The sequence below is a fragment of the Gardnerella sp. DNF01199S genome, assembly GCF_049244155.1.
GTDB classification, from domain to species: domain Bacteria; phylum Actinomycetota; class Actinomycetes; order Actinomycetales; family Bifidobacteriaceae; genus Bifidobacterium; species Bifidobacterium piotii.
In genome coordinates this window covers 1,499,458-1,614,800 of record NZ_CP058380.1, presented here as the reverse complement: position 1 = coordinate 1,614,800, position 115,343 = coordinate 1,499,458, and the positions used below count along the sequence as shown (strand labels likewise).

Genomic DNA, 115,343 nt, shown 5'->3' with positions numbered 1-115,343 from the left:
CAGCTTCCAACCACTTTTGGTGCTATTTTCGGTCCGCAAGGTTTCCCTGCTCTCTTCTCTAATCCAGCACGCATTCCGCTTGTTTTGGTAACTATTTTTGCCTTCTCTATGTCGGATACTTTCGACACTCTTGGCACGTTTATTGGCACTGGCCGCAGAACTGGCATTTTCTCGGAGGCAGATGAGAAGGCTTTGGAAAACGGCTCTGGCTTTAGTTCCAAGATGGATCGTGCGCTGTTTGCTGATTCGATTGCAACTTCGGTTGGCGCAATTTGCGGTACTTCCAACACAACTACTTACGTTGAGTCTGCTGCTGGTATTGGTGCTGGTGGCCGCACTGGTTTGACTTCTGTAGTTGTTTCCGTGTGCTTTGCGCTTTCGATTGTTCTTGCGCCATTTGCTAGCGCTGTTCCTGCTGCTGCTACGGCTGGCGTGCTTGTAGTTGTAGGCTGCATGATGGCAAGCTCGCTGAAGGAGATTGCTTGGGACGATATTTCCGAAGCAATTCCTGCGTTCTTCGCTGCCGTGTTTATGGCGTTCTCTTACTCGATTTCTTACGGCATTGCCGCTGGATTCATCATGTACTGCTTAGTTATGACTTGCAAGAAGCGTGCTAAAGACGTTCATCCAATGCTTTGGATTGTTTCGCTTTTGTTCATTCTTGACTTTGTTGCTAACGCAGTTTTGTAAATCTGCTAGTTTGTATTAGTTAAGTTAGATATTAGTTAGATATTAATTTAATTAATTATTTTACGAGCGTATTTGATGCGTACGGCTGCTTGCGATTTTTCCGCGTTAGTTTGGGATAAGTCGCCAGCAACCGCGCGTGTTGAGTACGCTCTTAAGTAATCTTAAATAAAAATAAATTATAAAGTTTGCGAAAAAATATTGACATTGTCGCAAGTAGGTATTAAACTTGCCCAACGTAAACCACAGACCGTTGGTGGAGTCGCAAGATTCCTGAAAATGATGTGTCATGCCAGCACAGGTTGAGCAGTGATTGTTGCAATTGACTTGCGATTTTTCACAAACTTTTTAACACTATGTGTTTTTTGGATGCTCTGCCGTGCGCAGGGCTTTTTTGATATGTTATTTCCATTCCGACGGCCAATTTAGGAAGGAACGCCATGAAGAGGCCCGAAAAGGAAGCGGTAGTTGCAGAGCTTACGGATTTGTTCCGTAACGCCGACGCTGTCTACCTTACCGAGTACCGCGGGCTTACAGTTCCGCAGATTTCTTCTCTGCGCGAAAAGCTAGGCCGCGATACTTCCTACTCTGTGGCTAAGAATACGCTTGCTCGCATTGCCGCTAAGGAAGCGGGCATTGAAGGTCTTGATGAGCTTCTTGCTGGCCCAACTGCAATCACCTTTGTAAAGGGCGATTTCATTGAGGCTGCTAAGACCTTGCGTGATTTTGCCAAAGAGAATAAGACCCTCGTCATCAAGGGCGGTTTCGCAGATGGAACCGTTTACGATGCCGAAGGCGCCAAGCAGCTGGCAGACCTCAAGTCTCGCCCAGAATTGCTTTCCGAGATGGCTGGCGCGCTCAAGGGCACCATGTCCAAGGCCGCCTACCTGTTCAACGCTTTGCCAACCAAGGCAGTGCGTACTATCGACGCTTTGCGCGAGAAGCAGGAAAAGGCCGCTTGATTCCCTTGCAGCTTGCTGCATGAGACCAAAAAATAATAAAAATGTTATGGCTCTAAGGCACAAGGTGTGTCTGGCCAAGTAAGAAAGGAAGCCATTATGGCTAAGCTCACTAGCGAAGAGCTTCTTGAAGCTTTCGGTGAAATGACCCTCGTCGAGCTTTCTGAGTTCGTCAAGGCCTTTGAAGAGAAGTTCGATGTTGAGGCTGCTGCTCCTGTAGCTGCTGTTGCTGCTGCTCCAGCCGCTGCCGCTGGCGCTGCTGAGGAAGAGAAGGACGAGTTTGACGTTGTTCTCGCTTCTGCAGGTGCTCAGAAGGTTGCCGTCATCAAGGCTGTTAAGGCTTTGACTGGCCTCGGCTTGAAGGAAGCTAAGGACATTGTTGACAATGCTCCAAAGCCAGTCCTCGAGAAGGCTAAGAAGGAAGATGCTGACAAGGCTAAGGCTGCTCTTGAAGAAGCCGGCGCAACTGTTGAACTTAAGTAGTTCTAGGCTCTTTTGTTAACTTTGTTAACGCATGCGGCTGGTTGCTAGCGTGATTTGCTAGTTAGCGATTTGCTAATGCGCTAGTCGCGAATGCGTTTTGAATGCGGCAAGGTTTTCGTGGTTTTCACGGATTCCTTGCCGCTTTTGCGCTTCGACCTGCTTTTTCGCTTAAAGCGTAGCGCGAAAAAGCAATTCGGAGCGCTGAGCTTGCTTAAGGTTGAAAGCACAGTGTGCTTTCAACGCAAGCGAAGACGTGAGCGCAGCTAATCTGCGCGAACAACTACCTGCCTTGTAGTGCGTTTGTATCAAAAAACACCGAAATTCAGTACAATCGCACTACAGTTTTGCGTGTATGTGTAGTGTGTTTGTATGACGACACGCCGTATTTTAGGTACAATCGCACTACATCTTGCACCATAAAATCGTCGCGGCAAAGTGGTATAATAGGAAAGCTTGTGACTGGAGGAGTAATCCGCTAGCACAGCACAGCAATATAAGTTGCGGGAGGATCCTTAAAACGGCTTAATATCAACGTTTTAAGGCGCCGAATGAACCGCTTCAAAAGAAAGAAGAACCATATTATGGCTCCAAAAAAGAAAGTCTCTGCGCTTATTAAGCTCGAGATTCAGGCTGGTAAAGCAAATCCAGCCCCACCACTGGGTCCTGCATTAGGCTCCCACGGCGTAAACATCATGGACTTCTGCAAGGCCTATAACGACCAGACGAAGGACAAGATGGGTCAGATCGTTCCAGTAGAAATTACTGTTTACGAAGATCGTTCCTTTACATTTATTCTTAAGACTCCACCAGCTGCTGCTTTGTTGCTTAAGGCTGCTGGCATTCCTAAGGGCACCGAGAACCCATTGACACACAAGGTTGGTTCTGTAACCAAGGCTCAGGTGCGCGAAATCGCCGAAATCAAGATGCCAGATCTTTCTGCACGAGATGTTGAAGCTGGTATGAAGATTATCGCGGGCACTGCTCGCTCGATGGGTATTACCGTTACCGACTGAAAGTGAGTGGAAAAAATGGTGAAGCGTTCTAAGAAGTATCGTGAAGCGGCTGAGAAGATTGACCGCAACAACCTTTACACCCCAGCTGAGGCTATTGCTTTGCTTAAGAGCATGCCAAAGCACGCTTTCGACGAGTCTGCTGAGGCTGTTATGCGCCTTAATGTGGATCCTCGCAAGGCGGATCAGTTGGTTCGTGGCGTTGTGAACTTGCCTAATGGCACTGGTAAAACCGCTAAGGTTTTGGTGTTTGCTCGTGGCCCAAAGGCTACTGAGGCTCAAGAAGCTGGCGCAGACATTGTTGGCGATGACGAGCTTATCGAGAAGGTTGCCGGTGGCTTCCTTGACTTCGATGCCGTTGTTGCAACCCCAGACATGATGGGCAAGGTTGGTCGCCTTGGTCGTGTGCTTGGTCCTCGTAGCTTGATGCCAAATCCTAAGACTGGCACCGTTACAATGGATGTTGCAAAGGCTGTTGCCGATATTAAGGGCGGTAAGATTGAGTTCCGCGTTGATCGTCAGGGCAATCTTTCCTTCCTGTTTGGCAAGCTTTCCTTCGACGATAAGGCTCTTGAAGAGAACTTCAAGGCTGTTGCCGATGAGATTCGCCGCTTGAAGCCTACAACCATCAAGGGTCGTTACATCACTAAGGTAACGATTACCTCTACAATGGCTCCTGGCGTTCCAGTGGATATTGCAAGCATTGCTGCGTGATTTTAGCCAAGCATAGCTGAGTAATTTTTTAGCGCTGAAAATAGTGTGTTCTTTTTTAGAGCACATTGTTTTCGGCGCTTTTGCTTTAGAGCGCAGAATCGTGGATGCGCCCAATCGTAATCGCAGTTTGCAAAACGTATGCTTCTCGCGGATCGGTGGCGTCCCAGCCTGTTGTTTGCGCAACTTTGCGCAAGCGGTATCGTATTGTGTTTGGATGCACGTTAAGATTGTGCGAAGTTTGATCTAGCGCGCCGCCAAATCGCAAGAAAGCGTCTACTGTTTGCAAAGTCGGGTCATCTGGGTTGTACGGCGCCAAGCTTTGATACACCTTAGTGTATAAGGTTTCTACGGCGGTTTCATCGCCTATAAGTGCGCGCTCTGGAAGAACGTCGTCGCAGCGGATTATTTGCGGCAAATGTGTTACAGACGGCGCAACGGCAAGCGCTGCAAGTGTTGCTGTGATTTCTTTGCATATTTTTTGCGCGCCGACTACAACTTCGCTTATGCAAACGGGTTTTCCCGACTTTTCAAACACTTCGCACATCTTGTTTAATGCTGTTGGATTTGGGTTTTCTCTTAGCGCAAGAATGATTATGTGCGAAGGCGCTGCATCTTTGCGCGAGACGCTTTCTTGCGATTTTCCGCCGATTTTCCACGTTTTTGCACGCGCGCTAATGGCGTCTAGCTGCACTCTGTCAACTATTGCATCGTATGCGCCGCATGCGCCAAGTTGCGTCCATATTGCGCGTCTTAAAGAGTCTGTGTTGTTCTGCGCCGCATGCGCGCCTGCGTTTTGCGGTGTTGGATTTGGGTTGTCGTCGTTTGAGTTCAATTCCGTTTTATACGTGCCTGCAATCGCCACGAATCGCGTATTTTCTTGCCATTGCAAGAGGTGCATTAGCGCGCTTACGCGACTATCTGCAATGCCGTTCATAAGGCACGTTCCGATTAGCGCGTGCAATCGCAAGCGCGTTGCCGCGTCAAAAATTTTGCCGTCTCGAATGTCAAAAATTCCGAGTGCATCTTCGCTTTTTGGAGCGCATGGCATTGGCGTAAAGTTTGGTGTGGAACTTGGTGTAAAGCCTTGTGCGCTAGATTCTTCGGCAGATTCGCATGCTTCACTGCGTTCGTCATCTGGCTTTACGCTTGTAAGAATTGTAAGAAAGTCAGCGTTTTCGTCCATTCACTCCCTCAATTCTTGTGCGAATCCTCGTGTGTCTTGTAGTGTGTATTGTTGTGCTAATCCTCGCGCGTACTATCATGCACCAAATCGCAATTTATTTTATCACTTTGACGGCATGTATTACGGCATGAGATGCAAACGCTATCCCTTATAAACATTAGAACCGTAAAGAAGAACACAAACGCAATCGGCAGCATGTGTCGCTCAAAATTGTTTGCAGGAGCCAACACCATTACGCCCATCAAAAGCGCAAGAGGCGCGTGCAAAACCAGCGTTTTCCACCTGCGCAATGCTATTTCGGCAACGCCAATAAGCAACGTTGCAACAACATACAAGTTTCCGTGAATAATCCACCCAAGAATCGGCGTATTGCTCCACGCTTCCGCGCTGCTTGATACAGCGCCACGCCACTCGGGCAGCCAGTAGCGAATCCACTCGGAATTCTTTATATTCTCGGTGTTTACGTAGTATTCTGGGCCAACATAAGGCACGTCTAGAATGTCGAAGTAGCCGTACGACTTTGCTAGCAGCGCATCCGTTGCAACAATCGGGCTGTGCGTAATCATAAGCAACCATGCGTGGTTAAACTTTTTCATGTCGTCTTTTGTAATATAACGCCAACGGTAGCTCACTTTTTTAGATTGCAAGCCAGAAGATTTTACAGGATCCGCGTCTTGAGGAGTGTACGCTTCTGCAGTTTGACTAAGATTAAAAATTGGCGATATTGCGCGCTTTGCTGCATGCGGTATGCTTTTTGGATCTAGCTTTGCGATTCTTGCGATTTGCTGAAGTTGCACTCCGCGGCTTTCGATTGGGTCTCCATTTATAATCGCGCCGCTAGAAATGGCAAGCATAATTGCGCCATGTATAAGAATTGTTGGGAGCAGAATGCACAAAACCCATATTTTCCAACGTTTTCTGCTAGATATAATCATCAACACAAATTGAATCGCAAGAATGTACCACGCGTATTTTGCAGCAATCAGCATAATGCACACGCTGATTATTAATTCGACAATTGTGTGTGCGGCTGGCTTTTGCTTGAAATCAAGGCAATTAAGCTCGTACATTATTCCAAACCACCACACAAACGCAAACGCGAACAGTGGCGATTTTGTAAGCGAAATCGTTGAAAATACTACAAGTGGACTGAATAAAAATGTGATTATTACGGCTGCGCGCAAGGCGATTGGTGTTGTTGTGATTGGTGTGTAGCCAGCTTGCGATTCGCCTGTTTTAGATTTAGCCCACGGCGTGTTTAAGAATCGGTTTGCGGTTGCAGCGCAACAAAATGCCGCGAGCACAAATTGCATAACGGCAAGCAGCACGATTCCTGCATCGTTCGATTCGGTAAAATATCGCGATACTGCTGCTACAGCACCGTAAATCAATGTTAAAACAATGTTGTGCTGGTCGCTTAAATACGTTGGTTTTGCTGGCCAAAGATAGTGTGCTGTTGGGTAGATGTCTGCTGGAACAAAGCTAAAGAAGCCAATGTATGGCTGTTTTAGGCCAGTAACTTGATTCCATGCCCAGCTGTATTCGCGGATTTGCGAGCAAATGTCGGCTCCGTAGGCAGCGAGCAGCGTTGCGGGCGCCCACAGCCAGCCGATAATCAGCGTTAGGAAAATGTTTCGTTTTCGGCAGGTTGAGCGGTAAAAACACCACTTTGCAGCGCGTTTTGCGTTAAAAAATGCGGTGCGTAGGGTTGTGGCGATTTTTGATTTCGATTGATTTGGCTGTGATTGTTTTATTTGTGATTTTTCTGGCGATAATTCTGCTTTCGATGATTCTGCGCGCATAAATCTTACGATTTTTGGCATAACTCCGTTTTTGCCAAAATAAATAAGAACCCTCAAAATTGCGTAATATGCGCAAAATGCGATTACAAAAATCAGCGCATTTAGCCAATTAAAATCTGTTAAAGATCCTTGTGCGCGGTAGATTACGCCCAGACTTGTGCAGGTTGCAAGGAAGATACATGTAAAAACGATTAGCGAGTTTGCGGCGATTTTGCTTGCCGTGTTTGCGCCCGTGTTAATGCGTTTCATGTTCCACCTATACATCTATACACTCGTGTTTTACTTGCACTCTAATTATACCCGCTATAATCGCTTGCGCTCTGATCTGCCTTTTCGCGCTACGCTTTAAGCGAAAAGGCAGGTTGTCGCGCAAATCGCACTTGATGTTTTCATAGGGGGGGGGTATATTATTAATGGCTTATGATAAGTGCCCATTTACTGGCCGTAGTTAGCAGATGATTATTTAATCTGTAAGTTTTGCATTTTGCTTTGCAAGCTTAGTAAATACGCGGAGAGGGAGGTGTGCCGATGCGTAATTTACATTGCGGTGGCCATTTCCTTCGATTATTGCGCTCAATTTGCGCTAAAACTGCGTGCGCTCGCCGTGCGATTGTTGCGCTTTTTGTTGTTGCTACTATTCTTGCTACTTTTATGATTGCTCCGACTTATGCTTTAAGCGCTGGCGAAGGTGCTGGTGAGAAAGTTAGCGCTGAGAAGGTTGTTGATGCGCAGTCTGGTTCTGCTAAGAGTGAGGGAGAGAATAAGCAGCAGCCTAATCAAAGTGAATCTAATAGTACTGAGATTAATCAAGGCAATAATACTGGCTCTTCTAGTAGTTTAAAGAAGAATGATGGTGAGCTAAAGTCTGTTGAAAAGCAGCAGCCTGATAGTAACAATGGTGTTGATAAGGCTAAGGCTGAAAAGTTTGCAGATGAGACTGATGCAAAGCAAAAAGCTGAAGGTGCAAAGAAGGAATTCGCCTCTAAGGAAACTGCTCACAGAATGAACAGAAGTGCGAAGGAAGAGCCTCAGTTTCCAAAAGAGTGCATGGATAAAGGGAAAAATACCTTATCTTCATGTTATAAGATTGACTACTATAATAGTCGGTCTATTGTTAAAAGTAGTAATCCTATTGGAGTAGAACGTGGTAGGTCTATAACTATTACTCCAGAATTCAAATTCAGGTTTGGTAAAAAACAAAAAACCACTGTGCCAGAAGGCGTGTGGTTTAAGTTAGAACAAGATGGTGAAGATCCTGTACCAAGTTGGGTGAATTTTGAAAAAACAGAAAATGGTAAAACTATCCCAGTTCAGAATACTGAAAATCAAAAAGGCTTTAACGGTTCTGTTACATTGCACCCAGGCAAATGGGATCGCGGTAGTCATAAATTCAAAATTGGCATATACCACCCTGCTGATACTAAAGGTAAAAAAATTTATGTAAATGTAAAAATTGCCAGATCTGTTAGTGGTGATTTAACACTTAATGTTTACAATCATGAGGATTCTGATTCAACGCGTTCAGAAATAAACGATAAAACTGGAATAACTTTTGAATCAGGCGAAGATGGCAAATATAGCGAAATTACACCTATCTTTATTGATTCTCAATCCAAAAAAGAGCCTGGTTTTATTTATCACCATATGATTTGCCATAAAGATGGTAGTGATGGTAGTGGTGATTCTAATGAAAATTACACGGTAGATAAAGTTAACGGCTTGAGCTTAAGCGCTAAAAATAGCAACTCAGGCATACAGACTCAGTTCAAGCATGTGGAAAATAATAAGCCTTCAACTGGTGCAGATGCTTACGCTGTGTATGAAAAAGGGGATGACAGTATTACTGAGCGTTCCCAAAGCTGGATTACTGGCAAGCCGCAGGCACAAAGTGATGGAACTTTTGAGTGCAAAGTGTTTGCTGTTAAGGATACTAAGTTAATTCACATCAGGAATCAATACGTACCTAAGGAAGTAAAAGATTCTTCGGTGTCAGACGAATTCAGCAGTAAAATTAAAGATAAAAAATCTATTGCGCAATTGTTTGCTAATCCAGAAAGCAATATGGTTGATAGTAGTTTGTGGACTAATAGCAACGATATTACAAAAACCATCGACTGGGACTATAAGACTATTAAGATTGTTTTTAAGTCGAAGAAAAAGAAGCAGCTTGAGGTTAAAGATGGAGATCTTAAGCTGAACGTGTATCCGTTTAAGAGCAATGATGCTGGTTCTGGCTCTGCTGCTGGTGGCGCGTCTGCGGCCGCTCCTTCGGCTTTAGGCAATAACAGCACTGTTTCTGTTATGAAGGGAATGGAGCTTAAGCCGTTTATTGAAGCCACATCTGAGGCGGATTCTCAAAAAGAAATCAACCTTAAAATATTGTGCTCCAAAGGCGAGAAGCCGCAAAAAACTAACGCAGGCGCTGCAGGCGGCGCAAGTAACGCATCCAAAACAGGCGATGCAGATCTTGAGTATACAAAATGGGTAGATCCAAGCAGCCTTGGCTTTAATTTCCCAGATAGTGATAGTCAAACTAAGTGTACTTCAAACGAAGGCGAGCAGTCTTGCACTCCTGATGGAGCTACTACCAAGTTTGCGGCTAGGACTTACGCTAGCGCTACGTTTAAGTCAACGGAAGCTGGCGATTATAAATGCGTTGTGTATGCGCTTAAAAAACCAGATGCGCTTAATAAGTTCAATGACGAAGCAACTAAAACAGACGTAACGCCAGAGAAAATATCTACCTCTTTTAAGGGTGCGAATCTAACAGCCAACAAAGACTTTGCGCAGTTAGCTTTTAAAATTCACGTGCCAGAAGATTTCACTCTGCCGCACACGGGCGGTCAGAATTGGAACTTGCAGCTGGGTGCTATAGCTGCAGTCATGGTGAGTGTGCTTGCCGCAGGATTTGTTATAAGTCAAAGTGAAGCATGCAGAAAGCTGCTTTACGAAAGGCGGCGATGCTAATGTGAAAGCTGCCTACGTAATCAAGTTGTGCTCGCGTATTAGTGCAGTGCGCGTAGCAAAAATAAAAACATAATTAGATTAACTAAACCAAGATATTCCAGAAGATATTTCAGGTAGTCAAAAAACAAAACAAACACACAAACACAAACAAGTGCCGAATGGGTACAAACAAGTATCGAGTAAGTACGTAAACAAGTGCTAAATCGGTACTCAAACAAACACACAGTAACAAACACAAAAACAAAACAACTTAACTTAACTGCTCTTAGAAGCATCGAGTAAAGGAGAAAAGATGAATAAATTAACAAGAAAGTGCGTTGCGGCTGTTGCGTCGCTCGCGATGGCTGGCACGCTGTGCGTTGCTGGCGCCGTAACAATGGCAAGCGTTGCGTGGGGTGCTCCACATCCTGGGGTGCCCCAACCACATGCCGATAACTCTCCGTGGGGTACGAAACAAGATAAAACAGGTACATTAACGATTAACAAGTTTAAGTACGCAGATACTGTAGATGGCGAGGGTCACCACAAGGGCGCTGCTCTTACTGGCGCAACGTTTACTCTTAAAAAGGTTACCAAGATTGATAACGTTGATCTTAAATACGATGAGTTTAGCACTTGGTCCAAGATTGCTGGCATAGTCGGTGCGCTGAATCGTGGTGATGAGGCTAGCGCAAATCTTACATTTGACGATAATACAAGTCCTACGTCTACTGTAAGTGAAAACGTTACAACTTTCTCAAAACTCCCAGAGGGCTTGTACAAGGTTGTTGAAACGCCTCCTGCAGGCTATGGTGCTGCGGATATGACCGAGTTCTACATAACAATGCCTTTGATTGAGACGAAGGTTGAGAATGGCGCTACGACCACCACTTACAACTGGAATCCAACAATCAACCCAAAGAACAAGGATATTTCTAAGACGTTTACCAAGAAGCTAGACGACGGTAAAGATCACAACTCTGTTCTTGCAAAAGATAAGACGCTTTACTACACGATTAGCGCTTCTGTAAACCGTACCAAGTCTGGCACTTTGAGCGCAGATGATCTTAATGGATTTGCTGTGTTTGATGATTTTCCTACTGCTGCATTTGCGTCACCAACGGATGCCAGCAGCGCTGTTGAGTCTGTGAAGATTGGCGATGGTGATAGTGCTACTGAACTAACTAAGAATACTGACTACAACGTTTCTATCGTGAAAGCTAGCTCTGAAGCCGACGGCAAGAATCTTGAATCTGGTCGAAATCGCATCTTAGTTAAGTTCACCGACGCTGGTTTGAAGAAAATTGCTGAAAAGCTGAATGACGTTACCAACGGCCAAGACCCTAAGGTAAACGTTGCTATTAAGCTCGATCTTAGTGATACTTACCAGAACGGTAATGCTCCTACCGACACAACTTCAACAGAGACGAATGGCAAGAACGAAGTCGTAAATAAGTCTGGTTACTTCCAAGCAAGTCCTAAGGGCACGCCAAATCCAGACCCAATCGTGTCTGGAGATGATGACGGCGGTACTTCTAAAGTCAAGTATGGCTGGTTCGACGTGTTCAAGTACGATGCTGCAGACGAAGGCAAGAAAGATAGGACTGGCCTTCCTGGTGCTGAGTTCAGACTTTTCAACACTGAAGAGAAAGCGAACGCTTGCGCTGAGAAACTTGTCGACGCAAGTAAGACTGCAGATAATATCGCCGAATGCAAAGCTGGTTCTTCTACGTTTAAGGGCGAAGAGGCTACAACTCAAGAAACTACTGGTAAATTGAAGGCGGCTGTTAAGGTTCAAGCTGGCACAAACATTTACCTTGTTGAGGTTAAAGCTCCAAATGACTACATTCGTTTGCCAGAAGTTAAGGCTGTGAATGTAGAAGAAGGCAAGCTCAAGATTGTTGACTTCTCTAACACAAAGAAGAACACATTTGGTACATGGTTCAACCTTCCTGCAACTGGTGCTACTGGCGTGATTATTTTCGCGCTTGCTGGCATGGGCTTGATTGCAGCAAGCGTGTTCCTCTACATGCGCAATCGCAAGGAAGAGGAGCAGGCAAAAGCCTGATGCGCTTTTGCAAAGTAGCTGCTTCAGTAATCTAGTAGTCTAAAAGTAAAGTGTGTGAGTCTAGGGTTTGTATGTAAGCCCTAGACTCGCGCATATTTGCGCTTTTGCTGCTTTTTGTTCAATATTCTGTTCATTTTTTGTAGTGCGTTTGTATTTGATTTCGGTGTTTTTTGGTACAAACGCACTACAAGGCAGGTCGTGCCGTTCGCGCGGTCTGAGCGCTATTCCTTACGGCTATTAGTAGCCGTAAGGCTGATTTGGCATGTAAAGTCCACTGGACTTTACATTTGAGCCAAATCACGCTTTGAAGGAGCTTGAAATGCGTTATGCAATTTCAAGCTCAGTCAAAGCGCCCATGCAAGTCGATTCGCATTGGAGGAGGAATGAAGGCTAAGAAAAAGAAAAGCCCTTTGCATCGAGCGCTAGAGCCAGTTGTCTTGGCAGTCGCCGCAATCCTATGTTTTACGTACCCAGTGGCATCTACTCTTTGGAACAATCACGCTTCGAAGCAGCTCTCTGCAATTTACGACAAGCTTAGTCGCGAGCAGCCTAAAGATGCGCGTGCGATTAGCTTAGAAAAGGCTCGCAAGTATAACGCGCATCGCAGCGCGATTTTTACGGCGGATCCGTATAACGGAACGGAAGATTTTAAGAAAACATCCGAGTATAAAAAGTACAGTAGCGTGCTGGATGAACCAATGGGCATTATGGGAATCGTAAAAATCCCAAAGATTGGTGTAAAACTTCCTATTTATCACGGCAGTTCGCAGGATGTTTTAGCGTATGGCGCTGGTCATTTGTACGGCACGGATTTACCAGTAGGCGGCAAAAATAGGCATTCTGTTATTACTGCGCATACGGGTTTGCCGCATGCGACTATGTTTGACGACTTAATCTACCTTAAAAAAGGCGATTTTTTCTATTTGGATATTCAAGGCGAGACGCTGCGATACAAGGTGTTTCGCATTAGCGTTGTAGAACCTAATGACATCAGCTTGTTGCAGCGCGAGAAGGGGCGCGATTTGGTGACTTTGCTCACTTGCACGCCGTATGGTGTTAATACGCAAAGGCTGCTAGTTACGGGGTATCGCGTGTTGCCAGATCTTGTTAAGGCGCCAGATGACAAGCTGCAGTGGCCGCTTTGGATGACGCTGTTTGTTATTGCGCTTGTTGGGTGCGCGGTGATTCTTGCGACTATGGTTGTTGCGGATGTTAAAAGAAAGCGCGGCAGGTTTGATTTGCACGCTAAGCATTTGATTAGCATTTAGCGCAATATACACAAAGCATGACACAATAGTGTGTAGTGTGTTTTTTGAAGGGAGCAGGTTCCGTGAGTGTTCAACAAACCTTGCAGCGCTGGATGATTACGGTAGGTGGAGTGGAGCAGGCACGCGTTGGCGCGGGTCGGTCTGTAGAAATTGGCAGGAAGCCTATACGCCCTTTGCGCGAAGACGGTTTTATGCGCGTAGACGTTGTAGACAATAAGCGCTCTATGTCTAAAAGGCACGCGCTTTTTATTGTTGATGCAAGCGGCGCGGCTACGATTCGCGATTTAAACTCTACAAACGGAACTTACTTGGTTAGCGAAAGCGGCGATTTGCTGCGACTAGACCCAGGCGTTGATTTCCACATGCCAGACAGCATTGTTCGCATGCAATTTGGCGACGTTCCAGTTGATTTTGTGCGCATTGAAGAAAAGGCGCCGCAGGGAAGTGATGCGGGTGCGCAGCCAGTGCGCGATTTGTTCTCTTACGCGCCAGATAATGATATTAAGGAGCCAGACGCTGCGGATTTGTCGGTAGATGATATTCTTGACATTCGCGCGGGGGAGCCAACGGGAGTGTTCCATGCGCAGTCGGTTTCGCGGCCTGATTTGGTTTGGGATAGTCAAAAGCGGCTTAATGATGCTGCTGCGGCGGATGACCTTGGTAGTGCTTCGGCGGCGGATGCTGGTGCGGATGCGGATGATAATGCGGATAATAATTCTGCTGTAACTTCTGCTGAGCCTTCAAGTGTTGAAGATGTTGCAAATGTTGCGGATGGTGCAAGCGTTCTAGATGCTGCAAGTGTTGCAGAAAGCGTTGCGGAGCAAATTAAGCCTGTTATTGCGGGTCAGGTTGTTTTGCCTGTTGTTCGAGATGAGTTTGCTTCCCCTGTGGAACCGCGCAATTTATTTGACGATGCTGCTAATAATGATGCTGTAAACACTGATGCTGCTAGCGATTCGTCTAATAATGATTTGTCGAATAGCGATCTGTCGAATAGCAACTATGCAACAAATAGTCAGAATGTAGAATCTCAAGCGGATTCTAAAGAAGATTATAAAGAGGATTTGCAAGCAAGCGTTCAATCAGATATGCAAGATGTTGCTCAAGATCAAAGTGTTGCTCAAAATTATGCCCAAGAAGAAGTGCAATACAATGATTCTGCAGATGCTGTTAATAGCGTTAATGATGCAAACGATGTAAGTGATGCAAGCACTACCATAGCAAGCGATTCCGCGCAATTTACACCAGCTTTTGAGCCAGGATCCGTGTTTGAAAAAGTTTCAAATGGCGAATTTAGTGCTCGCAAAGAAGTGGTTTCTGCTGGAGGATTTACATCGGAAGAAGCGCAAAAAACAGACGATTTTGCCGAGCAATTTGAGATGGCAAAGTACCAAGAGTTGCTGCCATTCTTGGCAATGAACACAAATTTGTACGACGATTTGTATGCGTGGCTTTCGGCGCAGGGGAACGCAGACGTGGATCAAGCGTTGGCGCAAAATAGCGGATACAGCGCGTATCGCAATGCAATCGGCTTGTAAACAAGGGAGTTGAGTAGTATGAGCGATAATCAAAATGACTTTATGCACAGCCAGCAAGGCCAGGCAAGTCAGTTAAGCCAGCAAAATCAGCAAAATCTTTCAGATAAGCCAGACCAGGTCGACAAGGCAGACCAGGCTGCGCCTCGCCAATCTGCACAATCTTTGCGCGCCGAGAAACTCGAGCGCATGAACAAATGGTATGAAAAATACAAGTCGCAGCTTGCTCCATCTCCGCTAGAAGACATAACAAAACTTTGTGCGCAACTAGAGTTGACTCACGCGCATCCTTCGGGAATCGCCCAGCTTTTTGCCAGTGGAAAGGCCACTCTTCAAGCGCTTTTCCGCGATTCGGGAATGCTGCGTGCGGCAGGTAGAAGGCTAGACAGAGTTTTTGAAGACAGAGACAATAAAGCGCACGAAAATGGCGTTTCGGAGCTTTCGCTTGTTGTTGGAGTTGCGTCTTGGAGTGGAAATCATGTGCCAGTTTTAACATACCCAGTACGCGTTTTGCGAGAAGCTGGAAAAGACGAGACGGCTGCAACGATTTACTTTTCGGGAAACGTTCGCCTAAACCACGCTCTTGTTCTTAGGCTGCAAGAAAGAGGCGTGCACCTTAGCGAAGACGCGCTTTTTGATGGTGCAAACTACCAGAGCGGCACACCAGAAACATCTGCAGTTTTTGACGCGATTTGTGCTGCTGCGCAAAGAGTTTTCCCAGATTTCGACATTGAGCGAGATATTGTGCTCGGTTGTTTTACGGACTCGGGATCTAGATTCTTAGCAGAAAGCGGACAGATTTTGCGCGCGCTTAAGCTGGGGAACGTTGGAAATACAATGATTGACGCGATTGCGGGAGATGATATTGCCGTTGAATCGCTGGGTGCAAAAGCTGCTTCCGACTATTCTCCACTAGATGCAGACCCGCATTACGAATACGAAGTTGGCGACGTTAGTAACGCTGTGCGATACGCTGCAGGAATGGCGGCAAATGGCGCTTCTTTGGCAATAGACGCAGATGCTGGATGCGATTCCGCTTTAATCGCAGCTGCGATCTCTTCTAGATGCGTTCTTGCAGGAAAGTCCGTTTTGTACGTTCCAAACGTTATGGAGCAGCAGCGCAGATTCCGCCACGCTCTTAGCGCAAACGAGATTTCTTCGCTTTCGCTAGACGTTTCGGATTCGCATCTTGCTAAGCACGTTGATTCGCAACTTATAGCGGCAGTTGGATCTCGTCAAAGCGTTGCTTCTAGCCGTTTTGAGCAAGTTTGCGACGAGCTTGTTGGTGTTAAAACGCGATTAAACCGCTACTTGGGTGATTTGCACGGAGTAAACGAGCGCTGGGGCGTATCCGCTTACCAGACGATGCAAAATCTTGCAGGAATTGCAATGCTTCCTACGCATCCTTGCACGCATGTACGTCTTAGCGTAGATGCTGCGCGCTCGCTTTCTGGTCATTTAGACGAGTGGGCGCAAAAGCTGCACGAGGCAGATTCTCTTGGTGAATTTACTACTAATGCTGAAGATACGCCGTGGTTTGGTGCTTCGCTGTTTAGCGAGAACGAGGCTGTAACAGTGTATCAGCGCGTTGTAGACGTTCTTACAAAGCTTTTGCCAGCCGCGCGCGAGCACGTTAAGTCAACTGTGCAAAATTGCGGTTTCCCTATTCCTTCTACGGCGCGAGAATGGGGTAGGCAGGTTACGGTTCTAAAGAATCTTCGCCGCGTTTTAGACGTTTTCCAGCCAGATATTTTTGAGCGCGATCTTAACGCAATGATTGAAGCGAGCAAGCCGAAGGCTGTTCGCAAGCGCGAAGGTACGCCAATGGGCTTTTGGGAGCGCAGGCATCATATTAAAGAAGCGCGCAGCCTTTTGCGTGTTGGTGCAAAGGTAGACGATCTTCACGAAGCGTTAAAGATTGTTGCCGCGCAAGCTGCGCAATGGCGTACTTTTGTGCCTCATGGCGGTTGGCCAGTATTGCCTCCTAAGTTAGACGAAATCGTTAGTACGCAGGAGCTTTTAGACCGTAATCTTGTAGCGCTTAACGCTGTGCTTTCTACAACGCGCCTTGGTGCAGACCTTGAAAACATTGAGTTTACTAAGCTTGACGAGCGCTTGCAAGCCTTGCACGATAGTCGCGAATCCTTAGATACGCTACCAGGTAGGTGTGTTATTGAGCGTGAATTACGCGGCGTTGGTTTAGAAGATCTTGTTTGTGATTTGCGTAGGCGTAAAGTTACGGGCCAGGCTTTAGATGGCGAGCTTCATCTAGCTTGGTGGACTACCGTTTTTGAAGATATTGTTAATTCTTCCGAGATTATATCTAATCAAGACGGTTCCGCGTTGCAAGACGCTTCTGATCGTTTTGTTCAAGTAGACACAGAGCATGTGCGTTCTGTAGGACCAATGGTTCAGCAAGAAGCACTTAAAAAGCTTTGCGACTTGCTTTTTGCGCGTTCTCAAGAGGCAAATCAGCTTCACACTGCTCTTGCAAGCAATGGTTCGGGTGTAACTTTTGCTAAGTTGATGAACTCTTACCCAGATTTGCTGCTTGCTGCTAAGCCGATTCTGGTTGCAATGCCGTCTACTTTAACTATGATGACTGAGTTTAAGCCGATTGTAGATGTTGTAATCATTGATTCTGCGGAGCATATTAACAACATTGAGCTGCTTAGCATTCTTGCGCGCGCACGCCAAGTCGTTGTTATTGCGCACAAGCAAACTGTTAGCTCGCAAAGCGTAAGTGACCTTATTAGTGTTTTGCCTACTATTTGCGTTAAGTCGCGAGCAACCAGGCGGTCCGCGTATCTTGCCGATTTTCTTGAAAATCACGGCTACGGCGTGCTTAGACACGATGTTCCTGTAGAAAAAATGCAAGGCAAGGTTAAGCTTCATCAAGTAGAAGCCGCTGGCGTTCCAGTTATGGCAACGGGTCTTATTGAAAGCAGTCAGCGCGAGATTGACGAAGTTGTGTCTTTGATTAAGCAGCGCGCTAAGACTTTTAGCGTTGTTCCTTCTAGCTACGTGCTTGCGGTTGTGACTCTTACAAGCGTGTTTAGAAACAGGCTTGGAGCGGAGCTTAAGGCGTTGGCTGTTAAAGACGAAAATATGGGTAGATTCCTTAGGCATGTTCGACTTGTAAGCGTAAACGAGGCTGTTGGTGCATATGCAACGGATGTTATTCTTTCGCTTTGCTATGCAAAGACTTCGCACGGAAGGCTTTTGCAGCAATTTGGTGTTTTGGAAGAAGAAGGCGGAAAGTCCATGCTTCTTGACTCCTTGGCTTTGGCTCGCAGAAATCTGGACATTGTTTGCGCATTTAAGTCTAGCGATATGGAAGATGATCGTTTGCATCAAGACGGACCTAAGCTTCTTAAGGATTTGCTTATTTGGGCAGAGGCTTTGGGCGATAATCCAGTAGATGCAGTATATGCAGCGGCTGCTGGCGATTCTAGCGATGCTGGAGATGCTGGAGACGAGGGTAGTGAGGTCGAGCCTACTAAATCGCAAGCTGCTGGCGATTTTTCCGCAAACGGCTTTAGCAACGTTTTGTTTGCTGATCTGGCAGAACGAATTCGCTCTCGCGGCCTTAATGTTGCAGTGAACTACGGTTTTAGTGAAGATCATAGCATTCCTCTTGTTGTTGGCTTGCCAAATAAGCCGTTTGCTTTGGCTGTTCTAACAGACGATGCGCGTTTTATGAGCATTGAGTCCACTCGTGAGCGCAATCGCGTACTAGCTCAAGATTTGGAGTATCTTGGCTGGTCGGTTATGAACGTTTGGAGCGTTGGAGCATTCGTTAATCCCGAAAAAGAAGTTGAGCGGATTGTTTCTAGAATTGGCGAGCTTTATAAAAGCGGCGAGCAGCAATGAGTGATTACAACGCTAATCGCAGGTGTTCTAGGGGTCATTCGCGCGTGGTTCGTAAAGGTTCGGAGCTTTTCGACGCGGATGGCGTAAAACAAGAGCCAGGTGATGCTCAAACGATTGAGCAGCGCGCAAAAGATGACGATAATCGTATTCTTGGCGAGCTTCCTCCTCATTGGGCAGTTTTTAGCGAGCGCGGCAGATAAACCACATAGCGGCATAAGTTTCTTTATTGTTCGCTAGTTTTGCACAGCTATAACTGCAAGGTTTGGAATAATCGCCTGCGTGTTTATGATTTGCAACGCGTTTTCTGCTGGCATTGCCAGCAGTGCGCTTTGCGCAGAATTGTTTACGTTAACAACGATTACGTTGTGAACAAGCGAAACGTTTTTGTCTTGCAAAGTAATGTTATCCGAAGAACTAGCGTCGCTAGATGTTTCTATTTGTGCTGGATTTGTTGAATGATTGGCTGTATTTGAGCTATTTGGAACTTTGCTAAACGCTATAGAAATAACGTCTCCTTGTGCAAGACTGGCGCCACTACTTGCAAGATTCACCGAAATCGTTGTAAAACCAGGCGGAATTTTTGTTTGCTTTGTAACTTGGTTGCTAAAAATCGGCGTTCCGTATTTAATGTTGCACGCAGCAATAATAGCGTTTTTAGAGGAATTGTTTATAGAAGTTTGGTTAAGAACATTGTTAAAAACGCTGCTTTTAGGCACGTTAACGTAATGCAGGTCACTTTGTTTAATCACGCTGCCTTTTGCTATGTTTCTAATGGCTACTGGCACGCTTTGAGTAGCTTGAAACGTTGAAATAAGGTGTATTGAAAACAATGTTGCAACACTTATAAAAAATATTGAAAGCATGTTTAAGGTTTGCGCCCTTTTTCTGCGCTTTATAAGCTCTACTGGCATTTTGTTTTCTGCTTTGTAGCCAACTGTTTTTAGTAAAAATGATGTACTCATATAAGCATCATTTATCACGCGTAGCGCTTTTGCAAGCTTTTTTGTGCAATGTGGTTAAAGGCTAGCTTAGATGGGGATTTTACAAGGATTTTACGCACATATAAACATTTTTGATGAATCTTAATAGTCACTTATACACATATTCACATAAATGGCCATTTTTGATTGGTGTTAATCCACATATCAACATAAGTGATTACTAACATACGCACACATGCGTAGCAAAATAAACGCCACTTACGCACATAAGCACATAAGTGGCGTTATAAAGTTTCAATTTATTCACATGCACACATAAGTAGCGTCATATTTTTTCACTTATGCACATATGCACAAATTTTAATGGGTTATTTGCACGTTACTTATCGGTGCGATAAAATCCGCTACCTTTAAAGCTGATTGGTGGTGCGCTAAAAACCTTACGAACTTCTTGCTTTCCGCACTTTGGGCACACGGTAATTGGCTCATCTTCAAACGATTGATGTTGTGAAAAATCATATCCGCATTGCTTGCAACGGTAATGATAAGTAGGCAACGGTTCCTCCAATCTATAATTCCATCACATATCCTAGCTCATAATATCGCCTCGTTAAAGCTGTTAATCGCTAATCGTAAACGCTTTTTCGTTTGTAAAATTTTGCGAAACAATCGCAAAAAATCCGACACGCCGACTTATTTTTAGCCTTTACATCCTTAATGCACTTTATATTTGTACGTATGGGTTATGAATCGGTGAGCGCGTTAACAGTATTGATCATCATCGTAGCCTTAATGTTTGGTTGGTTGCCTAAACGCACTGAAAACAGCATGAAGTCAATGCTGGAACACAGCGAAGATAGGTATTCACCTTCGTTGCACATTGTGGATTATAGCAGTGATTCGCTTTTCCACGCGTGTAGCGGCACGATGGCGAAAGGGGTTGGCATGCAGCCGTCGAAGATGCAAGCGAATACAAAGCCTAATAATGGCAAGTCCAGTCGCAATAGCGTGAATGCTAATAAACATAAGTGCGCTAAGCAGTTTAATGGTGTTTTTACGCCTGAACATGTTGCTCGTATTCGCGCGCTTCGCCGTGCAGCAATCCGCCGTCGCCGTGCGTTGGTGCTTTCTCTAGCATTTTTAACTCTTGTTGTGTTTGTTGCGGGTCTTTCTGGACTCTATAGCGCATGGTTTGCAATTATTCCTCTTGCTGCTGTTTGCACTGTTCTCTACTTTGGTTCTATGGCTGCTAAGCAAGCGCGTAAGTGGGAAGCAAAAGTTGCTTTGTATAACAAGCGTTCTGCAGCTTTTAATGATTCTGTTGTGGAGCCAATTTTTGACGCTGCCGTAAACTCAGTTGTTGAGCATGTTGAGAATTCAGACAATTCCATCAATCCAGACAACACAGAGACTTCAGTTATGCAACAGCGAGATATAAGCATGGCTTTAGCAGGAGCAAATAGGCAAGAGGCGGCAAAAAGCGCGGTTGCTGGCGATTTTTCAGCTGCTAATGATGTGCGCTCGCAAGCCGATATCTCCAACTCAAATCAAGATCTTATATCTTTCTCGTTTGGCGATGATTCCAGCGATTGCAAAATAAACGCCAATGATCCGCAAAGTTTAGAAATAAAGTCTACAAAGCAAGTTACTAAAGCGATTGCAGCAGGCGATTCAAACGAATTGGCGGCGGCTTTCGATTCAAGCAATCCAAACTCCGCGAGCGATTCAACCGAAGTTACTGTAGAACCTCCAGTTAGCACGGAAGATTCGCTTGGTAAAGCCGATTTAAGGGATGTTTTGGCTCGCCGCGCTGCTTAAAGTTTGTAAAAATTTTCTAAAATTTTAGCACTCTAGTTGGTAGAGTGCTAAAAACGCGCTATTATAAGGTTCAGTGCTCGATAGTTTTGACGTGATCGTCAGCCTCGTCAACATTATTCGCGCAAAGGTTACATTTCTCTAGAAAGAGGTACCGAAGTGTCGATTAAGCTCACACCTTTGGAAGATAAGATTATTGTTAAGCAAGCTCAAGCAGAAACTCAAACTGCTTCTGGCTTGTACATTCCAGATAATGCTAAGGAAAAGCCACAGCAGGGAGAGGTTTTGGCTGTTGGCCCAGGCCGCAGAGACGATAAGGGCGAGCGCATTCCTATGGATGTTAAGCCTGGAGACAAGATTCTTTACTCCAAGTATGGTGGCACAGAAGTTCATTACGAAGGCGAAGATTACTTAATCGTTTCGTCTCGTGACGTTCTTGCAATCCTTGGCTGATTTTGGTTAATCACTTGTATTAGTCAAGTAGTATTAAAGCTATTTATATAAAGCTATTTAGCGCTGAAAATGGCGACTTATCGCTGTTTTCAGCGTTTTTGTTTAATTTGTATAGCTTGGTTTAATTTGTATAGTTTTGTTTAATTTACTTATTTTGTCTAATTTTTCTTAATTTGTTTAAGACGCGACTATTATAAAATCATGGATTACAAACATCGCAGTATTTTAGATACTTTGCCAAATTACAAGCAAGGTAAGCCAGCGCCATCATTAGACGGTATTCGCGCATATAAGATTTCTAGCAACGAAAACCCATTTGAGCCGTTAGAAAGTGTGAAAAGCACCATTTCTAGCCGTGCGCTTGGTGTTATTAATCGTTATCCAAACATGCGCGGAACAGAAGTCGTAGAAGAGTTAGCTAAAAAGTTTAACGTTACTCCAGAAGAGGTTGTTCTTGGATGCGGCTCTACAGAGGTTATTACGCAACTTGTAAATCTTGTTGCAGGCCCTGGAGACGAAGTCATATACCCGTGGAGAAGCTTTGAAGCGTACCCGATTATTGTTACGGGTGCTGGCGCTACAAGCGTTAAAATCCCTAATCGTGCAGATGGGTCGCACGATGTGGACGCAATGATTGATGCGATTAATGAGCGCACTCGTCTTGTTATTTTGAACAATCCAAACAATCCAACGTCTGCATCGCTTTCAGACGAGGAAGCTAGACGAGTGCTGGATGCTGTTCCAAGCAACGTTTTAGTGCTTATTGACGAAGCTTACGTGCAATTTAACAACGCAAAGGGAACGGCAGATGGCATGCAACTTTACCGCGAATATCCAAACGTTGTTGTTGCTCAAACATTCTCTAAAGCCTACGGATTGGCTGGTTTGCGTATTGGATACGCTATTGCTGCAGCAGATGTTGTAGAAGGCATGCGAAAAGTAGCTGTTCCGTTTGGTGTAAGCCAAATTGCACAAGTTGCAGCTCTTGCGTCTTTGGAGAATGAAGCGCTTGTAGAAATGCGAAATCGCGTAGATGCGCTTGTTAAGGAGCGTGCGCGCGTTGTAAGCGGTTTGCGTGAGCAAGGGTGGAATGTTGCCGAGCCATACGCAAACTTCTTCTGGATGCCGTTTGGTGAAGATACAGAGCGAGCTAATCAACGTTTTGTTGATGCAGGTCTTTCTGTGCGCGCGTTTGCTGGAGAAGGTATTCGCATTACGATTGCGGAGACTGAGGCAAATAATCGCGTACTTAAAGTGTGTGAGTCTTTAAAGAAAGATGGTTTTTCGCTTAAATAATTGCTTAATAATCGCTTAAAGGCATATAAATAGCGGATAAATAGCATATAAATAATCGCATTTTTTAGATGCATTTAGATGTGATTTTTGCTTTCGGCGTGTCTTGAACTTGCATTAGTCGCGCGTTCGTGGCAAAATAACAAAGTTGCCGTTTGGAGATGTTCTTCTCCGCGCGGTTACGTTGGCGGGTTACCAGAGCGGCCAAATGGGACTGACTGTAAATCAGTTGCTTCGTGCTTCAGTGGTTCAAATCCACTACCCGCCACGCCTCGATAGCTCAGTGGTAGAGCACTTCCTTGGTAAGGAAGAGGTCGTGAGTCCGATTCTCACTCGAGGCTCTCTGGCGGGGTAGCTCAGCTGGCTAGAGCGTACGACTCATAATCGTAAGGTCAAGAGTTCGAGTCTCTTCCTCGCTACAATGGCCAGCAGGAGTTGGTCAACATACAATATTCTAGAGGTGAACAAAATGGCAAGTAAGAGCGCAGACATCCGTCCAGGCATTACGCTTGCATGCACGGAGTGCAAGGAGCGTAATTACATCACGACGAAGAATCGTCGTAATACGCCTGATCGCCTTGAGTTGAGCAAGTTCTGCCCACGCTGCGGCAAGCACACTCTCCATCGCGAGACTCGCTAAAAGCGTGAACTTCGGCGAAGTTTTATAGCTTTATTACCCCGCGTTTTGCGGGGTTTTTTGTTATTTATTGCTGTTAGGATTAGTCGTATGAGTATGCAATCATCCTTATTGGAATCTGATAATCCAACTTTTGCAAATCTTACAACAATCGGCGTTGGAGGCTCTATTGCTCGTTTTGTAGAGCCTACTAGCAGAGTGGCTGTTATTGAAGCTGTAGAAGACGCAGATTGCGCTGGATTGCCGCTTTGTGTTATTGGCGGCGGGTCTAACATGCTTGTAAGCGACGAACCGTTTAACGGAGTTGTTGTGCGTGATGCTCGTCGTGAGATTTGCGTTTTAGATGAGGCAGCTCCTGGCATAGACGGCGTTGATAAAACTAGCGGAGATTTTTTGGTTCACGTTAGTGCAGAGGCTGGCTGCAATTGGGATGATTTTGTGTCTCACACTATTGAGCTTGGATTGCAAGGCGTAGAAGCGTTATCTGGGATTCCTGGAACTGTTGGAGCGTCTGTGGTACAAAACATTGGCGCATACGGTGCGGAAGTATCACAAAGTGTTGATTCTGTAGAAGTTTGGGATCGTAAAGACAAAACCACTTTTTATATGAATCTTGCGGATCTTAAATTTGGCTATCGCACGTCTGTTCTTAAGCAAAGCATGTATAAGGCTCCTGGTGTTGCTGCTGATTGCTTCTTCCCAACGCCTAGATACGTTGTTTTATCTGTTACTTTTTGCTTAAAGCATTCAAAAACAGGTGTTGTGGCTCATTCGCAGCTTGCTCACGCGCTTGGCGTACAAGTTGGAGATAGGATGGAAACGTCTAAGATTCGTCGCGAAGTTTTGCGCGTTAGAGCATCTAAGGGCATGCTCGAAGATGCTATGCGCTACGCAAATAAGTGGATGTGCTACGCAAAAAGCGAAAACGGTGTTGAGTCTTCTATTAGGCTTCAAAATGAAGACTATGTTTGTGGTGATTTGCAAGAGGGCGATTCCAAGTATGCGGACCGCCATAGTTGCGGAAGCTTCTTTATGAATCCGATTTTGACTAAATCTCAAGCAGATTTGCTCCCAGAAGATGCTCCGCGATTTGACGCCACTTTGCCAGATGGATCTAAAGGAGTTAAGACTTCTGCAGCTTGGCTTATTGACCATGCTGGATTCCACAAGGGATTTAGACTTGCTCAAAGCGATGGCGAAAAAAGTAAAGCTGGATTATCTTCTCTGCACACTTTGGCGTTGACTAATCGCAGTTGTGCAAAATGCAAGGATATTGTTGATTTGGCGCGCAAAATCATAGATGGTGTTTACGATTCGTTTGGTGTAAAACTTGTTCCAGAACCTGTTTTAATCGGCGTTAGTGCGGATTGTTAAGACAATTGTTAACACAAATTTAGCATAATTTAACATAATAAATTGCGATTTGTGTTGTGATTTTCCGCTAGACAAAGTACTATGCTCTTTTAATATCGTAAAAATTATTGTTTGATGACTCTTAATGCGAGTTGAACCGTATTTTTTGCGATTTATAACATATATACCCTTATATGGAATGTTTTAGACGTAGTTTTAGAGAAGGTTGGATTATGCAAATATGGAGAAAAAAGTCTGTTGAACAGACTATTGCAGAAACAATGGATGGTGATCGCCATCTTAAGCGTACATTAAATGCTTGGGATTTGGCAGTTATGGGCGTAGCTGTTGCTGTTGGCGCTGGAATCTTCTCCGTTGGCGCTCAAGCAGCAGCATTCCATGCAGGTCCTGCAGTGATTATTAGCTTTATTATTGCTGGAATCGTTTGCGGAACGGCTGCAATGTGCTACGCGGAGTTTGCTTCGATGATTCCTGTTGCAGGTTCTGCATACACGTTTACATATACCACAGTAGGCGAGCTTATTGCTTGGATTATTGGCTGGGATATGATTCTGGAAATGCTTATGGCAGGATCCGTTATAGCTAAATATTGGGGCGTTTATCTTAACGATTTAATGCACTTGTTTGGCCTTAACGTATCTACTTCGGTAAAGCTTGGTAATTTTACTTTTGATCTTGCTCCAGTAGTTATTGTTGCGTTCTTTACGATTATGCTTGTTGTTGGAACAAAACTTTCTGCTCGTTTTGACGGTGCTTTAACAATTCTTAAGATTGGTATTGTTTTGTTTGTTGTTGTTGTTGGATTCTTCTACATTAAGGCTTCTAACTTCACTCCATTTGTTCCACCTGCAACAGACGTTGCTAGCGTTAAGGGTATTCACGTTTCTGGCACTATGAGCCAGCCGCTCTGGCAGTGGATTACTGGCATGCAGCCAGCTGTTTACGGCATTACGGGTATTCTTTCTGGCGCAGCACTTGTATTCTTTGCATTCATTGGATTCGACGTTGTTGCAACTACGGCAGAAGAAACTAAAGACCCACACAAGAACATTCCTAGGGGCATTGGTCTTGGTCTTTTGATTGTGACTGTTCTTTACATTCTTGTTGCTGTTGTTACAACTGGTATGGTCTCTTACAAGGATTTGGCTAAGCAAGAGGCTCCTTCGCTTTCTACTAGCTTTGAGCTTGTAGGTGCAACTTGGGCTGCTAAGATTATTTCTCTTGGCATTGTAATCGGCTTAACAACTGTTGTTATGGTTCTTCTTTTGGGCCTTACGCGTATTGTGTTTGCTGTTAGCCGAGATGGTTTGCTTCCACGCAGCTTCTCTAAGGTTAGCAAGCGCGGAATCCCTGCACGTATTCAGATTGTTTCTGGCGTTGTAGTTGCTATAATCGCTTCTACATTAGATATTGGAATTCTTTCCGATATGGTGAATATTGGTACGCTTTCTGCGTTCTTGCTTGTTTCGGCAGGCGTTCCTATTATGCGTATGCGTAGACCTGATTTGCATCGATCATTTATGGTTCCATGGAATCCAGTTCTACCTATTTTCGCCGCGCTTTCTACGTTCTGGCTTATGCTAAACCTTTCTGTGCTTACATGGATTCGTTTTGCAATCTGGCTTGCAATCGGTTTTATTGTGTACTTTGGCTATTCTTACCGCAATTCTTTGCTTGGAAGGCAACTTCGTAAAGCTAAGAAGCTTGGCGTTCCAGTAGAAACCTTGTTTGCACAAGATGCTGCTGCCGCAGAAAAAGTTGCGGAAGGCGAGTCGGAAGACCAAGCGCGAGCTGAGGCAGCTCAAGAGGTGGCTCAAGAGGTGGCTCAAGAGGTGGCTGTTGGGTCTGCTCAAGAGGATGCTCAATAGGCTTTTGCTTTTAGACGTTGATTTTTTGAGATGTTGATTTAATTGCGTTGAGTCGGTATGCGATTACGTATGCCGACTCAACGCGTTTTGCACTCGTAATGTGAACTATAATGGAAGAGTTAGTTTATTTTTGAGTGTGAAAGGGGGCGTTTGTTATGCCTTACGTTATTGCAGAACCGTGCGTTGACGTTAAAGATAAAGCGTGTGTTGACGAGTGCCCTGTTGATTGCATTTACGAAGGCGACCGCACGCTTTACATAAACCCTAACGAATGCGTTGATTGCGGTGCATGCGAGCCTGCATGCCCAGTAGAAGCCATCTTTTACGAAGACGACGTTCCAGAAGAGTGGGAATGGTATAAAGACGCTGCTGTGGAATACTTTAACAAACTTGGCGATTTAGGCGGAGCGCAAGAAGCTGGCCCATCTGGCTGGGATGAAGATCGCGTAGCTGCTCTTCCTAAAAAAGATGCTTAAATGCCCATTTGAGCAGCATCTTTACCATACTTTTTTCTTACTGCATCTAATACGTGTTCTGCGTGACTTATTCTTGCATTCGTATTTTTTATTGCGTTTTGCGCAATTTCTGTTGAATTTTTACGCATACCACTTATGGTGTTTTCTCTTTCGTTCTCTTCTAAGATGTCGCTAATCGTAGGCTGAACAAGCGCTTTGCTTTTATCTACAAGATTGCTTACGCTAACGCCAGCAAGCCTAACGGAGCTTAGTAAACAAACATGACTTCCGCCTAATTTGTGGTCATGAACCGTTGGATTTACTGATTCTAGTAAATCGCAAGCATGCTTATAAATCTCTGGAGCGCAATCGGTTACATTCCTTAATGTTTTGCATCTTGTTGCATAGTGCAAATCACTGAATCGCAATTTTAACGTTACTGTTTTTGCCATTGTGTTGCGATTGCGTAATTCTTGCGCCACTTCGTTGCAGCAGTGCCTGATCAGGTTTTTCACTGCTGCAATATCCGTGGTGTCTTTATCAAGAGTGCTTTCTGTTCCAATGGATTTCTCTGGAACGTGGGGCATTACTTGCCGTGTATCAATTCCGCGCGAAGTGTTATAAAGCATTCGCGCAAGAACTTTAGACCCAGCAACTCGTTCCAAAGTTTTCTCATCTACACCTCTAAGCATCTCAATGCTGTTTATTCCCCACGTAGCTAGTTTTTTAGCAAGCGCAGGTCCAATTCCTGGTATTGCTCGTAATGGCATTATCGAAACAAAGTCGGCATTGCGATTTTGGGGGATAATCAGCATTCCGTTTGGCTTTGCGTTCGTTGACGCCATTTTTGCGATCAGCTTATTTGATGCAATCCCCACAGAGCAAGTGATGTGAAACTTGCGCGCGACTTCGCTTCTTATCCACTCACCTATGGCGATGGGCGTTTTCCAGCGTAATAACGCTGAGCTAACGTCCATATAACACTCGTCTACAGAAACCTGTTCAACTTTATCTGTGATCTTTGAAAAGACCTCCTTAAAAATCCTAGATGAAATGGAAACGTAATATGGCATATCTACCGGCAGGAAAATGCCATTAGGGCACAAGCTTCGTGCTCGCGCTGTAGGCATAGCGGAATTCACGCCATACTTACGTGCTTCGTAGCTGGCTGCCGAAACTACGGAGCGCGAGCCTGTACCAATAATCACAGGTTTGCCAAGTAACCTAGGATTACGCGCCGCCTCGAGTGATGCATAAAATGCATCCATATCGATATGAAGTATTGTGCAGCCAGACGTGTTGCGCCCCCAATCGCGTTTAGCTGCATTAACTCGCGGTGCTGTGCTCATGAATTTATAGTAGAACAAACGTTCGATTTTGTACAATAGCGTGTCGCAATAAGTTTACGAAAAATAATTGTAAAATACGCAAAATAACTACTGGCAAATATAACTACTGCCGTGTAGGGTATGCTTTATGAAACAAATCATAGTAAACGCGCTAAATCGCATGCCTGTTTTGCTAATCGTTGTTGTAGAAGCTGCAACGGTCTATCTAGCAACGTCTATAGCAAAGGTCGCGTTTAGCCAGCTCGATCCGCTATATTCTGTGTGGTATCGCGTTGGGTTTATGTCTTTGTTTTTGCTTGCTTGGAGAAGACCTTTTTCGCGTAAAAAGCGCGCTCGCAACTCTCTTCCTAAAACGTTAAAAGAATGGGCAATTGTTGTTGCTGTAGGCATTTCTGTTGTTCTTATGAACACAATGTTTTATTTAGCTATTAGTTGCATGGCTGTGGGGGTGGCTGTAACTATTGAGTTTGTAGGGCCTTTAATGGTTGCTGTTATAACTGGTAAAACATGGCGTGAGCGCGTTGGTATTGTTATTGCGGCTTGCGGAATTGTGCTTCTTGCAAGCGCGTCTATGCATTCTAACGAAAGTCCGCATTTTCTTGTTGGATTAGTGGCAATTCTTATTGGCGGATCAATGTGGGGAATGTACATTGTATCTGGGCGTATGCTTGCAAGAGGTTCTAATGCAATTGACAGAGTTAGTATAGCTATTTTAATTGGTTGGCTTTTGCAGTCGAGTGTTCTTGGAATCCCTGCAATTTTGCATGTTGTGCATCCTAAATCGAGTGCAACTTGGGCTGCTCAGCCTTATGGATCTTTGAAACTTCTTGGATTAATGGTTGTTATTGCGATTTGCGCGTCTTTTATTCCAACTCTTTTAGACCAGGTTTTGCTAAAGCGTGTATCTTCGGCAAGATATTCAGTTATGCAAGCGCTTTACCCTGCGATTGCGGCGCTTGTTGGCATGGGATTTGGTGAAATGCCAACGTTGATTGATGTTTGCGGAATGGCTTTAGTTATGTTGGCTGTTGTGATTACATTTTCGGGAGATCACAATCCCGCATAAATACTGTTGCGCGTTATATAAGCTTCTTTTGTGCGTTTGGTGTGTCGCTTAAGCATTGTGCACGTCCTCAAGAGGTGATATAGTTTGAACCTGTTGCTATCTTGAATAGTTACAAAGTGGAGTCATGCCTGAGTGGCCGATAGGGGCACCCTGCTAAGGTGTTAGTCGCGTAAGCGGCTCGAGAGTTCGAATCTCTCTGACTCCGCGGTTTAGCTCTAAATCGTTGAAAAATCAGCGGTTTAGAGCTTTTTGTTTTGATTTTTGGCCTATAACCCATAATCCGATTCACTGTATTCCCTGTATTCCCACTTAATCGTTGCAAATCGCCAGCAGCCGCCGTAATTGTGTGTAATTGTGCACAATTGTGTATAACAATGTGGATAACTACCCTCTAAAATAGCCTTTAACCACATTGAAAGTTTTTTATTTACAGATTGAAATTCCTAAATCATAGTTAGAGCATGAGCGAATTTTTCGTTCATCGTGGCTAGCAAAAACGTTTGTCACGTTAGAGAAAACAACGTTTTAAGGAGTTGATATGGGAAAACATGGATGTAAAGGGATTCCAATCTTTTTACGCAATAAGCGCACGCGAATGTTCTCTTTACTGACAGCGTTGCTGGCGACTATTGCAATTGTTGTTGGTAATGGCGCAATAAATGCTGCTTCTGCGGATATTTTTGCTCAATACTATACGTATAGTGATGCCTGTTCAAAAGTGAGTCCGAGCAGAAAAATTGTAAAAAAAGATGATGATGGTAATTACGTATTTTGCATTAATACGGGATCAACTGTAAAAGCTGATTCCGATTGGAGAGATATTCCGCTTGATGTTAACAATATTAATGAAATCACAGCAAGAATAGCTAAGTCTGCTATTGAAAATGATTTTACATCCCGAATGGAGGCTGCAGCATATTTAATTCATGAACATTATGATGAAGATAAACGCGGGTGGGAAGAAGCGAAGCGTAGGGGATTTGATGGTGCGTCTAACTTAAAGGAAGATGCAGAAAAACTATGGAACGAAGTAACCCAAAAAACGCCTAAGGGTATGGGATTCAAAATACTTGACCCTTATGCTACCTACTATGCAAGGAGTGGAAGGGTAGTTATTGATACACAGGGTGTTGATGAAAGAAATGTTACATATGACAGCGAAAATACAAAATTTAAAGTTACTGCAGTAGGCGATAAGTTGCGTTTTATAAAAGATAAGAAACAGGTTAAAGAGGTTAAAGATCACATTGGATCTTATAGTACGTTGTATGGAATTGATTGGGTTGCAACAGGAGAAGGTGAAGCAGAAATTAAGGGTGAATACTACATTCCATATTTGCAAAGAAAAGATATAGGGAATGGAGCAGCTTTAATACGAGTAGCAAAAGATGAAAAAGTCAAAGAATTTACAAATGTATTAACAGAGAGAGCGCACAGAAAGTTCCAGCCCTCGCTTTCTTCTAAGTCGACTGTAAAAGAGTTGAAAGTAGGCGATTCTGTAGAAGATACTGTTACTTCGTCGCTAAAGAATCCTACTGAAGGTGAGTGGGTAAGTGGTAAAGACGTTCGTGCTCGCGGATACTACTTTGTTGGTTCTTATAACGATATTATGAAAAAACGCAAAAATAAAAAAGACAAAGTAGAAGAGTATATAAAGGAACTACGAGAAGATAAGAATATTCGTCAAGTTGCTGCAGCTGATGTTTATTTTTCGGGAGAAAATCAAGAGGTTAAGGCGGTTGCGCACGAAGCAAAAGGTGACTTATCTAAAGATGAACTTGCTAGCGCAAAAGTTTATAAAGTGAACAAAGACGATGCAGGATTATTTGGAACGTGGGTTTGGTTTATTGATCCCGGAAATCAAAAAGACGACGTTCGAGAGTTTATTCCAGGAAAGTTTGTTGAAGAATTTGGAAACGTAAATTCAACAGTTTCGCATAAGGCAAAAATATCGATTGAACATGTTAAGAATCTAAAAAACAAAGATACAAATGACGTTTCGGATGCGATAGTTGTTAGTGGTGTTCCAAAAGACTACGGAAAATTTGATGGAAATACCGATTATGGGTTTAGTAAAGATGCAAAGATGAACATTCGTCTTTGGTGGGTTGGAAACAAAGATGGTTCAATGAGCAACGAAAATATGGTAAAGCTTGTTTCCAGCTCTGTAGAAGAGCCTAAAGAAGACGAAAATCATAAGAAAATAGATTCATGGGATGTTCCATTGCGTAATGGAACTTACACGCTTGGGAACGGCAAGATAATTCTTACTCATAACGAGTCTAATGGCAAAGAAGCTGGCAAAGAATCTGGCAAAGATAGCGATAGTGAAGATAACAAGGGCAGTGAAGATAACAAAGAGAACAGAAGTGCTGAGAATAAAAAAGAAAAGTTTGAAAAAGTTGGATATATGATCGATCTTTTAGACGGCAATACGGCTAAAAGTGGAATGTATGTTTTTGTTTATGAATTCCCAGGTTCTTCTAGAGCGCAAGAGTTTAAGACGTCGTTTAATAACGAAGATAGTAGAAGCTTCTTTGATAGAAATAAGCCTGTTACTGTGACTGTTAATAAGGCGGAGAATGCTGGTGCGAAGGGTGAGCCTGGTAAGGGTGAGCCTGGAAAAGAGCAGTCTGGTAATGCGAATCCTGTGAAGAGTGAGCCTGGTGTGCAAAAGCCTGGTGGTTCTAGTGAAGATCCTGGTAAGCAAGATCCTGGTAAGCAGGATAATCCTGGAGGTTCTAGCGAAAAGCCTAGTAAACAAGATCCAGATAAGAGCGAGCCTGCTGGTAGTGGAAATGTTACGGGTAGTGAAGTTGATCCAAAGACGTCTTCTAGTGGTGGCGTTGTAGATAATATTATTTCAAAGCAGAATCCGCAGAATCCGCAGAATCCTCAGAATCCGCAAGGTTCTGGTGTGCAAGCTGGCAATAATAATCAGTCTGGTAGCACACAGAGTTCTGGGAAAAACGATCCTGGTAAGCAAGATCCTGGTAAGCAAGATCCTGGTAAGCAGGATAATCCTGGAGGTTCTAGCGAGCAGCCTGGTGGTACACAAGGTTCTAGTGCGCAGAATGAAGTTGCTGGCACACAGTCTGGCAGAGCGCAAGTTGGCAACAATGCGCAATCTGGTTTAAACGCTGGAGCGAATAATAATACGCTCGGTGCGCAAGTAGATGCTGGAACCAATAATACAGTTCATCAAAATGCAGATGCGACTGGCGATAGTAATCCTAAGAGTAATCCTAAGAGTAATGCTAATAACGATAAAATTAATGAAAAAAACAATAAAAAAGATGATCAAAGTAATGTTAAGACGGATTCTCAGCATAAATCTGAGCATATTGCAAGTAAGGAAGATAGCAAGGAAGGTAAATATACAGCTACTAAATCAGGTACTATTCAGAGAGGTGATTCTAAGAAGGTTGATACTTACCAAAGTGCTACTCAGCAGGGAGATTCTAAACAGGGAGATTCTCAGTATGGAGGTAATCAACAAGTAAGCGACTCTAATGTAGAGCAGAATTCGCAGTCAAATAATCAATATGCAAGTGGAACAAAGAATTCAAAACGACGCCATGCTCGTCTAGGTGCTAATGTTGGGCATCTAGTAACAACTGGCGTAAAAGTTGAAACAACATTAATGTTCTCTCTGGCTATATTGCTTATTGCAGGATCTGTGATTTTGGCAAAACGCGTAAGTTACATTGCATAAAATCTCTCATAAAATATTTGATTCATATGTGCATAAATTTGTAAAACATGTATGTTGAGATATATTAATTGGGATATATTTAAAACAGATAAGAATAGTTGCGTTGTATAATATGCATAATTTATTCTATAAACATAGCTTTTTGGCGCTTATAGTTTTGCGTACTATACAACGCACAATTATTATGTAAATAGTATATAAAAGCACTGTTTTCAAATGAGGTTTTTTTATGAGTGACTACAACATAGATAAAGAAAAGATGTTGGTTCGCTTGCATAGAGTATGTGGGCAAGTTCACGCTGTTGAAAATATGGTTGAAAAAGGGGAAGACTACAACAACATTCTTATGCAACTTTCTGCATCTACGGCAGCTCTTAGGGCAGTTGCGCTTATAGTTGCTCATCAAGAAATATCAAAGGCATTAGAAGAAGCGCAAGACGCTGGAAATAAAAAGGTTACAGATAAGAAAGTTGCAGAGCTTGTAGACGTTGTAGATCACTTAATGCGTTACGATAAGTCGTGATTTGTGATTTGCGATTTGTAATTCTAGCGGTTGCATATAATCTTTTGTAGCTTTAAGACTGTTTGAATTGAAAACGATTTGAATATCAAATATCAAATATGAAGAATATGCAAAATATGCGAACCGTAACTGATTTATGTGAGAATCCTGCGCACTTTGCTTTTGTGGAAAAGAAGTCCGAATTTATTTCGGACGCTTGCCACGTTTCTAGTGCTGAAGAAGCGCTTGAGTTTGTAGAGTCAATTAGGATGATTCACCCCAAAGCAAGGCATGTTGCGTACGCTGCGATTTACGCAGATAAAAATGGCAGATTGTGCGAGCGAATGAGCGATGACGGCGAGCCATCAGGCACTGCAGGTAAGCCGATTTTAGATGTTATTAGATCTTCTAATGTTGTAGACGCAGTTGTAACAGTTACGCGCTATTTTGGTGGGATTTTGCTTGGCTCTGGTGGTTTAATAAGAGCGTATTCTGCTTCGGCTGCAGGTGCTATAAAGTCTAGTAAAATAGCGGATATTGTAGAGTGCAATTGTTTTTCTTGCAAAGTTGAGTACTCGCATTTAAGAATGTTTAAGCATTTATTGTTAAAAAATAATGCGGAAATTATAAGCGAAGAATACGGCGTTTCTATTGAATTAACAGTGAGTTTGCCGCGTGAAGAATCAGATAGATTCCTTGAAGCAGTAAAAAATACATTTTCGGGAGTAATAATTCCAGATTTTTGTGGTGTTTGCACTAGAATTTGCTGATTTTTATTTTTAGTGGTTCTTGTTTGACGCTTGTTTGATTCTTGGTTTTAAGATTTGTGTTGCAAAGCTGATAGATTATATAAGTGATTAAGCAAAGGTTGGTGAGTCGTTTATGAATGATACTCAAAAGCTTAATGGCGTTGAGCAAAACGATGATTTAGGCAATGGTGCAAGCCGCGATTTATCTATTGAATCTAATGATTCTAGCAATTCATATGAGCCGTTAACCGCGGTATATGAGCATTTAAGGCATTCCAGTGATTCTAAAGAATTGCATGAATTTGCTGTAAAAGAGTTGCCAGATAGGTCTGATCAGGCAGGATTTTCTAGAGCGACTGCACTCTTGGAAGCAGTAGCAGGCAATTCAAACACTCCAGAAGAAGATCGCGTTCACTTAGCAACAGTAATGCCATTCCCGAATATCTTGGTTAAGCTTTCTCAAGACGAATCAAGTAATGTTCGCTTAGCTGTTGCAAAGAACGAAAATGCTAAGAATTGGCTAGTTGGAAGGCTTACTAAAGATTCTTGTGCAGAAGTTAGAGATGCCGCTTTGTGTAATCCGCGAACATCTTGGAAAATGCGATTAGAAGGTGCGCAAACAAATGGTGTTAGCACAAAAACGTTGGATTACTTGGCTTCTCTTGGTGCAAGCGAAGAAAGTGACGATTCTCCTGTGCTCTCTGCAATGGTAAGAAGAGCAGTGGCTCTTAATCCTGGTGTGTCGCAGCCAACTTTGATTGCTTTGTCTAAAGACAAGGACTCGGACGTCTCGCTTGCTGCGTCAAAAGTCTTAAATAAGTCTTGAATAAGTCTTAAATATAAAAATAAGTCTTGAGTATAAAAGTAAAATGAATAATAATTGCATACGTTTGCATTAAAACCCCACAAATAGACTCGATGGAAAATATGAACACTAAAAATGAAGAAACAGTGCAGCCAACAAGTCCGTTAATACATTTGGCTGAACTAATGGGCGTTCGCTCAAAATTTGTTGGATCGGATGGCGTAGAGCACAAAATAGCAGATAGCGTGCTTGTAAAAGTATTGCAATCACTATGCGTAGAGGCTCAAAACAATAAGCAAATCGAAGAAGCAACTCAAAAAATTCTTAATGAGCGTCACACTCGCTTAGTTGCTCCAACAGTTTTGCACACAGTTGGTAAAGAAAGCGAAGTAAGTATAAATACTGGGATTTTAGAGTATCCTACAGCAACGCTTATTTTGGAAGATGGCAGTGAATACAAGGGTGATTTGCAGATTTTGCCTTCTAAAAATGACGTTGCAATTCCAGTAGACGGCAAGTTTGTAGCAACTTCTCTGCTTAAGATTCCTGCAGACGTTCCAATGGGCTACCACACTTTGCGTGTTAGTGTTGAGAACCGCGTAGAAGAGGCCACTCTTATTAGTGCGCCAGAAAGCATTGATACTATTGAGAAACTAGAAAAAGATGGCAAGCAAATTTGGGGTTGGATGGCTCAGCTTTATTCAATCCGCTCCTCTAAGTCTTGGGGAGTTGGCGATTACGCAGATTTGGCGGATTTGCTTGTTAAAGCTAAAGAAAAGTCGGGAGCGGACTTTGTTCTTGTAAATCCGCTTCACGCTGGAGAGCCAGTTGCTCCGTTAACGCCTTCGCCATATTTGCCTGTTGCTAGGTCTATGGTAAACGTTACGTATATTCGCCCAGAAAGCATTCCAGAATATAATCTTCTTAGCGATCAAGATCGCAAAAGTGTTGACGATTTGCACAATCAAGTAGAGCCGCTTAATAATGATGTGCAAATTATTGATCGAGACGCAATGTGGCGCGTAAAAATGCACGCTTTGTGGATTATTTTTAAGTCGGGCATGTCAGATAAGCGCGCGCAAAAGTTTGAAGCATTTAAGAAAGATATGGGAGACACGCTTGAATCCTACGCAACTTGGTGCCTTTGCTACGACAAGTGGGGTGCGCCTAATGGCGATGACTGCTGGGAGAAGCATCTTACTAAAGATTCCGATGAGATTAGCGCTTTAGCAAAGCAATTCCCAGACACGCTAGAGTTTTATCGTTGGCTTGAGTGGGTTGCGTTCGGCCAGTTGCACGACGCGCAAATGGCAGCTAAAAAAGCAGGAATGCGCATTGGAATTATGTCGGATATGGCTGTTGGCGTGCATCCTGCAGGCTCCGAAGTTTGGTGGAATCCAGAGCGATTCGCCAATGGCGCTTGCGTTGGTGCGCCTCCTGATTATTTCAATCAGCAAGGTCAAAACTGGTCTCAGCCTCCGCTTAATCCATTTGAGCTTGAGCGCACAGGTTTTAAGACATACAGAGATATGGTTCATGGCATGTTTGCTTCCGCTGGAGCTGTGCGAATTGACCATATTCTTGGGCTTTTCCGACTTTGGTGGATTCCAGAAGGATCTACTCCAGGAGACGGAGCTTACGTTTACTACGATGCAAACATTATGCTTGGCATTCTTGCTATTGAAGCCACGCGCGCAAATGGCGTTGTAGTTGGAGAAGACCTTGGCGTTGTGCCAGCTGAAGCTCTAGAAGTTTTGGCTAAGAATAAGGTTCTTGGATGCACGGTTGAGTGGTTTGAACAGAGAGATGGCGCGTTCCGCGAGCCTAAGAAGTGGCGCGAAATGACGCTTGCTTCTGTAAACACTCACGATTTGCCACCTGCTGCAGGGTACTTAAACTACGAGCACGTTAATATTCGCGAGCGTTTGAATCTTCTTTCTGGATCTGTAGAAGAGTTCCGCGCTGATGCTGTTAAAGAGCATAACGCAATGCTTAAGATGCTTGTTTCTGGCGGATTCTTAAGCGAAAGTGCGTTAGAAGACGAGTCGCAGCATGAGCAAGAGATTGTAGAAGCATTGTATAAAGCGCTTAAAGCTGCGCCTTCTAAGTTGCTTGCTGCGTCGATTGTTGACGCCACTGGCGAGAATCGCGCGCAAAATCAGCCTGGAACTAACGATGAATATCCAAATTGGCGTATTCCTTTGGCAGATGCCGATTGCAATCCTGTTCTTTTGGACGATTTATTCGACTTGCCTAGAGTTAAGTCTTTAGCGCAAATCATGAATAAATAGAGATGAATAAATAGAGATAGATGCATTATTAATTGCGGGCTGCAGCGTTTGTTTTTGACTTGCGAGCGTTGTAGTCCGCATTTGCATAACGTTGTAGTCCGTGTTGTATGTAAAATAGAAGTTTGCAAATAGTCGTCATATGGCGATATACTTGCAGATTGTTGTGTTTCCCTAAGGGGTCCTTCAAAGCGCTTTTCCCACTCGCCATCGAGGACTTTCAGGGAGCCCACGGATTATGAGTAGAGTATCTTCTATAAACCAAGAAGATATAAAGCTCGAAACACAATAGAGAAAAGGTACGATTGTGAAGACTTTCACACCGAAACCAGCAGATTTAACTCATGACTGGTACATTATCGACGCCACTGATGTGGTGCTTGGTCGCTTGGCTTCCCAGGTAGCTATTTTGCTTCGTGGTAAGAATAAGCCAACGTATGCTCCTCACGCTGATTCTGGCAATCACGTTATTATTATTAACGCAGATAAGATTGCTTTGACTGGCAATAAGTTGAGCAAGGAATTGTATTCCCACTCTGGCCGTCCAGGCGGACTTCGCCGCGATAGCTATGCTGAGCTTTTGGAGAAGAATCCAAAGCGCATCATTGTTTCCGCTGTTAGGGGAATGCTTCCAAAGAATCGTCTTGCTAAGGTTCAGCTTGATCGCCTTCGTGTGTTCACTGGCGCTGAGCATCCTCATATTTCGCAAAAGCCACAGGTCTTCGAGATCTCTCAGGTTAGCCAGCAGGCTAAGTGAATCGTAAGGAGAATATGATTATGGTAGATAACAACAACTCCGCGGTTCTTGAGAACGAAGAAGAACTGACTAGCTACACCACCGAAACCAACGCTGGTGCAGGCACTGGTACTTCCGCTATCGCTCCAGGCTATGGCACTGGTCGTCGTAAGGAAGCCGTTGCTCGCGTTCGCTTGGTTCCAGGTTCTGGTAAGTGGACTATTAACGGCCGCACTCTTGAGGAATACTTCCCATCTCGCTTATTGCAGCGTGAAGTTAATTCCCCAATCGTGCTTCTAAAGCTTGAAGGTAAGTTCGACGTTGTCGTTTTGGTAGACGGCGGCGGCACCACTGGTCAGGCTGGCGCAATCCGCTTGGGCGTTGCCCGCGCTTTGAACGCTATTGACCGCGATGCAAACCGTGCTTCCTTGAAGAAGGCTGGCTTCTTGACTCGCGACGCTCGCGTTGTGGAACGCAAGAAGGCTGGTTTGCACAAGGCACGTCGTGCACCTCAGTTCTCGAAGCGTTAAGCTGCGAAGAATTACAACTTCAATGGCTCCTGGCTTATGCTGGGAGCCATTTTTTATTCGTGTGTAATCTAGAATCAAGTTAAATGTTATTAATCGTTTGTAAGTAACAGCTAAATCTAACATTCTAGAAAATTTTTCAGCAAATCGCACATAAATCATTACAAATAAGAACAAATAACGAACATTAGGGGATAAACCTCGCTCATAAATAGCGCAACTCGCTGCAAACTCAAAATAGTACAGTAATTCAAGTAAATTGTGAAATGTATCACATACCAGCATTATGATGCGTCTTTCATAGAAGATTATGCATGTAAATGTTGATGTGCCAAAAGCGTAGAAGTACGTAAGGAATCTAAAGATCAAGGAGGACCAAATGGCGCAAGCGCAAGAAACAGCGCAAGAAAATGTGCTCGATGAAAAAGAGCAAGCGGCATTAGTTGCAAAGCAAGAAGTTGACGAGTTAGCTAAAAAAGCAAAAGTCGCTTTAGATGAATTTGAAAAGTTAAATCAAACTCAAGTAGACCGAATCGTAGCAAAAGCATCGATTGCAGCTCTAAACAAGCATTTAGTCTTAGCAAAAATGGCTGTTGAAGAAACAGGCAGAGGATTAGTTGAAGATAAAGCTACAAAAAACATCTTTGCATGCGAACATATTACGCATTATCTTGCAGGCCAGCGCACAGTAGGCATTATTAGAGAAGACGACGTTCTTGGAATCGACGAAATCGCTGAGCCAGTTGGCATTGTAGCAGGCGTTACGCCAGTCACAAATCCAACGTCTACAGCCATTTTTAAGTCGCTAATCGCGCTTAAAACTCGTTGCCCAATTATTTTTGGCTTCCATCCATTTGCCCAAAAGTGCTCTGCAGAAGCGGCAAGAATTGTGCGCGATGCTGCAATAGAAGCAGGAGCGCCAGAAAATTGCATTCAGTGGATTGAGCATCCATCAATCGAAGCTACGGGAGCTTTAATGAAGCACCCAGATGTTGCAACAATTCTTGCAACGGGTGGTCCTGGAATGGTTAAAGCTGCTTATTCTTCTGGTAAGCCAGCATTGGGCGTTGGTGCAGGAAACGCTCCAGCATACGTTGATGCAGACGTAGATGTTGAGCGCGCTGCAAACGATTTAGTGCTTTCAAAGCATTTTGACTACGGCATGATTTGTGCAACAGAGCAGGCGATTATTGCGCATAAAGACGTATACGATCCTTTGAAGCTCGAATTAAAGCGCCGTAAAGCTTACTTTGTAAACGAAGAAGAAAAAGCAAAGCTCGAGAAGTACATGTTTGGTTGCACGTCTTATAGTGGCCAAACTCCAAAGCTTAATTCTGTTGTTCCTGGAAAGTCGCCTCAATTTATTGCGCAACAGGCTGGATTTGAGATTCCAGAAGATGCTGTGATTCTTATTGCTGAGTGCAAAGAAGTTGGCGAGATGGAGCCTCTAACAATGGAAAAGTTGGCTCCTGTTCACGCTTTACTGCGCGCAGATAACAAGGAACAAGGCTTTGAAATGTGCGAGAAGATGCTTGTGCACGGAGCTGGTCACACTGCTGTGATTCATACCAACAATCAGCAGCTTGCTCGCGAATATGGTAGCCGCATGCATGCTTGCCGAATCATTTGGAACTCTCCAGGATCTTTGGGTGGCGTTGGAGACATCTACAACGCAATCGCGCCTTCTTTAACTTTGGGATGCGGTTCTTATGGTGGAAACTCTGTTTCTGGAAACGTTCAAGCGGTAAATCTTATTAATATAAAGCGCATAGCGCGAAGGAATAACAATATGCAATGGTTCAAGATTCCGGCCAAAACGTATTTTGAGCCGAATGCTGTTCGCTATTTGCGAGACATGTATGGCATTGAGCGCGCGGTTATTGTGTGCGATAAAGTGATGGAACAGCTTGGCATTATAGACAAGGTGATTGATCAGCTTCGTGCTAGAGACAACCGCGTAACGTTTAGGATTATTGATTACGTTGAGCCAGAGCCAAGCGTTGAAACTGTTGAGCGCGGCGCGGAAATGATGCGCGAAGAGTTCCAGCCAGACACGATTATTGCTGTTGGCGGCGGATCTCCTATGGATGCTGCAAAGATTATGTGGCTTCTTTACGAGCATCCAGAAATTTCCTTCGCTGATTTGCGCGAAAAGTTCTTCGATATTAGAAAGCGCGCGTTTAAGATTCCGCCTCTTGGCAAAAAAGCTTGCTTGATTTGCGTACCAACGTCTTCTGGAACAGGATCGGAAGTTACTCCGTTTGCTGTTATTACAGACCATAAGACTGGCTATAAGTACCCGATTACGGATTACGCGATTACGCCTTCGGTTGCAATCGTGGATCCAGTTTTGGCGCGTACGCAGCCTAGAAAGCTTGCTTGCGATTCTGGTTTTGACGCTTTGACGCACTCTATGGAAGCTTTTGCTTCTGTTTATGCTAACGACTTTACGGATGCAATGGCATTGCATGCAGCAAAGTTGATTTGGGAGAATCTTAACGATTCTGTGAACGCTAATGACCCTGAGCGCAAGATTCAAGCTCAAGAGAAGATGCATAATGCAGCTACGATGGCTGGAATGGCGTTTGGCTCGGCGTTCCTTGGAATGTGCCACGCAATGGCACATACAATCGGGGCTTTGTGCCACGTTGCGCACGGCCACACAAATGCGATTTTGCTTCCATATGTAATTCGCTACAATGGTCAAATTCCACAAGAGCCTACAAGCTGGCCAAAGTACAATCGCTATATCGCTCCAGAGCGCTACCAGCAGCTTGCTAAGAATCTTGGTGTAAATCCTGGTAAAACTCCTCAAGAGGGCGTAGAGAATTTGGCGCGCGCTGTTGAAAACTACAGGGATAATCTTCTTGGCATGGACGCATCGTTTAAGGCGTGCGGTGTGGACGAAGAATACTATTGGTCTTTGTTGGATCAGATTGGCATGCGTGCTTACGAAGATCAGTGCGCTCCTGCAAATCCGCGTATTCCTCAAATCGAAGATATGAAGGATATTGCGATTGCAGCGTATTATGGTGTTTCTCAAGAAGAAGGACATCGTATGCGCCTACAGCGTGAATCGAAGTAGAATTTAAGCAAAATTTATTGCATGATTATTTGAGTGGTTATCTAAGTGGTTATCTAAGTGATTATCTAGGTAATTATTGAATGATTATTGCATATTTAGTTACAAATGGCAGAGGCTGCACTAGCTGTAGTTTCTGCCATTTTTCGTTGGAAAATAGCCGACACGCCCGATTTTTGTTAATCCAAGGTTGATGGTTTAATTACTTAGTTGCCTGTTTTTAAGGCTCGCATATTGTAATTCAAAAAAGCGAGCGCAGAAGCAGAAATCGCAGTTTTTTGTTGATTTTTGTAGGCTGCGCACTGATGTGGAATGGCCTTTAGTGTCTATTCTCCCGGTGCCCTTTGATACAGGTTGGTAAACAGTAAACGAATCGCTAGAAAGGGCGGACGGCAATGGCGGGACAGAAAATCCGCATCAGGCTTAAGTCCTATGACCATGAGGTCATCGACCAATCGGCGAAGAAAATCGTCGAGACGGTGACGAACGCGGGCGCCACAGTAGTGGGTCCGGTTCCTCTGCCGACCGAGAAGAACGTGTTTGTTGTTATCCGTTCTCCTCATAAATATAAGGATTCTCGCGAGCATTTCGAGATGCGCACTCATAAGCGCCTCATTGACATCGTTGATCCAACGCCAAAGGCTGTGGATTCTTTGATGCACATTGACCTGCCTGCGGATGTAAATATCGAGATTAAGCTGTAGGAAGGGGGGTAAATAATGTCGCAAAATAAGAATCGCACTGCTTTGCTCGGCCGTAAGCTGGGCATGAGCCAGGTTTGGGATGAAAACGGCCTTTTTGTCCCCGTAACTCTGGTTGAGGTTGCTACCAACGTAGTTACCGCTGTTAAGACCGAAGAAACTGACGGTTATTGCGCCGTACAGCTCGGTTATGGCCAGATTGATCCTACCAAGGTTACCAAGCCATTGGCTGGTCACTTTGCAAAGGCTGGCGTGACTCCTCGTCGTCACCTCGCTGAGGTGCGCACTGAAAATGCAGCAGATTACAAGCCAGGTCAGGAATTGACCGCTGAAGTATTTGCTGAAGGTGCAGAAGTTGACGTAACGGGTACTACAAAGGGTAAAGGCTTTGCTGGCACAATCAAGCGTTGGGGCTTCAAGTCTTACCGTCGTACTCACGGCTCGCACAAGAATGAACGTCGTCCAGGTTCTGTGGGCGCATGTGCAACTCCAAGCCGCATTTTGAAGGGCAAGCGTATGGCTGGTCGCATGGGTCATGTGACTTCTACTGCGCTCAACCTCACAATCGTTTCTTCGGATGTTGAGAACGGTATTTTAGCTATCAAGGGTGCTATTCCAGGACCTAAGGGTGCTATCGTTCTAGTCCGTTCGGCAGTGAAGGGAGCCTGATTTAAATGGCAAACGTAACTCTGAACGTAACTGACACCAAGGGTAATGCAAACGGTACTGTTGAAGCTCCTGCCGAGATTTTCGGCATCTCCAACGAAGACGTTTTGGCTCACGGCCCATTGGTTCATCAGGTCGTTATTGCTCAGCTTGCTGCTGCTCGCCAGGGTACTCACGCGGTTAAGAATCGCGCTAACGTATCTGGTGGCGGTAAGAAGCCATGGAAGCAAAAGGGCACTGGTCGTGCTCGTCAAGGCTCCATTCGTGCTCCACAGTGGGTACATGGTGGCGTTGTACACGGTCCAGTTCCTCGCAAGTACGATCAGCGTACTCCAAAGAAGATGAAGGCAGCTGCTCTTCGTTATGCTCTTTCGGATCGTGCAAATGCTGGTCGCATTGCAATTGTGGACTTTGGCATTAAGGATGTTCCATCCACAAAGGCAGCTGTTGCAGCACTTACACCAGTAACTAAGGATCAGTTCACCACTGTTGTTCTCTCTCGCGAGAACATCAACGAGTGGATGTCTGTTCGTAACATTCCTACGGTGCATGTGATCTTCGCTGATCAGCTCAACACCTACGATGTCATCACCGCTCAGTACGTCGTCTTCTCCAAGGAAGGTTTCGAAGCCTTCGTTGCAGCTAAGACCGAGCCTGAAGTTAAGGAGGCCTGATTCAAATGGTCGCAGTCCATAACCCAGCACATGACATCATCTTAAAGCCAGTTGTTTCTGAAAAAAGCTATGCAGCTTCCGATCGTGGCCAGTACACCTTCGTCGTAGCTCCAAACGCTAACAAGGTTCAGATCAAGCAGGCTATCGAAGAAATCTTCAAAGTCAAGGTAACGAATGTTAACACCTTGAATCGCGCTGGCAAGCTCAAGCGCTCTCGCACCGGCTTCGGTCGTCGTGTGAATCAAAAGCGCGCTATTGTCACCGTGGCACAAGGCCAGACAATCGATATCTTTGGTAACTGAAGGCTAGCCGAGAAAAGTAAAGGAATACTATATTATGGCTATCCGCGTTTATAAGCCTACGACTGCAGGACGTCGTAACGCTTCGGTTTCGGACTTCTCCGAGATTACGCGTTCTACTCCTGAAAAGTCGTTGGTACGCAAACTCAGCAAAACTGGCGGTCGTAACTCTTACGGTCGCATGACTTCCCGCCATCGCGGCGGCGGACACAAGCGTCAGTATCGTCTCATCGATTTTAAGCGTTGGGACAAGGATGGCGTGCCAGCAAAGGTCGCTCATATTGAGTATGACCCTAATCGTTCCGCTCGCATCGCATTGTTGCATTATGCAGATGGTGAGAAGCGCTACATTATCGCTCCTGAAGGCATTTCCCAGGGAGATGTTATTGAGACTGGCGCCCAGGCTGATATTAAGCCAGGCAACAACTTGCCTCTTAAGAACATCCCAACTGGTACCGTGGTTCACGCAATCGAGCTTCGTCCACTTGGTGGCGCAAAGATTGCACGCTCCGCAGGTGCTGCCGTTCAGCTCGTAGCTAAGGATGGTGCTTACGCTCAGTTGCGTATGCCATCTGGCGAAATTCGTAACGTGGACGCTCGTTGCCGCGCTACAATCGGCGAGGTTGGCAACTCCGACCACGCTAACATCGAGCTTGGTAAGGCAGGTCGTGCTCGTTGGCTTGGTCGCAGGCCAATCACCCGAGGCGAATCTATGAACCCTGTTGATCACCCTCATGGTGGTCGTACCCGTGGTGGTAAGCCACCTGTTTCTCCATGGGGCAAGGGCGAGGTTCGTACCCGCCGTCCGAAGAAGGCTTCGAACAAGATGATTGTTCGTCGTCGTCCGAATGGTAAGAACCGCAAGTAAGGGAGTGTCGAACAGATGACTCGTAGCATCAAGAAGGGCCCTTTCGTCGACGCCCACTTACAGAAGAAAGTCGATGAACAAAACGACAAGGGCACGCATAACGTCATCAAGACGTGGTCGCGTCGTTCGATGATCACTCCTGATTTCATTGGACACACCTTTGCCGTACACGATGGCCGCAAGCATGTGCCGGTATTCGTTACCGAAGCAATGGTTGGTCATAAGCTCGGTGAATTCGCCCCAACCAAGACCTTCAAGGGTCATGTGAAGGACGACAAGAAAGCACGCCGCTAAAGGAGAGTTAGGACACATGGAAGCTAAAGCAATCGCTCGTCACGTACGTGTGACGCCGCGCAAGGCTCGCCGCATGGTCGACCTCATCCGAGGCAAGCGTGCAAGCGAAGCCATTACCATTTTGAAGTTTGCTCCTCAAGACGCATCGTTGCCGGTGCGCAAGGTTCTTGAAAGCGCGATCGCTAATGCTCGCGTTAAGGCTGAGAAAGCTGGAGAACCATTCCGCGAGCAGAACTTGGTCATCAAGGAAACCTATGTGGATGAGGGTGTAACGCTTAAGCGTTTCCGCGCTCGTGCACAGGGTCGCGCTGCGCGCATTAACAAGCGCACAAGCCATATCACTGTTATCGTCTCGCTTAAGGAAGGGGATCGCTAAAGATGGGTCAGAAGATCAATCCTTTCGGCTATCGCCTGGGCATTACCGAGAATCATCGCTCTAGGTGGTTCTCCGATTCTACTAAAGCCGGCGAGCGTTACCGTGACTTCGTCCTTGAGGATGACAAGATTCGCAAGGAAATGAGCCATGACCTCGAACGTGCAGGCGTGTCCCGCATTGTTATCGAGCGTACCCGTGACCGCGTTCGTGTGGATATTCACACCGCTCGTCCAGGTATTATTATCGGTCGTCGTGGCGCAGAAGCCGAGCGTGTTCGTGCAAAGCTTGAGAAGCTCACTGGTAAGCAAGTACAGCTCAACATCTTTGAAGTAAAGAACGCTGCACTTGACGCTCAATTAGTTGCTCAGGGAATTGCGGAACAGTTGACTAACCGCGTTACATTCCGTCGCGCTATGCGTAAGGCACAGCAAGACGCAATGCGCGCAGGTGCCAAGGGTATCCGTATTAAGCTCTCTGGTCGCCTTGGTGGCGCCGAAATGAGCCGTTCTGAGTTCTACCGCGAAGGTCGCGTTCCACTGCAGACCTTGCGCGCCCTTATTGATTACGGCTTCTTTGAAGCCAAGACCACTTACGGCCGTATTGGCGTAAAGGTTTGGATTTACAAGGGCGATATGACTGAGCGTGAGTTTGAAGAGCAGCAGGCTCAGCAGGGTAAGCGTGAAGGTCGCCGTGGCGATCGTCGTCCACGTCGTGGCGCACGCTCTGCCAATCAGCAGAAGGCTACCGAGGCACAGGCCGAAAAGCCAGCCGAGGCTGTAGCTGCTGAAGCTCCTGCCGCAACGGAAACGAAGGAGTGAGCAGATGCTTATCCCAAAAAGGACTAAATATCGCAAGCAGCACCGTCCTACCCGTAGCGGCATGTCTAAGGGTGGAACCGCTATCGCTTTCGGCGATTTCGGTATTCAGGCGCTGGCTCCGGCGTACATCACTAACCGTCAGATCGAGGCAGCCCGTATCGCAATGACCCGCTATATTAAGCGTGGTGGTCGCGTGTGGATTACGGTTTTCCCTGATCGTCCATTAACCAAGCACCCGCTTGGTGCACGAATGGGTTCCGGTAAAGGTGCTCCAGAATTCTGGATTGCCAACATTCACCCAGGTCGTGTAATGTTCGAGATCGGTGGTGTTTCTGAGGACGTCGCTCGCGAGGCTTTGCGCCGCGCTATCGACAAGCTCCCAATGAAATGCCGTGTTATTGCGCGTGAAGGCGGTGACATCTGATGCCAGTCGGAACTGCAGACTACACCATCAAGAATTTAAACGAGAAGACTAATGCTGAAATCGAAGGCTTCTTAAAGAAGTCTAAGGAAGAGCTTTTTAACTTGCGCTTCCAGGCAGCAACTGGTCAACTTGAAAACAGCGCTCGCCTCAAGGCGGTCAAGCACGACATAGCCAGGATGTATACTATCCTGCGTGAGCGTGAACTCGGCATCAGCCAAGAGCCTGGCGCCACTGAGGTCAAGGAGAAGTAAGCATGGCTGAGAACCAAGAGCGCAACTTCCGCAAGGTTCGTCGCGGCTACGTCGTGTCCGAGGCCATGGACAAGACGATTGCCGTGGAGTTGGAGCAGCGTTCGACACACCCACTTTACGGTAAAGTCGTCCGCTCCACCCGCAAGGTCAAGGCCCATGATGAACACAATGAGGCGCATATTGGCGACCTCGTGAGTATTATGGAAACTCGGCCTTTGAGCAAGACCAAGCGTTGGCGTCTCGACTCGATTATCGAGCGCGCCAAGTAAACAAGTTCAGCAAGGCTCCGCGCTTCACCTGTGCTGCTTATTTGAGCGGTACGGGTGAGCGGGGAGAACCAGCTCGACTAAGGAGAATCAATGATTCAGCAGGAAACGCGGCTTCATGTCGCCGACAACACGGGTGCTAAGGAATTACTTGCCATCCGCGTGCTCGGTGGATCGAAGCGACGCTATGCCGGCATCGGCGACATCATCGTCGCCTCCGTTAAGGATGCTATTCCTGGCGGGTCGGTCAAGAAAGGCGACGTAGTTAAGGCTGTCGTCGTCCGTACTGTCAAGGAACATCGTCGTGTTGATGGTTCCTATATTAAGTTCGACGAGAACGCCGCTGTTATTCTCGGCTCCGGCCGTGAACCAAAGGGCACTCGTATCTTTGGACCAGTCGGTCGTGAATTGCGCGATAAGCGCTTCATGAAGATTGTGTCCCTCGCCCCGGAGGTGATCTGAGATGGTAGCCAAGATTAAGTCCGGCGACCAGGTAAAGGTTATCCGCGGCAAGGATCGCGGTAAGGAAGGCAAAGTACTTCGTGTACTCGCCGAAGACCGTTTGATCGTCGAGGGTGTTCAGGTTGTTAAGAAGCACGTGCGTGCTACCCAGCAGGGTCAGCAGGCAGGCATCGTCTCTGTTGAGGCTCCAATTCACCGTTCTAACGTTATGGTGATTGACCCAGAGACCAAGCAACCAACCCGCGTGGGCGTGATTGTTAAGCAAGAAGCTCGCGACGGCAAAGTAAAGACCGTGCGCGTGCGTGTAGCTAAGAAGTCCGGAAAGGAGCTGGCATGACCGATACTACAGTTGAAGCGCCGGCAACTCCGCGCTTAAAGCAACAATACAATGATCAAATCGTTCCAGCTTTGGAAAAGGAATTTGGCCACACTAATCCTATGCAGGTGGCTCGTTTGCAGAAGGTCGTCGTCTCTATGGGCGTTGGCGCTGCAGCTCGCGATTCCAAGCTTATCGAAGGTGCGATTAAGGATCTCACTTTAATCACTGGTCAGAAGCCAAAGGTTACTAAGGCTAAGAAGTCTGTTGCGCAGTTCCATTTGCGCGAAGGCCAGGCTATTGGCGCTTACGTAACTCTTCGTGGTGATCGTATGTGGGAATTCTTGGATCGTTTGCTCACTCTGGCTTTGCCACGTATCCGCGATTTCCGTGGTATTAATGGCAACCAGTTCGACGGTCAGGGTAACTACAACTTCGGTCTTACGGAGCAGTCAATGTTCCACGAGATTGATCCTGATTCGATTGATCATCAGCGTGGTATGGACATCACCGTGGTGACCACCACCAAGGACGATGTGGAAGCGAAGTCGCTACTTAAGCACCTCGGTTTCCCATTCAAGGAGAACTGATATGGCAAAAACCGCTCTGAAAAACAAGGCGGCCGCTAAGCCGAAGTTCAAGGTGCGCGCTTATACGCGTTGCCAGGTTTGTGGTCGTCCTCACTCCGTGTATCGCAAGTTCGGTCTGTGCCGTGTATGCCTTCGTGAAAAGGCACATCGCGGTGAGTTGCCGGGTGTTACGAAGTCCAGTTGGTAAATATCGACGCTGAAGGTCCACTGCTTTATAAATAACAAACAGGCGGTGGAAACCACGGCGAGAAAGGGCGTTAGCCCAACATGACAATGACAGATCCTATCGCAGACATGTTGACACGTCTGCGTAATGCGAGCGCGGCAAAGCACGATATCGTGGAAATGCCGTACTCCAAATTCAAGGCGAATATCGCCGAGATTCTTAAGCGCGAAGGCTACATTAAAGACTTTGCTGCTAAAGAAGCTAAGGTTGGACAGACTTTGGAAGTTACGTTAAAGTACGGCTCCAATGGTCAGCGTTCCATCCAGGGCATTAAGCGCATCTCTAAGCCAGGCTTGCGTCGTTACGCAAAGTCTGATTCTTTGCCTATGCCTCTTGGCGGTCTCGGTATCGCTATTATCTCGACCAGCTCGGGATTGTTGACTCAGAAGGAATGCCTCGATCGAGGCATTGGCGGCGAAATCGTCGCCTACGTATGGTGAGAAAGGAGAGCTGAAAATGGCATCGCATATTGGTAAGCTCCCCGTCGACATTCCTGCAGGCGTGGAAGTTAAGATTGAAGGTCAGTCCTTTAGCGCTAAGGGTGCTAAGGGCTCTGATTCCTATGTAATTCCAGAAGGTATTACCGCTGAAGTTGCTGATGGCAAGATCGTTTTGACCCCAGTTGACGATTTGCGTCCAACTCGTGCAAAGCACGGCTTGGCTCGCGCAATCGTGGCGTCTATGGTTAAGGGTGTGCACGAAGGCTACGCCAAGACTCTAGACATTGTTGGAACTGGTTATCGTGCTGTAATGAAGGGCAAGGGCATTGAGTTCTCGCTCGGCTATTCGCACACTATTACCGTTCAGCCACCTGAGGGCATTGAGTTTGAATTGCCAAACGCAAATCAGGTAATCGTCAAGGGTACTGACAAGCAGGCCGTTGGTCAGGCTGCCGCTAACATTCGCAAGCTTCGTGCTCCAGAACCTTATAAGGGCAAGGGCATTAAGTACAGCGATGAGCGTATTTTGCGCAAGGCTGGAAAGGCTGGTAAGTGATATGAGCGTTAAGATTTTCGGTAAGGGTACCAAAGTCGCACGTTTGCGTCGTCACGCCCGCCTTCGTAAGCGCATCTCTGGCACTCCAGAGCGCCCACGTTTGGTAGTTTCTCGTTCTAACCGTCACATGGTTGCTCAGATTGTGGATGACACTAAGGGTCTTACCCTTGTAAGCGCTTCCACCTTGACTTCTGACTTCGCTGGTTTTACTGGTACGAAGACTGAAGCTGCTACCAAGGTTGGCGAGTTAATCGCAGCCAAGGCGAAGGAAGCGGGAATCACCGCTGTTATCTTCGATCGTGGCGGTAATAAGTATCATGGTCGCGTCGCAGCCGTAGCTGAAGGCGCCCGTCAGGGAGGTCTAGCACTGTGAGCGATAACGAAAAGGAAACCCAAGTGGCTGAAGAAACTCAGAACACTCAGGCATCCGCTGAGGAGCGTACCGACGATCGTCGTTCCCGTCGTTCTAAGGGCGAAGGTAAGCGTAGCGAACGTCGTAGCCGTCGTGAAGAAAACCGCGGCGAAGAGCTTTTGGATCGCGTAGTTACTATTAACCGTGTTTCCAAGACCCACAAGGGTGGCCGTACCTTTAGCTTTGCAGCACTTGTTGTTGTTGGCGACGGTAAGGGCACTGTTGGTGTTGGTTACGGTAAGTCTCGCGAAGTTCCAGCAGCTATCGCTAAGGGTCAGCTTGACGCTAAGAAGCATATGTTTACTGTTCCACGCATTCGTGGTACCGTGACTCACCCTGTGTTGGGTCACGATGCTGCTGGTACAGTTTTGCTTCGTCCAGCTGCTCCAGGTACTGGTGTAATCGCTGGTGGCGCTGTGCGTGCTGTTATGGAGTGCGCTGGCATTACCGATATCCTCACCAAGTCCATGGGCTCCGCAACCGCTGTTAACGTGGTTCGCGCTACTGTGGATGCTTTGAAGAAGCTTGAAGAGCCAGAAGAAATTTGCGCTCGTCGTGGACTTTCCCTCGAGGAAGTTGCACCAGACGCATTGCTTCGTGAGCGCGCTGCTGGCATTGCCGAAGCACGCAAGGCTCGTGAAGAAGCTCAGGCTGCTAAGGCTGCTCAGGCAAAGGATGGTGAGTGATGGCTAACTTAAAGATCACTCTGGTGCACGGTTTGGTTCATTCCACCGAGCGTCAGCGCGCTAACGTTAAGACTCTTGGCCTTCACAAGATTGGTCAAAGCGTTGTTCGCGAGGACAATTCAGTCAATCGTGGCTTGGTTATGGCCGTTCGCCACTTGCTGAGCGTTGAGGAGGTTGACTGATTATGGCTAATGAAGAACCAATGTTGCACATGCACACGTTGCGTCCAGCTCCAGGAGCTAAGAAGGATCGCATCCGCGTGGGTCGTGGTGAAGGCTCTAAGGGTAAGACTTCGGGTCGTGGAGACAAAGGTACAAAGAAGCGTTACCAAGTTCGTCCAGGCTTTGAAGGCGGCCAGCTTCCACTTTACATGCGCTTGCCTAAGCTTCGTGGCTTTAAGAGCCCATTCAAGAAGGAGTTCCAGGTTGTTAATGTTGCAGCCCTTGCAGAACTCTTCCCAAAGGGTGGCGAAGTCACTGTTGCTGATTTGGTAGTTAAGGGCGCTGTGCGTGATGGTTACCCAGTTAAGGTTTTGGGCGATGGCGATCTTAAGGTTGCTTTGACTCTTAAGGGAGTTAAGGCTTCTGCATCCGCTAAAGCCAAGATCGAAGCTGCTGGTGGCTCTGTTAGCGAAGAGTAGTAATAAGTAGTAATACTTAAGCTAGTAATGCTAATTAACGCAGTGATTTAACTGTTTAATAATCCCCCTAGTTTGCACTGGGGGGATTATTTTATTGCAAAACTCACTCAATTATTGTTTCAGTATGTACCGTGATATAAACTATTGCCTCAGAGTTTGTTTTTTTACTGGTGCGCCTAGATCGTAGCGCAAAAAAGGGAGGAAGACCCAGGTGAAAACGTTAATCCAGGCCTTCAAGACGAAGGAGTTGAGGAATAAGATCCTCTTCGTCTTCGCAATGATTATTATCTACCGAATCGGCTCATTTATTCCGATTCCTGGAGTTGACTACAAAGTTATTCGAGCTTGCACCGCTAAGCTGGCTTCTTCTAGCGAGAACTTTATTGGGTTGGTGAATCTGTTCTCTGGCGGTTCTCTTTTGCAGCTTTCGATTTTTGCATTAGGCGTTATGCCATACATTACGGCGTCCATTGTTATTCAGTTGCTTAGAGTTGTGATTCCACGCTTTGAGGCTCTTCACAAAGAAGGTCAGTCTGGAGAAACGAAACTTACTCAGTACACCCGTTACTTAACCATCGGTTTGGCTGTTTTGCAATCAACTACCATTTTGGTTACGGCTCGTTCTGGCGCGCTATTTAACTATCAATGCGGCCAGGTTATTCCAGACGGTTCTATGTGGAGCCTTATTGTAATGGTCTTAATCATGACTGGTGGCACTGGCCTCATAATGTGGATGGCAGAGCTTATTACAGATAAGGGTATTGGCCAGGGTATGTCTGTATTAATCTTTATGTCTATTTGCTCTGGATTCCTTCCAAAGTTGTGGGAAATCGGTTGGGGTACGAATGGCCTTAATGGAGATTGGACTAAGTTCTCCATTGTTGCTGGCGTTTTCCTTGTGATTCTTATTTTCGTTGACTTTGTGGAGCTTGCTCAGCGTAGAATCCCTGTTCAGTACACGCGTCGAATGATTGGCCGCAAAATGTACGGCGGCTCTTCCACATACTTGCCTCTTAAGGTGAATATGAGTGGCGTTATTCCACCAATCTTTGCGTCTTCGATTCTTGCTATTCCAACACTTCTTGCTCAATTTGGAGATAGTCGTAAGGATTGGGTGCGTTGGATTAATGCCAATTTAGCAAACTCTACTTCTGTTTGGTACATAGCGTTGTACACCGTTATGATCGTGTTCTTCTGCTTCTTCTACACCGAGATTACTTTTAATCCAGATGAGACTGCAGACAACATGAAGGAATACGGCGGATTTATTCCTGGTATTCGCGCTGGTAGCGCTACAAGCCGTTATCTTAGCTACGTTATGAATAGGCTTAACACAGTTGGTGCTATTTACTTGCTGTTTGTGGCTTTGATTCCAACGGTTTTGATTATGTCTTTGCATCTTAATATGAAGCTTCCATTTGGTGGTACAACAATTCTGATTATTGCTGGTGTTGGCTTGGATACTTTGCGTCAAGCTAAGGCTCAAACTGAGCAATTCCAGTATGCTGGATTCCTGTTTGATCACAGCAATAATAAGCAGGTTGCTAAGTAGTATTTCAGATAGGTTTTGTTTAATATTTGTATTGGATTTGCATTGGCATAAAACTAGGAGATTAATATGCGATTGTTAATTATGGGTCCGCAAGGAGTAGGTAAAGGCACTCAAGCCGCTTTGCTTGCAGAGCATTACAATATTCCTGCTATTTCTACTGGCGACATTTTCCGTTATAACTTAAAGAATAAAACGGAACTTGGCAAGAAGGTTCAAGGTTATCTCGATAAGGGAGAGCTTGTTCCAGATGAATTGACAAATAGCATTGTTAAAGATCGTCTTGCTCAAGATGATGCAAAGAATGGCTGGATTCTAGATGGCTATCCTCGCAACGCTTCTCAAGTTCAGGCTCTTGATCGCATGTTGGAAGAGCTTGGTACTCCACTAGATCATGTTGTTGCTTTAGAGGCGGAGCGTGAGGTTTTGCTTGAGCGCATGCAAAAGCGTGCTGTAGAGCAGGGTCGTTCCGACGATACTCCAGAAGTTATTGCTAAGCGTTTGGAAACTTACGAGAAGGAAACAGCTCCTTTGCTGGATATTTATGAAAGCCGCGGTCAGCTTGTTGAAGTTGATGGCGTTGGAGATATTGCCGAAATCAACAATCGCATAGTTGAATCCTTGGTATGAGATTTATTTAAGATTTAGATTTTCTCATATTTGTAATGCGCCCTTGCGACACGCCGAGTGTTGTATTGGGCGCATTTACTGTATCATAGAAGATTGGCGTGTCTTCGGATGCGCAAAGTAGTATATCCAAGGAACGGAACGAGGCTCATGGCAAAAGACGGTGTGATTGAAGTCGAAGGCACGGTAGTAGAAGCACTACCTAACGCGATGTTTCGCGTTCAGCTTGAGAACGAGCACATTGTACTGGCTACGATTTCGGGAAAAATGCGTAAGAATTACATTCGCATTCTTCCGCAAGATCGTGTTGTGCTGGAGATGAGTCCTTACGATTTGAACCGCGGACGTATTACGTACCGTTATAAGTAAAGGTACAAGCAAAGGAAAACCATGAAGGTCAGCCCTAGCGTGAAGAGGATCTGCGAAAACTGCCGCGTGATCCGCCGTCACGGTCGCGTCATGGTGATTTGCATCAACCCACGTCATAAGCAGCGTCAGGGCTGAGTGGATCTCCACCGCGAATATAAAGGAATAAGGCGCTAAGTCGCAGCTTAAGCTGAACCCTGGGTGCGCAGGCCCAGGCCGCAAATAATCGATATTATTGCGGGAGACTTGGTGCACGACCTGCGTAATAGTAAAGGAATTACAATGGCACGTCTTGCCGGAGTAGATATTCCCAATGAGAAGCGCATTGAGATTGCCCTCACCTATATTTTTGGTGTAGGTCGTACTCGCGCTAAGGAAACGCTTGCCGCGACCGGTGTTAATCCGGATACCCGCGTCAAGGATCTTACGGATGAACAGTTAATCACTTTGCGTGATTATCTTGAGGCCAACTATAAGATTGAAGGCGATTTGCGTCGTGAAATCGACGCCGACATCCGTCGTAAGATTCAGATCAACTGCTATCAAGGCCAGCGTCATCGCAAGGGTCTTCCTGTGCGTGGTCAGCGTACTAAGACTAATGCTCGTACTCGTAAGGGTCCAAAGCGTACTGTCGCCGGGAAGAAGAAGGCCACCCGATAGTCGGTGGTCGGCTCTAGGCCACGAGTTAATTCTCATCGCCTAGACATACCAACTAATTCGTCATAGGAAACGAGGGTCAATGGCAGCTGCAAAGCAAGCCTCGCGCAAGCCGCGTCGCCGGGACCGCAAGTCGGTACCGGTTGGGCAGGCGCATATTAAATCAACATTCAATAACACGATTATTTCCATCACCGATCCATCGGGTGCAGTCCTCTCTTGGGCTTCTGGTGGCGATGTCGGCTTTAAGGGTTCCCGTAAGTCGACTCCTTACGCTGCAGGTATGGCCGCTGAGTCTGCTGCTCGTAAGGCAATGGAACATGGCCTTAAAAAGGTCGACGTGTTTGTTAAGGGTCCAGGTTCCGGTCGCGAAACCGCTATCCGTTCCCTTCAGTCCGCGGGTCTTGAGGTCGGTTCTATTACCGACGTCACCCCACAAGCGCATAACGGCGTTCGCCCACCAAAGCGTCGCCGCGTCTGAGCACTCTTACGAATCCATCCATCCAACCCGCTTATGGGCGGCGAGTGCACCACCGACCAGAAGCTGAAAGGATACAAAAGTGCTTATCGCACAGCGTCCAACACTTACCGAGGAATCACTGAATCCCCAGCGTTCTCGCTTTACTATTGAGCCGTTGGAACCAGGTTTCGGATACACGCTCGGCAATTCGCTGCGTCGTACCTTGTTGAGCTCCATTCCAGGTGCGGCCGTTACTTCGGTACGCATCTCTGGTGCTTTACATGAGTTCACGACTCTGCCAGGTGTTGAAGAGGATGTCACTGAAATCCTGCTGAACATCAAGGGCATCGTACTTACAAGTGAGTATGACGAGCCAGTAGTGATGTATCTACGCAAGAGCGGCAAGGGTGAGGCAACAGCTGGAGATATTACTCCTCCTGCTGGCGTCACTATTGCCAACCCACAGATGCATATCGCTACACTTGCTGAAGATGGCGAGCTCGAAATTGAGTTCACTGTGGAGCGTGGTCGTGGCTACGTGCCTGCTCAAATGAATAAGCAGGAAAACAGCGAAATCGGTCGCATTCCAGTGGATTCGATCTACTCGCCAGTTTTGAAGGTGAGCTATAAGGTCGAAGCTACCCGCGTGGAACAGCGCACGGACTTCGATAAGCTTATCCTGGATGTGGAAACTAAGCCAGCTATTACACCACGAGACGCAGTTGCGTCCGCAGGTTCGACTTTGGTTGAGCTTTTCGGTCTTTGCCGTGAGCTTAACGTCGATGCTGAAGGTGTTGAAGTTGGTCCAGCTCCAGTCATGGCGGAAGCTGATTCCCAAATGGCCACTCCAATTGAGGATTTGAACCTAACGCAGCGCAGCTACAACTGCTTGAAGCGTGAAGGAATCCACACAGTTGGTGAGCTGGTAGTTCACACTGAGCAGGATTTGCTCGATATTCGTAATTTCGGCATGAAATCCATCGATGAGGTTAAAGAAAAGTTGCAATCCATGGGATTGTCTCTTAAGCCTTCACCGCTTGGCTTTGACGCCAATAATCTCGAAGGTGGCACATTCTTCTCGCCAGAAGACGAGTAAACAACCACCGCAAATCGTCGCGGTTTTTGGATGTTCGGGTTTTTGCCCACCTGAATTCCGCGGCAATAAGGAGTAATAATGCCTACACCGAAACAAGGGCCTCGTCTGGCTTCTAGCCCAGCGCATGAGCGCCTGATGCTGGCCAATATGGCTACAAGCCTCTTCCAGCACGGTCGTATTGTGACTACTTTGCCAAAGGCAAAGCGTCTTCGTCCACTTGCTGAGCGTTTGGTAACATTCGCTAAGCGTGGCGATTTGCATTCGCGCCGCCGCGTGTTGCGCGTAATTCGCAATAAGTCCGTTGTTCACATGCTTTTCACTCAGATTGCTGAGCAGATGAAGCAGCGTGAAGGTGGCTATACTCGCATCGTTAAGATGGCCCCTCGTCGTGGTGATACTGCTCCACAGGCTATTATCGAGCTTGTTGTTGAGCCAGTAAGCCCAAAGAAGGCTGTTGTTAAGGAAGCTGAGTCCGCTACTAAGGTTGCTGCTAAAGAAGAAGCAGCCGAGTAGTTGAGATTAGCATCTTGATGCATCGGTAAGTAAATCTTTTGCGATTAATCGCAAGTATAAAGGTTTATTAAACGGGTTGGAGATATCTCCAGCCCGTTTTTCTATATCTGACATATATTTTCTATATCTGGTATCAATTATTATTGAACTATGTCAAATATTCTCGATTTACTGAATAACGATTTTACTAATTTTAAAGAGCGAAAATTCAACGCCGTAGATTCGCTTATTTTATGCGAGTTGGCGTATATTTGCATGCCTGAATCGATTCCAAAGTATAATGACGATTCTAACGCACTAGCAACCGTTCCTTTAAGCGAATTGCTTCGCGGCGAGGATTTTTCTTCAATGTTTAGCTCTGGTTCTACTAAGGTAGATGAGTTTCGCAAGAATCTACTTTTGGCTGTTGAGTCTAGCCCGCGTTATAGGGGCATGCGTGTTGGTGAGGTTCTTGAACGTTTTGATGAGTCGAATATTGATGACTCTTGCGAACAGCAATTTGCGGCTGTTACTTTTGATTTAACAGATTGCATTGGGTCTAGCTGCTTTGTTGTTGCTTTTAGAGGAACAGATAACACGCTTGTTGGCTGGAAGGAAGACTTTAACATGGCATTTCGCTGCCCAGTGCCAGCGCAGGAGTCGGCGGCGGAGTATTTGCTCTCTATATCTAGGCGCGCATGTAAAGATTCTTGCAAAAGTGGCGGTATTCGTGGGATTTTTAGCAGTGTTGGTGATTATTTTGCGAATTTGTTTAATAAGAAGAGTGATTTTAAGAATAGTGATTTAGATAAGAGCAATCTAGAAAATAGCAATGATTGCGATTTAAGTGATTGCGATTTAAGTGATAATCCTAAAATATTTGTTGTGGGCCATTCAAAAGGCGGGAATATGGCTGCATACGCGGCAATGCGATTAGACGCGAAAGATCGAAGCCTTGGAAATCATATTAATAAAATCTATTCAATGGACGGTCCTAGTTTTGGCTCGGATGTTGTTGATCCAAAGGTTTTTTCTCGCGTTGTTTCCAGAATCGAAAAAGTTGTTCCGCAATCTGCTTTTATTGGATTGATTATGGATACGGGAGTGCCGTATAAGGTTACAGCTGCTGATTCGATTGGATTAATGCAACATTTTGGCATGTATTGGCAAGTTAAAGATGGTGATTTTGACTACTGCGATTGTGTAACTCCGCGAGCTCTGGCCGTTTCTAAAGCTGCAAACGAGTGGATGATGAGTTTGCCATTTGAAGAGAGAAAACGCAGAATTGATAGTGTTTACAGCATGTTTAGTAGTTTAGGGTACTCGACTTTCGACGAGATGTCTTCGCATTGGTCGGAGGTTGTTCCTGCATTATTGAAGATTGCAATGCATATGGATTCAAAGACATATGAGTTGATTCGTAGCGTTATGAGTGCTTTTGCGCTCGCTAGTGTGCCTTCAGATAAGGAAAACTAGTGTAAGTTTGTTTGTAGGTCTGTTTGTAAGTCTGTTTGTAGGTCTGTTTGGAAAGGTTTTGAATGCGTCTTCGTTTGGATTTAGCGTATGATGGCGGCGATTTTTATGGTTGGGCAAAGCAGCCTACTTTGCGCACCGTTCAAGGTGTTTTAGAAGACGCATTGCATAAGGTTTTGCGCGTGAATAAAGACGATGCTAGCGAACCTTTGCGCCTTAGCGTTGCTGGCCGCACAGATACGGGCGTTCACGCATCTTACCAAGTTTGCCATTTAGACGTTTCGGAATCCATTTTGCAAAATTGCGTCGGTCACACAAATCTTACGCCAGTAAAAGCCTTGGAATATAGGCTTTGTGGCGTTTTGCCTAAAGACATTTCGATTCACAGCGTAAGCATTGCGCCAAGCGGTTTTGATGCGCGTTTTTCTGCGTTGGATCGCACATACGTGTATAGGATTAGTGATGCTGCGAATCGCGCGAATTTGGATCCGCGTATGCGTGGCTTTGTGTTGCAACTTGACTACGACTTAAACGTTGATGCCATGAATCAGGCGGCGTCTTTGATTGTTGGTTTGCACGATTTTGGCTCTTTTGCGCGGCCAAATCCTGGTGGAACTACGATTCGCTGCGTTAAAAAGGCTGTTTGGAATCGCGTTTGCGTGGGGAGCTGTTTATCTAAATCAACTGGAAAAATTCCTTGCATTGAGAACGGTTTGCTTGAGTTTACTATTGTTGCAGACGCGTTTGCGCATAACATGGTTCGTTCGCTTGTTGGGGCGTGCGTGCAAGTTGGGTGTGCAAAGCGTTCTGTTGATTGGTTCAAAAATAAGATTGAAAATCCGATTCGAGAAGGCTCTACTGGGCCGATTGCAGCTAACGGTTTGACTTTGGAATATGTTGAATACCCTAAAGACGAGGAGCTTGGTGTGCGAGCAAACGCGATTCGTGCTAAGCGCACGATCGAGGAGCTTGGGTGAGTGTCAACGCGCCATGCGTCTTATATATTCTAGGGTTGTTTTACAATTGAAAAGTTGCGTTTCTTTTTGCATTTGCGTTTTGCGTATTTGCGATTGGCGCAAAGGATGAATGTCCGAGCGGTCTAAGGAGCACGCCTCGAAAGCGTGTGAGGGCTACACCCTCCGCGAGTTCAAATCTCGCTTCATCCGCAAGCAGGGTTTCTAGCGATTGGCTAGAAGCCCTTTTTTCATGCCGAAAACCCTTGATATATCAACGTTTTTGGCTTGTTTTTAACGTTCTTCTGTTTTGTATTTTATAGCATTAAATATCGTTATTTTTGATTACAAACGGGGTGTTTAACGGGGTGAATATCTGATATAAGAATTATATTGAAGATAGTTTTATTTATCATGGGACGAAGTAAGGGACAACACTCATGGCAAGAAAAAGCTCTTTTGGTCAAATTAAGCCACGTTCAAATCGTAACAAAAAGCATAAGCCTAGTGAACGTCATTATGATGTTTCTTATCCAACACCTATAGAAGCTTTTACAAAGTGGCAACATTTGCCAAAGCGACAATATAAGCCTCATGGTGCTATAACAAAGCAAGAGGCACAAGATTGGCTTAATTCAGAAGAAAAGCTAGTTCGTAGCGGTCAATGGACGCCAGTAAGAGAACGTAAAGCAAGACGCGAGCGCAATAGTGTGCTATTTAGTGATTATGCGAATAGTTTTGTTGAGAATAATGAGAGGCTTGGTAAGTCTACTAAGAACAGATATTTTGGATTATTGAAGAATCATTTATTGTTTTTCTTTGGTGATATGCAAGTAAGGGCTATTACTTACACAAATGTTGAGAAGTGGTATAATAGTAGACCTGATAATACGGCTCGTGTGAACGCTTATAAACTGTTATCTGAGATTATGCATGCGGCTGAGAGTGTTGCGATTGATGATGAAGGTAACACGCTTATTGATAAAAGCCCGTGCCGTTTGAAGAATGTTGTGCGACCAAAGAAGAAGCATGAAACAGTAGTTCCTACTGAAGAGCAGATTGGAGAGCTTGTTTCTTACATGCCAGAGCGTCTGAGATTGATTGAGTGGATTGCTTATGGCATGGGGTGTCGTATAGGTGAGATATTAGCGTTACAGAGGCGTGATATTGAATTGAATGATGAGGCTAATAAGTCTTTTATTTATGTGCGCCATTCGTTGAAAGATGAGAAAGATGAGCGCGGTAAAACAGTAGTAGTAATGGGTAGTACTAAGACTAAGAGTAGTGAAGGTATTGTTTACATTCCTGAATCACTAAAACCATTATTTGAGAAACAATTAGATGAGTATACGAGTAAAGAGGCGGACGCGTTCATATTTACTACGGAGAAAAACAATAATTTTATAAGGCCGTCTAATTTTCGTTGTAGATACCACAACACGGCTCGTAAGCAAGTAGAAGGCTTGGAAGAGTATTGGCCTCATGATGGCCGCCACGCTTGTGTTATTACTATGCTTGAAAGTGGTGAATCGGCTATTGTTGTTTCTAAGCAAGTACGCCACGCTGATGTTCGTACAACAGAACGTTTTTATGCAGACTCAACAACAAAAGGTGCGCTAGAAAAAGCAAACGAGAGAAGAAGCGAACAATTGAGTAAAGTATTAAACTCAGAGCCTACAAAAACAGCCTCTAACGCGAGCGTAGAGAGCATAGAAAGCGCGAAGCCTAACAATAACAGCCTAAATAATAGTGAGGCTGCTAGTGATTTTTATGCGTTCCTCGTAAGCATGGAGATGAGCGCTCGCATTCAAGCATTAAAAGGCATGGAAGAAAAGCAACAAGAGCAAGCATTAAAATCACTACCAGACGGCATGAGAGAGGAAACAGAAAAATTTTTACAAGCTAAATAGAATAACCTAACGCTCTAATATGTAAACCGACGCCGTCGACACGTCGACATGTTGAAAACATTAGGTTTCTACCCTAGTCGACACAAAGTCGACAACGTCGACAATCTCAAAAAAACAAGTATTGCGCTCGCGAACAATACGAGGCTAATAGCTTTTATTGTCGTATCTTGTTACGAATAGCTTTTTTGTTACGATAAGGACGTTACGAATAGAACACGAAGGGAGATATTAGACCTATCGCCGAGGTGGCTTTTACTGTAGGGGGTAGGGGTATACCCCCCTAGGCTTGTTGCTTTCGTACCATATTCAATGCTTATTAATGGTTTACTACTTGCATACTACTAGCTATTGTTAGCGAGCGCATGGGTTGATTTTACTAGGGTTTAGCATGATAGTGTGTAGAACCTACATTGTGGCATGTGCTTAACAATGTTTAATAATCTAGCGTGTGCCAAATCTTTTGAACCCAGCGTAATAAAAAGAGAGTTAGGCAGCGCCTCTACCGAGAATATCAGAAATACCCTTTCCCCCCGTCTTGTAAGGGTGGCGTGTGGGTTTGATGCTGTGCGACGTGTTAGCGCGTGTACGGCCATTATAGGCGGCATATTCAAGGCATTATTCTAGTAGTGTTTGTGGGTTTGGTTGCGTATATAGTAGTATTACTTACTATTTTTTAGTAGAAGGGACAACATTCATGTTTGCTAATAATAAAGATGTGAACAAGTTCAAGAAAGCTATGAACTCTATTTATTCGTGTCTTGCTCCAATTGACACTAAGGGCGAACTATCTAATCATTTTTATGATTTGCTTGCTTACCTAGTCTATTACAAGAATAATGGTTACCCGTCATTTATGTGCGCAACTGATGAAGAGATTAAAAAAATAGTAGACGATGGCACACGTGATATTAGAAATTTTATCAATGATGCGGCTGAAATTTTCCAAACCCCCAAGATAGATGGCATCGCTAAAACACATGACTTGGAAAAGGTTAAAATAGAAGATGAAGCGTATGGTGGTTGGATTGATGCATACTATGTTTCATACGCGATTACTAAATTACCTTCGTATGCTTATGCAGCTTATAAGGTGTCACGTCAACGCTCGTGTATTGAAAAAAACGGTTCACACCTGAGCGATACGGGTGCATTTAATCTTTTTAAGCGTGAACTAAACTACGCTATGAATTTGTATGGTATTACGCCTGACGTTTCATTGTCTGATATTTTAAGAGATACTATTAACGCGTCACGTGGCGTTATTCCCACGAGTGAAATAGATTTTTAATATTTGGGCATACTGTAGTATAGTATGTACTTAATTCGTCTGTGCGACGTAAACCACACAAGCTATCTCGCAGCTTTACAGAGAGAGTAGGCATATAGTGATGTCTTTAAGTCATACGGGTTCACCTCATGCCCTTACAAGAGGAAAGATTAACGCTCTTTATCGCGTTTCATCATGCACTGAAAAAGTGCATTTAACCAGAATTATTAAAAACATTTTTATTAGGAGATATTATGACTGTTAACACTATGAGTGTCTATGTATCAATCAAAGACGCACAAGAAATGCTAAGCCTATGCCGTAAATCAGTTGAATCACTCATTCGTCAAGGCAAACTCGAAGCAATACGACCTACACCACGTAAAATACTAATCTCTAAAAAGTCCATTATGGAACTCAAATAAGAAAGGGTTTCATAATGAACAAAATAAAAAACAGCCCTACCAGCACAAACACTAGCAGGGCTTGGGACAACATACCCAATTATAGCATGTTCCCCGTATGCCGTGAGTTTATAGAGGCTGATGCTAGTGAGCGATTAAACATACTCACTAATGGCCTCATAGCCTCAACGTTTGGAGGTGAATTCACCTACACACTACCGTCTGAAGTCGTGAAACAAGCTAGAAGAGTTGCGCTCGCGACCATGCTAGCAACGTTCAAGCCTCACGCTATTAGGTTTGCAGCTAGTGGGTTTGATTACTACGCTGTGAGGCTATTAGAGGCGGCTGCACGCTTGTGTAACGGTAGTGTGATAACTCTAGGCTTTAATGGTAAAAGCGCGTTTAATGCACAATATTTAAGCGTGCCGCCTGAAGTCACGAACCACGTGGATATTATGCACGCCAACACTAACAGTGATTATAGTGAAAACATTCAATCGCGAGCGCAGTCTGTTCGTGATTTTAGTAAGCTGTGTGAGCTGAAGCGTGTTGGCTGTGGGACTCTTGAGGCTTTTTCTAATAGTCTTGAGGGGACTATGTGGAAGCGTGTGGCTGATAGCCTTAAGTCCACGGAGGTGGTTTGATGATTACCCCCGTTGCTCTTGATTCGATTAAGCGTGTAGAAGACTGTGAAGAATTTTGGCACTCTTGTGTTAAATTGCGTGATTTGCGTGATGTGTGCCGTTGTGCTCATTCTAGTGCTGATGGCGTGTTAAATATTCTCATATCGCGTATTTTGAGCATGGTACCGCCAAACTATACGTTGCCTAATTTTATCGCTAATAGTAATGCTAGCTTGAATTTTTATGGCGCTATTATTGCTAAGCCAGGTGGTGGTAAAAGTAATGCGTTTAGAATGGCTAAAAGTATTATTCCTGATTCTCCTAATGTTTTTTACTGTTCTCCAGCTAGTGGCGAGAGCCTACCAGCGATGTTTGCTTATAGGAAGTTTACCGATGATGAGTGTAAGTCTTCTATGGTGCAGTGTTCGCATTGGAGTGCGTATCTTCAGATTAGAGAGGTTAGTAAGCTAGCGGCTAATATTAGCCGTCAATCTTCTAATCTTTTGGGTAATATGCTCGATTTTTGGGACGGTGATAGTAGCTGTGGCGACTATACAAAAAACGAGAATATTAGAATATCTGTTCCACCTAACGGCTTTAGGCTTGTTTCTACTGTAGCTATTCAAGATGATAACCTTGATATGATTACACGATATGGAGGTTCGGGACTACCACAAAGAATACTATTTGCGAGGGTTCAAGATGCGAATATTCGCGATAGGAGTGATGGCACTACACCGATACCAGAATATAAAAACCCGTTTAATGATGCGAATACGCCTGATATGAGCGTGTTTAACGAGCTTTATGCTTGTGGCTGTATTGAGGCGTTGGAAGATGCTGATAGCTATAGGCTTAAACGGTTCGCTTTTCCTGACTATATTAAGAAGGAAATAATTGATTTAGTTGACTCTAGGCTAGAGGGTAGTAGTGAAGATGATGAGGGTTCACATGACCCTGAGATTCTCTTAAAAACAGCTACAGCGTTACACCTATATCTTGATTTAGACGATGGCGGCAAGCTGCTAGAAGTATCACCTAGAGCGTGCGAACTAGCTAGATGGCTAGTAAAATGCAGCAACCAAATTAGAAAAGAAACACTCAAACAAGTCAACGAAACGAGGAAAGGGAAAAAGGAATGGGAAAAACTATTAGTACAACAACAAAACAACCTTATAGAGGAACGTAAAAAAGCAATAATAGATGAGCTTAAAAACCGTAAAGATGGTTGTTCTAAACGTTGCCTCCAAAGAATTGGAAGTAACCAAGCCTTTAGCTCAATGCCATTCAACCAAGCAATAGATAGTTTGATAAACGAAGGGAAAATAGTAGAAGTCCAACAGCAAGGCAAAAAAATATTAAAACTAATCAAATAGCATGTAAGTAAAAATAGTGCCTGAACGCGAATATAAAACGTTCGGGCACTTTCCATATCTACCCACACACTAACTGACACTTTTGACACTGACAAATCACCGATAAACGTTGAAATACCAACGATTACAAGCACTCAAACACTCAAACTGACACACAAATGACACAACTGACACAACAATAACAATTAAAACTGTCAACAATGTCAACAACATGTCACAAAACACAAAAACCCAACAATAACAACATGTCAAGCGTCAAACACTGTCAATAACAATATATAGACAAAACACAAAACCGCGAGCGCAACAATACAAAACAAAACATTGCAGACGTTAGAGGAAACGTAACACAAAAAACACACACAACCACAAAAACAAGGGTTGCGCTCGCAAACAGTACGAGGGTGCGTGTGTAGTGGCTTTAGTATGTAGTCTGATGCTTGATATTTAAGAGCCTTAACATGAGCATATAAATTAGCGTTGTAAGGCTGTATAATGGCTATTACGAGCGCTTATAGTAAGTGTTGTGAATGGTATTATTTAACGTTTTGAAGCATTAAAAAATATTACAAACGGGGTGTTTAACGGGGTGAATATCTTTTATAAAAGCGCAAAACCTAATGTTTAGTAGGGCTAAGAGGGTACGGTGTCGGAATCTCGCTTCATCCGCAAGCAGGGTTTCTGGCGATTAGCCAGAAGCCCTTTTTGCTTACACAAGCGCTTTCCTTATTTGTCGTTGCGCGAGGTTTGAGTATTTCTCTCCTCGCAAGTCCCGTCGCTACGCTCCTCTTTTATTGCTCGTAGAGAAATACATCAAACCTTCTGGATATCTAGAACTTTTTCGTATCTTTCATCACCGAGATTCTCGATTTTTCTTCTTCATTCGATGAATCACCACCTTCGGCGCTGAGGTTCATCTCATTCAGTGCGAAAAATCTCGAATCTCTACTTTATTTGGCGTACATATGCAATCATGCAGTGTGCTATTGCTCAAAAATCGCGGAAGAATCGCTAGGGTATCCATACGCGTACGCGCTCATAATATGCGAAATAGCAATGTTTGCAAGAATCTCAATAAACTCTTGATTTGTGTTGCTAGAAAGTGCGCTATGATTTACGCTACCGTCTTTGTTTGTAGGGAAAATAGCTTGATTTAGCGCGTCTAGTTCTCCGCGCGCGCAATCCATATACGCTATTGCAACTATTGGCAAGTCTTTTGCGCTAGCTTCGTCTTTTGCAACGCCAGAGTCCAGATTCTTTTGCGGTATTTCGTATACTTTTTGTCGCAAGTCGCTTCCGCTTGAAGCAAAGTGCATAAGCATGTTAGCAATCGTAGCTGTAATATCGCTTTGTCTTAAGGAAACATTATCAACATCTTTTGCAGCTAAAGTTTGTAACATAAAAGCTAGTTTGTCTTGTTCTAGTGCCGCTTTTGCAAGTGGGTCGTGATTCCAATACAAGTTACTAGTGCTATTTGCAAAGTCATACAATTTTTTGTAAACGCTTGATTCCATTTGATTTGCGATTTTAGAGGCGTTTGCCGCTCCGCTTTCGTTACCTTGACTTAAGTTGGCCAATTTCCAAGTGTTTTGCGCGCTAAAAACAACGCCTTGAGCAAATCGTGCGTTGCATTGTATTGCAACGTTTTTCCAAGAATCCGCAGCATTTTGCAAGTTGTTTCTAGTTACGTTTGCTTCTTGTTGATCTACGATTTTTTGATTGTGCTTTGCGCTTTGTAGAACTTGGTAGCACTCATTATTGCTTTTAGATGAACGAACCGCAGTGTTGTTAACGTTATTAAATTGCCCTGATCCCGAGCAAGCGCTAGAAGCCATTAATACAGCAATAAGTGATGCAAATACTAGAACAAACTTTTTTTTGTGCATTGGAACACCTTTTGCTACGCGTTTGATAATATTTTGCACGCCTTGCAAGGCTTTAGAACAAAACAAAACGTGTCTGCATAATCTACTAAAATAGTCCGTGACTGTGACCAATGTTGGCTTGCTTTGTGTCTAACATTTTATGCTTAACATTTTTAATCATAGTCATAAAATTTTGCGCTTTACATACTTGTTAAAATTAGATTTTAGCGTTTTGTTATGCGTAAAACGTATAAAAGAAGAATAAGTTAATTTTATAAGTGAAAATTTATAAATGAATCACAGGAGGACGTGCACGATGGAATTGGATTTGGCGGGAATGCATCAGCTTGCGGCTCAGCAGGGGATTAATGCCGACGAGCTGGACGAGGCACTCGCCGAGGCTTTGCGTCTTGCATACATGAAGACTTCCCACCCAGCAAGGCATGCTCGAGTTGAGCTAGATGAGCGTGCTGGTTGCTTTACTGTATGGGCACGAGATGAGATTCCAGGTGTTCCTACAGAAGATAATCCTCACCCAGCATTTACTTTGGGCGAGGAGTATGACGATACGCCTAGAGATTTTGGACGTCTTGCTGCAGCAACAGCTCGCCAAGTTATTACTCAACTTTTCCGCAAAGTGGAAGATGACCGCGTATTTGGAGCTTTTTCGGGTCAAAAAGGAAAGCTTATTAACGGCATTGTGCAGCAGGATTCTAAAGATCCTTCTAATATTCACGTTGCTGTTGGAGATGTTGAAGCCATTTTGCCTAGAAGAGAGCAAGTTCCTGGCGAAAGGTATCGTCACGGCGAGCGTATTCGCGTTTATGTTGTAAACGTTGCTCGCGGCTTGCGCGGACCAGAAATAGTTGTTTCTAGGTCTCACCCAGATCTTGTTCGCAGACTTTTTGAGCGAGAAGTTCCAGAACTTGTTTCGGGAGCTGTTTCGATTATGGCAATTGCTCGAGAAGCTGGCGCTCGTACTAAGATTGCTGTTCGCGCTAACACAGATGGCGTTAATCCAAAGGGTGCTTTGATTGGTCCTGGTGGTTCGCGCGTTCGTGCTGTATTGGAAAATCTTGGTCAAGAAAAAATCGATATTGTTGATTGGTCGCAAGATCCAGCACAGTTTGTTTCCGCTGCATTGTCTCCAGCAGTAGTAACTGAAGTTCATGTTGTTAGTGAGAAAAGTCAGACTGCTGTTGCTTTTATTCACGATTCTCAGCTTTCGCTTGCAATTGGCAAGGAGGGACAGAACGCGCGACTTGCAGCAAAGTTGACTGGTTGGAAGATTGGAATTGAGTCTGCGGAAGAGCATGCTAAAAAGCAAGAAGCTATGAACGCTGATTCTAATTCGGCGGAATAAGATTTTTGCTAGTATTTAGCAAACTTGCGACACTCCCGAGAATCCAACGTTTCGAGTAAGCTGAAAGCTGCAATCTGGGCTTATTAGCAGCTTTTTGCCTAGGGAACGAGGTACAAAATCATGGTTGAAATCATGGTTACACGATGAGATATCGCATTATGAGATATCTAAATAAAAAGCATAAGAGTAAGAATCTTATAACAATATAAAGTGGTTGCGTTCGTTTTACGCTGCCACAGACTGAGGAGAACACTGAGTGGTAAAAAAGCGCGTATACGAACTGGCCAAAGAATTTGGTGTAGATAGTAAAACCGTATTGGAACGTTTGAAGAGTATGGGCGAATTCGTAAAGTCCGCTTCTTCAACTGTTGAAGCTCCTGTAGTGCGTCGTCTAAAGACGGAATTTGTGCCTGCGGATTCTGCTGCAAAGAGCGAATCGAAGCCTTCTGCGTCTAAGAATGTTGATCATGCGTCTAATAAATCTGCGGATTCTGCGTCTAATAGCAAGCCAGAATCTCATGGTCAAAATGCAGAAAAGAAGGCTAATCAAAAGCCAGAACAAAAGTCTTTTGCAAAGCAGAATTCTGCGCAAAAAGTGCATGAAAATCACGAATCTAAGACTTCTAATGCGCATGCTGCTAACAATGCAACTCCTAAGCCTTCGGCTGGAAACGCAAAGCCTAATAATGCTTCTAGGTCTGGCGATTCAAAGCGCAACGCAGAAAAGCGCAGTGGTGCAGAATCTAAATCTGCTAAGCAAGAGCGTTCTGCGCAAATGCCTCCACGCCCTAGACCACACCAAGGCTCTGGCTCGGGAGCCGCTCCTCGTCCAGGAAACAATCCGTTTAGTCGAAAGCAGGGTATGCGCGCGCCAACACCTGGAGACATTCCACGCCCACATCCAATGTCGCGGCCAGGCGCTGCTGCAGAGAATGCTCGTGGCTCAAAACCAGGATCTGGTAATGGTAATGGCGGCAACGGCGGTGGTCGTGGTCGCGGTGGTCGCGGCGGAAACCGTCAAGGCGGCGGCAATGGCAATGGTGGTAACGGAGCAAATCGTTCCCAATGGCAAGGCTCGCATCGTTCAGGCGGCGGCAATGGTGGCGCAGGATCGCGCCCATCGGCAGAGTCGCGCTTTAACGCAAACCAAGCTGCAAGCTTCCAAGCAGCGGCTGCAGGTGCTCCAAACGCAGGCCCATCCAGGGGTGGTCGTGGTCGCGCAGGAGCTGCAGGTGCATTCGGTCGCCAAGGTGGAAAGTCCTCTAAGGCTCGCAAGAATCGTCTTGCAAAGCGCAGGGAATACGAAGAGCTTAAAGCACCAGTTATTGGCGGCGTGCGTATTCCTTCGGGTAACGGCGCTACGATTCGCCTTCGTCAGGGAGCAACGCTTTCGGATTTGGCAGAAAAGATTGATGTAAATCCAGCAGCTTTGGTTACTGTTTTGTTCCATCTTGGAGAGATGGCAACAGCTACGCAGTCTTTGGATGAAACAACATTCCAGATTCTTGGCGAAGAAATCGGCTGGAATATTAGCCTTGTTTCTGCAGAAGAGGAAGATAAAGAGCTTCTTCAGCAGTTCGATATTGACTTAGACGAAGAAGAGCTTCAAGAAGACGATAATCTTGTAACTCGCCCTCCAGTTGTTACTGTTATGGGCCACGTTGATCACGGTAAAACTCGCTTGCTCGATACAATCCGTAAGTCGAATGTTGTAGCGCGCGAAGCTGGCGGCATTACGCAGCGCATCGGCGCTTACCAAGTTACAGTCACCTTAGACGGCGACAAGCGCAAGATTACGTTCTTGGATACACCAGGCCACGAAGCGTTTACAGCTATGCGTGCTCGTGGTGCGGAGCTTACAGACGTTGCAATTCTTGTTGTTGCAGCAGACGACGGCGTTATGCCTCAGACTGTTGAAGCAATCAACCACGCACAGGCTGCTCACGTGCCTATTGTTGTTGCAGTAAACAAGATTGATGTTGCTGGAGCAAACCCAGATAAGGTGCGCGGTCAGCTTACAGAGTACGGTCTTGTGCCAGAAGAATACGGCGGCGACACCATGTTTGTGAATATTTCCGCAAAGCAGGGGACCAACGTAGATAAGCTTCTTGAGGCTGTTCTTTTGACTACAGATGCGGAGCTTGATCCTAAGGCGAATCCAAACATGGACGCTCGTGGCGCAACTGTTGAAGCTCGCTTGGATAAGGGTCGCGGTGCTGTTGCAACCGTTCTTGTTCAGCAAGGTACGCTTAAAGTCGGAGATTCCATTGTTGCAGGCACGTCTTATGGTCGCGTTCGCGCAATGCTCGACGAAAATGGCAACCACTTGCAAGAGGCAGGTCCTTCCACTCCAGTTCAGGTGCTTGGTTTGACTTCTGTTCCAACTGCAGGCGACTTGTTCTTGGTTACTTCCGACGATCGTTCTGCTCGTCAAATTGCCGAAAAGCGCCAGGCTACAGAACGTGCGGCTCAGCTTGCAAAGCGTCGTAAGGTTGTGTCTCTTGAAAGCCTTAAGGAACAGTTTGCTAAGTCCGAAGTGGATATGCTTAACATTGTTATTAAGGGTGATTCTTCTGGCTCCGTTGAAGCTTTGGAAGACTCCTTAATGAAGATTGAGGTTTCCGACGAAGTTGGAATTCAGGTTATTCACCGCGGCGTTGGCGCGATTACTCAAAACGATGTGAACCTTGCAACAGTTGATAAGGCCGTTATTATTGGCTTCAACGTGCGTCCAAATCGCCAGGTTGCAGACTTGGCAGATCGCGAAGGCGTGGAAGTTAAGTACTACTCTGTTATTTACAAGGCAATCGAAGATATTGAAGCTGCTTTGAAGGGTATGCTTAAGCCAGAGTTTGAAGAGGTTGTTACATCTCATTCCGAGATTCGCGAAATCTTCCGCTCGTCCAAGTTTGGCAATATTGCTGGCGTTATGGTTCAAGATGGTGAGGTTAAGCGCGGAACCAAGTGCCGTATTTTGCGTAACGGTGTTGCAACTGTTAACGATCTTGAAATCTCCACTTTGCGTAGGTTTAAGGATGATGTGCAATCCGTTAGTGAAGGCTACGAGGCAGGCATTAACCTTGGAAGCTTTAACGACATTGAGCTTGGCGACGTAATCGAAACCTTTGAAATGAAGCAGATCGAGCGCAAATAATATGGCTGGAACAAACCCTAGAGCCGCGCGAATTGCGGCTTTGATTCACAGAGTGATTGCGTCCAATATGGAATCGCATTTGCACGATAAGCGACTTGCTAACGTAACGATTACAGAAGTGAGAGTTACTAACGATTTGCAAATAGCTAAAGTGTATTGGACGCAGCTTGGTACTGCTGGAAAAGAGCAGGGCGAGCGTATGCGCGCAAACCAGGCTTTGCAGCAGGCTAAGGGTCGTTTGCGCACTTTAGTTGGAGCTAAAGCAGGCTTGCGATTAACGCCTCAAATCCAATTTGTTTACGATGAAGTTCCTAGCGAAGCTCACGAGATTGAAGACATTTTGGTTGCGGCTCGCAAGCGTGACGAGGAGCTAGCTAAAGCGCGAGAAACAGCGCAATATGCTGGGGAAGCGGATCCGTATAAAAAGCCTCGTGAAGATGAGGATTTTGACGACGATGAATTTGGCGAAGACGACGACTTTGAAGAGGACGACTTTGCTGATTCTAGCGACTCTGCGGATTCTGGCGACTTTGATAGCGATGTAAATAGCGATCGATTTTAGCGAGGGCAATGAGTAGTCCTGAATTACCATCTTCTGGCATTTTGCTAGTAGATAAGCCAAAAGGCGTTACCAGTCACGATGTTGTATCTTTTGCACGCGGACTGTTGCACACTAAACGAGTGGGTCATGCTGGCACTCTTGACCCAATGGCAACGGGCTTGCTGATTCTTGGCTTTGGTAACGCCACGCGCTTGCTCAACTATTTGCTTGGTCACAATAAAACGTACGAAGCTGTGATTCGTCTTGGCGAGTCAACTAATACGGACGACGCAGATGGTGATGTTGTTTCAAGCGCGGATGATGAAAATGGCATTATAAACTTTGCAAATATTGATGAAATTCTTAAAGAATTGCGCGCTGTAATAGCAAAGAATTTTACTGGCTCGATTATGCAAACGCCAACATCTTTTTCTGCTATAAAAGTAAACGGCGTTCGCGCTTACGACTTAGCGCGTGAAGGTAAAGATGTTCATTTAGAGCCTAGAGAAGTTTTTATTTATGATTTTTCTTTGCTGGATGCGCATTTTAGTGTGGGCGTAAGCGGTGCAAAGGTTATTGATGTGCGCGCAAGCGTTTCTTGCTCTAGTGGTACGTATATTCGCGCTCTAGCTCGCGATTTGGGTCGTGTTCTTGGAGTTGGAGGCCACTTAGTGAGCCTTAGAAGAACGCGTATTGGCGATTTTTCTATAGAAGATAGTCGCGTACTTAAGCTTAAAAGTGTTATTCGCACATTTACAAACAAAAATGGAGTGACTCAAACTCGCGCGAAGGCTGTTTTAGACGATTCATACTATTCACAAGGTTCATGCGAATCGCAAGCTGCTGGCGATTCGCCATCTGCTTTGCCAGCCTCGTCGCCTCTAGAAAACACTCTTAATCAACGCTTGCTAAGCATGTTTGAATCTGCAAAATTAACGATGCAAACAGTAGAAGTAAGTGAAAATCAAGCTAAAGACTTGCGATTTGGCAGAAAAATCACGATTTCTGCTATTAGTGCAAAAGACGCTACAAAGAACGCTATTGCATACGTAAAAGCCGCAAAAGATGAGCAAAACGACGTTGTTGCTGTTTTGCAGACCGCACAAAAGCGTCAAGCAACCGCAGATTTAAGCAGAACGGTTTCTATATCTCAAGCCAAAATTACAACAACAAACGAAAAAATCGAAAAAAATACAAATCAAATAGAAGCTAAACCAATTGTAGTATTTGTACAAAGCTAGTTTGCTGGTAAAATAGATGTTAGTGTGAAAATGGGGTTGCGGCAAAGTGGCGTCTAAAATAAAGCGATACCAATATTTGCGGCTCTTGCGAACAGTAAGGATATGATGAAGGTCATAGACATTCGACCAGATGCCAACGGTATGATTAGTTGGCCAACGTTGAGCGCTCAACGTAAGTCAGTTGTTACAATAGGTGTATTCGACGGAATGCATCTTGGGCATCGTAAAGTTATTGAGCGAACAGTGGAGATTGCGCGCAAAAACAACGCGTTCTCGGTTGTTATAATGTTTGACCCTCGTCCAAGCGTTGTGCACGAAAATCCAGATTTATTCGACGATTTTGGCGATGACGCGCAAATTCCAGTAGATTCGCAAGCGCTAACAAGCGTTCGCCAGCGGCTTAGAGTTTTACAGCAGTTAGACGTTGATCACGTTATTATTGTTCGATATAGCCTTGCTTTTGCGGCAAAATCGTACAGATTCTTCCTTGGGCAGCTGGTTGGAAAGCTAGGCATGCGCGCGCTTGTTTTAGGCTCGGATGCAGCTTTGGGCGCTAAAAGAGCTGGAAACGTTCATGCTATTAAAGAGCTTGCGCAAGCTACAGGCGTTTTTAATCTTGTTGTTGTAGATGATTTTGGGCCGGGAGACGTTCGAGTTCCAGACCCGATTGTTCCAGAGGTTCCTTTAGAAGGCGGAGAGCCAAAAGACCCTGCAGATGGCATGAATAAGGCGGAATATCGCGCTTGGAGCAAGGGTATGCCTAATAAAAAGGTTCGTGCTTGGAGCTCTACAAACGTGCGATGGATGCTTGCAAATGGCAGGGTTCGAGATGCTGGAGATATTCTTGGACAGCCGCATAGAGTAGAAGGCACTGTTATTCACGGAGCTGGTCGCGGTCATCAAATTGGTTTCCCAACTGTGAATCTTGGGGAGCGAATTGACGGATATATTCCTGTTGATGGTGTGTATGCTGGTTGGATTATTGATTTAGACGCAGACGAGCAAGATGGCGCTTCTTCTAGCAGAAACATTCCTAGTGTAGGCGTTTTGCGTAAAGATGAGCTTCATCTTGGATCGCATTCTCCTTGGCGTTGGGCTGCTGCGATTTCAGTTGGCACTAATCCTACTTTTGAAGATGACGCATCAAACGCATCAAATAGCGCGGATGCTTACGACGATACTCTAGAAGAGCAATCGTCTAATCGAACTGTTGAAGCATATGCATTAACAGACAAGATTCAAGACTTATACGGTCACAGAGTTTGCATTGAGTTTGCGCGCTTCTTGCGCCCTCAGCAAGCATTTGACTCGCAAGAGCAGCTTAAGGACGCTATTAGCAAAGACGTTGAGCAAACGCGCGCGCTAGTGGCGGAATGATTTAAAGAAGTTTTGCGTTTCTGGGTCGCTGCAAGCGTCCATAACTTCGTACGGCGTGCCATTTTCTGCAACAACGCCATTTCTAAGCAAAACTACTCTGTCGGCAGCTTCGTGCGCAAAATGCATCTCGTGAGTGGCCATTAAAATGGTTGTTCCTTGCTGCTTTAGCTCCGCAACCATGTCTAGAACTTCTCCAACAAGCATTGGGTCTAGCGCGGAAGTAATCTCGTCTAAAAGTAAAAGTTGCGGGCTTGTCATAAGCGCGCGCGCAATCGCCACTCGCTGCTGCTGTCCGCCCGAAAGCTGATCTGGGTAGGACTTTGCTTTATTTTCTAGCTTAATCCTAGATAGAAGCTCCATTGCGCGGCTTTCTGCGCGATCTTTGCTCCAATGATGAACTTTTCGCGCAGCAAGAGTTACGTTATCTAAAACACTCATATGCGTAAAAAGATTGAATTGCTGGAACACAACTCCGATTTGAGATCTAATTTGATCTTGATTTATGCGTGGGTCTGTAATATCTGTGTTTCCAAGCCAAACTTGGCCGTCGTCTACTCGCTCAAGCAAATTAATGCACTTCATAAGAGTAGATTTTCCGCTTCCAGAAGGCCCTAAAAGAGCCACCACTTCGTGAGGCGCAATATCAAAAGAAATGCCTTTAAGAACAGGCGTTGAGTTATACGATTTTCGAATATTGCTTAAGCGCAAAACTGGGGTTGAATCTGTATTGTCGCCTGCATTTGTTTGATTGATTGTGTTCGTGTAATCACTCATTTGTTGATTTACCTTTTGATTTGTTACGTTACTCATCACACAGTTCCTCCGTTTAGCTCGCGCTTGCGAAGTCTTGCTGTATACCAATCGTTTAGAACAATAAACGGAATGCTTAGCGCTATAAACACAACGCTTGCTACAACGTATGGAGTGAAGTTATAAGAAGTTGCAACAGATATTTGAGCGGCTCGAACTGCGTCTACAGCACCCAAAACAGATATGAGCCCTGCGTCTTTTTGCATAGATATAAAGTCGTTCATTAATGCGGGAGCCACTTTTCTTAAGCCAAGAGGAATTACCACTAATCTCACAGTTTGACCAGATGTTAAGCCAAGAGACCTTGCAGATGCTCGCATAGACGGATGTACGTCTTCAAATCCTGCGCGCAATACCTCTCCAACGTATGCGGAGTAGCTCATAACAATGGCGATTGTGCCAAGTATTGCTGGTGGAATGCGTCCAAAAAGCTGCAAGCCTGGTATGCCAAAGCCGATTAAGTAAAGCACAACAAGCATTGGTATGCCGCGCATAATGGTTGTGTAGAATTGCGCTATAGCTCGCAACGGAAAAAGCATTGGGCTTACGCTTGTGCGAATAACTGCGATTAAAGTTCCAAGTATTGCAACTCCTATTACAGCAAATACAAGCACTTGCAAATTAAGCATTAAGCCTTGCAAAACAGATGGCAAAGATAGCATAAAGTATTTGCCAGAAAAGAACGTTTCGCGCACTCTTGGCCAACCAGGGCTCATTGCAAGCGCCGCAATGCACACGCAAAGCAATACTAAAGTGCTTATTATGCTTGTTAAAACAGATTTAAGATTCTGTTTTTTGCGTATTGCTCTACGCTCAAGCTCGATATTGCTTAAAGCGCACGTTCCTTCATCTAATGCCGTATTAGCGCTAGATAGTGACGACGCATTAGTGAGTAACTTATTTGATTCGTTGCTTGCAGAATCTGTTGTACTGCCGTTAAGTACTGTCATTGGCGGTAGCCTGAGCCTTTCGACATAATGAATGATACGCACTATTGTAAGCACTTTTATGTGACGATTGGGTTACAAATTGCTTACAATAATGCGTATTGGTAATGACGTTGGTACGATTTTTATTTATTTTGATCTATTTTTAATCTATTTTGTTTGATTTAATTTAGATCAATTTACTTAAGAACTGGCACATCAGTTGTGTACTCTGCAAGCCACTTTTCTTGAAGCTTCTTCAAAGTGCCATCTTTTTCTAGCGCGTTTACAGCCTTAGTAACGTCTGCAGTAAGCTTAGATCCTTTTGGAAGAACAAGGCCAGTTCCTTCCTTATCTTCCGATCCTGCAATCTGTCCAAGAACAACACCATCCTTAACTTGCTTACTGCGAACAATGTTCACAGAAGATGGAGTATCTATAACAAGTGCGTCAATTTGCTTAGAATCAAGAGCCTGAACCAAAGCGTCGTTATCGTTAAAGGTTTGAATATCGCTCTTAATCTTGTCTTTAGCAAAGCTGTAGCTTGTTGTTCCAACCATTGCGCCAATCTGCGCGGTTTTAAGATCTGCTAAAGTCTTTGCGTTGGCAAACTTGCTGTCTTTTTTAATAACAACGCCTTGAGTTGCATTGTAGTAGCTTGGCGAAAAGTCTACTGCCTTCTTGCGTTCTGCTGTAATAGAGAACTGTTGAAGGTTAAAGTCAAAGTCCTTTGGTCCTGGAGTTACTGCGGAGTCGAAGGTTGTGCGAACCCACTTAACCTTGTCTTTGTTGTATCCAAGTTTCTTTGCAACGGCGTATGCTACTGCAGATTCGTATCCTTTGCCGTTTTCTGGCTTGTTGTCGTACATCCAAGGTGTGTAAGTTGGCTGAGCTGTGCCGATTGTCAAAACGCCTGGAGTAATCGTCTTTTGGTTTGGATCTTGTGCGTTTTGGCTTCCGCATGCCGCTGTGCTAACCATTGATGCAACGGCTAATGCTGCTGCAGCGATTTTTGTAGCTGCGATTGCTACGCGGTTAGTGTGCAAGTTGTTATGTACGAAAATAGCCATTTTTTCTCCTTGTTTTTGCTAAAACCTTAAAATTTTTCGCTTATTCGTTTTTTAAGCGATTTAAGTAGGTTTTGCGGCCGTACATTTGATAGTTTATAAGACGATAGACGCATTTAAGGCTTAATTGTTACAGAATTGTTATTGCGATTGTTTATAACGCGCTATATTTTGTTGATTTAATGGCGTAAATTTGCTCTATTTATGTTCAATTTTGTGATTGTTAAGTAACGGTTACAATCGGTGTGTTGCGGCGTGTTGTGTGTTGCTGTGTGTCTTTACGATTTTAGAATCATAAACATTTGATTGTATTTAACTGTATCTGACTATATTTGATTTTGTTAGATTTTATTAGATTAGACTTATCGAACTTATTTTAGGGGAGACTATGCAAAAGGAATTTTCAATCGGTAATTCTGGCGATTTTAGCAATCTTTCAAAACTTGCGATTATAGTGGCACTTCAAAAAGAGGCTCAGCCTATTTTGCAAGCGTTTAGTGGCGAATATAAGTCTTGGCAAGATTACGGTGTTACTTTTATTCAAGGTAAAATCGCCTCTAACAACAACGAAAATAGCGCGATTCTTACAATATGCATTGCTGGAATGGGAAAGTGTGCTGCAGCTGCTGCGGCTCAGGCGCTTATAATCGAAGCTAAGCCACAAGTATTGATTTTTAGCGGAATCGCAGGAGCATTAAATCCGCGTCTTAATGTTGGAGACATTGTTATAGGCAAGAATTTTCACTATTTAGAAACAAATACGCAAATTATTGCCGATTGTGCTCCATACAAAGAAGTTTTTGAATCGGATTCAAAGTTATGCGATTTAGCGGCAGATCAAGCGAAGTTATTAGGCTTTAGGCTTGAAAAGTCTTTGCAAGAATCATCTTCGGCTGCTTGCGATTCTTCAGCGGGATTTAAGCAAAGCGCGTCTAATAAGAGCGAAAATGGCGTTGCATACGTTTGCGGAAACATAGCAACAAGCGACCAATTTAACACAGACCCAAAGGTTCTAGACGCAGTTCGCGAAGAGATTTTTGGCGATTGCGAAGAGATGGAAGGCGCTGCAGTAGCGCATATTGCAGCTAAAAATAGCGTGCCATTCCTTGCGATTCGCGCAATGAGTAATCGTTGCGGAGAATCCTATGAATCGCTTGATGCGCATAAAGACGATTTAGTTCTTGCTGCAAATCGCGCTGCAAGTTTGACTTTGAGCGTTTTGAACGCGCTTGTTAAATAGCTTACTCGTTTTTAGGCGCTAAATTAAATCCGCTAAAAGTAAAACCAGGGCTTACAACGCAAGACACTAGAACGTCTGCGTTGCTAGGCACAGTTCGCTGCCATGTTCCAGCAGGAATCACAAGGTGACCGCGCGTAGATAAGCCGTTGTGTTCTTTAGTGTTTCCAAGCGTAAAACGTTGCGAATCCGCCTCTGCGCAAGGATTTACTCCGCAACCGCCAAGCTCAATCGTAAGATTTGCTGGCCCATGCCAAAGCCAAATCTCGTCTGCGTCAACTTTATGCCACGCGCTTGAATCGCCAGCTGGTAAAAGAAAATAAATAAGCGATGCTAGTGGTCTTGGAGCGCTGGCTGCGGAGTTTTCGTCAACTTGTGTATTAGTCGCGTTTGCGCTCGCGTCTGCGCTCGCGTCTGCGCTGTTATTTGCGCTATATAACTGTGCTGCTTGCCAATCGCGAGCGTACCATCCGCCTTCTGGGTGTGCTTCTAAGTGCAATTCTTTAACAAGATTTTTTGCGTAATCGCTCATATCTTCTAATTTAATGCTCATAATATCTCCTGATATTTTCTGATTTATTTTGCGAGACTTATTAGTCAAGACTTATTGCGCAAAAGCGCCATTATTGTACGCAAGATTTCCAGATATTACAGTTGCTTTTGCGCTTCCTGCGCCGTGACGAACAAAATTGTGCAAAGTCTCTTCAACTCCTTGCGGCGAGCTTGTGTCTGTTGGAATGTTAAAGAATGCAAGGTCGGCTGTGGCTCCAGCATTAATTTGGCCAATTCTGTGCGGTCCTACGTGCAAGCCCATAACGCTTGCGCCGCCTAAAGTAAGCATGCGAATAATTCGATGTGTTAAATCATCTTTTCTATATCCTTGTGCTGTTGCTAGGTCGTAGATTTTTGCAGCATCGTCTAAAACGTCTAAAGATGGGGAAGAAGATAGGGAATCCGTGCCAATTGCAAGCAAGTTTCCTTCTTCCATGTAATCGCGAATTGGCGCGTCTCGTTCTGTAACAGTAATGCGATTGGATCTTGGGCAAAGTGCCACTCCAACTCCGCGCTGGCGTAAAATCCTGCGGTCTTCGCCGTCCGCCCAAACGCCGTGCGCAATATGAACGTCTGGCCCCAAAGACCCAAGCTGATCCAAAAACTGAATTGCAGATGCCGTCATTCCGTGCGATTTAAGTTCGCTATAGCTTTCCCAAACATTGCTATTCCAATCTGGAGCAGAATACGTAGTTAGCGTATCTGCGTGATTTCCTGCTTCCATTGGCGTTTCGGCCAAGTGTATGTGCAAGCGCATGTTTAGCTGTCGCGCAATGTCTGGTAAATCCACAAACGGCTCTGTTTCTAGACTATAAGGCGCATGTGGGCTAATACCTATGCTCGGTATGCTGCCGTTGTTCATCATTTGCCCAAGCATTTCTAGCAGCTTAGCGTAGCCTTCTTCCTTCCAATCAACGTTTTTCCAGCCCATTACCTCCCAATAGGCAATTCCGTGCATTCCCTGGCTTGCAAGCGCTCCAACCGCTTCAATATCGGTTACAATATCGGCAGCTGCGCTAGTGCCAGCTTCCACCATCATTCTTGCGCCTTCGTATGCAGAAGTCTTCCAAGTTGTTAGCGATGGATTTTTTTGTTTATCTTCTTGCAACTTGTCGTAAACAACGTTAAATCCTTGCTCCCAATCGTGGAAATTTCTATATTCTCCGCGTCCTACGCTTGCCATATTTGTGTATTGCAAATGCGTATGTGCGTTTATAAGACCTGGTGTCATAAGGCCGTGCCAATGTTTCTCATTTCTAAACATTTGCATATAAGAATCGCTTGGCATCTCGTCTTTTAGAATATTAAGAACCCATTGACGTGTTCCAACGTGAACAACGCGTCCGTTAGATACAGCAACGGCACCTTCGGGGATTATTGGCCCCGTTACTGGAATAACCATTGATGCACTGTATAGTGTGACTTCGCTAAGTGGTGTTGGGTGTGCAAGTTTGCGTATTGGGTCTGTAAGCATTGTGTTCCTTAAGGAATTACGTTGTACTACTTTTTGCTTTATTTATTCTATTATTGCTTAGATTTATTATGATTTGGTTAATTGATTTATGCTAACTATTTGCTTCTTCCGCAAATCGCGTTAAATCCCACTTGTAGCCGTTGTTTTTATTGGCTTCGCTTGCGCTATATCCGCGTTTTGCTAGTGCGATTCTTGCTATTTGATTATCGGAGCTTTCTGGCAATTGGTAGATTCCAGAATCAAGGCGATTATCGTTATTTTTATTGCCATTTTTATTGCCGTCTTTATTGCCATTGTGCTCTAGCAAATACGCAATCGCGCTTACTTGAACAGCAAAACTAAAGTCCATAATCTCAATAGGATTTCCGCCGCCTGTAGTGTAATTTGTGCCGTCTCCTTCGCTTATTAGCGTGATCTGCGGACCTAGTGGAACTTGGATTTTTCTTTGTGCTGTTCCAACGATTGGCTTAAAATCAGGGATTTCGTCTAGTGCAATCTCGTTTGCAATTCCACCAATAACAGCCAAAATTGCGTTTTCTTGCATGTTTTGCATATTTTGCAATGTAATCGTGTGTCTAACTCCTGTTGCAGAAACAATCATATTGCTTTCTTTAACAGCGCATTCAAGATTTTTAGCTTCAAATCCGTCGAAAACTGCGCGTAAGGATTGAACAGGATTTGTATCGCAAATCGTAACTTTCGCGCCCAATGCGCGTATTCTTAATGCAAATCCGCGGCCAACTGGTCCATATCCAACAACAGTTACTTTAGCGTTTTCAAAGCATTCGCTTCCAAGAATTTGTTGCATTGTTGTAACGCATGTTTCGCCAGTTCCATGACGATTGTCAAAATCAGTTTTTAGAGCGCTATTATTTACTGCGATTACGGGGTAGTGCAAGTGACCAGCTTTTTGCATTGCTTCAAAAGCGCGCACTCCGCTTGTTGTTTCTTCTGCAACACCTATTAGATTTGCTGCGATTTGTGGGCGTTCTAGGCTTGCGAGTCGCGCAAAACTTGCACCATCGTCGATTATTATGTTTGGCTGTATTTCGTCTAGAAGTTTTAGAGCGCCTTCGTGCGTTTGCTCAGGAGACCAATCGCGGTTTGCTTGCACTAAAATGCCCTCTTTTTTAAGTTGATCTGCCACTCTCTGGTCAGTTTCGTCTGGGCCGCAAAAAACGCCAACAATCGCTCCGTGTGCGTGTAGCTCCCTTAGTAGCACGGCTGTTTTTGGCTCTAGCACAAGGCAAACAGCTATTCTAATGCCTTCTAAATTAAGAGCGTTTTCTTGTAAATCGTTAAGTAGCGTGCGCATTACTGGCATGTGGCTTTGCGCGTAGTCAATGGCATCTTTTCCGCTTAAATTAGGCGCATCTACAGTGGTCTCTAGGTTTTTTGCGCATATTTTTACGCAAAAATCAGCGTCTTCCTTAGAATTTACTGGAATTATTCCCCAAGATTGAGCGTTTTGCAAGAATTTTTGCACATTGCTATTGTTGCCGCTATTGATGTTGTTGATGTTACCGCTGTTATTGTTTTCATTATTTTCATCTTCAATAAACACTCGCGAACCTGCAAGCGAGCGATTAGTTTTTTGCGATGTAAAAGCAGCCCATTTACTAAAGTCAACCATATTAATCTCCATTAATCTCCTACAATCCCAGCGCTTTCAACGCTTCTTTAAGATTATTTACTTCAACTACATCAATTCCTGCAACGTGAATCTTTTTTTGCAAATGGCAAACAATCGCACGTTTATAGCCAATTCTTGCAGCTTCTTTAAGTCTAGTTTCCATTCTAGAAGCCAATCGAACTTGGCCAGTCAAGCTAATCTCGCCAATTGCGCATGTAAAAGGCAAAACTGGCTTATTTTTTGCAGCACTTGCAAGAGATGCCACTATTGCTAAATCGCAAGAAGGCTCTTTTGCTTTAGCGCCAGCAATCGTAGAAACGTAAATGTCTTTAGCAAGAAGATTCAATCCGCCATGCCTATATAAAACTGCTGTAAGCATAGCGATTCTATTTGCATCTACTCCCGAAACTGCACGCCTAGGAGCAGGGAGAACAGAGTCTGTAACAAGCGCTTGAACCTCAATAGCAAGGCTTCGATTGCCCTCTAAAGTAAGCGTTACGCATGTGCCTTCGTTTTTGCAATCCTCGTTAGAAGACAAAAACAGTCCAGAAGGGTCGGGGACTTCTTCAATTCCACATCCACTCATATCGAAGCATCCAACTTCGTCTGTAGGTCCAAAACGATTTTTAACAGCGCGAAGCATGCGCAATGCAGTTTGACTATCTCCTTCAAATTGGCAAACTGTGTCTACAAGATGCTCAAGCGTGCGCGGGCCTGCAATCGAGCCGTCTTTTGTAACGTGACCAACTAAAAGCACTGGAATATTACAAGTTTTAGCAACGTCAATAAGCGCGCTAGCTACTTCTCTAACTTGAGTGGAGCCTCCTGTAATGCCATCAACATCGCTAGAAACAATAGTTTGTGCCGAATCAACAATTGCAAGTGTTGGCTTATACTTTTCGATTAATGCTAAAGCTGTGTTTAAGTCTGTTGTAGAAGCAAGAAGAAGATTTTGACTTATAGCGTTTATGCGTGACGCGCGCAATTTTACTTGCGACTTTGATTCTTCGCCAGAAATGTATAAAACTAAGTTTGTTTCAGACTCGCTGCTTTGAGTAAATTTGCCGCCATTTTTAGCTACTTTTCCAGCGGTTTCTAAAAGCAGAGTAGACTTTCCGATTCCTGGCTCGCCTGCTATAAGCGTTACGGACCCTGGAACAAGCCCTCCTCCTAAAACGCGGTCAAATTCGCTAAATCCTGTGTGTATTCTAATTCCATTATCTGCTTGGATGCTGCTAATCGGCTGTGCGTCTACGCTGGAATCGATGTTTAACGCGGCAATCGCATTTGTTTTTGCGCTTCTTGAATTTCTAGACGATCTTAAAGCTTTAGAAACGCCACTTTGCAACTTTGGCTCGCTAAACTCGCTTAGTGTACCCCATTCGCCGCATTCTGGGCAGCGGCCGTACCATTTTGACCCACTCCAACCACATTCGGAGCACAAGTAATAAGTAGAAGATTTTGCAGCCATGATTTGACGCTAGCTGCATTTATAGACATTTTGCCGTCATACTTTTGTGAGATAATCCAAGTATGTTTAACAGTGTTATGTGGGGTAAAAAATGAATTCTTATACAAATAATTCTTCTACTTCTTCGCAAGGATTTTCTGCGTCTCATAACAATTTACGAAAAGTGCTTATTGTTGCATTAATAGTTGTTGTTTTGGCAATTGTTTCCGCGTTTGTTTGGCCAGGTTGGGCGTTAAATCACCAGCAAAATGCGCAATCTGCTAAAACGCATGTGCCTTCTGCAAAAACGCCATCTATTAAGGCTAAAGATTTGCCTAGCACTTCTACTGCTCTGTTAAAAGCTATGCCAGATACTGTTCTTGATTTTGCTCGTGTTGATGCTTCTGCTAGTGCAAAATGGTCTTCGGCTTCTCCTTTAGAAGAATACACAGTTAAGTATTCAACAGGAGAATCTGGAAGCGATGTTTCGCTTGTTGTTGCTCAATGGAGCAGTCGCGACCTAGCGAATAAGCAATATGAGCTTTTGCTAGATGGATTAAGTGGGGTAGATGTTGCTTCTGGAAAAATTCAAGTTTCTGGGAAAACCACTGGAAGCTATGTGTTAAAGACTGAGTCGGGCAATAAAGCTAAAGCTAGTGCCATTTGGCAAAACGACACAGCTGTGTTTGAGTTAACTGGATCAAAGCAATCTGTTGAAAGATTCTATAAGCAATTCCCAATGTAAACTTTGCAAAATATAAGCTGTTTTGTATGTGTTTTGTATGTGTTTAACGTATGGTTTTGCGCATGTTTTGCATGTGTTTTTGTAAAACTTTGCTTTAGGATTTTCCAAAGTCGTCAAAACGGTGTAACATTAGGCAAGTTGCACACTTTACATATGAATGGAGGCTTCAGATGGGTTCTGTCATCAAGAAGCGCCGCAAGCGGATGAGCAAGAAGAAGCACCGCAAACTGCTGCGTAAGACTCGTCATCAGCGTAAGTAATGCTGTTTGGCGCGCCTGCCCGTTTGGGCACGTAACACTTTTGAAAGCGTTGGATTTTCCAGCGCTTTTTTATTTCGATTGACTTATTGCGATTGAAGATTGTAAAAAATTTCCCGAAAACGTATGCAAATTAACTAATTTTACATACATTCTCGGGAAATGATTGGTTAAATATTAGATTATGACTGGATTATGCAGCTTACTTATTTGGATTTGTAAGCGTGCGAGGACCGTTTGGATCTCCAACAATCACAGTATCAACCATGTTCAAGAACAGGCCGTGTTCAACAACGCCAACAGTTTCAATCAAGTCTTTAGCAAGCTCTTGTGGGTGGTCAATGCGCTCCAAATGCAAGTCAACAACAAAGTTGTTCTCGTCTGTGCGCACTTCTTTGCCGTTTGCATCCAAGCGCAAAACTGGCTTGTATCCGCGCTTCTCGAACTTGCGAATCACTTGAGCAGATCCAAATGGAATTACCTCAACAGGCAGTGGGAACTTGCCGATTGTGTCTACAACCTTGCTTGCGTCTACAATCCACACAATGCGATCGGAGTTGATTGCAACAATCTTTTCCCAAAGAAGAGCCGCGCCGCCGCCCTTAATGCCGTTAAAGTTCTTATCAACTTCGTCTGATCCGTCAATCGTAACGTCAATATGGTCAACATCGTTAATGTCAAGAATCTTAATGCCGTAGCCTTCTGCCTGCTCTTGCGTGCGGCGAGAAGTTGTAACTCCAGTAAAGCTTAAACCTTCTTCCTTAACTCTGCGACCAAGCTCGTCTACCAAGAATCGCACTGTAGAGCCAGTTCCAAGTCCAACCATCATGCCATTTTGTACGATTTTTGCGGCCTCAATGCCAGCTGCTTTCTTTAGCGCGTCTTGTTGTGCTTTATCCATGTGTGCCTACTTTCTTGCTTTTGCAGGTTGTTACCGCGCTGTTTTGCGCGATTATGTGCGATTTTTAGTGATTGCTAATCGCATCTGTTTCATACATATTACATATTAGTCTGCTTTAAGAATTTTGTTCTGTTATTTCTTAGCATTTGTTTGCATATAAAATTCAGTTGGTTCTAAGTTAAAAGTGCCATCTGGCATAACGTATCCGCTTAACTGTATTGTGCCTGTTATAAATCGTGGATTTCCGTTAAAACTTGGGCTTGTGTTTGGAGCAGGCGTAAATTGCAATGTTCCGCATACGCGCAATCCTGGAACTGCTTTATATTTTTGCTCTGATTTATTTTGGGATTCGCTATTTTTGGATTCGTTATTTTCATGCGAATCTTCATCGGCTTTCGATTCATCATTTGCTGGCGATTCATCATTTGTATTAATGATTTGCGTAGATGAGTCGCAAGCAGCGTTGTTATTTGCGTATTTAGTGGTATCGCTAAATGTTTCACGCTCTGTTTCACGCGTATTATTGCCATTAAAATCAGGATTAATATCTTCTCCAACGCATCTGCCAATGTGGTATTCGCTACTAGAAATTTTTCCATCCAATAGCATTTTTGCGTCTTGCGGAACGTCAACGCCATCTGAATATGAGGAAGAAATCAACGATTTCCACCCTTCTAGTGGCAAATATCCATCCTTCAATTTGCTGCGGCAATCTTCGGCATAAGTTCTAGCAAGCTCGTCAACTTTCTCGTTTCCAGCGTTTCCAGCATGACCCTTAACCCAAACGAACTTAACGGAGCCTTTGCGCTTGCAAATCTCCGAATCGATTGCGCGAATAAGTTCTGCATTTTTTACAGGCTCTTTTTTGGAGTTTTTCCAACCGTTCTTTTTCCAACCATGAATCCAAGTTGTTGCACAATTAATCGCATATTGCGAGTCGCTTTCGATTGTTAAAGGCTCGCTTCCAGGATGTGCTCGCAAAGCTTCTAGAACTGCGCATAATTCGCCTATTTGATTCGTGCCGTTAGTAGCTCCGCCTGCATCCGCGTTACCAGTGTGATTGTGCTCGTGAGCGTTGCCCGCTTCGTCTATGTGGTCTGCCCAAGCCCAGCCCATTGATCCGTTTGGATTTCCTAGAGCAGATCCGTCTGTAGAAACAACAATCATTGCAAAACCTTTCAAAAATGCGCTGGCAGCATCAGCAACCAGCGCATATAGAAGCTGTTAACTTTAACTAATCGCAATTAAAGCGTTACGCTAAAGCCTTGTCAACTACAGCAGTAGCTTCCTCAAGCACCTTATCTAGCGCTTCTGGAGAAACGAAGGACTCAGCGTAAACCTTGTAAATGTTCTCGGTACCAGATGGGCGAGCAGCGAACCAATTGTTCTTAGTTGTAACCTTCAAGCCGCCAATCTTAGCGCCGTTTCCAGGAGCCTCAGTGAGCTTTGCAGTAATATCTTCGCCAGCAAGCTTAGTCGCTTCAACGTCGTTTCCGCTTAGAGCTGCAAACTTTTGCTTTTGCTCAAGAGTGGTTGGAGTATCTACGCGCTTGTACCAGCTTTCGCCAAAGCGAGCAACCTGGTCTTGATGAAGCTGAGCAGGATTCTTGCCAGTCTTTGCAGTGATTTCTGCAGCGAGCAAATCAGGAATCAAGCCATCCTTATCGGTTGTCCACACGCGGCCATCCTTGCGCAAGAAGCTCATGCCAGAGCTTTCCTCGCCGCCGAAAGCAACTTCGCCACTAAAGAGTGGGTCAACAAACCACTTAAAGCCAACAGGAACTTCCACAAGCTTAGCGTTAATAGAAGCAGCTACGCGGTCAATCAAAGAAGAAGACACAAGCGTCTTGCCGATAGCAGTATTCTTTGGCCAATCTGGGCGAGCGCCGCCGAACAAGTACTCCACGCACACTGCAATGTAGTGGTTCGGGTTCATAACGCCCCAGTTAGGGCACACAATTCCGTGGCGGTCAGCATCTGGATCGGTGCCGCCAACTAAATCGTACTTATCCCAAGCGCCAGCGTTAAGCTGATCAACTAAGCCCTTCATTGCGTAAGGGGAGCTTGGATCCATACGAATCTTGCCATCGTGGTCAATTGTCATGAATCGCCAAGTTGGGTCAACATCTGGGCGCACAACGCCAATGTTTAAGCCGTACTTTTCGTTCATAAGTGGCCAGTAGTTTACGCTTGCGCCGCCGAGTGGGTCAATTCCCAAGCGCACACCGCTAGAGCGAATTACATCGAAGTCAATAACGTTTGCTAAATCGCTAACGTAGTGTTCGCGGTAATCGAAGCCTTCAACCAAATCAGACTTGATTGCTTCCTCGAAAGGCACGCGCTTAACGGACTTGTAATTGTCGAGCAATTCGTTTGCGCGGTTTGCAATCGCATTAGTTACGTCTGCTGGGGCAGGGCCGCCAGTTACAGGGTCGTACTTAAAACCGCCGTCGGTTGGAGGATTGTGTGAAGGAGTTACTACGATGCCATCTGCCAAACCTTCGCCGCTAAAACGCTGAGTGCCATCAGCTGCGCGATTATGCGTCAAAATAGCTTGCGACACAACAGGCGTTGGAACAAAGTCGCCGCGCGAGTCCACACGAACGTGAACGCCGTTAGCAACCAAAACCTCAATAGCGGTTTTTTGAGCAGGCTCGGAAAGAGCGTGCGTATCTCTACCAATATAAAGTGGGCCAGTTACGCCAGCCTTCTTGCGATATTCGGCAATGGCTTGTGTGATTGCAACAATGTGAGCTTCGTTAAACGAAGTTTTTAACGCAGAACCACGGTGACCAGACGTGCCGAAAATAACGCGCTGTTCTGGAATATTGGAATTTGGAACTTCATCGTAGTAAGCGCCAATCAAAGCGTCAACGTCTACTAGATCTTCTGGGGTGGCGGGCATTCCCGCATTTTTTGCTACCATAATTTTTTATTTTGCCACGGCGGCGGTATTTTAACGTAAGTCGGCGGTATTTTGAGTTAAAGAAGATTGCAAACTCTCTGGCACGCGCACGCATAATGCTCGTTTATCTACACTAAAACGCAAGTGTTTTGTGTAGCCTAAAATATCTCCATCAACCTGCACGGGAGCAGGCCGTTCTAGCTTAACTTCGGCTTCAACACCCTGCGATTGGTCAATCTTGGAGTTTGTAGAAAGTGGGCTTTGTTGCGCTTTTCCTGTAACGGTTTGGTGCACAACATCTCCAAACAAGTTAGCCCATCCAATTAATCCGCCAGAAGTGTCAATAATCTCAAAGTCGAGTATGCCATCGTCGTAAGCTGCATCTGGCATAAGTGAAAACATTGGAATCTGGCCGCAATTTCCAGCCATAAGCGTGCGGAAAGATATTGCACTAGATGTGTAATCCGTTCCATCTTTGCGCGTAAAAGTAACGTCTCCGCGGTATTTTGGCGCAAATAAGTGTTTAACACCTGCAACAAAGTATGCAAGCCAGCTTATGTTCTTTTTAAGTGCAGGATTAGTGTCGTCTATCATAAGCGCGTCGAATCCAATTCCCGCAATAATCAAAAACGCGTGACCGTGGTCTTCGTACGGCTTATCGAGTATAAAAACGCGACCAACGTCAACAAACCTAGATCCATGGCTAGTGGCCACCCTTAGCGCAGCTTGAACATTGTCTACAGGAATCCCCATGTTTCGCGCAAACAAATTTCCCGTTCCAATTGGAATTATCCCCATTGCGTGGTTCGTTCCGCTAACTGCGCTCGCAACCGTTCTAACAGTGCCATCTCCGCCAACTGCAACAACAACGTTTGCGCCATTTTTCAAAGCTTCTAGCGCGCATTCGCGCCCGTCTTTATTAAGCTGTGTATCTATTATTTCGTAAGTAAGATTGTTAGAAGCACAGTAATCTTTAATGCTTTTTCGGTATTCTTCGGCTTGCGGTTTAGAAGGATTTAGTATAAAAGCATAGTGAACGCTGTCTCCATGCCTTTCTGCCAGTTTTTCTGCTAAATGATGCTTCTTCAGGGTACGCGTAACTATCATGATGACGAATGGCGCAAAAACTAGCGCAAAAACAATCACCATTAACGCAATTGTTGCTTGAATTGGCATATCTGGCATATTTATTATTCTTGCACACATCTTTAATATATGGACATTATTTTGACAATATTTATAAAATTTGATTATTTCTTTACATTTTCATCACTTATTGCGTTATTTAGCGCGTTGCGGCATTTGATTAGCGCATTGATTATGAGCTTGATTATGCGCTTAATTACATTTTGACGTTGGCATGTTTGCTTAGTTAGTGCCATTTATATGATTTTTATATGCTAAGCAAGTGATAAGCTTGCACCATGCGTTTTGCGCGTAGAACTAGCAGGGGTTTAAAGTTATGTCTGAATCGCAAGAAAATAATATGAGCGTTTTTGAATCCGACGATACTGAACAATTTGAAGTATCGAAAAAACGTGTTAAAGGCAATAAGTCTGCGCTTGTATTGCTTTACTCGTTTATTATTTTCTTAATACTTGTAGTTGCGGCTTTTGTAGGGTCGCAAGCATACTTCCATAACCGTGTTGCTCCTGGAGTGCATTTTGCTGGCAGCAGTGAAGTTTCGGGCGCGCAGATTGAAAAAGTCACAGATGCTGTAAATAGGGCGATTGAAAACACAAAGATTGAGATTAAAGACGATTCTGGAAAAAGCTCTGTTGAAACACTTAAAGACTTATCGGTAAGTGTAGATAAAAGCGCAACTGTGCAAAACGTTATGCGCGCAAAGCACAATAACGTGTTTACAATGCTTATGCCTTGGTTGCAAGAAAACGTTGGGCTTAAAGCCAAGTTAGACAACGAAAGCATGGACGCGTACATTGTTAAAAAGTTTGTTAGCGAAAAAGATAGGGCAATGCCGTATACAGCTAAGTTCGATTCTTCTTCTAACTCTTATGTTGTAGAAGATGGTGTTCCAGGCCGTACGATTATAACTTTGCCAGTTCGTGAGGCAATTAAGCGCGTTCTAGAAAATCCTGGTAAAACAGTAAAAGTTACGGTTGGCTCTCGTAAGGTAGAAGCTCCAATTAAGCGTGATGTAGCGCAGAAAACTGTTGATCAACTCAATAATTTGCTATCTAAAAAAATTACGTTAGATAATGGCGATTCAAAAGATTTTACGCTTTCAAAGGCTGTTTTAGCATCTTGGATTAAGATTGATGCAGATTGTGCAAAAAAGAAGATTTCGTACAAGGTTGATTCGTCTGCTGCCAACGCATGGCTTTCTAAAGAGCTTGCTAAGAATCTTAATCAACAAAAAGTAGACCAAGAAGATACATACAACAAGCAAGGAAAGTTTATATTAACAACGCTTAAGGGTGAAAACGGCATAGAAGTTAAGTATTCTAAAGACTTTGCAAATAAAGTTGTTCAAGCTGTAGAAAAGTCGGCAGATGCAAAGCTTAGTGTTCCAACAAACGTTGTTAAGTTTGGAATCGAAAAAAAGACTGTTGACATGCGCGTTGTTGTTAACAAGTCAAACCAAACAATAAGCGTTTACAAAGACGATCAGCTTCTTAAAACATTCCCAGTTTGCAGTGGCTCAAACGGTTATTACGAAACGCCAAACGGAACGTACTTTATTTACTTGCGCTACCGAGTGCAAGATATGCGCGGATTTAACCGAAACGGCTCTAGGTATTTCTTGCCTGGAATTACTTGGGTTAGCTACTTTAACGGCGGAATCTCATTCCACACAGCTCTTTGGAACAATGTTGGTATATCTCAAGGATATCCTGCAAAGTACGGTTCTCATGGATGCATAAACATGTATGAGCAAGATGCAAAGTGGGTGTTTGAAAACTGCCCTCGCGGAACAGTTGTGGAAGTTGTTGGAGAACAACCAGATGGACCAGTACGCTAATAAAGCAGCAAATTTGAAGGGCGATTTGCCTGCTGCATCTAGAAGAGTTAGTAGCACTCCGATTCAGGTTCGTGTTACAGAAACGCTGTTTGATGCTCCTTCTAGCGAAGAGCGCTTAGATAAAAAACCTCCGATTGTTCAATTTGCTAGAAAGTTTGCAACGTCTAGCTTTGGACTTTGGGTGCGCATAAGTGGCAAAATCGCTCGGCATTTTGGATGGTTTCCTAGCGTTGAGCCATACATTGGTTACGGTACAGATCGCTACGCGCGCTTGATTTGCCGAACTGTTCTAGCGCCTAAAGCTGGTCATCATTCCGCTTTAAAGCGCGGTATTTACGCGATGCTTGTTGTTCCTGCAATTCGTGTTAAGGTTGCTCTAAGTATTGATAACGTTGCTGTTGAATGGGCGCAAGTTGGCGATTCTTCCGTGTACGATAAGCCAGATTCTGCGTATAACAGTAGCGCAGAATATTGCGTTTCGGATTGTTCGGGTTACTTGGATTTGGTTACCGAAAGGTCGCTTTTGCCAGGTGAACACAAGGTTTCGTACAAGGTTGATAATCGCAATCCTGTTGAAGCAAGCATGTTTGTTATATCGGAGCAAACGCCTTTAGGTATTATTTCCGACGTTGACGATACTATTATGGTCACTCAAGCGCCTTCTCCTCTTAGAGCTGCTTACAATTTGCTTATTATGAATCCTGAACATAGGCATGCTGTTGATGGAATGAGTCACTTTTTTAGGCGTATTAAGGATTCAATTCCTAGCACCCCTTTCTTCTACCTTTCCAATTCTCCTTGGAATGTGGAAGCTTCAATTCGACACTTTATTTTGCGCGAAGGTTTTCCTGCAGGACCTCTTCTTCTTAGGGATTTAGACCCGCGTCCTAAGACTTTTGTTCCAACTGGACCACAGCACAAGCTCGAGTTTGCTCAACAGCTTATGGATGATTTTCCAGACATGCGATTTGTTCTTATTGGAGATGACGGTCAAAAAGACCCTTCGACTTATGCAAAAATCATTGAAAAATTCCCAAATCGCGTTCTTGCTGTTGGCATACGTCAGCTTAAAAAAGACGCAACTTTGGTTGATTTTAGGCGAAGCATGTCTAAGAATTTTGGTGTGACTCTTGCATCTTCTAGAGTTGCTAAAACTTGCAATGATATTTTTGTTGAAGCTAAGGGTGCAGCTGGTACTTTTGAAGGTGTTCCATTCTTTGCTGCTCAAAATGGCAATTTGCTAGAAGATATTATGATTCCGTTTATTATGGATTCTGTTAATAGCAAAGAATGATTTTAATCAAAGACTGATTTTAAGTGTTCTAAGTGTTGTAAATATTTTAAGTGTTGTAAGTGTTGTAAAGATCATAAAGATTGTAAAGGTTATAAATGGAAGATAATTCGCTAAAAGTTGGTGATTTTAATACTGCTAAAAAGCCACTTCTTGCAAAACGAGTTGACTACGTTCGTAAGTTCCACAACGATGTGTTTGTAGACGAATATGCGTGGATGAGTAACACTAAATCCAAGGAGTTGCGCGAGTATATTGATGCTCAAAATGAGTACACTAGCAAACGCGTTTCTAGTTTAGAGCCTTTACGTAAACATTTGTTCAGCGAGCTAAAAAGTCGTGTTCAAGAAACAGATATGTCGGTTCCAACTCGCATGGATGGCTATTGGTATTACGTTAGAACAGAAGAAGGAAAGCAATATGGCGTTCAATGCCGTATGAAAATTAAGAGCGAAGATGATTGGAATCCACCTGTTATAGATGAGCGCGCTCATGCTGGTCAAACGCCATGCGAAGAGGTTATTTTTGACGCAAATATAGAAGCTAACCGTTTTAATGGCGGATTCTTTCAGCTTGGCGGAATGGATATTAGCTTAGACGGTAAGCGAATGCTGTTTGGAGTTGATTCTAAGGGCGATGAAAGATTTGACTTTTATATTCGCGATTTTTGCGCGGAGAAAAGTGGCGATTTTGATTGCAAAAATGGCGAAAATATCGAAGAAAATGGTAGCGAAAGTGCCGATTACATCACTCGCTATAACAATAGTTTTGTAACACTTTCGGATTGCATAAAAGGCATATCTTCTGCGCTTTTAACACCAGATGGAAAATGGGTTTTCTACGTAACTTTAGATAGTGCTTGGAGGCCATACCAAGTGTTTAGGCATAAGGTTGGAACAAGTGTAGAAAATGACGTTAAAGTTTTTGAAGATTTAGACGAACGCTTTTTTGTTAGCGTGTACGAAAGCTTCGACGAGCGAAGCGTTATTATAAACAGCAGCTCTAAAACCACTTCACGCGTGTTAATGTTGCCTCTAAGCACTCCAGAAGGCGATTTTAGAATGGTGCTTAAGCCTATAGAAAACGTAGAATACGACGTTTCGTTTGCGTGCTTTGAAAATGCTGGGCAAGATGGCAAAGATATTCCACTAATGTTTGTAAGCCACAATCTTAAAAATCCTAATTTTCAAATTGATGTTATAGATTTGCGAAAATACTCTGCAGATTCGATGCCATTTAACATTGGCGAAGGTTATTGCATTGCGCAAGGGTCTCCATACGGATGCCAAAATGGCGATTTAATAGAAAAAGGCGCGAGTAAAAAGGCCATTAGTGCGCCGTATTACAACAGCAAAAATCCTAAGATTTTGCAAGGATTGCGCGGCTTGAGCGTAGATGGTTTAAGCGTTTATAAAAATTACGTTGCTCTTTCTTTCCGCGCGAATGGCTTGCCTCAGCTTGCTGTTATGACTAAAAGCAATGCTGTTGAAGATTTTAAGGCAGGCTGCCCATGGAGATTCCGCCTTGTAAAAGAAGACGGGTTTGTAGAAGATTCTTGCGAGTCTGCGGCTTCTTGCGATTCGTTAGTTTCTTGCGATTCTTGCGCAAAAGTCGCAAGCTTCCGTTCCACTAGCGCTCGCAAAGAATTGTCTAAAATAAGTCTTGAACAAGCAAAAAATAGTCGAATCAGCCTTATTGGAGCAACGGGAAATCCGTGTTATGAAGCGCCAAAAATACGTTATTCTTGCTCAAGTTACGCAACTCTTGGAGCGTTAAAAGAACTAGACCCAGCAACAGGTAAAAGTGTTTTACTTAAGCGCGGGAAAATTTTAGGCGATTTTAACGAAAACGACTACGCAGAAAAACGAGTGTGGGTTAAAGTTCGAGACGGCGAGAGCGTGCCAGTTTCGCTAGTTTGGAAAAAAGACGCTGTTGCAAAAACGAACGCAATGTTTATAACCGCTTACGGAGCGTACGAGATTAGCAGCGATCCGTATTTTTCTGTTGCGCGTTTAAGCATGCTAGACAGAGGCGTGCTTTTTGCGCAAGTTCATGTGCGAGGCGGCGGAGAAATGGGTCGCGCGTGGTATGAGAATGGCAGACGGCGCAATAAAAAACACACTTTTGAAGATTTTGTAGATGTTACGCGCGCTTTGCAACAAGCAGGTTATGCTGATGCGAATCAGACTGTTGCAAATGGTGGTTCCGCAGGCGGCCTTCTTATGGGAGCTGTGGCAAATATGGCTCCGCAATGCTACGCAGGAATCGAAGCGGACGTTCCTTTTGTAGACGCGCTTACATCTATGTTAGACGAATCGCTGCCGCTTACTGTTACCGAGTGGGACGAGTGGGGAGATCCGTTGCACAATGCGCAAGATTACGCGTATCTAAAGTCGTATACGCCTTACGAGAATGTGCCTGAGCATATTGAGCAAGGAGATTTTCCAAAGATTCTTATAACGTCTTCGATTAACGACACTCGCGTTCTTGTTACGGAGCCGCTTAAGTGGCTTGCGCGATTGCAAGCGGCTGGAGCGGATGCGATTGCGCGCATTGAAACAGAAGGTGGCCACGGCGGAGGCTCTGGCAGATATAAAAAGTGGGAAGAAGTTTGCTACGAAAACGCGTGGTGTTTAGATGCCATGGGTATTTCGTAGAATATCCTTAAAACACATTGGAGGCTGATTGTGGTAAGAATTAAGCCAGATAAGCCCTATGCGGAAGACCTTCCGTTAACGCATACAGCGTTATTTAAGCAAGTGCCACTAGATCAAGCGAGGGAGCTGCTAGAACACTTGCATGAGTCGGTTTTTTCTAAGGGGCAGGCGATTTTTAACGAAGGAGATACGGATCGCCGCATGTATCTTTTGGAGCGCGGACGCGTTAAGCTTGTTCGTCATTCTAGAGATAATCGTGTGCAATTGCTTAGCATTCACACGCATGGAGAAATTCTTGGGGAGATTCCTGTTTTTGACCCGTATGGTGGGCCGCGCACGGCATCTGCGATTGCTATTACAGATAAAACTCGCGTGCTGTGGCTAGAAAATGAAGTACTTTTTAACTGGTTAGGTCATCATCCGCGAGTTGCTGTAGATATGCTTCAAGTTTTAGCTGCTCGCTTAAGAGCAAACAACGAGCATATTTCTGATCTTGTTTTTATGGACGTTCCAGCAAGATTAGCAAAAACGCTTTTGAACCTTGCTTCTAGATTTGGAGAGCCTGTTAGAGAAGGCGTGCTTGTTCCTCACGATTTAACTCAAGAAGAGCTTGCGCAATTGGTTGGATCTTCTAGAGAAACAGTTAATAAAGCGTTGATGGATTTTGCGCAAAGAGGTTGGATTAAAAGGCACGGAAGGTCGATTATTATTTACGAGCCTGGAATGTTGATTCGCCGAGCAGAAAGATAAATCGTGCAAATCATGCAAATCGTGCAAATCGCGTAAATCTTGTAAATCGCGATTTTTGCGTGCCGCAACGTAGAGGCAAGCCTCTAGAATAGTACGCATGCCTAAAAAGAAATCCCTAACAACTCGTAGAGTACTCGCACTGTTTCTTACGTACATCACTTTGTGTGTTGCAGGTGGTGTAGCTTCTAGTATTCTATTTGTTCCAGGGGTAATGAGCATAAACAGCGTTGTTAAGTCTGTTGTGCCTTCTCTTAGGGTAGATGGTATTGATTTTGACGTTACTGCTTTGCCTCAAAAATCGCGATTATACGCTTCCGATGGCAAAACTGTTATTGCCACTTTTTATGCTCAAAACCGCACTGTTGTGCCGCTTAGGCGAATATCGCAATATATGCAACAAGCAATGGTTGCTCGAGAAGATCGACGATTCTTTGAACATTCTGGCGTAGATGTTCAAGGCGTTATGCGTGCGTTTGTGCAAACGTTTATTAAAAAGTCAGATATGCAAGGTGGTTCTTCCTTAACGCAGCAGTACGTTAAAAACGTTCTTATGATTAAAGCTAGGGAAGATAACGATCCTATATCGGAATATCATGCTGCAGAAAGTACTGTTGCTAGAAAATTGCGAGAAATGCTAATCGCAATTCAAATGGAGAAAAAATACTCAAAGTTAGAGATTTTGCAGGGTTACTTAAACGTTGCGCAATTCGGTAGTAATAATCTTTATGGTGTAGAAACAGCTGCAAAGCGCTACTTTAACACTACTGCAGCAAAGCTTAATCTTGTTCAAGCGGCAACGATTGCATCAATCACAAAAAATCCTTCTAGGTATGATCCTTCTATAGAAGAAAATTGGCCAGAATCGCAAAAGCAAAGGAATATTGTTCTTGATTTAATGCTTAGGCAGAATTTTATAAGCCAAAAAGAGCATGATGATGCTGCAAAAATTCCAATTAAAGATACGCTTAATATTCAGCATGAAGTTGCAAATGTTGGATGCCAAGCTGCTGGAGACGCTGCATTCTTCTGCGATTACGTTACTAAAAAAATATTGAATTCTCGCGAGTTTGGTAAAACCACTGTTGCGCGTCAAAAGCTTCTTAACGAAGGCGGATTAGACATTTACACAACAATGGATATTCTTGCAAACTCTTCTGCAATGGACACAGCTAGGGCTACTGTTCCAATCAACGATCCAAGCGGTTTTGAAGTTTCGATTGCTGCGATTAAGCCTGGAACTGGAGAAGTACTTGGATTTGGAAGCAACCGTATTTACGACGCTACAGATGCAGCAAAATCAGACCCTACGCACACTGCGATTAACTACGCTGTAGACGAGCGAGACGGCGGAGGTTTAGGTTGGCAGATTGGTTCTACGTGGAAGCCAATTAACATTGTTGCTTGGCTGCTTGCTGGAAAGTCGATTAATCAGCCTCTAAGAACAAGCATGCTTTATAACAACACTGATTTTTCTTGCGCAAGGTACCGTGGAATTGGGCGCTGGTCTGTTCAAAATTCTGGCGGCGGTAGTGTTAGCCCAGAAACGCCTTTAATGGGTCTTGTTCATTCTCATAACACTATTCAGGCAGCAATGGGAACCCAGCTTAAGCTTTGCGCTGTTGCGGAAGCAGCTAAAACGTTGGGGTATCACAATTCGCCATTGGGTCAAGAAGATGTGTTTTCTAAGAACTCGTTCAATCCTCCTATGCTGATTGGTGCTGTGCAAGCTTCGCCGCTTACAATGGCAAATGTTTATGCAACAATCGCAGCTGATGGCGTTCAATGCGATCCTATAGCCATTAAGCGTGTAGTAGACAAGAATGGTAAGCGTTTGCGTGTTCCTAGCGCTAATTGCCATCAAGCAATACCAAAGAAGGTTGCTCAAACGGCAGCATACGCTATTAATCAAGGCGTTGTTCAGCCAACTGGTGTTGCGCATATGGCTCAGCTAGAAGGTGGACGAAAAACGTTTACTAAAACTGGTACTAACGAAGAGTTTTACATGGCAACAGCTGGATTTGTGCCAAACAAGGTATCTGCGTTTATTGCGGTTGGAAATGCGGAAGTTCAAAAAAGCTTTAACAACATGCGCATTAATGGCGTCTACCACAGCACATGGTATGGTACCTACATTGCTATGCCTGCTTGGAAAAAGTTTATGGATACGTACCTAAAGGCATCTAACACGCCTATGGATAACGATTACGGAAAGCCAGATCCAAAGTATATGGCTGGCGGAAAAATGCCGTTGACTAGCGAGCAGATGCGCAGGCAATATGAGTTGCAACAACAGCGCGATAGGGAAGAAGAAGCGCGCAGGCAGGCAGCTCAAGAGCAAAGCCAGGGTTCGCAAAGCGATCAGAGTGCGCAAGGTGATCAAAACTCGCAACAAGATGCTGCTACAAACGGACGCTACGCAACGGGCGACGGAAGGCAAGACCAATATTCTGGTGACTCCAGCAGTGGAGATACCTCCAGCTCGTATTCTGGCGGAACTCGTTAGTGTGTTGTTGCTAGTGTGATGTCACTAGTGTGACTCGACTAGAGCGCGTCTACTCCAACAGCATCCTTAACACTATTAAAGCCGTCTTTTCTAAGCATCTTTGCAAGACCGCGCTTTAGCGTTGTAATTTGTTGAGGGCCTCTGTACATAAGAGAAGAAACGAACATAACTAAGTCGGCGCCGTTTCTAATCTTTTGATATGCTTGTTCAGCGGTAAATACTCCGCCGATTCCAGCAATTGCAAAGCGGGATCCAAACTCGCTTCTAGTGCGCTTAATAAGCTCATTGCTTGCGGCAAATGTTGGAGCCCCTGAGATTCCACCTTTCCAATCTGCTGGAATATCTAGTCCATCTCGATTCTTGCGCAAATTTGCAATGCTCACGCCATCAACCTTATGTGCGCTTAAAACGTCTAACAAAGACTTAAATTGAGGCCATCCGCCCTTTAAGTTCAAAGGCATTTTTACAAGAGTTGGCTGAGGTCTGCTTACTTTATCTAAAACACTAAAAAGCTTATCTAAAGCATCTGGATTACTAAAAGGTTCGCCAGCCATAGTGTTTGGGCAAGAAATATTAACCTCAATCATCGAGCTTTTGCCACTTGCGCGCTCCATAGATATGCGATAATCTTCAATGCCTTCGTCTAAATCGCCAACAAGATTATCGTTAGTTCGCGCAATGCTTATAGAAATTTGCATGCTTTTAGCATTCGTCCATGCTTTTTCTACTCTAGGAATCACAAATTCGCTGCCATCGTTTGCAAGACCTGCATGAACAAGAAGTGAATCATATTGCGGAAGCCTATGATACCAAGGTTTAGCGTTTCCTGCACATGGACGAGCGGTTGTGGAGCCAACTGTTTCAAATCCAAAACCAGCGTTGTCTAGAACTGTGCACAAATCGCAGTTTTTATCGAGTCCTGCGCTTAAGCCAAATGGATTCGCAAAATCTACTCCCATAACTTGCGTTTGTAAAATTGGATCTGTGTAGTCAAGCATTTGTCGCAAAAGCCACATTAATCCAGGAATGCGCTCGCTTATTTTGCAAAATGCAATCATGCGGTCGTGTGCTTCGTCTGGCGGAATGTTAAACACTAAGTGCGGCTTAATAATGTGCTTGTAGCTAAAAGTAAAGAGGTCTGTTGCAGCAAGATTCACAGCATTGTGTAAAGAATTTTCAGATACGTAACTCATGATTCAATACTATACGACATTAAGCATTTTGCAATTTTTGGTGCAAAGCGAATCATATAGATAGCGAGCTTATATAGCGCTAACGATTTTCCTATTTGGTATTGCGCGAGGTTTGAGTATTTCTCTCCTCGCAAGTCCCGTCTCTACGCTCCTCTTTTATTGCTCGTAGAGAAATACATCAAACCTTCTGAATATCTAGAACAATTGCGTGTCTTTAATCACCGAGATTCTCGATTTTTCTTGCTGCTTCAGCGAATCACCATTTCATGCTGAGGTTCGCTTCATCCGCTGCGAAAAATCTCGAATCTCTACCTAGCTTGCGCGCCAACCTGCCCGAGCGCTTAAAGCGTAGCGCGCGAAGGCAATTTGGCGCGCTGAGCAGCTCAGCGCAGAAGCACTGCTTCTGCGCTGCGGAGACGTTCGCACGGCTAATCCGTGCGAACGACGACCTGCATTCGCGAATGGTATAGCAGCACGGCTATATTTGTGAGTTATGCCTACTTATGATTTGGGACTAGAACATGTTTCCCTTGAATTTGCAACAAAAACGATTTTCAAAGACGTAACTCAAGGCGTTTTTGAAGGCGATCGCATAGGAATCGTAGGCAAAAATGGAGATGGAAAATCCACTCTTTTAAAGCTTCTTCAAGGCGCGATTGACCCAGATTCGGGAAGAGTTACGCGTAGAAATGGCCTAACTTTTGGCATTTTAAGCCAGCGAGACCCGCTAGACGATAATGCTACGGTTCGCCAGGCTGCGCTAGAAAATCGCCAGGATTACGAGTGGGCTGCAGATTCAAAGCAGCGAGAAATTGTGGAGGCTCTTTTGGGCGGAATCAACCTTGAAGCTAAGGTTGGTACGCTTTCTGGCGGCCAGCGCAGGCGCGCGGATTTGGCAAGACTTCTGCTGCATGATTGGGATATTTTGGCTTTGGACGAGCCTACGAATCATCTTGATGTGCTTACAATTCATTGGCTTGCGGAGCATCTTTTGCACAGATGGCAAGATGGTCAGGGTGCGCTTTTGCTTGTTACGCACGACAGGTGGTTTTTAGACGAAGTTTGCTCTTCTATGTGGGAAGTTCACGATGGTGCAATCGACCCGTTTGAAGGCGGCTACAGCGCTTACATGATGCAGCGCGTTGAGCGCGAACGCCAGGCGGATGTTCGCGAGGAGCGCAGGCGGAATTTGGCTCGTAAAGAGCTTGCGTGGCTTTCTAGAGGTGCTCGAGCGCGTTCTACAAAGCAAAAATTCCACGTTAAGCAAGCTCGCGAGCTTATAGCAGACGTTCCGCCAATGCGAGATACTCTTGAGCTAAAAAGAATGGCAACTTCTCGTCTTGGTAAGCAAGTTGTTGATTTGATTGACGTTACGCAAATTTTTGAGGATTCATCAAGTCCTGCTGCATCCGATGCGGATATTGTAAAATCGCCATTTTCACAGCCTACGCATGATGGTAGCGTTACGATTTCTGTAGAAGAATCGCAAGTGGAATCGCAAGAATCGCCATTATCGCAAGAAGAATCGCCATTAAAAGAAACATGTGCAGCATTGCAAAAAACGATTAGCGGCCGCATGATTTTAGACAATCAAACGTGGCTAATAGGGCCAGGAGACCGATTCGGCATAGTCGGAGCTAATGGCGCTGGAAAATCAACGCTTTTAAGCATAATCGACGGCTCTTTGCATCCAACTAAAGGTCATGTAAATATTGGCAAAACTGTAAAATTTGCCGTGCTATCTCAGCGCCTAGAAGAGCTGGAAAAGCTTGGAAAATATAAGGTTAAAGAGGTTTTGAGCCGATACAAGCCAAGCTACATAATCGACGGCAAAGAAGTGACTCCTGGTCAGCTTATGGAGAGGCTTGGTTTTAAGCCAGAGCAGCTTATGACGCCGATTGCAGACCTTTCGGGTGGCCAAAAACGTCGCATGCAATTGCTTTTGATTCTTCTAAACGAGCCAAATGTGTTGATAATGGACGAGCCTGGAAACGACTTAGATACAGACATGCTTGCCGTTATGGAAGATTTACTAGACACTTGGCCAGGCACTTTGATTGTTGTCTCGCACGACAGATACTTGCTTGAGCGCGTGACTGATCAGCAGTTTGCGTTGATTGACGGCAAGATTCGCCATCTTCCAGGCGGAGTTGACGAATATTTAAAGATTATGGAAGACTATGAGCGCGCAAATATGCAAGAGTCTAAGGCAGATTTTGCGGCGGAATCTGGTGGTAAGTCGGAGTCAAAGTCGGAGTCTGCAGAAGGTGTTGGATTAGATTCAAATCAAAAGTCAAATCAAAAATCAAATCAAAAATCTGAAGCAAAATTAAGCGGAAAAGCGTACTACGATGCTACAAGAAGAGTTGCGGCAATAGAGCGCAAGCTAGAAAAGCTTGAAGAAGAAAAAAGCGCGATTGAGCAAAAAATGGCAAGCCACGATCCTAGCGATTTTGTTGGCTTGCAAGAGCTTAACGAGAAGTTGCAGGCGAATCAAAGCGAATCTAGCGCGTTAGAAGAAGAGTGGCTTACGCTTAGCGAGCAAATTTGATGCAAAAGTCTACGGTTTTGTATAGCGATTTTGCTAAAGATTAATGCTGTGTGCTAGCAAGATTAATGCTGCGTGCTAGTTAATGCCGCGTGCTAAATTGTTGAATTATGGCTCAAATTAAGGATATGTTGGAATCTATAAAACCTATTCGCTTTGATGGCAGAGATGTGGACGAGTTGCGGCCAGTAAAAATCACGCGCAATTTTACAAACGTTCCAGAAGGCTCCGTTCTTATTGAGTGCGGAAATACGCGCGTTATGTGCACTGCCACTTTTACTATTGGCGTTCCGCGCTGGAGGAGAGACACTGGTTTAGGTTGGGTTACAGCCGAGTACTCAATGCTTCCAAGGGCCACTGCCGAGCGCACCGATCGCGAGTCTGTTAAGGGCAAAATCGGCGGCCGCACGCACGAGATTAGTCGTCTTATTGGTCGCTGCCTTAGGGGCGTTATAGACATGAAGGCAATGGGCGAGTGCCTTATTCAAATTGATTGCGATGTTCTTCAAGCAGATGGTGGCACGCGCACAGCTTCGATTACAGGCGCATATGTGGCTCTTGTAGACGCGCTAAATTGGGCCGAAAAGCACAAGCATATTCGCAGCGCTAAAAACGTTCTTAAAGACTCCGTTTCCGCTGTTTCTGTAGGCGTTATTAATGGCACTCCAATGCTTGATTTGCCCTATGTAGAAGACAGTCAAGCTATGACAGATATGAACGTTGCTATGACTGGTTCGGGCAATTTTATTGAGATTCAAGGCACGGCGGAGCATCGCCCGTTTAATCGCGATGAGCTTAACGTTTTGCTTGATTTGGCAGCCAAAGGTAATCGCGAGCTTCAAGCGGCTCAGCGTGCAGTTTTAAGCCAAAATTAAGTTAAGCCAAAATTAAATAAAATTTATGTCTGTTTATTCGATAAATTACTAAGGAGTGGCGAGCGTGAAACTTGTTGTGGCAACGCATAATGAGGGTAAACTCGTTGAAATTAAGCGGATTCTTAACGAAGAGTTTGCGGAAATATCGGAGCATATTGAGCTTGTTACTGCTGGCTCTTTGGGGCTTCCAGACCCAGTGGAAACAGGCGTGACTTTTGAGCAAAACGCGCTAATCAAGGCTAGAGACGTTGCGCAAAGAACTGGATTACCTGCGGTTGCTGACGATTCTGGCTTGATTGTAGACGTTTTGGGCGCGGCTCCAGGAATATTGTCTGCGCGCTGGAGCGGGGTTCATGGAGACGATAATGCCAATAACGCGCTTTTGCTTAAGCAGCTTGAGGATATTCCAGACGAATGCCGAACGGCGCGATTTAGATGCGCGGCGGCTCTTGCTGTTCCTAAAGACTGCGTTGATGCGGATCTGGAAAACGCTATGTGGAAAAACAACGGTTTTGAGACTGTTCGCGTTGGAGAAATGGTTGGGCGCTTGATTCGTGAGCCTAGAGGTTGCAAGGGTTTTGGCTACGATCCGCTTTTTGTGCCAAATAATCAGCCCGTTAGGGATGGTGTTCAAATGCACGATTTAACTAGCGCGCAACTTAATCAGCAAGAAAAAAATGCGATTTCTCATCGCGGCAACGCTTTGAGGGCACTTTTGCCTGAATTAAAAGCTATGTTTATTGAGTAGTTGCGATTTAATTTGCGATTATAGTTGCGATAAACTAACGACTTCAGCTTGCGATTAAACTACAAAATGTGCGCGAGATGGGACTTGAACCCACACGTCGTAAGACACAGGAACCTAAATCCTGCGCGTCTACCATTCCGCCACTCGCGCAAAATCGCCTAAACAGGCAAAAAATGGGTTTTTAAGAGCCACTTGACAGAATCGAACTGTCGACCTTCTCATTACGAGTGAGACGCTCTACCGACTGAGCTAAAGTGGCAACTGCCCGAGAAGCATTCGCGACTCGCGCACAAATCAAATACTATATATGAATATTTCGATTTTGTCTAGTGCGCCGCGCCGTAATGTTCGCATGTGTTCTAGTCAAAGTGTATTTCTGTCCGCTTTTGTGAGTATCTTGGCAATTGGAAGATGTGATGCAAGCACCTTGCTTAAGCTCATTTTTACACTTGTTTACATTATGATTTTTGCTTACGATTCATGATGATTCTGCATTGTGTTTAAGTGTGCCAAAGATTGTGCTTAGACTTAAAACATTTATATAAAACATTTATAAATCATCACATCACTTAATAAAGATGAAAGGACCTAGAAATGGCCATCAATCCACCAGTTGACGCCGTTAAGACCCCAGAATGGGCTGCATTGCAAAAGCACTATGATGAGTTGCAATCCGAAGGCGTGAGCCTGAAGAAGTGGTTTGCCGAAGATGCAAATCGCGTGGATAAGTTGAGCTTCGAAGCTGGAGACCTCCACTTCGATCTTTCTAAGAATTTGATTAAGCCAGAAACGCTTAAGCTTTTCGCAAACCTTGCTAAGGCTGTAAAGCTCGACGAGCGCACTAAGGCAATGTACACTGGCGTGCACATTAACAACACCGAAGATCGCGCAGTATTGCACACCGCTTTGCGTCGCCCAGCAGAAGACGCTGGCAAGTTCATTGTTGACGGTCAAGATACTGTTGCCGACGTTCGCGAAGTTTTGGGTCGCATCTACGACTTTGCAAATAAGGTTCGCTCGGGAGAGTGGAAGGGTGTTACTGGCAAGAACATTAAGACCGTTGTAAACATTGGTATTGGCGGATCTGACTTGGGTCCAGTCATGGTTTACGAAGCCTTAAAGCCATACGCAGATGCTGGCATTAATGCTCGCTACGTTTCCAACATTGATCCAAACGATATGGCAGAAAAGACCAAGGATTTGGATCCAGAAACCACGCTTTTCATTATTGTTTCTAAGACTTTCACCACTTTGGAGACTTTGACTAACGCTCGTAGCGCTCGCACATGGTTGCTTAACAAGCTTCAGGAGAGTGGTGCTATTGACGGCAGCGATGCAAAGAAGGCAGAAGCTGTTGCAAAGCACTTCGTAGCTGTTTCCACCAACCTCGAGAAGGTTGAAGAGTTCGGCATTAACCCAACCAACGCTTTTGGATTCTGGAACTGGGTTGGCGGCCGCTACTCTGTGGATTCCGCTGTTGGCACCTCTTTGGCTGTTGTTTTAGGACCTGAGCGCTTTGAGGAGTTCTTGAAGGGCTTCCACGCAATCGATACTTACTTTGCTGAGACTCCATTCGAGAAGAATGTTGTTGTTCTTCTTGGTATGCTCAACGTTTGGTACCGCAACTTCTACAAGGTTGCTTCCCATGCTGTTCTTCCATACGATCAATACTTGCATCGCTTCCCAGCGTATTTGCAGCAGCTCACTATGGAATCCAACGGCAAGTCGGTTCGCTGGGACGGCACTCCTGTAACAAGCGAAACTGGCGAAATCTTCTGGGGCGAACCAGGCACCAATGGCCAGCACGCTTTCTACCAGTTGATTCACCAGGGCACTCAGCTTATTCCAGCTGATTTTATTGCTTTTGTGAACACTCCAAATCCTACTAAGGATGGCGATCAAGATGTTCACGAGCTGTTCTTGGGCAACTATCTTGCACAGACTAAGGCTCTTGCTTTCGGCAAGACTGCAGACGAAGTTCGCGCTGAAGGAACTCCAGAAGAGATTGTTCCAGCTCGCGTATTTAGCGGCAACCGTCCAACCACCTCTATCTTTGGCGATGCTTTGACTCCATTTAGCTTGGGCGAGTTGATTGCTCTCTACGAGCACATCACCTTTGTTGAAGGCACTGTTTGGGGCTTGGATTCCTACGATCAGTGGGGTGTGGAGCTTGGCAAGCAGCTTGCAAAGCAGATTACTCCTGCAATTTCTAAGGATGATAGCGCTTTGGCAGCTCAGGATGCTTCTACGCAGAGCTTGATTCGCTTCTACCGCGCTCATCGCAAGTAAGCGAGTGCGTAACAATCTTATTTGATTGTTGATCTAAAGCCTCTTGTTGATTAAATTCTTCAAGAGGCTTTTTTATTTTTTGCTCCAACCTGCCTTTTCGCTTCAAGTCAATTCAAGTCAATTCAAAAATAGGTTGACTTAAGAGTGGTGATAATTTATAATAAGCACGGTCGGTAGGTAAGGCTACCACGGGGATACGGGTTGCTGCCGCAACACAGTGGAGACACTGTGCAAGTTGGTCAACAGTCGTTGTCGATTTCAAGGCTTCGACTAATGCAACGCCATCGCCCTGCGAAGCTGAAGCTTGAACGACAAGATTAATGTTGATTTCTTTTGATTTGTAAATCACATTGTGTCTTCTTGCTTGCCGTCCGGTTCAATGACGATGCGATAGTACGGTTTTGCGTTGGCGCGCACAAGCTAGAGGAGGTGATTGCCGTGAAACATGACAGTAGCAGTAGTACAAGTTGTAATCAAAGTGCTAATACAGTTAATGCTGTAAGTGACGATTCAGACAGTATTAGTAGTAGTACGGACGTTCCCCCTGAATATACAAAAGATGAATATAAAAAACCGGCAGTCACCGCCAAAACGTTTGCGATTAAAGATTTTTGCGATTAAAGATTTTATTTGATTTGTTGGGATAAATCGCCAGCAACCGCGCATTAAATAGGCGCTTCTAAAATAAAGTCTAAAATTTTAAGCAAAATTTAATATAAACGCAAAAAATAGTGGTGATAAGCGGCAAACGCGTGTAAAAATACGCGTTACCAGAGGACTTATCATGACAATATTTACAACATCTGGAAAAAGTAGTGCCAGCGCGCAAGTAGACGAAAACACTCGTTTTTGGTCCGACATTATTGTGTGCGTTGGCATAATCGCACTTTTTGGAGTAAGCGCTTTCCTTTTGCAGCGCATTAACCAGCCGATTGGACCTAGTGGCATACCTTCCGCGGTTTCAACAGACCTTATTAATTTGCCTTATTACACGCTTAGATCCGTGTTCCGCATGATGCTTGCGCTTATAGCATCGCTGATTTTTACGATTATTTACGGATCTCTTGCAGCGCGCAGCCGTCGCTTGGGCAAGGTGCTTATTCCGTTGCTAGACATTTTGCAATCCGTTCCAATTCTTGGCTTCCTTTCGGCTACAGTAACGATTTGGCTTGTTATTTTCCCAGGATCGATGATGGGCGTTGAAGCCGCTTCGATTTTTGCGATTTTTACAAGCCAGGCTTGGAATATGACTTTCTCGTTCCACCGTTCGCTTTTAAGTGAGCCTAAGGAGTTAGACGAGGCAGTGCGCAGCTTGCAACTTACGCATTGGCAGAGATTCTGGGTGCTGGATATGCCAAACGCAATGATTCCGCTGCTTTGGAATTGCATGATGAGCGTTGGTGGCGGATGGTTCTTCCTTACTGCTTCCGAGATGATTTCCGTAAACAATCACACTTACGCGCTGCCTGGAGTAGGTAGCTTTGTTGCGCAATCTGCTGCAGAAAACAAGCTTGGAAATATTTGGTGGGCCATTTTATCCATGATTATTGTTGTGCTTGCAATCGACTTCTTCCTTTGGAAGCCGCTTACCGCGTGGGCAGAGCGATTCCGCATAACGCAAAGCGCGTCCGATGAAGAGCGAAAGAGCGCGATTTTAACGCTTATTCGTCATTCTCATGCCGACGAAGTTATTAGCAAGCTGTTTTCGCCTATTCGCGAGTGGCTGGAATTAGCTACGCGCCCATTCGGCCGCACGGGTGCAAAATGGCCTCGTAAAGCGTCTGCCCGCAAGCTTGGCGATTTAGTTTTTAACGTTGTAATGATTGTTCTAATTATTGCTGCTGCTGCGCAAATGCTTTACTTTGTAGCAACTCGCACAGGTTTGCAAGAGTTTGTTACAGCTGGAGCGTTAGGCGCTTTGACTTTTGCGCGCGTTGCAGTGTTGATTTTTGTAAGCTCGCTGATTTGGGTGCCAGTAGGCGTGTACATTGGCATGAATCCTAAGATTTCTCGCATTATGCAGCCTGTTGTGCAAATCTTGGCTAGCTTCCCAGCAAACTTTGTGTTCCCATTTGCAATGATGTGGTTTATGGCTTGGCACATTGACCTTGGCTGGGGAAGTATTATTTTGATGGCGCTTGGCACACAATGGTACATTCTGTTTAACGTTATTGCAGGCGCTAGTGCGATTCCAGACGACTTAAAAGAGATGACAAGAAGCTTTAGATTAAATCGTGTGCTTAAGTGGAAGACTCTTGTTTTGCCTTCGATTTTTGGATCTTGGTGCACTGGCGGAATTACGGCCGCTGGTGGCGCTTGGAACGCTTCGATTGTTGCAGAGATTGTGGAATACGGCAAGAATCACATGGCAACTCAAGGTTTGGGCGCGTATATTACGAATGCAACAACCGTTGGTGACTCTGTAAAAACGCTTGTGGGAGTAACGGTTATGAGCTTAATAGTTGTGTTAAGTAATCGACTGTTCTGGGCGCCTTTGCAAAGGTACTCCGCAAAAAGATTCGTGTTGAATTAAACGATTGGCTAATCGCAAGTAACCGATGATTAGTTGCTTGTTAGTTGCCATTAATCGCTAAATCAATATAAATAAAATCAATAAATTCAAAAATTAAACTTATAAACTTACAAACTTTACGAAAAGATTGGCAAAATTATGAACACTTTGAACAAAAACGCGCAAAAGGCTGCGCAGTCTTCAATTACAAGCGACATTATTGACGCAAAGCACATAAGCCAGAGCTTTACTTCGGATAGTGGCACTACTCAGCACGTACTTCACGACATATCGTTTACGCTGCGCGAAGGCGAAATCGTTGCAATTCTAGGGCGTTCTGGCGCTGGAAAGTCAACCTTCTTGCGAACAATGGCAGGCTTAATTCAGCCAACAGAGGGAACGGTTACGTATCGCGGACGCGAGCTTACAGGGCCAAACCCAGGAGTTGCAATCGTCTTCCAAACCTTTGCTCTTATGCCATGGCTTACAGTTCAAGACAATGTGGAGCTTGGCTTGCGCGCTAGAGGCGTTAGTAAAGAAAAGCGCACGGAGCTTGCGCTCGCTGCAATAGATGCAATCGGCTTGGACGGCTTTGAAACAGCGTACCCAAAGGAGCTTTCGGGAGGTATGCGTCAGCGCGTAGGTATTGCGCGCGCACTGGTTTTGCGCCCAGACGCTTTGTTTATGGACGAGCCATTCTCGGCTCTCGACGTTCTTACGGCAGAAAATCTTCGTCAGGAAGTTCTTAAGCTTTGGTCTAGTGAAGAGCGTGATATCAAGTCTGTTGTAATCGTTACGCACAATATTGAAGAAGCTGTGCAAATGGCAGATAGAGTGGTAGTTTTGGGCTCTCATCCAGGTCATTTGATTGCAGACGTGCAAGTTGATTTGCCTCGACCAAGAGACAAGCATAGTGCTGAATTTGAGGCGATGGTAGATAATCTTTATGCTATTTTGACTGGCTCGAATCCAGAAAGCGATCTTGAATCGCAGAATGCGGATTCGGCGGCTGCTAGCGATTCGTCTAGTGCTGCGAGCGACTCTATGCCTGCGGAGCAAGCGGATGCGGAAGAAACTGAGGCTGCTGCAATCGCCGATATGCTTATTCAAAAGCATCACGATGCAGAAGTGGAAGCTAAGCAAAACGAAGAGCAAGCTGATGCGGGCGAGCAAAAGCCAGAGCCAGTTGCTGTGCACTTGTTGCCTAATGCAACGCCAGGAGGCATGGCTGGTTTGCTAGACGTTATATCGGAAGAGCCAGATGGCATTGATTTGGCTGATTTGGCTGCGGATTTGTCGTTTGAAATCGATGACTTGTTCCCGCTTGTGGATGCTGGAACAATGCTTGATTTGCTCACAGCAGAAAATGGCCATATTACGATTACGCAAGCTGGTCAAGAGTGGCATAATGCCGACATTTTGCACAGCAAGCAGGTGTTTGCGCGACTTGCGATTGAGCATGCGCCTCTTGTTCACGCGATTGACCAGGCTTTGAGCCGAAACCGCAACGGCAAGCTTCGCGGTGAGTTGATTTTGGATTTGCTTCGCAGTAAGCATACGGACGCTTTGGCTCGTCAGCAATTTGATATTGCGATTAGCTGGGGTCGTTATGGTGAGCTTTTTGACTACGATGCTGACGACGACGAGTTAACGCGTACTGTTGAAACAGCGCCGCTTAATGGCGTTGCGTGATAAAATAGTGCGAAATAGTGCTAAATAATGTCCATTATTGAGCATAAATTTATGTTCGTATGCTTTCAATAAGCGGATGCCGCATAGTCTGCTTATTAGTAGTCTAGCCAGCTTTTGAAGATTGGCGGATGGAAGCCCCAAAAAGCAAACTTTTTGGGAAAGATTATTCAAAGTAAAGTTAAAAAGTCAAAATTAAAATTAGACAATTTACTTTGATAAAACTTGCGCTGATATGCGGCGGCGATGGAGGAATTATTATGGTGAATGCTGTAGAAGCATTTGATGCTAAGCATCTTAAGGCTGCCGAAGAAATCCCAGCTTTCCGTCCTGGAGATACTGTTGACGTTAACGTTAAGATTCAGGAAGGCAACAACACTCGTATTCAGACTTTTACTGGCGTAGTTATTGCTCGTAAGGGTGCTGGCGTTCGCGAGACTTTTGTTGTTCGTAAGGTTAGCTTTGGTACTGGTGTTGAGCGTCGCTTCCCACTTCATTCTCCAGCTATCGATTCGATTAAGCTGGTTCGTAGTGGTCGCGTTCGTCGCGCTAAGCTTTACTACTTGCGCGCTTTGCGTGGCAAGGCTGCTCGTATTGCCGAGCGTCGTGACAACAGCGCTGCTAAGTAAATTTATTTAGGTTAAGGATTTACATAAGGATTAATATGCATTCCGAAGACTTGCAAAATAGCGATAATCATATTGTTAATGTAGCAGGTCACGGCTTGAATCCTTCTCCTGTTCCACCCGAGCCAGAAGTCAAGCGTAATCTTGCTTCTGGCTTTGGTGTTATGAGCGTTTTTAATTTTGGCTCTAAGAGTGCTGGGGCTGGTACGCACTCTAAACATTGCAAAATCAGGGGAAATCACGTTTCTGGTAATTGCGTGAATAATCGCGATTATACGAATTACGCTTTGCGTGGTAATAATTCGGAGCAAAATAATCGTCAAAATTCTCAAGAGCAAAATGGCTCTAAAGCAAGAACAGTAAAGCTTTTCAAAACTTCTTGGAAAGAGCTTATTGCTTGGTATCTTGTTCCTATTATTGTTGTGATTCTTTTGCGTATTTTTATTCTTGGCGTGTATTTTATACCGTCGGGATCTATGCTAGACACAATTCATATAGGCGATTACGTTGTTACATCTAAACTAACTCCTAGGGTTTTTCCGCTAAATCGTGGTGATATTGTTGTTTTTGAAGATCCAGCTAATTGGTTAAGCGGAGAAAGCAGCAGTGGCGGCATTCTTTCAGGCAAAGATTTAATTAAGCGCCTTATTGGTCTTCCTGGAGATACAGTTGAGTGCAAGGGAGATGGCGACCCGATTTTGGTTAATGGCGTTCCAGTTCTTGAATCTGCTTACATTAGGCCAGGTGTAAGTCCGAGTGCGTTTGCGTTTAAGGTAAAGGTTAAGCCAGGTCACGTTTTTGTTCTTGGAGATAATCGCGCTAATTCCGCGGATTCTAGGTACCATAAGAACGATGGAGACGACGGTTTAGTGCCAATTTCTAAAATTGAAGGCGTTGCGTTTATGCGTTTTTGGCCACTTAATCGTATGGGTATTTTTGAAAATCACAGCGATGCTTTTGACGATGTAAAAGCTAAATCTGCAAATAAGTAAGGCGTAAGTAGACGTAATTAAGCATAAGTAAACGTAAGTAGATATCGCAAATAAGTAGTGCAAATAAGTAGTTAAGAGTAGGCAAATTTGGCAATTATTCCATCTTTTGACTTTGAACAAAACCTTATAAGCAGCGGATTTGACTGGGTTATTGGCTTAGACGAAGTTGGCCGCGGTAGTCTTGCTGGTCCTGTTATGGTTGGGGCTGCGCTTTTTAGTGCGCAAAAGATTAAATCGGGTAGTTTTCCGCAAGGTTTAGCGGATTCTAAGCTTCTTAACGCGCATAAGCGGGAGGGTTTGCTGGATCCGATTGAAAATTGGTGCGATGCTTTTGCTGTTGGCTCTTGCACAAATCGTCAAATTGACGAGTGGGGTATTAGCTATGCTCTTGGTGTTGCTGCGATTAATGCAATTAACGATGTTCAAAATCGCATGCGCTCTAGCCTTAAAGATGCGCGGATTGCTGCGATTTTGGACGGTCCGTTCAATTACGTTGGCAAAGCTTTAGGTACTTTTGATGCGCCTAGTATGCAATTTTCTGTAAAAGTTCACACTTTAGTTAAGGCAGATCAAAAGTGTGCTAGTGTTTCGGCGGCTTCTGTTATTGCAAAGGTGACTCGAGATTCGTTGATGATTGATTTAGCACAAAATCCAAAATATGCTGTTTACGATTGGGCGCATAACAAGGGCTATGGTTCTAAAGCGCATAGGGATGCGATTCTTGAGCACGGCGCTAGCGATTTGCACCGTTTGAGTTGGCATTTGGGGTAGTGCGCATTTTGTGTAGCTAGCAATCTACAATTCGGCGTGTTGATGCCTGGCGTTTAGCGTAATCTTATGTGTTGTAATAGGTAGCGAATCTGTGTGTTAGAGAGTGCTTGTAAAAGTGCATTTTGCGGGTTTGAAAAGTGATTTATAGTGCTTTAAGAGTTTAGATGTTAGATGTGCTATGAGTATTAGATTTGTTTGATGTTTGATGTTTAGATATTTAGATGTTTGGCTGTTTTTGTGTTTGTTTGCACTGGTTAAATGTGTTCGCTCTTATGCATAATATAACTACGTTGATTTTGTAGGTTTTATGAACAAGAAAAGGATAGTTAAATGATTAGTCGTTTCTTTGCTTTTGTTCCAGGTGTTAAACATCTGGTTGCCTTAAGAGCGGCGTGTCTTGCTATATCTTCTCTTGCAAACATCGGTTTTGTGTATGTTTGTGTTGGTATTCTTTCGCCTATTTTGATTCCAGCAAAATATACTGGTAAATCTTTGCTTAGCTCCGTTGAGTTAACGTCTTATTTGATTTCGCTTGTTGGTATTTTGATTATAAAATACATTGCTTTCCATCAATCTTGTATTTTTTCTACCGAGATTGGCACTCGCGTAGCTATGAAGCTTCGACCGAAGATGTTGCGATCTATGATTTCGCTCAGTTCGGCTAACCGTAATGATTCTGTTGAATATTCTTCGATTTGCGTAAATGAAGATATTGCTTGGGTTCAGCGTTGGGCTGGTTTGCTTTTGCCGCAAATTTTTGCAGCTTTTCCTATGCCTTTTGCTGTTAGCATTGCGTTGTTCTCAATCAACACTTATCTAGCGAGTATTTGCCTCGTTGCGGCCGTTTTTTCTGCTTTAGCTCTTTGTACTGCGCTTTATAACGTTCGTGTTTTGTTGCGTTGTTTGTGCGCTTTTTTGGCGTATTTTATGGTTGCGGTTGCTGTTGTTTGCACGGTTTGGCTTCTTTCAGTTAGGTCTGTTGGTCTTCCTGCAGCAATGCTAACTTTGCCTCTGCTTATGTTAAGCGTGGATCCAATTCGCCGAGTTGCTAATTGCATGCATATTAAAAATCGTGCTGTTTTGGGGCTAAATAATATTGGCAATTTGTTCAAAAGTGTTGCTGCTAATGGTGGTTCTTCCAATAATTCATCTACTTTAGATTCCGAATATTCACAATCCGTGCTAGAAAAAATAGACAATAAGTCGTCTTTGAGTATTCCAGATGGCGCTAGCAACGTTTCTCTTCATGTTCGTTGTAATTTTGTTAAGAATAATCGTCCTTTGCGCGCATCTTTTAATGTTTCTAGTGGAAAACTGAATGTAATGCCAAGCGAGTATTACGATTTAGTTGCGAATAACGTTATTAATGGCGTTACTTTTAGTTCTAAATCGAATGTTGCGCTATCTTACAGTGATAGTTACGCTTTGCCTGATTTGGGTGCGGATTCGCCATTTGTGGCATCTGATTTTGGCGATATTGTGGGAAATCCTTCTTATATAACTCTAAATAATGTAGATCCTGGTGCATTGGCGGATCTTGTAACGATTGTTCGCAAGAATAGTCACATGTTTTCCGCCACTTTGCGAGAAAACTTACTGATGGCGTCTAAAAATGCTACTACAACGTCTATGTGGCAGGCACTTGGGGCTGCTCGCGCGGATGGTGTTGTTTATGCAGATTACAACGGTTTAGACTTGCGAGTAGAAAATATTCATGCCGAAAATAAGCAAGACATTCTTAGGCGACTTGTTATGGCGCGCGCGTTGATTCGCCGCACTCCTGTATACATTTTTGACTATTCTTCTAAAAACATTAGCGCTAAAGAAGCTAAAAACTTATGCGATATTTTGCGCAAAATTGCCAAAAAAGCAACTATTCTTGTGTTTCTTCCAAGCGATAGCTACGCCACTAGTGCAGACAATTTAGTTAAAGTTAGTGTGTTTAGTGATTCGCGTGCGCGAGCTGCATCTGTAGGCGCACTAAGTGGCGATTCAAATGGCAATTTGAGCGCGCAAA

General features: G+C 44.6%; 105 protein-coding genes, 7 tRNA genes and 1 riboswitch (2 of these 113 only partly in view). Of the genes, 92 read left to right on the top strand and 20 right to left on the bottom strand.

What is annotated here, in order from left to right; all coding sequences use genetic code 11:
• The 5 genes from HXT45_RS06670 to rplA all read left to right on the top strand — a co-directional run.
• Positions 1 to 690: the final stretch of an NCS2 family permease gene (locus tag HXT45_RS06670; protein WP_415694995.1), read on the top strand. Its footprint begins 705 nt before the window's first position; 690 of the gene's 1,395 nt are visible here — the last part of the coding sequence; its start codon lies beyond the left edge, outside the window; it ends in the stop codon at positions 688 to 690.
• A 437-nt stretch (positions 691 to 1,127) separates the two neighbouring features.
• Positions 1,128 to 1,649, top strand: coding sequence for a 50S ribosomal protein L10 (gene rplJ / locus HXT45_RS06665; RefSeq protein WP_004112001.1), 522 nt, complete (start codon positions 1,128 to 1,130; stop codon positions 1,647 to 1,649).
• A 96-nt stretch (positions 1,650 to 1,745) separates the two neighbouring features.
• Positions 1,746 to 2,129: a 50S ribosomal protein L7/L12 gene (rplL, locus tag HXT45_RS06660; protein ID WP_004112006.1), complete on the top strand. Its 384-nt coding sequence runs from the start codon at positions 1,746 to 1,748 to the stop codon at positions 2,127 to 2,129.
• Positions 2,130 to 2,710: 581 nt separating this feature from the next.
• Complete coding sequence (rplK, locus tag HXT45_RS06655; RefSeq protein ID WP_004112010.1) at positions 2,711 to 3,142, top strand: 50S ribosomal protein L11; 432 nt, start codon at positions 2,711 to 2,713, stop codon at positions 3,140 to 3,142.
• Between the two features lie 15 nt (positions 3,143 to 3,157).
• Positions 3,158 to 3,853, top strand: coding sequence for a 50S ribosomal protein L1 (gene rplA, locus HXT45_RS06650; protein ID WP_004118314.1), 696 nt, complete (start codon positions 3,158 to 3,160; stop codon positions 3,851 to 3,853).
• Between the two features lie 85 nt (positions 3,854 to 3,938).
• On the opposite strand, the gene HXT45_RS06645 is transcribed toward rplA, so the two are convergent.
• A complete protein-coding gene (locus HXT45_RS06645) occupies positions 3,939 to 5,036 on the bottom strand; it encodes a helix-turn-helix domain-containing protein (protein WP_421781739.1) in 1,098 nt (365 codons plus the stop codon).
• A 56-nt stretch (positions 5,037 to 5,092) separates the two neighbouring features.
• Entirely contained in the window at positions 5,093 to 7,087 is a 1,995-nt protein-coding gene (locus tag HXT45_RS06640) for a DUF6020 family protein (RefSeq protein ID WP_421781737.1), read from the bottom strand.
• Between the two features lie 279 nt (positions 7,088 to 7,366).
• On the opposite strand from HXT45_RS06640, the gene HXT45_RS06635 reads away from it, so the two are divergent.
• The 6 genes from HXT45_RS06635 (at position 7,367) to HXT45_RS06610 (ending at position 18,728) form a co-directional block, all read left to right on the top strand.
• Positions 7,367 to 9,805: a hypothetical protein gene (locus HXT45_RS06635; RefSeq protein ID WP_421781735.1), complete on the top strand. Its 2,439-nt coding sequence runs from the start codon at positions 7,367 to 7,369 to the stop codon at positions 9,803 to 9,805.
• 292 nt (positions 9,806 to 10,097) lie between these two features.
• Positions 10,098 to 11,852 (top strand): SpaH/EbpB family LPXTG-anchored major pilin, encoded by a 1,755-nt coding sequence (locus tag HXT45_RS06630; protein ID WP_421781733.1) that lies wholly within the window; start codon positions 10,098 to 10,100, stop codon positions 11,850 to 11,852.
• 383 nt (positions 11,853 to 12,235) lie between these two features.
• Complete coding sequence (locus HXT45_RS06625) at positions 12,236 to 13,120, top strand: class C sortase (RefSeq protein WP_421782337.1); 885 nt, start codon at positions 12,236 to 12,238, stop codon at positions 13,118 to 13,120.
• A 62-nt stretch (positions 13,121 to 13,182) separates the two neighbouring features.
• A complete protein-coding gene (locus tag HXT45_RS06620) occupies positions 13,183 to 14,658 on the top strand; it encodes an FHA domain-containing protein (RefSeq protein WP_421781731.1) in 1,476 nt (491 codons plus the stop codon).
• Between the two features lie 162 nt (positions 14,659 to 14,820).
• Positions 14,821 to 18,528, top strand: a complete 3,708-nt coding sequence (locus tag HXT45_RS06615) for a helicase (protein WP_421782336.1) — start codon at positions 14,821 to 14,823, stop codon at positions 18,526 to 18,528.
• Positions 18,525 to 18,728 carry a hypothetical protein gene (locus HXT45_RS06610; protein WP_020758721.1) on the top strand — a complete coding sequence of 68 codons (204 nt, stop codon included), beginning with the start codon at positions 18,525 to 18,527 and terminating at the stop codon, positions 18,726 to 18,728. Before HXT45_RS06615 ends, HXT45_RS06610 begins: the two co-directional genes overlap by 4 nt.
• 33 nt (positions 18,729 to 18,761) lie before the next feature.
• Here HXT45_RS06610 and HXT45_RS06605 read toward each other — a convergent pair whose 3' ends face one another.
• Both HXT45_RS06605 and HXT45_RS06600 read right to left on the bottom strand, forming a co-directional pair.
• Positions 18,762 to 19,490, bottom strand: a complete 729-nt coding sequence (locus tag HXT45_RS06605; protein WP_421781729.1) for a hypothetical protein — start codon at positions 19,488 to 19,490, stop codon at positions 18,762 to 18,764.
• Positions 19,491 to 19,848: 358 nt separating this feature from the next.
• Positions 19,849 to 20,025, bottom strand: coding sequence for an FmdB family zinc ribbon protein (locus tag HXT45_RS06600; protein WP_004131679.1), 177 nt, complete (start codon positions 20,023 to 20,025; stop codon positions 19,849 to 19,851).
• A 182-nt stretch (positions 20,026 to 20,207) separates the two neighbouring features.
• On the opposite strand from HXT45_RS06600, the gene HXT45_RS06595 reads away from it, so the two are divergent.
• The 10 genes from HXT45_RS06595 (at position 20,208) to fdxA (ending at position 27,385) form a co-directional block, all read left to right on the top strand.
• The gene (locus HXT45_RS06595) at positions 20,208 to 21,287 is read left to right on the top strand and encodes a hypothetical protein (protein WP_421781728.1); all 1,080 of its coding nucleotides are present in this window, start codon (positions 20,208 to 20,210) and stop codon (positions 21,285 to 21,287) included.
• Positions 21,288 to 21,443: 156 nt separating this feature from the next.
• Positions 21,444 to 21,737: a co-chaperone GroES gene (groES, locus tag HXT45_RS06590; protein ID WP_004131681.1), complete on the top strand. Its 294-nt coding sequence runs from the start codon at positions 21,444 to 21,446 to the stop codon at positions 21,735 to 21,737.
• 201 nt (positions 21,738 to 21,938) lie between these two features.
• Positions 21,939 to 23,033, top strand: coding sequence for a histidinol-phosphate transaminase (gene hisC, locus HXT45_RS06585; RefSeq protein ID WP_421781726.1), 1,095 nt, complete (start codon positions 21,939 to 21,941; stop codon positions 23,031 to 23,033).
• Positions 23,034 to 23,216: 183 nt separating this feature from the next.
• Positions 23,217 to 23,298: transfer RNA gene (locus HXT45_RS06580), tRNA-Tyr, on the top strand.
• Between the two features lies 1 nt (position 23,299).
• Positions 23,300 to 23,371, top strand: a tRNA-Thr gene (locus tag HXT45_RS06575).
• Positions 23,372 to 23,375: 4 nt separating this feature from the next.
• Positions 23,376 to 23,449 (top strand) — tRNA-Met (locus HXT45_RS06570).
• Positions 23,450 to 23,499: 50 nt separating this feature from the next.
• Positions 23,500 to 23,670, top strand: a complete 171-nt coding sequence (gene rpmG, locus HXT45_RS06565; RefSeq protein ID WP_004114322.1) for a 50S ribosomal protein L33 — start codon at positions 23,500 to 23,502, stop codon at positions 23,668 to 23,670.
• A gap of 87 nt (positions 23,671 to 23,757) precedes the next feature.
• Positions 23,758 to 25,041, top strand: coding sequence for an FAD-binding protein (locus HXT45_RS06560; protein ID WP_421781724.1), 1,284 nt, complete (start codon positions 23,758 to 23,760; stop codon positions 25,039 to 25,041).
• A 212-nt stretch (positions 25,042 to 25,253) separates the two neighbouring features.
• Positions 25,254 to 26,909: an APC family permease gene (locus HXT45_RS06555; RefSeq protein WP_180963167.1), complete on the top strand. Its 1,656-nt coding sequence runs from the start codon at positions 25,254 to 25,256 to the stop codon at positions 26,907 to 26,909.
• A gap of 155 nt (positions 26,910 to 27,064) precedes the next feature.
• Complete coding sequence (fdxA, locus tag HXT45_RS06550; RefSeq protein ID WP_004131685.1) at positions 27,065 to 27,385, top strand: ferredoxin; 321 nt, start codon at positions 27,065 to 27,067, stop codon at positions 27,383 to 27,385.
• Here the strand turns inward: fdxA and dinB are convergent.
• Complete coding sequence (gene dinB, locus HXT45_RS06545) at positions 27,382 to 28,713, bottom strand: DNA polymerase IV (protein WP_421781722.1); 1,332 nt, start codon at positions 28,711 to 28,713, stop codon at positions 27,382 to 27,384. The two genes, fdxA and dinB, sit on opposite strands and share 4 nt — an antisense overlap.
• Positions 28,714 to 28,840: 127 nt before the next feature.
• On the opposite strand from dinB, the gene HXT45_RS06540 reads away from it, so the two are divergent.
• From HXT45_RS06540 to HXT45_RS06310, 47 genes are all read left to right on the top strand, one after another.
• The gene (locus tag HXT45_RS06540) at positions 28,841 to 29,779 is read left to right on the top strand and encodes an EamA family transporter (protein WP_421781720.1); all 939 of its coding nucleotides are present in this window, start codon (positions 28,841 to 28,843) and stop codon (positions 29,777 to 29,779) included.
• Between the two features lie 118 nt (positions 29,780 to 29,897).
• Positions 29,898 to 29,984: transfer RNA gene (locus tag HXT45_RS06535), tRNA-Ser, on the top strand.
• Positions 29,985 to 30,317: 333 nt separating this feature from the next.
• Positions 30,318 to 33,494, top strand: coding sequence for a peptidase (locus HXT45_RS06530; RefSeq protein WP_421781718.1), 3,177 nt, complete (start codon positions 30,318 to 30,320; stop codon positions 33,492 to 33,494).
• A 229-nt stretch (positions 33,495 to 33,723) separates the two neighbouring features.
• Positions 33,724 to 34,017, top strand: a complete 294-nt coding sequence (locus HXT45_RS06525) for a metal-sensitive transcriptional regulator (RefSeq protein WP_004131689.1) — start codon at positions 33,724 to 33,726, stop codon at positions 34,015 to 34,017.
• Between the two features lie 107 nt (positions 34,018 to 34,124).
• Positions 34,125 to 34,766, top strand: a complete 642-nt coding sequence (locus tag HXT45_RS06520) for an IMPACT family protein (protein ID WP_080650013.1) — start codon at positions 34,125 to 34,127, stop codon at positions 34,764 to 34,766.
• A 112-nt stretch (positions 34,767 to 34,878) separates the two neighbouring features.
• Entirely contained in the window at positions 34,879 to 35,571 is a 693-nt protein-coding gene (locus tag HXT45_RS06515; RefSeq protein WP_421781716.1) for an AbrB family transcriptional regulator, read from the top strand.
• 101 nt (positions 35,572 to 35,672) lie between these two features.
• Positions 35,673 to 37,841 (top strand): 4-alpha-glucanotransferase, encoded by a 2,169-nt coding sequence (malQ, locus tag HXT45_RS06510; protein ID WP_421781714.1) that lies wholly within the window; start codon positions 35,673 to 35,675, stop codon positions 37,839 to 37,841.
• Between the two features lie 304 nt (positions 37,842 to 38,145).
• Entirely contained in the window at positions 38,146 to 38,595 is a 450-nt protein-coding gene (gene rplM, locus HXT45_RS06505; protein WP_004131693.1) for a 50S ribosomal protein L13, read from the top strand.
• A 20-nt stretch (positions 38,596 to 38,615) separates the two neighbouring features.
• Positions 38,616 to 39,104 carry a 30S ribosomal protein S9 gene (gene rpsI, locus HXT45_RS06500; protein WP_004131694.1) on the top strand — a complete coding sequence of 163 codons (489 nt, stop codon included), beginning with the start codon at positions 38,616 to 38,618 and terminating at the stop codon, positions 39,102 to 39,104.
• A 376-nt stretch (positions 39,105 to 39,480) separates the two neighbouring features.
• Positions 39,481 to 42,186 (top strand): bifunctional acetaldehyde-CoA/alcohol dehydrogenase, encoded by a 2,706-nt coding sequence (gene adhE / locus HXT45_RS06495; protein WP_102704758.1) that lies wholly within the window; start codon positions 39,481 to 39,483, stop codon positions 42,184 to 42,186.
• Between the two features lie 392 nt (positions 42,187 to 42,578).
• The gene (gene rpsJ / locus HXT45_RS06490; RefSeq protein ID WP_003808013.1) at positions 42,579 to 42,887 is read left to right on the top strand and encodes a 30S ribosomal protein S10; all 309 of its coding nucleotides are present in this window, start codon (positions 42,579 to 42,581) and stop codon (positions 42,885 to 42,887) included.
• 15 nt (positions 42,888 to 42,902) lie between these two features.
• Positions 42,903 to 43,553, top strand: coding sequence for a 50S ribosomal protein L3 (gene rplC, locus HXT45_RS06485; protein ID WP_004116043.1), 651 nt, complete (start codon positions 42,903 to 42,905; stop codon positions 43,551 to 43,553).
• A 5-nt stretch (positions 43,554 to 43,558) separates the two neighbouring features.
• Complete coding sequence (gene rplD / locus HXT45_RS06480; RefSeq protein ID WP_004133440.1) at positions 43,559 to 44,224, top strand: 50S ribosomal protein L4; 666 nt, start codon at positions 43,559 to 43,561, stop codon at positions 44,222 to 44,224.
• Between the two features lie 5 nt (positions 44,225 to 44,229).
• Complete coding sequence (gene rplW, locus HXT45_RS06475) at positions 44,230 to 44,526, top strand: 50S ribosomal protein L23 (protein ID WP_004114354.1); 297 nt, start codon at positions 44,230 to 44,232, stop codon at positions 44,524 to 44,526.
• 34 nt (positions 44,527 to 44,560) lie between these two features.
• Positions 44,561 to 45,391: a 50S ribosomal protein L2 gene (gene rplB / locus HXT45_RS06470; RefSeq protein ID WP_004114355.1), complete on the top strand. Its 831-nt coding sequence runs from the start codon at positions 44,561 to 44,563 to the stop codon at positions 45,389 to 45,391.
• Positions 45,392 to 45,406: 15 nt separating this feature from the next.
• Positions 45,407 to 45,685, top strand: coding sequence for a 30S ribosomal protein S19 (gene rpsS / locus HXT45_RS06465; protein WP_004114357.1), 279 nt, complete (start codon positions 45,407 to 45,409; stop codon positions 45,683 to 45,685).
• A 16-nt stretch (positions 45,686 to 45,701) separates the two neighbouring features.
• The gene (gene rplV / locus HXT45_RS06460; protein ID WP_004131697.1) at positions 45,702 to 46,061 is read left to right on the top strand and encodes a 50S ribosomal protein L22; all 360 of its coding nucleotides are present in this window, start codon (positions 45,702 to 45,704) and stop codon (positions 46,059 to 46,061) included.
• A 2-nt stretch (positions 46,062 to 46,063) separates the two neighbouring features.
• Positions 46,064 to 46,879, top strand: a complete 816-nt coding sequence (gene rpsC, locus HXT45_RS06455) for a 30S ribosomal protein S3 (RefSeq protein WP_004131698.1) — start codon at positions 46,064 to 46,066, stop codon at positions 46,877 to 46,879.
• Positions 46,880 to 46,883: 4 nt separating this feature from the next.
• On the top strand, positions 46,884 to 47,303 hold the full coding sequence (gene rplP, locus HXT45_RS06450) for a 50S ribosomal protein L16 (protein WP_004114362.1): 420 nt from the start codon (positions 46,884 to 46,886) through the stop codon (positions 47,301 to 47,303).
• On the top strand, positions 47,303 to 47,554 hold the full coding sequence (rpmC, locus tag HXT45_RS06445) for a 50S ribosomal protein L29 (RefSeq protein WP_004105502.1): 252 nt from the start codon (positions 47,303 to 47,305) through the stop codon (positions 47,552 to 47,554). Before rplP ends, rpmC begins: the two co-directional genes overlap by 1 nt.
• Positions 47,555 to 47,556: 2 nt before the next feature.
• Positions 47,557 to 47,823 (top strand): 30S ribosomal protein S17, encoded by a 267-nt coding sequence (gene rpsQ / locus HXT45_RS06440; protein ID WP_004114365.1) that lies wholly within the window; start codon positions 47,557 to 47,559, stop codon positions 47,821 to 47,823.
• Between the two features lie 90 nt (positions 47,824 to 47,913).
• Entirely contained in the window at positions 47,914 to 48,282 is a 369-nt protein-coding gene (rplN, locus tag HXT45_RS06435; RefSeq protein WP_004114366.1) for a 50S ribosomal protein L14, read from the top strand.
• A gap of 1 nt (position 48,283) precedes the next feature.
• Entirely contained in the window at positions 48,284 to 48,619 is a 336-nt protein-coding gene (gene rplX / locus HXT45_RS06430; protein WP_004114367.1) for a 50S ribosomal protein L24, read from the top strand.
• On the top strand, positions 48,616 to 49,188 hold the full coding sequence (gene rplE / locus HXT45_RS06425) for a 50S ribosomal protein L5 (protein WP_004114368.1): 573 nt from the start codon (positions 48,616 to 48,618) through the stop codon (positions 49,186 to 49,188). Before rplX ends, rplE begins: the two co-directional genes overlap by 4 nt.
• Before the next feature lies 1 nt (position 49,189).
• On the top strand, positions 49,190 to 49,375 hold the full coding sequence (locus HXT45_RS06420; protein ID WP_004114370.1) for a type Z 30S ribosomal protein S14: 186 nt from the start codon (positions 49,190 to 49,192) through the stop codon (positions 49,373 to 49,375).
• An 80-nt stretch (positions 49,376 to 49,455) separates the two neighbouring features.
• A complete protein-coding gene (rpsH, locus tag HXT45_RS06415; protein ID WP_004131699.1) occupies positions 49,456 to 49,854 on the top strand; it encodes a 30S ribosomal protein S8 in 399 nt (132 codons plus the stop codon).
• 16 nt (positions 49,855 to 49,870) lie between these two features.
• The gene (gene rplF / locus HXT45_RS06410) at positions 49,871 to 50,410 is read left to right on the top strand and encodes a 50S ribosomal protein L6 (RefSeq protein ID WP_004133436.1); all 540 of its coding nucleotides are present in this window, start codon (positions 49,871 to 49,873) and stop codon (positions 50,408 to 50,410) included.
• Position 50,411: 1 nt separating this feature from the next.
• Positions 50,412 to 50,783, top strand: a complete 372-nt coding sequence (rplR, locus tag HXT45_RS06405) for a 50S ribosomal protein L18 (protein ID WP_004114376.1) — start codon at positions 50,412 to 50,414, stop codon at positions 50,781 to 50,783.
• Positions 50,780 to 51,508, top strand: coding sequence for a 30S ribosomal protein S5 (gene rpsE, locus HXT45_RS06400; RefSeq protein WP_004131701.1), 729 nt, complete (start codon positions 50,780 to 50,782; stop codon positions 51,506 to 51,508). The genes rplR and rpsE overlap by 4 nt, the downstream gene beginning before the upstream one ends.
• Positions 51,508 to 51,690, top strand: a complete 183-nt coding sequence (gene rpmD / locus HXT45_RS06395; protein ID WP_004131702.1) for a 50S ribosomal protein L30 — start codon at positions 51,508 to 51,510, stop codon at positions 51,688 to 51,690. Before rpsE ends, rpmD begins: the two co-directional genes overlap by 1 nt.
• A 2-nt stretch (positions 51,691 to 51,692) precedes the next feature.
• On the top strand, positions 51,693 to 52,148 hold the full coding sequence (rplO, locus tag HXT45_RS06390) for a 50S ribosomal protein L15 (RefSeq protein ID WP_004131703.1): 456 nt from the start codon (positions 51,693 to 51,695) through the stop codon (positions 52,146 to 52,148).
• Between the two features lie 211 nt (positions 52,149 to 52,359).
• Positions 52,360 to 53,700, top strand: a complete 1,341-nt coding sequence (gene secY / locus HXT45_RS06385) for a preprotein translocase subunit SecY (protein WP_004131704.1) — start codon at positions 52,360 to 52,362, stop codon at positions 53,698 to 53,700.
• A 66-nt stretch (positions 53,701 to 53,766) separates the two neighbouring features.
• Positions 53,767 to 54,327, top strand: coding sequence for an adenylate kinase (locus HXT45_RS06380; protein WP_004131705.1), 561 nt, complete (start codon positions 53,767 to 53,769; stop codon positions 54,325 to 54,327).
• A gap of 147 nt (positions 54,328 to 54,474) precedes the next feature.
• The gene (gene infA / locus HXT45_RS06375) at positions 54,475 to 54,693 is read left to right on the top strand and encodes a translation initiation factor IF-1 (protein WP_004105485.1); all 219 of its coding nucleotides are present in this window, start codon (positions 54,475 to 54,477) and stop codon (positions 54,691 to 54,693) included.
• Between the two features lie 21 nt (positions 54,694 to 54,714).
• Positions 54,715 to 54,828 (top strand): 50S ribosomal protein L36, encoded by a 114-nt coding sequence (gene rpmJ / locus HXT45_RS06370; RefSeq protein WP_003842636.1) that lies wholly within the window; start codon positions 54,715 to 54,717, stop codon positions 54,826 to 54,828.
• Between the two features lie 144 nt (positions 54,829 to 54,972).
• Complete coding sequence (gene rpsM, locus HXT45_RS06365; protein ID WP_004105472.1) at positions 54,973 to 55,350, top strand: 30S ribosomal protein S13; 378 nt, start codon at positions 54,973 to 54,975, stop codon at positions 55,348 to 55,350.
• 79 nt (positions 55,351 to 55,429) lie between these two features.
• Positions 55,430 to 55,828 (top strand): 30S ribosomal protein S11, encoded by a 399-nt coding sequence (gene rpsK, locus HXT45_RS06360; protein ID WP_004105468.1) that lies wholly within the window; start codon positions 55,430 to 55,432, stop codon positions 55,826 to 55,828.
• A gap of 79 nt (positions 55,829 to 55,907) precedes the next feature.
• Entirely contained in the window at positions 55,908 to 56,903 is a 996-nt protein-coding gene (locus tag HXT45_RS06355) for a DNA-directed RNA polymerase subunit alpha (RefSeq protein ID WP_004131706.1), read from the top strand.
• A gap of 78 nt (positions 56,904 to 56,981) precedes the next feature.
• On the top strand, positions 56,982 to 57,416 hold the full coding sequence (rplQ, locus tag HXT45_RS06350; RefSeq protein WP_004131707.1) for a 50S ribosomal protein L17: 435 nt from the start codon (positions 56,982 to 56,984) through the stop codon (positions 57,414 to 57,416).
• Positions 57,417 to 57,566: 150 nt separating this feature from the next.
• A complete protein-coding gene (locus HXT45_RS06345) occupies positions 57,567 to 58,871 on the top strand; it encodes an Mbeg1-like protein (protein ID WP_102704756.1) in 1,305 nt (434 codons plus the stop codon).
• Between the two features lie 62 nt (positions 58,872 to 58,933).
• Positions 58,934 to 59,845 carry a tRNA pseudouridine(38-40) synthase TruA gene (gene truA / locus HXT45_RS06340; RefSeq protein ID WP_020757578.1) on the top strand — a complete coding sequence of 304 codons (912 nt, stop codon included), beginning with the start codon at positions 58,934 to 58,936 and terminating at the stop codon, positions 59,843 to 59,845.
• Between the two features lie 103 nt (positions 59,846 to 59,948).
• Positions 59,949 to 60,034, top strand: a tRNA-Ser gene (locus tag HXT45_RS06335).
• Positions 60,035 to 60,261: 227 nt separating this feature from the next.
• Positions 60,262 to 61,731 (top strand): tyrosine-type recombinase/integrase, encoded by a 1,470-nt coding sequence (locus HXT45_RS06330; RefSeq protein WP_421781711.1) that lies wholly within the window; start codon positions 60,262 to 60,264, stop codon positions 61,729 to 61,731.
• Between the two features lie 694 nt (positions 61,732 to 62,425).
• Positions 62,426 to 63,019 carry a hypothetical protein gene (locus HXT45_RS06325; RefSeq protein WP_421781709.1) on the top strand — a complete coding sequence of 198 codons (594 nt, stop codon included), beginning with the start codon at positions 62,426 to 62,428 and terminating at the stop codon, positions 63,017 to 63,019.
• Between the two features lie 233 nt (positions 63,020 to 63,252).
• Positions 63,253 to 63,423 carry a helix-turn-helix domain-containing protein gene (locus HXT45_RS06320; RefSeq protein ID WP_421781707.1) on the top strand — a complete coding sequence of 57 codons (171 nt, stop codon included), beginning with the start codon at positions 63,253 to 63,255 and terminating at the stop codon, positions 63,421 to 63,423.
• A 242-nt stretch (positions 63,424 to 63,665) separates the two neighbouring features.
• Positions 63,666 to 64,046: a hypothetical protein gene (locus HXT45_RS06315; RefSeq protein WP_421781705.1), complete on the top strand. Its 381-nt coding sequence runs from the start codon at positions 63,666 to 63,668 to the stop codon at positions 64,044 to 64,046.
• Positions 64,046 to 65,401, top strand: a complete 1,356-nt coding sequence (locus tag HXT45_RS06310) for a hypothetical protein (protein ID WP_421781703.1) — start codon at positions 64,046 to 64,048, stop codon at positions 65,399 to 65,401. The genes HXT45_RS06315 and HXT45_RS06310 overlap by 1 nt, the downstream gene beginning before the upstream one ends.
• 983 nt (positions 65,402 to 66,384) lie before the next feature.
• Here the strand turns inward: HXT45_RS06310 and HXT45_RS06305 are convergent.
• Positions 66,385 to 67,326: a hypothetical protein gene (locus HXT45_RS06305; protein WP_421781701.1), complete on the bottom strand. Its 942-nt coding sequence runs from the start codon at positions 67,324 to 67,326 to the stop codon at positions 66,385 to 66,387.
• A gap of 256 nt (positions 67,327 to 67,582) precedes the next feature.
• Between HXT45_RS06305 and nusA the strand changes: the two genes are divergently transcribed.
• The 5 genes from nusA (at position 67,583) to ribF (ending at position 74,942) form a co-directional block, all read left to right on the top strand.
• Positions 67,583 to 68,629, top strand: a complete 1,047-nt coding sequence (gene nusA / locus HXT45_RS06300) for a transcription termination factor NusA (RefSeq protein WP_004131711.1) — start codon at positions 67,583 to 67,585, stop codon at positions 68,627 to 68,629.
• Positions 68,630 to 68,885: 256 nt separating this feature from the next.
• Positions 68,886 to 71,783, top strand: coding sequence for a translation initiation factor IF-2 (gene infB, locus HXT45_RS06295; protein WP_101889570.1), 2,898 nt, complete (start codon positions 68,886 to 68,888; stop codon positions 71,781 to 71,783).
• 1 nt (position 71,784) lies between these two features.
• On the top strand, positions 71,785 to 72,345 hold the full coding sequence (rbfA, locus tag HXT45_RS06290) for a 30S ribosome-binding factor RbfA (RefSeq protein WP_020759305.1): 561 nt from the start codon (positions 71,785 to 71,787) through the stop codon (positions 72,343 to 72,345).
• Positions 72,346 to 72,353: 8 nt separating this feature from the next.
• Positions 72,354 to 73,565: a tRNA pseudouridine(55) synthase TruB gene (truB, locus tag HXT45_RS06285; RefSeq protein WP_421781699.1), complete on the top strand. Its 1,212-nt coding sequence runs from the start codon at positions 72,354 to 72,356 to the stop codon at positions 73,563 to 73,565.
• 105 nt (positions 73,566 to 73,670) lie between these two features.
• Entirely contained in the window at positions 73,671 to 74,942 is a 1,272-nt protein-coding gene (gene ribF / locus HXT45_RS06280) for a bifunctional riboflavin kinase/FMN adenylyltransferase (RefSeq protein WP_421782334.1), read from the top strand.
• Here ribF and HXT45_RS06275 read toward each other — a convergent pair.
• From HXT45_RS06275 to HXT45_RS06265, 3 genes are all read right to left on the bottom strand, one after another.
• Positions 74,928 to 75,752 carry an amino acid ABC transporter ATP-binding protein gene (locus tag HXT45_RS06275; protein WP_116689360.1) on the bottom strand — a complete coding sequence of 275 codons (825 nt, stop codon included), beginning with the start codon at positions 75,750 to 75,752 and terminating at the stop codon, positions 74,928 to 74,930. The two genes, ribF and HXT45_RS06275, sit on opposite strands and share 15 nt — an antisense overlap.
• The gene (locus HXT45_RS06270; RefSeq protein ID WP_421781696.1) at positions 75,752 to 76,702 is read right to left on the bottom strand and encodes an amino acid ABC transporter permease; all 951 of its coding nucleotides are present in this window, start codon (positions 76,700 to 76,702) and stop codon (positions 75,752 to 75,754) included. Before HXT45_RS06270 ends, HXT45_RS06275 begins: the two co-directional genes overlap by 1 nt.
• 176 nt (positions 76,703 to 76,878) lie before the next feature.
• Entirely contained in the window at positions 76,879 to 77,748 is an 870-nt protein-coding gene (locus HXT45_RS06265) for an ABC transporter substrate-binding protein (RefSeq protein WP_421781694.1), read from the bottom strand.
• 385 nt (positions 77,749 to 78,133) lie between these two features.
• Here HXT45_RS06265 and HXT45_RS06260 point away from each other — a divergent pair, with 385 nt between their 5' ends.
• Complete coding sequence (locus HXT45_RS06260) at positions 78,134 to 78,985, top strand: nucleosidase (protein ID WP_421781692.1); 852 nt, start codon at positions 78,134 to 78,136, stop codon at positions 78,983 to 78,985.
• Position 78,986: 1 nt separating this feature from the next.
• Here the strand turns inward: HXT45_RS06260 and HXT45_RS06255 are convergent, their stop codons facing one another.
• From HXT45_RS06255 to radA, 4 genes are all read right to left on the bottom strand, one after another.
• Positions 78,987 to 79,535, bottom strand: coding sequence for a cupin domain-containing protein (locus HXT45_RS06255; RefSeq protein ID WP_421781690.1), 549 nt, complete (start codon positions 79,533 to 79,535; stop codon positions 78,987 to 78,989).
• Between the two features lie 51 nt (positions 79,536 to 79,586).
• On the bottom strand, positions 79,587 to 81,008 hold the full coding sequence (locus HXT45_RS06250) for an amidohydrolase family protein (protein ID WP_421781687.1): 1,422 nt from the start codon (positions 81,006 to 81,008) through the stop codon (positions 79,587 to 79,589).
• Positions 81,009 to 81,099: 91 nt separating this feature from the next.
• Positions 81,100 to 82,641 (bottom strand): adenosylhomocysteinase, encoded by a 1,542-nt coding sequence (locus HXT45_RS06245; protein ID WP_421782332.1) that lies wholly within the window; start codon positions 82,639 to 82,641, stop codon positions 81,100 to 81,102.
• 19 nt (positions 82,642 to 82,660) lie between these two features.
• On the bottom strand, positions 82,661 to 84,112 hold the full coding sequence (gene radA, locus HXT45_RS06240; RefSeq protein ID WP_421781685.1) for a DNA repair protein RadA: 1,452 nt from the start codon (positions 84,110 to 84,112) through the stop codon (positions 82,661 to 82,663).
• Positions 84,113 to 84,203: 91 nt separating this feature from the next.
• On the opposite strand from radA, the gene HXT45_RS06235 reads away from it, so the two are divergent.
• Positions 84,204 to 84,836: a hypothetical protein gene (locus HXT45_RS06235; RefSeq protein ID WP_004131724.1), complete on the top strand. Its 633-nt coding sequence runs from the start codon at positions 84,204 to 84,206 to the stop codon at positions 84,834 to 84,836.
• Between the two features lie 170 nt (positions 84,837 to 85,006).
• Complete coding sequence (locus HXT45_RS06230; protein WP_004268639.1) at positions 85,007 to 85,096, top strand: 30S ribosomal protein bS22; 90 nt, start codon at positions 85,007 to 85,009, stop codon at positions 85,094 to 85,096.
• A gap of 199 nt (positions 85,097 to 85,295) precedes the next feature.
• Here HXT45_RS06230 and rpiA read toward each other — a convergent pair whose 3' ends face one another.
• The 4 genes from rpiA to HXT45_RS06210 all read right to left on the bottom strand — a co-directional run bounded on the left by rpiA (position 85,296) and on the right by HXT45_RS06210 (position 90,084).
• A complete protein-coding gene (gene rpiA, locus HXT45_RS06225; protein WP_004131725.1) occupies positions 85,296 to 85,994 on the bottom strand; it encodes a ribose-5-phosphate isomerase RpiA in 699 nt (232 codons plus the stop codon).
• 132 nt (positions 85,995 to 86,126) lie between these two features.
• The gene (locus HXT45_RS06220; RefSeq protein WP_018642970.1) at positions 86,127 to 87,161 is read right to left on the bottom strand and encodes a ribonuclease H family protein; all 1,035 of its coding nucleotides are present in this window, start codon (positions 87,159 to 87,161) and stop codon (positions 86,127 to 86,129) included.
• An 85-nt stretch (positions 87,162 to 87,246) separates the two neighbouring features.
• Positions 87,247 to 88,920, bottom strand: a complete 1,674-nt coding sequence (gene pgm / locus HXT45_RS06215; RefSeq protein ID WP_101896494.1) for a phosphoglucomutase (alpha-D-glucose-1,6-bisphosphate-dependent) — start codon at positions 88,918 to 88,920, stop codon at positions 87,247 to 87,249.
• Positions 88,921 to 88,950: 30 nt separating this feature from the next.
• Complete coding sequence (locus HXT45_RS06210) at positions 88,951 to 90,084, bottom strand: diacylglycerol/lipid kinase family protein (RefSeq protein ID WP_060785873.1); 1,134 nt, start codon at positions 90,082 to 90,084, stop codon at positions 88,951 to 88,953.
• A gap of 277 nt (positions 90,085 to 90,361) precedes the next feature.
• Between HXT45_RS06210 and HXT45_RS06205 the strand changes: the two genes are divergently transcribed.
• From HXT45_RS06205 to HXT45_RS06185, 5 genes are all read left to right on the top strand, one after another.
• The gene (locus tag HXT45_RS06205) at positions 90,362 to 91,882 is read left to right on the top strand and encodes a L,D-transpeptidase (protein ID WP_004131729.1); all 1,521 of its coding nucleotides are present in this window, start codon (positions 90,362 to 90,364) and stop codon (positions 91,880 to 91,882) included.
• On the top strand, positions 91,866 to 93,176 hold the full coding sequence (locus tag HXT45_RS06200) for an App1 family protein (protein ID WP_421781681.1): 1,311 nt from the start codon (positions 91,866 to 91,868) through the stop codon (positions 93,174 to 93,176). Before HXT45_RS06205 ends, HXT45_RS06200 begins: the two co-directional genes overlap by 17 nt.
• 95 nt (positions 93,177 to 93,271) lie before the next feature.
• Positions 93,272 to 95,830 (top strand): S9 family peptidase, encoded by a 2,559-nt coding sequence (locus HXT45_RS06195; RefSeq protein ID WP_421781679.1) that lies wholly within the window; start codon positions 93,272 to 93,274, stop codon positions 95,828 to 95,830.
• A gap of 30 nt (positions 95,831 to 95,860) precedes the next feature.
• Positions 95,861 to 96,580 (top strand): Crp/Fnr family transcriptional regulator, encoded by a 720-nt coding sequence (locus HXT45_RS06190; protein ID WP_004131732.1) that lies wholly within the window; start codon positions 95,861 to 95,863, stop codon positions 96,578 to 96,580.
• 97 nt (positions 96,581 to 96,677) lie between these two features.
• Positions 96,678 to 99,083: a transglycosylase domain-containing protein gene (locus tag HXT45_RS06185; protein ID WP_115761525.1), complete on the top strand. Its 2,406-nt coding sequence runs from the start codon at positions 96,678 to 96,680 to the stop codon at positions 99,081 to 99,083.
• Positions 99,084 to 99,121: 38 nt separating this feature from the next.
• On the opposite strand, the gene HXT45_RS06180 is transcribed toward HXT45_RS06185, so the two are convergent.
• The gene (locus HXT45_RS06180) at positions 99,122 to 100,276 is read right to left on the bottom strand and encodes a quinone-dependent dihydroorotate dehydrogenase (protein WP_115761526.1); all 1,155 of its coding nucleotides are present in this window, start codon (positions 100,274 to 100,276) and stop codon (positions 99,122 to 99,124) included.
• 493 nt (positions 100,277 to 100,769) lie between these two features.
• Here HXT45_RS06180 and HXT45_RS06175 point away from each other — a divergent pair, with 493 nt between their 5' ends.
• The 3 genes from HXT45_RS06175 (at position 100,770) to HXT45_RS06165 (ending at position 104,447) form a co-directional block, all read left to right on the top strand.
• The gene (locus HXT45_RS06175) at positions 100,770 to 102,827 is read left to right on the top strand and encodes an ABC-F family ATP-binding cassette domain-containing protein (protein WP_421781676.1); all 2,058 of its coding nucleotides are present in this window, start codon (positions 100,770 to 100,772) and stop codon (positions 102,825 to 102,827) included.
• 107 nt (positions 102,828 to 102,934) lie between these two features.
• A complete protein-coding gene (gene rph, locus HXT45_RS06170) occupies positions 102,935 to 103,699 on the top strand; it encodes a ribonuclease PH (RefSeq protein WP_004133395.1) in 765 nt (254 codons plus the stop codon).
• Positions 103,700 to 103,763: 64 nt separating this feature from the next.
• On the top strand, positions 103,764 to 104,447 hold the full coding sequence (locus tag HXT45_RS06165) for a non-canonical purine NTP pyrophosphatase (protein WP_004133394.1): 684 nt from the start codon (positions 103,764 to 103,766) through the stop codon (positions 104,445 to 104,447).
• 69 nt (positions 104,448 to 104,516) lie between these two features.
• On the opposite strand, the gene HXT45_RS06160 is transcribed toward HXT45_RS06165, so the two are convergent.
• Both HXT45_RS06160 and HXT45_RS06155 read right to left on the bottom strand, forming a co-directional pair.
• Positions 104,517 to 104,597: transfer RNA gene (locus HXT45_RS06160), tRNA-Leu, on the bottom strand.
• Positions 104,598 to 104,633: 36 nt separating this feature from the next.
• Positions 104,634 to 104,706 (bottom strand) — tRNA-Thr (locus HXT45_RS06155).
• Positions 104,707 to 105,041: 335 nt separating this feature from the next.
• Between HXT45_RS06155 and pgi the strand changes: the two genes are divergently transcribed.
• The 8 genes from pgi to HXT45_RS06115 form a co-directional block, all read left to right on the top strand.
• Positions 105,042 to 106,736: a glucose-6-phosphate isomerase gene (gene pgi, locus HXT45_RS06150; RefSeq protein ID WP_060785875.1), complete on the top strand. Its 1,695-nt coding sequence runs from the start codon at positions 105,042 to 105,044 to the stop codon at positions 106,734 to 106,736.
• A gap of 162 nt (positions 106,737 to 106,898) precedes the next feature.
• Positions 106,899 to 107,061, top strand: a riboswitch (M-box (ykoK) riboswitch).
• 113 nt (positions 107,062 to 107,174) lie between these two features.
• Complete coding sequence (locus HXT45_RS06145) at positions 107,175 to 107,357, top strand: hypothetical protein (protein ID WP_050568115.1); 183 nt, start codon at positions 107,175 to 107,177, stop codon at positions 107,355 to 107,357.
• Between the two features lie 163 nt (positions 107,358 to 107,520).
• Complete coding sequence (locus tag HXT45_RS06140) at positions 107,521 to 109,269, top strand: ABC transporter permease (RefSeq protein WP_016839986.1); 1,749 nt, start codon at positions 107,521 to 107,523, stop codon at positions 109,267 to 109,269.
• Between the two features lie 138 nt (positions 109,270 to 109,407).
• Entirely contained in the window at positions 109,408 to 110,940 is a 1,533-nt protein-coding gene (locus tag HXT45_RS06135; protein WP_016636360.1) for a nitrate/sulfonate/bicarbonate ABC transporter ATP-binding protein, read from the top strand.
• Positions 110,941 to 111,197: 257 nt separating this feature from the next.
• Positions 111,198 to 111,566, top strand: a complete 369-nt coding sequence (gene rplS / locus HXT45_RS06130; RefSeq protein ID WP_004127473.1) for a 50S ribosomal protein L19 — start codon at positions 111,198 to 111,200, stop codon at positions 111,564 to 111,566.
• A 35-nt stretch (positions 111,567 to 111,601) separates the two neighbouring features.
• A complete protein-coding gene (gene lepB / locus HXT45_RS06125) occupies positions 111,602 to 112,555 on the top strand; it encodes a signal peptidase I (protein WP_421781672.1) in 954 nt (317 codons plus the stop codon).
• A gap of 87 nt (positions 112,556 to 112,642) precedes the next feature.
• The gene (locus HXT45_RS06120) at positions 112,643 to 113,326 is read left to right on the top strand and encodes a ribonuclease HII (protein ID WP_116285552.1); all 684 of its coding nucleotides are present in this window, start codon (positions 112,643 to 112,645) and stop codon (positions 113,324 to 113,326) included.
• Positions 113,327 to 113,656: 330 nt separating this feature from the next.
• On the top strand, positions 113,657 to 115,343 hold the 5' portion of the coding sequence (locus HXT45_RS06115; RefSeq protein ID WP_421781670.1) for an ABC transporter ATP-binding protein. The gene runs 863 nt beyond the window's last position; 1,687 of the gene's 2,550 nt are visible here — the first part of the coding sequence; the start codon lies at positions 113,657 to 113,659; its stop codon lies off the right edge, out of view.

Bases quoted from the DNA above. Each gene is read 5' to 3' on its own strand.
- rplJ (WP_004112001.1), top strand. From the start codon at position 1,128: ATGAAGAGGCCCGAAAAGGAAGCGGTAGTTGCAGAGCTTACGGATTTG.
- rplL (WP_004112006.1), top strand. From the start codon at position 1,746: ATGGCTAAGCTCACTAGCGAAGAGCTTCTTGAAGCTTTCGGTGAAATG.
- rplK (WP_004112010.1), top strand. From the start codon at position 2,711: ATGGCTCCAAAAAAGAAAGTCTCTGCGCTTATTAAGCTCGAGATTCAG.
- rplA (WP_004118314.1), top strand. From the start codon at position 3,158: ATGGTGAAGCGTTCTAAGAAGTATCGTGAAGCGGCTGAGAAGATTGAC.
- HXT45_RS06645 (WP_421781739.1), bottom strand. From the start codon at position 5,036: ATGGACGAAAACGCTGACTTTCTTACAATTCTTACAAGCGTAAAGCCA.
- HXT45_RS06640 (WP_421781737.1), bottom strand. From the start codon at position 7,087: ATGAAACGCATTAACACGGGCGCAAACACGGCAAGCAAAATCGCCGCA.
- HXT45_RS06635 (WP_421781735.1), top strand. From the start codon at position 7,367: ATGCGTAATTTACATTGCGGTGGCCATTTCCTTCGATTATTGCGCTCA.
- HXT45_RS06630 (WP_421781733.1), top strand. From the start codon at position 10,098: ATGAATAAATTAACAAGAAAGTGCGTTGCGGCTGTTGCGTCGCTCGCG.
- HXT45_RS06625 (WP_421782337.1), top strand. From the start codon at position 12,236: ATGAAGGCTAAGAAAAAGAAAAGCCCTTTGCATCGAGCGCTAGAGCCA.
- HXT45_RS06610 (WP_020758721.1), top strand. From the start codon at position 18,525: ATGAGTGATTACAACGCTAATCGCAGGTGTTCTAGGGGTCATTCGCGC.
- HXT45_RS06605 (WP_421781729.1), bottom strand. From the start codon at position 19,490: ATGAGTACATCATTTTTACTAAAAACAGTTGGCTACAAAGCAGAAAAC.
- HXT45_RS06595 (WP_421781728.1), top strand. From the start codon at position 20,208: ATGGGTTATGAATCGGTGAGCGCGTTAACAGTATTGATCATCATCGTA.
- hisC (WP_421781726.1), top strand. From the start codon at position 21,939: ATGGATTACAAACATCGCAGTATTTTAGATACTTTGCCAAATTACAAG.
- rpmG (WP_004114322.1), top strand. From the start codon at position 23,500: ATGGCAAGTAAGAGCGCAGACATCCGTCCAGGCATTACGCTTGCATGC.
- HXT45_RS06560 (WP_421781724.1), top strand. From the start codon at position 23,758: ATGAGTATGCAATCATCCTTATTGGAATCTGATAATCCAACTTTTGCA.
- HXT45_RS06555 (WP_180963167.1), top strand. From the start codon at position 25,254: ATGCAAATATGGAGAAAAAAGTCTGTTGAACAGACTATTGCAGAAACA.
- fdxA (WP_004131685.1), top strand. From the start codon at position 27,065: ATGCCTTACGTTATTGCAGAACCGTGCGTTGACGTTAAAGATAAAGCG.
- dinB (WP_421781722.1), bottom strand. From the start codon at position 28,713: ATGAGCACAGCACCGCGAGTTAATGCAGCTAAACGCGATTGGGGGCGC.
- HXT45_RS06540 (WP_421781720.1), top strand. From the start codon at position 28,841: ATGAAACAAATCATAGTAAACGCGCTAAATCGCATGCCTGTTTTGCTA.
- HXT45_RS06530 (WP_421781718.1), top strand. From the start codon at position 30,318: ATGGGAAAACATGGATGTAAAGGGATTCCAATCTTTTTACGCAATAAG.
- HXT45_RS06525 (WP_004131689.1), top strand. From the start codon at position 33,724: ATGAGTGACTACAACATAGATAAAGAAAAGATGTTGGTTCGCTTGCAT.
- HXT45_RS06520 (WP_080650013.1), top strand. From the start codon at position 34,125: ATGCAAAATATGCGAACCGTAACTGATTTATGTGAGAATCCTGCGCAC.
- HXT45_RS06515 (WP_421781716.1), top strand. From the start codon at position 34,879: ATGAATGATACTCAAAAGCTTAATGGCGTTGAGCAAAACGATGATTTA.
- malQ (WP_421781714.1), top strand. From the start codon at position 35,673: ATGAACACTAAAAATGAAGAAACAGTGCAGCCAACAAGTCCGTTAATA.
- rpsI (WP_004131694.1), top strand. From the start codon at position 38,616: ATGGTAGATAACAACAACTCCGCGGTTCTTGAGAACGAAGAAGAACTG.
- adhE (WP_102704758.1), top strand. From the start codon at position 39,481: ATGGCGCAAGCGCAAGAAACAGCGCAAGAAAATGTGCTCGATGAAAAA.
- rpsJ (WP_003808013.1), top strand. From the start codon at position 42,579: ATGGCGGGACAGAAAATCCGCATCAGGCTTAAGTCCTATGACCATGAG.
- rplC (WP_004116043.1), top strand. From the start codon at position 42,903: ATGTCGCAAAATAAGAATCGCACTGCTTTGCTCGGCCGTAAGCTGGGC.
- rplD (WP_004133440.1), top strand. From the start codon at position 43,559: ATGGCAAACGTAACTCTGAACGTAACTGACACCAAGGGTAATGCAAAC.
- rplW (WP_004114354.1), top strand. From the start codon at position 44,230: ATGGTCGCAGTCCATAACCCAGCACATGACATCATCTTAAAGCCAGTT.
- rplB (WP_004114355.1), top strand. From the start codon at position 44,561: ATGGCTATCCGCGTTTATAAGCCTACGACTGCAGGACGTCGTAACGCT.
- rpsS (WP_004114357.1), top strand. From the start codon at position 45,407: ATGACTCGTAGCATCAAGAAGGGCCCTTTCGTCGACGCCCACTTACAG.
- rplV (WP_004131697.1), top strand. From the start codon at position 45,702: ATGGAAGCTAAAGCAATCGCTCGTCACGTACGTGTGACGCCGCGCAAG.
- rpsC (WP_004131698.1), top strand. From the start codon at position 46,064: ATGGGTCAGAAGATCAATCCTTTCGGCTATCGCCTGGGCATTACCGAG.
- rplP (WP_004114362.1), top strand. From the start codon at position 46,884: ATGCTTATCCCAAAAAGGACTAAATATCGCAAGCAGCACCGTCCTACC.
- rpmC (WP_004105502.1), top strand. From the start codon at position 47,303: ATGCCAGTCGGAACTGCAGACTACACCATCAAGAATTTAAACGAGAAG.
- rpsQ (WP_004114365.1), top strand. From the start codon at position 47,557: ATGGCTGAGAACCAAGAGCGCAACTTCCGCAAGGTTCGTCGCGGCTAC.
- rplN (WP_004114366.1), top strand. From the start codon at position 47,914: ATGATTCAGCAGGAAACGCGGCTTCATGTCGCCGACAACACGGGTGCT.
- rplX (WP_004114367.1), top strand. From the start codon at position 48,284: ATGGTAGCCAAGATTAAGTCCGGCGACCAGGTAAAGGTTATCCGCGGC.
- rplE (WP_004114368.1), top strand. From the start codon at position 48,616: ATGACCGATACTACAGTTGAAGCGCCGGCAACTCCGCGCTTAAAGCAA.
- HXT45_RS06420 (WP_004114370.1), top strand. From the start codon at position 49,190: ATGGCAAAAACCGCTCTGAAAAACAAGGCGGCCGCTAAGCCGAAGTTC.
- rpsH (WP_004131699.1), top strand. From the start codon at position 49,456: ATGACAATGACAGATCCTATCGCAGACATGTTGACACGTCTGCGTAAT.
- rplF (WP_004133436.1), top strand. From the start codon at position 49,871: ATGGCATCGCATATTGGTAAGCTCCCCGTCGACATTCCTGCAGGCGTG.
- rplR (WP_004114376.1), top strand. From the start codon at position 50,412: ATGAGCGTTAAGATTTTCGGTAAGGGTACCAAAGTCGCACGTTTGCGT.
- rpmD (WP_004131702.1), top strand. From the start codon at position 51,508: ATGGCTAACTTAAAGATCACTCTGGTGCACGGTTTGGTTCATTCCACC.
- rplO (WP_004131703.1), top strand. From the start codon at position 51,693: ATGGCTAATGAAGAACCAATGTTGCACATGCACACGTTGCGTCCAGCT.
- HXT45_RS06380 (WP_004131705.1), top strand. From the start codon at position 53,767: ATGCGATTGTTAATTATGGGTCCGCAAGGAGTAGGTAAAGGCACTCAA.
- infA (WP_004105485.1), top strand. From the start codon at position 54,475: ATGGCAAAAGACGGTGTGATTGAAGTCGAAGGCACGGTAGTAGAAGCA.
- rpmJ (WP_003842636.1), top strand. From the start codon at position 54,715: ATGAAGGTCAGCCCTAGCGTGAAGAGGATCTGCGAAAACTGCCGCGTG.
- rpsM (WP_004105472.1), top strand. From the start codon at position 54,973: ATGGCACGTCTTGCCGGAGTAGATATTCCCAATGAGAAGCGCATTGAG.
- rpsK (WP_004105468.1), top strand. From the start codon at position 55,430: ATGGCAGCTGCAAAGCAAGCCTCGCGCAAGCCGCGTCGCCGGGACCGC.
- rplQ (WP_004131707.1), top strand. From the start codon at position 56,982: ATGCCTACACCGAAACAAGGGCCTCGTCTGGCTTCTAGCCCAGCGCAT.
- HXT45_RS06345 (WP_102704756.1), top strand. From the start codon at position 57,567: ATGTCAAATATTCTCGATTTACTGAATAACGATTTTACTAATTTTAAA.
- truA (WP_020757578.1), top strand. From the start codon at position 58,934: ATGCGTCTTCGTTTGGATTTAGCGTATGATGGCGGCGATTTTTATGGT.
- HXT45_RS06330 (WP_421781711.1), top strand. From the start codon at position 60,262: ATGGCAAGAAAAAGCTCTTTTGGTCAAATTAAGCCACGTTCAAATCGT.
- HXT45_RS06325 (WP_421781709.1), top strand. From the start codon at position 62,426: ATGTTTGCTAATAATAAAGATGTGAACAAGTTCAAGAAAGCTATGAAC.
- HXT45_RS06320 (WP_421781707.1), top strand. From the start codon at position 63,253: ATGACTGTTAACACTATGAGTGTCTATGTATCAATCAAAGACGCACAA.
- HXT45_RS06315 (WP_421781705.1), top strand. From the start codon at position 63,666: ATGCTAGCAACGTTCAAGCCTCACGCTATTAGGTTTGCAGCTAGTGGG.
- HXT45_RS06310 (WP_421781703.1), top strand. From the start codon at position 64,046: ATGATTACCCCCGTTGCTCTTGATTCGATTAAGCGTGTAGAAGACTGT.
- nusA (WP_004131711.1), top strand. From the start codon at position 67,583: ATGGAATTGGATTTGGCGGGAATGCATCAGCTTGCGGCTCAGCAGGGG.
- rbfA (WP_020759305.1), top strand. From the start codon at position 71,785: ATGGCTGGAACAAACCCTAGAGCCGCGCGAATTGCGGCTTTGATTCAC.
- truB (WP_421781699.1), top strand. From the start codon at position 72,354: ATGAGTAGTCCTGAATTACCATCTTCTGGCATTTTGCTAGTAGATAAG.
- ribF (WP_421782334.1), top strand. From the start codon at position 73,671: ATGAAGGTCATAGACATTCGACCAGATGCCAACGGTATGATTAGTTGG.
- HXT45_RS06275 (WP_116689360.1), bottom strand. From the start codon at position 75,752: ATGAGTAACGTAACAAATCAAAAGGTAAATCAACAAATGAGTGATTAC.
- HXT45_RS06270 (WP_421781696.1), bottom strand. From the start codon at position 76,702: ATGACAGTACTTAACGGCAGTACAACAGATTCTGCAAGCAACGAATCA.
- HXT45_RS06265 (WP_421781694.1), bottom strand. From the start codon at position 77,748: ATGGCTATTTTCGTACATAACAACTTGCACACTAACCGCGTAGCAATC.
- HXT45_RS06260 (WP_421781692.1), top strand. From the start codon at position 78,134: ATGCAAAAGGAATTTTCAATCGGTAATTCTGGCGATTTTAGCAATCTT.
- HXT45_RS06255 (WP_421781690.1), bottom strand. From the start codon at position 79,535: ATGAGCATTAAATTAGAAGATATGAGCGATTACGCAAAAAATCTTGTT.
- HXT45_RS06250 (WP_421781687.1), bottom strand. From the start codon at position 81,008: ATGCTTACAGACCCAATACGCAAACTTGCACACCCAACACCACTTAGC.
- HXT45_RS06245 (WP_421782332.1), bottom strand. From the start codon at position 82,641: ATGGTTGACTTTAGTAAATGGGCTGCTTTTACATCGCAAAAAACTAAT.
- radA (WP_421781685.1), bottom strand. From the start codon at position 84,112: ATGGCTGCAAAATCTTCTACTTATTACTTGTGCTCCGAATGTGGTTGG.
- HXT45_RS06235 (WP_004131724.1), top strand. From the start codon at position 84,204: ATGAATTCTTATACAAATAATTCTTCTACTTCTTCGCAAGGATTTTCT.
- HXT45_RS06230 (WP_004268639.1), top strand. From the start codon at position 85,007: ATGGGTTCTGTCATCAAGAAGCGCCGCAAGCGGATGAGCAAGAAGAAG.
- rpiA (WP_004131725.1), bottom strand. From the start codon at position 85,994: ATGGATAAAGCACAACAAGACGCGCTAAAGAAAGCAGCTGGCATTGAG.
- HXT45_RS06220 (WP_018642970.1), bottom strand. From the start codon at position 87,161: ATGATTGTTGTTTCTACAGACGGATCTGCTCTAGGAAATCCAAACGGA.
- pgm (WP_101896494.1), bottom strand. From the start codon at position 88,920: ATGGTAGCAAAAAATGCGGGAATGCCCGCCACCCCAGAAGATCTAGTA.
- HXT45_RS06210 (WP_060785873.1), bottom strand. From the start codon at position 90,084: ATGCCAGATATGCCAATTCAAGCAACAATTGCGTTAATGGTGATTGTT.
- HXT45_RS06205 (WP_004131729.1), top strand. From the start codon at position 90,362: ATGTCTGAATCGCAAGAAAATAATATGAGCGTTTTTGAATCCGACGAT.
- HXT45_RS06200 (WP_421781681.1), top strand. From the start codon at position 91,866: ATGGACCAGTACGCTAATAAAGCAGCAAATTTGAAGGGCGATTTGCCT.
- HXT45_RS06195 (WP_421781679.1), top strand. From the start codon at position 93,272: ATGGAAGATAATTCGCTAAAAGTTGGTGATTTTAATACTGCTAAAAAG.
- HXT45_RS06185 (WP_115761525.1), top strand. From the start codon at position 96,678: ATGCCTAAAAAGAAATCCCTAACAACTCGTAGAGTACTCGCACTGTTT.
- HXT45_RS06180 (WP_115761526.1), bottom strand. From the start codon at position 100,276: ATGAGTTACGTATCTGAAAATTCTTTACACAATGCTGTGAATCTTGCT.
- HXT45_RS06175 (WP_421781676.1), top strand. From the start codon at position 100,770: ATGCCTACTTATGATTTGGGACTAGAACATGTTTCCCTTGAATTTGCA.
- rph (WP_004133395.1), top strand. From the start codon at position 102,935: ATGGCTCAAATTAAGGATATGTTGGAATCTATAAAACCTATTCGCTTT.
- pgi (WP_060785875.1), top strand. From the start codon at position 105,042: ATGGCCATCAATCCACCAGTTGACGCCGTTAAGACCCCAGAATGGGCT.
- HXT45_RS06140 (WP_016839986.1), top strand. From the start codon at position 107,521: ATGACAATATTTACAACATCTGGAAAAAGTAGTGCCAGCGCGCAAGTA.
- HXT45_RS06135 (WP_016636360.1), top strand. From the start codon at position 109,408: ATGAACACTTTGAACAAAAACGCGCAAAAGGCTGCGCAGTCTTCAATT.
- rplS (WP_004127473.1), top strand. From the start codon at position 111,198: ATGGTGAATGCTGTAGAAGCATTTGATGCTAAGCATCTTAAGGCTGCC.
- lepB (WP_421781672.1), top strand. From the start codon at position 111,602: ATGCATTCCGAAGACTTGCAAAATAGCGATAATCATATTGTTAATGTA.